Consider the following 115,343-nt stretch of genomic DNA (forward strand, 5'->3'; position numbering starts at 1 on the left):
ACCCTTGCAACCCGGCCAGTTCGGATTCAACGGCATCGCAGCAGCCGACGATGACGACATCCTGATTGTGGCCCATACACAAAACCAGGCCCTCTATGCCGTGGATCCGGACACGGGAAAGAGCAACAGGATCAAGGGGCCGGACCTGAAGTTCGTCGATGGCATCCTGGTCAAGGACCGCACTGTATGGGCGGTCCAGAACATGGCGAACCAGGTCAGCCGCCTCAAACTGTCCGATAACTTCTCTTCCTTCAGGGTCAAGGACGTCATCACCAGCAAACACTTCGATGTCCCGACGACGGTGGCCAGGTTCGGGGACACGCTCGCCGCGGTCAACGCCAAGTTCGGACAGCAGCCACCGCCAACCCAGTACGAAGCAGTCCTGGTCCCGGCCTGGGACTAGGACCGGGGCGCCGGTTGTTGTGTGTCCCTGGTGGAGGTGACGCCCGCCCGGACGCTGCCGCTCCTGCAGGCGGCGGCGGGCCGGCCGCGCGGCGATGCCCGCGCCATCTGAACGCAAAGGAACAAGATCTCCCATTTAATCCCGTCACACCCTTGACCAGGCTTGTAAAGCGCTGATAGAAGTTAAGGGCAGAAAACGCTTTCCGCTGCATCCTAAAACCTCACCCCTCGTTCGTGGTGGGCTGCCTGTCAGGTGTAGTGAAACGTTCCAAACTGTCGTGCGGCAGACTCAGCTGCCGCCGCATCAAAGGAGATGTTCTTTTGGCTTATCCCTCGAAATGTTCCCCCACGCCCCGTCCGGTTTTGCGGCGAGGCCGCGCCTGGAAAGCCGCCCCCTTGGCTGCGGCTGCTTCCCTCACCGCCGCTGCGCTGGCGTTCACCGGCGTGCCGCTCGCGCAGGCCAACCCCGGCACCGCCCCCGGGCAGTCCGGCAAGGCAGAGCTGAAGCGCCAGGTGGAGAACCTGGACCGCGCGCCGGTGGCCGTGCTTACGGACCAGGGCGTCACGCTGGGCTGGCGCATGCTGGGCCTGGACCAGGACAGTGTGGGCTTCCACGTGATCCGCGACGGCGTCCAGCTCACCGAACAGCCCATCCGCAACACCACCACGTTCGTCGATCCGGCCGGAACCGCAGCCTCCACGTATGTCATAAAAACTGTGGGCAACGGCAACGGGCAGGACAAGCTCAGCGCGGAATTCACCCCGCTGGCCCAGAACTACCTGTCCATCAAGCTGGACAAGCCCGCCGACGGCGTCAGCAAGGATGGAAAGCCCTACACCTACTCGGCCAACGACTCCAGTGTCGCGGACCTGGACGGGGACGGCAGCTACGAGATCATCCAGCTCTGGAACCCCTCCAACGCGCAGGACAACTCCAAGTCCGGATTCACCGGAAACGTCTACGTGGACGCCTACAAGATGGACGGCACCAGGCTTTGGCGCATCGATTTGGGCCACAACATCCGCGCCGGCGCACACTACACCCAGCTCCTGGCGTACGACTTCGACGGTGACGGCAAGGCCGAGGTGTCCATGAAGACGGCGGACGGCACCACGGACGGGGCCGGAACCGTGATCGGCGACCCGGCAGCGGACTACCGGAACAGCGCCGGTTATGTCCTGTCCGGTCCGGAGTTCCTCACAGTGTTCGACGGGGCAACAGGCGCCATCATGGACACGGTGGCCTACGACCCGCCGCGCGGCAGCGTCTCAGCCTGGGGCGATGGCTACGGCAACCGCGTGGACCGTTTCCTGGCCGGCGTCGCCTACCTCGACGGCGAGAAGCCGTCCATGATGTTCAGCCGCGGCTACTACACCCGCACCGTCCTGGTCACCTATGACCTGGTGGACGGCAAGCTGGTGAAGCGCTGGACCTTCGACTCGGACATCGCGGGTGCCGAATACAAGGGCCAGGGCAACCACAACCTCTCCGTAGCTGACGTGGACCAGGACGGCAAGGACGAGTTCGTCTTCGGTTCCATGACCATCGACGACGACGGCTCGGTCCTCTACAACACCAGGCTGGGCCACGGCGATGCGATGCACACCAGCGATTTTGATCCTTCTCGCCCCGGGCTGGAGGTCTTCGCCGTCCACGAGAGCATGAGCCAGAGCGGCAACCGTGGCGCCACCTTCCGCGACGCCGCCACCGGCGAGGTGCTCTGGAGCATCCCCGCCATCCGGGACACCGGCCGCGGCGCCGCCGGCGACATCGATCCCCGCTACGCCGGCGCTGAGGGCTGGGCGGTGGGCGGCGACGCCTCCTGGAACTCCCCGCGGGGCCAGCTGATGTCCGCCAAGGGCGAGCTGATTGCCGAGAGCATTCCCGCGGCCAACTTCCTGGCCTGGTGGGACGGCGACCTGCTCCGCGAGATCGTCGACCACGATTTCGACGCTGCCGCCGGCGTGGGCGTGCCCACGATTTCCAAGTGGAACTGGGAAACGGAGTCCAGCGACAGGCTCCTGACTGTCACCGGCGCCCGCACCAACAACCACACCAAGGGCAACCCGTCCCTGCAGGCGGACCTGCTGGGCGACTGGCGCGAGGAACTTGCCTTCCCGTCGTCGGACAGCACTGAACTGCGGATCTACACCAGCACCTCGCCCACCGAGGTCCGGCTCCGCACCCTGATGCACGACACCGTCTACCGCACCGCCGTGGCCCGAGAAAACGTGGCCTACAACCAGCCGCCGCACCCGAGCTTCTTCATCGGCGAGGGCATGGAAACCCCGGCCGCGCCGTCGGTGGTGTACGCGGGCACCGGCAAGTAGCACGGCACCCACGGACGGTCCTGCCCCGCACAAAAGCGCCGCCCGCCTCTGCAATGAGGCGGGCGGCGCTTTTATTGTGCTGCGGCTAAACCCGGTTAGTGCGTTCCGAGGTTCCCGCCGACGGGCGGCAGGCCGCCATCTCGACGGCGGTCGTCGCCTTCGCGCTCGGCGGCGCTCAGGTTTTCGCCTTCGGCCGTCTCGTCCGACTCGCCGCTCGTGTCCACCAGGCCGTTGGTCTGGTCGAACTGGTGTCCGATCCTGTCATCGCCCAGATCGGCGACTGAACCGGTGGAGCCGGCTGCCGCCGTCGTACCCGCTGACGTGCCGGTGATGGTGGTCGTGTCCGTCGGAATCGGTGTGACGGTGACCGGTTCTCCGGGAGCCGCCGGAGTTACCGTTTCGTCGGCAACCGCGGTTGTCTCCTTGTTGCCGCCTGCTGCCATGGCAGCTGCTGCGCCGGCCACTGCGGCAACACCCAGGCCCGCGGCAACCTTGCCGGAGACGCCTGCCTTGCCGGAGTCGCCCCGGGATCCGGCAGCATCCTCCACGCCCGGCGTGCCCGCCGGGGCGCCCGTGCTCACGCGTCCGCGCCAGGCGCCGCTGGCGTAACCCTCATCCTCGATGAATTCCTTGAACCGCTGCAGGTCAGCCTCGGCCTGGCGGTCAACCACGTTGAGCTTGTCGCCCACCTTTTCAATAATTCCTTCGGGCTCATACTCCAGCGTCAGCCGAAGGGAAGTCTGCCCGCCACCCACGTCCTCGAAGTCAACAGCGCCGGCATTTGTGGCGCCTTCCGTGGCGGCCCAGGCGACCTTCCGGTCCGGGACCTGCTCAAGGATCTTCGCTTCCCACTGCCGGCGGATGCCGCCGATCTCGGCCACCCATTCCAGCCTGTCATCGCTGAGCTGGGTCACGCTCTTGACGCCGCCCATGAAGTGCGGGAACTCCTCAAACTGCGTCCACTGGTTGTAAGCCGTGCTTACCGGTACGTTCACCAGAATGCGTTTTTCCACCTTCGTGCTCATAACGTCCCCTTTGCTTTGTTACCGGAAGCCGATGTTTCGGTAAAAATCATCAGCATGCTTACCAATGTACCTGCTGGGCACGCCGGATTCCAGAGTGCGGGTTCTCGCGTCCCGCCGGGCAGTGGGGAATCAGTGCTGGCCCAGGCTGCCGCCGAAATGTGGAAGATTGCCCTCATCGTGGCGGTGCCGCCTGCGTTCACCGGAACTGTAGTTCTCGCGGTCGGCTGTTTCGTCCGAGGTCCAGTGTGCTCCGCCCGGACCCGCCCCACCACCCCAACTAAGTAGCAGCAGATGTCGGTTTGAGGGCTCATAACAGCATCTGCTGCTACTTAGTTGGGACGGGAGGGGGAGCGGACGACGGCGGCACCTGGCTGGTGCAGGCGCCGCCGCCAGCGCGCAGGACTACGGCAGGTGGTTGCCAATCAGCGCCAGGTTCTGGATCACGGCGAGCCCGAACTGGGATGCGTCGTTGGTGGATACGGTGGGTGCCTCATCCACCGGCAGCAGCACGTGTGGCGGCTCGATCTGCCGCAGCGTGAAGGCCGACGCGTGGTTGAGGTGCTCGCCTCCCTCGGCGAAGCTCGTCCAGGCACGTGCGGCCAGGTCCGGGTCACCCAGCCGGGCGGCGGCGTAGGCAGTGAGCCGGCTGTGCGCCTGGGTGAGGTAGATGCCCTCCAGCGGCTGTCCCACGGCCGCCACCTGCTCCTCTTTGGTGGCCAGGAAGAGCCGGCAGTACTGCAGCCAGGCCCGCTCGAAGTCCGGGTCCGGGACCAGGTCCACCAGTTCGCTGCAGATCTCCACCAGTCCGAACACGGCGCTCAGGTGCGAAACCTGGATCAGTTCCCGGCCGGTGTCGAAGCGTCCCTTGTCCAGGTCGTAGAGCGCCTCACCGGTGAGGAAGCCGTATTTCAAGGCGCCAATGTCCGCCATGGTGCCCAGGAGCCGGTCGCGTGAGCGCGGATTTCCGGTGCGTTCCCAGTCGGTGAGCCAGGTGGCGGCGAGCGAGCCCCAGTCCGTTCCCAGGCCCACGCCCAGGGCTCCCCGGTTTGGACGGTAGGTGGCGGCGTCGGGGCGGACCTTGCGTACGGGGTCCAGGCCCAGGAAGTTCTGGTCGCTGTCCACCAGCTCGGTCAGCAGGTCCCCGGTCCGTTCATCTGCCGTCAGGTAGTAGTAGAAGCGGCGGTAGGCGGGCGTGCTGATGCGGAGCTGCTTGGCGCTGCAGCCCCAGTGCTGGACGTTGTGCCGCGAGCCGAGGCCGCGCCACGGGCCCACGTGGTAGACATCCACCTCGCCGGTGTGCCGGGTCATGGCCTCCGCGAACCGGAAGATGTCCGCCCGGCCGGAGCGCAGGTAGGAGTACCAGAGCCAGAGGTCGGGGGAGAGCTCGGAGTTGTCCCACGCATATCCGCCCACGTCATACCGCCACACGTGCCGGTCGTGGTCGTAGGTGTGCATCACGTCGCCGTAGTTCCAGAACCCGTACCAGCGCCGCTGCTCCACCTGGCCGGCATAGAAATCGAAGAGGAAGTCCAGGTGGTCCTCGAGCTCTGCCCGGGCGGGGGTGCCGCGGTCCACCGGGTCCCAGTCGCCGAACACGCCCACGGAGTGCAGGTACTCCGGGGTGGCCTGCAGCAGGGCAGGGGCGGAGGCCGCAGCGGCGTCGGCCGCGAGGCTCTCGGTTGCCGGCGTTCCGTCGTAGGCAAACAGCGTCAGCTCATGGGTGCGGGCAATCCCGTGCGCGTTTCCGAAGCCCGGCTCGTAGTCCTCATAGGTGATTTCGAGCCCTTCGAGCTGTTCCTCGAACGTGTCCTGGCCCAGGCCGTCGTGGTAGAACCGCAGGTCCATGGGCTGGGCTTCGGGGGAATACAGCCACGCCGTCAGGGTGGCGTTGTCCGTTGCGGCGCCGCGGATGTCCAGCTGGCCGGGGTGGGACTGCCAGAAGTCCTTCACGCCCACGCCGAAACCTCCGCGCGTATCGGTCAGGGAGCAGAAGCCGGCAGACCTGGTTCCGCCGGAGATCCCCACCCAGGCCCGGCCGGGTGCGGTGCGCTTGCGCAGTTCGAAGCCGTCGGCACTGAGCTGGCTGAGCGTGTAGTCGCTCCAGGCCGGAACCAGGTGCAGCCGTTCCGACACCTCCGGGTTCCAGCCGGCCAGGGGTGGCGTGGCGCGGCCTTCCACCTGTGCCCGGCGGACGTCCTCCCCGGGGTCCCGGCGCAGGCCGGTGATGCCGCGGACCGCCTCGGTGAGGAAGCCGCCGTCGGCCCCTGCCATCCGGATATGCCTGTTGTGCAGCTCTGCCTGCAGCGGGACCGTGAAGCGCACGCCGAGCCCGGCGAGGAAGTCCCGGTCCGCGTCGCCGTCCCAGATGAAGGAGTGCACCATGCGGACGCTGCGGGCGTTGGCGTGGAAGTAGAACCTCACGACGAAAGGCAGCCAGCTTTCCTTGCCGCTGTACCTGCTGGTTCCACTGTCCCGTCCGTCCGGCCTGTGCTGACCTTCCAGCCGAACCACCGCTCGGACGGGTCCGTTGTGTTCAAGCACGACGGCGGTGACCTCGCCGGTGAAGGCGTCCCGGGTGAGGGTTCCCGCGCCGCCGCCGCCCTGGTCATCAGAAATGCCGTCCTGCAGGAGGCTCACCAGGCGCGCGTCCCGGGCCACCTCGACGCCGCCGCGGGTGAGGCTCCTGAAGAGGGTGGAGCCGCCGCGTTCGATCACCATCTGCAGGGTTCCGGTGTCCACGGTGAGGGCGCGGTCGGTTTCGGTGACGGTGACGCTGGAAGCGCCCGGCGGCGTCTGGCTGGCCCCGCGGGGCGACGCGCCGCCGTCGGACGCCACGTGGTAAACCTCCGACGGCGAACTGCTGGCGGGAAGCGCAATGCCCGCCCATTTGAGGGAGCCGTCCGGCCAGGTGGCCAGGGGCCAGGCCTGGGAGGCGACCGTGCTGCCGGCCGTATCCGTCACGGAGAGGGCCTCCGCCGCCGGTACGGAGCCGCGCGCGAAGGGCATGCCCCACGTTGTCCCGCCGCTGATTTCCGCGGGTGCTTTGCCGTCGATCCACCTGATGGGGATGTTGTCCGTCATGTGATCCAATTCTGTTGTCTCTACGTTCGCCGGGCGCAGCCACTCAGGCAGCAGGCACTGGCCAGCCGTCCGGAAAGCGATTTCTGATTCGTTTCAAAATAGGCCAGTCAGCGCCCGGCCGCAAGGGGTGGCCGGGATTCGGAAGGTCCGCAGCAGCCCTGCCCACCCCCGGAACCCTCTGGCCCTGCAGGGGCTTCTGTGCTGGACTGGTGGGTGCAGTGACCACCGGCCGCAGCCTCAACAGGACGGGCGGCACCAGCTCCAGATGAACATGGACGGCCAGTGTTGACCGTCCATTGGAAGGAACACTCATGGCACCGTTTAAGATCGGATACTTCGTCGGCAGCCTGGCAACCGGCTCCATTAACAGGGTCCTCTCCAAAGCATTGATCCAACTCGCTCCGGAAGACCTCGAGTTCACCGAGATCCCCATCAAGGACCTTCCGCTGTACAGCTACGACTACGACTCTGACTTCCCGCCCGCAGCCCGTGCCCTCAAGGAAGCCATCGAGGCGTCGGACGGCATCCTGTTCGTGTCCCCGGAATACAACCGCTCCATTCCCGGGGCCCTCAAGAACGCCATCGACTGGGGCTCCCGGCCGTGGGGAAGCAATTCCTTCGCCCGCAAGCCCACCGGAATCATTGGCGCATCCGTGGGCAGCATCGGGACCGCGGTCATGCAGTCGTCCATGAGGAGCGTCCTGAGCTTCCTGGATGCGCCGCAGTTGAATGCCCCGGAGGCCTACATCCATTACGACGCCGCAGTGTTCGGCGACGACGGCGAGGTCAAGAATGAGGGTACCGCCAAGTTCCTGCGGCATTACATGGACGAGTACGGGGCCTTCGTGGCACGGGTCCTGGCTGCCAACGCACCGGGCCACATCGGTGACATTGAGCCGGACACCGCCAAGCTGACCCGCTAGTTTTACGGATGCCCGCCGTCCCAGCAACGGCGGGCATCCGAGCCTTAGTCCAGCGGCAGGGTAACCGTCACGCTGGTGCCCTGCCCGGGGGCAGAACGGATGTCCACGGTGCCGCCGGCCTCATGGACGGCCACAGCCATGAGCCGGAGGCCGTAGCCGTGGTGGCGCCCGCAGGTGGCGGCATTGCTGTCAAAGCCCGTACCGTCGTCGGCTACCACCAGGCGGATGCCGTGGTCCACGGCGGCGAGCTGGACGGTCAGGTGCAATGCCCCGGAGTGGTTGTAGGCATTGCTCAGGGCCTCGCGTGCCGACTGGTAAAGAAGGGACGCGCAGTCCTTCGGGATCTCGATGGCCCAGTGCGGAGTGTCCCAGCGGACGCTGGTTCCCCGGTGGCGGAGGGGGCCCGTGAGCCGGTCGATGCAGCCGGCCAGTCCCAGGGTGTAGAAGTCGAGCGGATGCTGATCCGTGAGCACGCCGTCCACGGCGGTGACTTCCCCGTCCAAAGCTGTTCTATTTCCCATTGTCTCCTGCTCCCCACAAGCTGGTTGGTCCATGACTCCAGCGTGGACCCGCAACTTCAGCGGACGGCAAGGTTTGCCGCAAGATCAGATCAATTCCTGGCGCCGGGCGGCGTTCCACTACTCTGGCTGTTTAGCGCTCTCCGGCTCCGGGCAATCAGGGGCAGGCAACACGTCAAGTGGCTTCCGCTGGGGAGCCGGGAAGCGGTGCACATGCCGTTGTGGTTGCAGGCCCTGGTGTGGGGCACCGTGGCAGGAGCTGCCCTGGTCCTCGGCGCCGCATTGTCCTGGCGCTGGAACCTGCCGAGCAAGCTGGTCTCCTCGATCATGTCCTTCGGCGCGGGTGTGCTGATCTCCGCCCTGGCCTTCGAGCTGGTGGGCGAGGCCGTGGAGGGCGGCGGGCTGTGGCCTACCGTGGCCGGGTTCCTGGCAGGCGCTGTGGTGTATGTCGGCGCGAACATGATGCTGTCCCGGGCCGGCGCAAAGCACCGCAAGCGTTCCGGCAACCAGCAGCCCTCGGAAGCCGACAGCCCGGGCAGCGGCAGTGCCATTGCCGTGGGCGCGCTGCTGGACGGTGTGCCGGAGTCCGTGGTCCTTGGCGTTGGACTGCTGGCAGGTGGTGCCGTCAGCCCGGCGATGATGGCCGCCGTCTTCATCTCCAACGTCCCCGAGGGCCTCTCCGGAAGCGCCGGCATGAAGAAAGCCGGCAGGAGTGCCCGCTATGTTTTCGGTTTGTGGGGCGGCATTGCGGTGCTCTGCGGGGTGGCCTCGCTGATCGGGTATGTGGCGCTGGAGAACGCTCCAGGCAGTGTGGTGGCCTTTATTACCGCCATAGCAGCGGGAGGAATCCTGGCCATGCTGGCGGACACCATGATCCCTGAGGCCTTCGAGGAGCACCACAACCTCACGGGCCTTACGGCCTCCGTCGGTTTCCTGGCGGCCTTCACCATCCATCACCTTGGGGGATAGGGCTACGGCAAAAATTGGCCAGCCAATCAGGAGAAAGGACGTCCCATCTCCTGTACACTGGTGAGCAGAGGAAGGCCGCCAGCAGAGTGCGGTCAAAGGAGATGACGTGACAGTAGCACCCGCAGCGGTATCGTCGGCAAGGTTTAGCGCGCAAATCCGTTCCCAGGCCCTTCAAACGCGCATCATGGAACTGATCCTGGAACGTGGCCTCGACGTCGGTGACGCCCTGCCCACCGAGAGTGAACTGTCGGCTGAGCTGGGTGTAGGCCGGAACACCGTCCGGGAGTCCCTCAAGGTTTTGCAGGCGCTCGGCGTCATAGAGATCAGGCACGGTTTCGGCATGTTCGTGGCCCCCAATAACTTCAGCGCCCTGGTATCCGGCCTGACCTTCCGTGGCAGGCTCTCGCTCAGGCACAAGGGTGAAGAAGCAATGGAGCTCATCGATGTGCGGCAGGCACTTGAGTCCGGCCTCATCGGTTCCGCCATCAACCTTTTGACGGAGGAGCATCTTGCGGACCTTCGGTCCACCATGCAGTCGATGCAGGATGCCGCAGCCAAGGGCGAACCCCTCGCCGAGCACGACGCCGAGTTCCACCGCCGCCTCTACGCACCACTGAACAACGAACTGCTCATCAACCTCATGGACGTGTTCTGGCAGGTATACCGCCAAATCCATGAGGCGTTGGGCTCCGGGCCGGTCAACCTTGAAGAACAGGTTCAGATCCACTGGGACATCTACGAGGCTGTAGCCAGCAGGGACAAGGCCCTTGCCTCAGAGCGCCTCCAGCGCCACTTCGACGGTATCCGCCTGAAGCTCAAGGACGTTGCCGCCTCCTGAGGGACGCCGTCCGGCTCCCGGCCTGGACTTCCTTTTCCGTCGGAGGTACCCCTCCGCTGCATCACCCGGGGGCTGGACACCATCCTTGAAGCCCGGCAGGTCCTTCTGGTGGTCAAAGGCGCGGATAAGGCTGGTATCCCGGCTGCCGCCTTCAATGGAGCTGTGACATCGGACTGTCCGGCATCAGTCCCGCAGTTGCACCCTCACCTGCCGGTCGTGGCTGACGAAGGCCGCTGCCGCGCAATTGCCTCCATAAGCCGGCCGGGCCGCCGGGCGGGTCATTTCAGGGCCTCGGCGAACCAGCCGGTGATGGTGGCCGGGTGCGTTATCGCTGTTCCGACGACGACGGCGAAAGCGCCGGCGTCGAGGGCCTGCCGTGCCTGGGCGGGAGTATGGATGCGGCCCTCGGCAATGAGGGGCACCCCGAAGTCCGCTGCCGCGATGCGCCCGAGCAGGTCCAGGTCGGGGCCGGAGGTTTTGGGACGCTCGCCGGTGTAGCCGGACAGTGTGGTGCCAACAAGGTCTGCGCCGGCGTGGACCGCTGCGGCTGCGTCGTCGAAGGAGCCGCAGTCCGCCATCACCAGGGCGTGGGATTCTGCATGGATAGCGGCTACCGTCTGCGCCAGGGTGAGGCCGTCCGGCCTGCGTCGGCGGGTGCCGTCGATTGCCACCACATGGGCGCCGGCGTTGGCCACTGCCAGGGCGTGCCGAAGGGTGGGAGTGATGAAGACGCCGTCATGGCCGTCCTTCCAGAGCCCGATCACCGGAACCTCTACGGCGGAGCGGGTGTGCTGCACGTCGGAAAGGCCCTGCACCCTGACGGCGGCGGCGCCCCCGATGACGGCGGAGGCGGCAACCTGCCCCGTGGTCCGGGGGTCGCGCATGGGCTCGCCGGGGTAGGCCTGGCAGGACACGATGAGTTGCCCGCGGAGGGACTCGAGGGCTTCGGATGTCAGGATCACTGGGGGGTTCCTTCGGGGATTTCGGTGGGCGGCGGGTTCAAGAGCCGTGGGGTGCTGGGCCGAGGATCAGGCGGCCGGCGCCCACCATGGCTGCTGCGTTGCCGAGCTTGGCGTGCAGCACCGGAATGCCGCCCAGGGCTGGGAGGAGTTCAGCCCGGAGGGCGTGCTCCATAGGTTGCCACCAGGGTTCGCCGGCGTCGGCGAGTCCGCCGGTCACCACCACGACTTCCGGGTCCAGGACGTTGGCTAGTCCGCCCACGGCCTGGCCTGCGGCAGACGCTCCGAGCTTTATGGCCCTGATGGCCGTGGTCTCGCCCGCTCCCGCCAGTGCGAAGACGGCGCGCGTGTCAGCCGCATCCTCCTCCCGGCCGCCGAGCCTCAGGTAGGTCTCGCGCACCGCGGGGCCGGACGCTATGGACTCGACATGGCCGGAACCGCCGCAGACGCAGGGAACCGGTGTGCCGCCGTCGAACGCGTACGGTGAGGCGAAGTGGCCCACATGACCGCCAACGAACCGGTGCCCCAGGAGCGGCTGCCCGGCCAGCACCAGGCTTCCCCCGACGCCGGTGCCGAAGGCCACCAGGAGCGAACTTGCGGTTCCAGCGGCGGCACCTGCCCAGGACTCGCCCAGTGCGTGCGCGTGGACATCGTTCACGGCCTGGATGGACGACGGCGGCAGGCCCAGCCGTGCTGCCAGCCCGGCAGTGAGTGCCGTCCCGGCCCAGCCAAGGATCGCGTCCGTGGCGGACACCACCACGCCGCGCGCGGCATCAATCACCCCGGCGGAGCCCACTCCGACGCCGGCAACGTCCAGGTCTTCGGCCCGGGCCCGGCCCATGAGGGATGAGACCAGTCCCGCGGTGGCATCGAGGATCGCGTCGCTGCCGGCAAGGTTCAGCGTCGGAATGGTCGCCGGGAACAGGACCTCGTCGGCGGCGGAAACAACGCCCGCAGCAGTCTTGGTGCCGCCCAGGTCAACACCGATCGCGTACTGCATCTGTCCTCTTCCTTGGGCGGGGCTAGAGCAGCCCGTTGCGTTCCAGGATCACCTTGATGGCGGTGGTCTCGGTTTCATTGAGGGATGGCATGGGCACGCTCATGGTGTTGGATTCGATGATTCCCATGAGCTGCAGGGCCGTCTTGAAGGCACCGAGGCCTGCTGCCCCGCCGGAGACGCGGCCATTGGGGGTGTACACAATCTCGAAGAGGTCGGCAAGGCGGTCCTGTTCGGATGCGGCCTTGGCCCAGTCGCCTGCCTGGGCGGCGTCGAAGAGGTTCCGGTAGCCGCGCGGGTCAACATTGCCCAGGCCGGGCACCACGCCCTGTGCACCCCCCAGGAGCGCGCCGTCAACAACGACTTCGTGGCCTGTGAAGATGTCGAAGTTCGGGATGTCCTTGGCCGCCAGCACCAGTTGGCGGAAGGAGACGTCGTCGCCGGAGGAGTCCTTGACGCCGGCAATCACGCCGTCACGGCCCAGCCGGACCAGCAGGTCGGTGGGGAGCTTGAAGTGCGTGCGGACCGGAACGTCGTAAGCGAAGATCGGCTTGTCGACGGCGGCGCGGACGGCGCGGAAGTGCGTCTCGGTTTCGGATGCGTTGCCGATCGCGTAGTACATGGACGTGACCACGATGGCGTCGGCGCCGAGGTCGATGACCTTTTTCGCTTCCTCGATGACGCGGTTGGTGGTCTGCTCGTTGGCGCCGACGATCAGCGGCACGGCGTCAGCACCAGCAGACGCGTTGGCTTCGGCGATGGTGCTGACCACCAGCCCACGCTCGGCGTTGGTCATGTACGGAACCTCGGCGGAGGAGCCAAGGACGAAGAGTCCGGCCACCCCGCCGTCGAGCAGGTGCTTGGTGACGTTGGTCAGCGACGCCGTGTCGATGCTGCCGTCGGCGTGGCGGGGGGTGACGACGGGCGGGATGACGCCTTGGAACTGGGTAGACACAGAATTCTCCGTTGGTTGGTACTGATAAAGGGAAGTGTTAGATGTGGAGGAGGCTCGGGGCTGCGCCCAAGAGCTTCTTGGTGTAGTCGTTGGTGGGGTTGTCGAACACTTGGGCTGCGCTGCCTTGCTCGACGATCTTGCCGAAGTACATGACGCAGATGCGGTCGGAGACATACCGGACGGTCTGGATGTCGTGCGAGATGAACACCATGCCGAGGTTCAGTTCGGTCTTCAGGTCAGAGAGCAGGTTCAGCACCTGGGCACGGACGGACACGTCGAGTGCCGAGGTGGGTTCATCGGCCACAACGATGTCCGGGTCCAGGGCCAGTGCACGGGCGATCGCCACGCGCTGCCGCTGGCCGCCCGAGACCTGCGACGGCGTCACTTCGGCTGCGGACTGCGGCAGTCCCACCAGCGACAACAGTTCCTTGACCTTCGCTGCACGGGAAGCGGCGGTACCGATCCCGTGAATCTGCAAGGGATCCGTGAGGATGTCCTGGACTGTCATGCGCGGGTTCAGTGCGGTGGCCGGATCCTGGAAGACCACGGACACCGACCGGCCGAACTCCTTGCGCAGCGCGGCGTTCCGCTTGATGGCGGGCCTGCCGTGGAACAGCACCTGGCCCGATGTCGGGGGCTGGAGCCCCACGAGCACTGACGCCAGCGTGGACTTGCCACAGCCGGACTCACCGACGATACCCACGGTTTCGCCGCGGCTGATGGTGAAATCGACGCCGTCCACTGCTTTGACGATGTTGGGCCGGAAGAGTTTGCCGCCCCGCGCCTGGTGGTAGACCTTGACGTCCTTGAGTTCGATGACCGGCTTGCCGGTTGATTCACTCATTTCGCATCCTCCTTCAGGTGGCTTGCCCAGTAGTGGTCGGCATCGCCGCCGCCCGCGGCTCCGACCGGGGTCAGGACCAGCTTCTGGTCGGGATCGGCGTCGGACCGCAGGGAACGCGGCGCGAAGCGGTCGCCCGGTGCGAAGTCGCGCGGTGAGGGAACGGTGCCGGGGATCTGGTGCAGGCGGACGGCGTCGGCCTCAATGGAGAGGACAGCGCCGAGCAGGCCGCGGGTGTACTCATGTTTGGGATTGCGCAAAAGCTCGGATGCCTGGGCGGATTCCACCACCTGGCCGGCGTACATCACGGTGATCCGGTGCGCCAGGGACGCCACCAGGGCGAGGTCGTGGCTGACGAACACCATGGCGAATCCGAGCTGCTCGCGCAGCTCGTTGAGCAGGTCGACCACCTGTTTCTGGACGGTCACATCCAGGGCGGTGGTGGGTTCATCGGCCACCACGATCTTGGGGGAGCGCGACAGGGCCATGGCGATCAGCACGCGCTGGCGCTGCCCGCCGGAAAGCTCGTGCGGGTAGCTGGCCAGGGTCCGTACCGGATCGAGCTTGACCATCTCCAGCAGCTCGGCGGGGGTCTTGCGGCCGCCGCGCCTGGTCAGCTGCTCCATCTGGTCCTTGATCTTCATGGACGGGTTGAGGGAGCTCAGGGCGTCCTGGTAGACCATGGCGATCTGTTCACCACGGAGGCCTTCGTAGGCCTTGATGCTGCTGTGCTTCGTGGCCGGATCCAGGAGTTCCTTGCCGTCGAACTTGATGGACCCGGTGACCTCTGCCGTCTTGGGCAGAAGCCCCATGACCGCCAGGGACGTGATGGACTTGCCGCAGCCCGACTCGCCCACCAGGCCCATGGTCTCGCCTTCGCGGACCGTGAACGAGACGTTGTCCACGATTGCGATGTCACCAAAGCGGGCGGGGAACCTGATGGAAAGGTTCCGCACTTCCAGCACGTTGCGGGCGCCCGGTTCCACTTGGGGGAGCCTGTCGGTGCGCCTGGCTTCGATGGCGGCCAGCAGTTCCAGTTCCTTATCCAGCAGCAGGTGCGGGTTCAGCGCGGCAAGCTTCGGATCGGACAGGACTGCTGCCTGGTTGTAGTCCTCCTCGGTAAGGACGCCGCCGGGAGCCGCCTGGACGCCGTCGAGCTCGTGCTGTTCCACAACGGAGGACTGGGCCACGGAGGTGCCAACTTCCGTGTCCACCGCCACTGCAGCGCCAATAGCCGCAGCTGATCCGTCGTCGTCCTTTACGGCCGCCGCCTTGCGCAGCCTGGGGTTCACCATGGCGTCGGTAAGGCCCTCGGCGAGGATGTTCAGCGACAGCACCGTGAGCAGGATGGTGGCACCGGCGAAGGTTGTGGCCCACCAGCCGCCGGAGAGCACCAGGTTGCGTCCGTAGGAGATCACGTTGCCCCATGATGGCGCGGGGTCCTGCACGCCGGCGCCCAGGAAGGAGAGCGACGCTTCGAGGATGATGGCATCGGCCACCATCACCGTGGCGAACACCAGTACCGGGGCGGCGGTGTTGCGGACGATGTGCTTGAGGAGGATGTAGAAGCGGCCGGCACCGATCACGCGTTCGGCGCGGACATAGTCTTCGCCGTACTGGGACAGCACGTTGGCGCGGACCACGCGGGCCAGTTGCGGGGTGTAGATGATGGCGATGGCGATGATGATGGTGGGAACCGAATTGCCGAATGCGGCCAGCAGCACCGCAGCCAGGGCAATGCCGGGGAAGGCCATCAGGATGTCCATCAGGCGCATGATCAGTTCGTTCACGGCCTTGCTGGACGTCGCTGCGAAGGAGCCCAGCAGGGCGCCCACGAGGATGGCCAGGGCTACGGCGCCGAGGCCGATCAGCAGCGAGGACTGTGCGCCGAACAGCAGGCGCGAGAAGATGTCCCGTCCCAGCCGGTCGGTGCCGAAGAAGTGCTCGGCGCCCGGGGGTGTGGCCGGGATGAAGGTCTGGAGCGGATCGTGCGGGGCGAGTACCGGCGCGAAGACGGCGGCCAGGACGATCACGATGAGGAAGAGGAGAGCGATGCGGGAGCCCCAGGGCAGGGCCTTGAACCGGAGGCCCGGGGCGCTCAGCCGTTCAGCGAGTTTGCTGCGCATGGGCTATACCGTCCTGATTCGGGGGTTGATAAGCAGGTACAGGAGGTCCACCACGATGTTCACCAGAACGAAGGTGACGGAGATGGTGAGCACCACGCCCTGGACGAGGTTGACGTCCAGGTTGGTGATGCCGTTCAGGATGAGCTGGCCCATGCCGGGCAGGGCGAAGATCATTTCAATCACGACGGCGCCGCCCAGCAGGTAGCCAACGCGCAGTCCCAGCACGGTCACCGGAGTCACCAGTGCGTTGCGAAGGACGTTCCGGGAGACAACCTCACGGTAGGGGACGCCGTTGCCGATGGCTGTGCGGACGTAGTCCCGGTCCAGTTCCTCCACCATCGAGGTGCGGACCACGCGGATCAGTGAGGCTGAGACCGGGATGCCGAGGGCAAGCGCCGGGAGTGCCATGGAGTTAAGCCATCCGCCGAAACCTGATTCCGGCGTCGCAATTCCGCCCGAGGGGAACAGGGGGCTGGAGCCGAGGGCGAACCACTGGATGAGCAGGATGCCCAGCCAGAACGATGGTGTGGCGATTGCGGCTATCGAGAAAACCCGGACCAGCTGGTCCGGCCACTTGTCACGGTAGAGGGCCCCGAGGATTCCGAACACCAGGGACAGGACCACCGCGATGATGACGCCCAGGAATGTCAGCTGGAGTGTGAGCGGGAACGCCGAGCCGATCATGGACGCCACGGACTTGGCGGGCGGCGTGGTGACTCCGAGGTCGAATTGCAGCAGCTTGGCGAGGAACGCGAAGTATTGGACGACCAGCGGATCGTTCAGCCCGTTCTCCTGGCGGTACTGCTGCTTTGCTTCTTCGCTGGCGCCTTCGCCCAGTGCCGAGCTTGCCTGATCGCCGGGGGCGGCCTGCAGGACGAGGAAGACCAGCAGGGTGATGCCCAGGATCATCAATGGCAATGCTGCGAGTCTGCGGCCTAGCAGACGCAATATCGTGACCAATTTATTCTCCGGTGTGTTTGGGTGCTGCAGTTCAAGAACTTGCGAGGCCTGCCCTGCGTGCTCCCGGGGGAACCAGGGACGCAGTGCAGGCCTCGCAACACTGGGGGCTGCCTACGAGGTGCGTCCGACGTCGATGAACGACATGCCGGTGGTGGGCAGGGGCTGGAAGCCGTTGAGCTTCTTGTCATCCCACGCGCTGGGCAGCTGGCGGTGGAAGATCGGGTACAGCGGAAGTTCGTCCGAGACAAGGTTGACGATGTCCCCGGTGATCTTCTTCGCGTCGTCCCCGGCGGCCTGGGAGCCTTTGTCCATGAGTTCCTGCAGCCGGGCGCGCTCAGGGGTGGTCCAGTAGGCGCGCTTGTCCATCCAGGTGGCTCCTGAGTAGAACCAGCTCAGGAGGAGGTCTGCGTCATTGCCAAAAACGGACGGGTCTCCGGGGGCTGCCACAACTGAATAGTCGCCGGTTCCAACACGGTCCGTGTACAGGGCGCCGGACTGGATGCTCTTGACGGAGGCCTTAACCCCGGGGATCTTGTTCCAGGACTCAAGGATCAGCGGGGCCACATCCTTGACCCACGCGGTGTCCGTGGTGAGCAGTTCGAACTCCAGGCTGGTGACGCCGGCTTCCTTCAGCAGCTCTTCGGCTTTGCCGGCATCGTAGCCGTAGACGTTGCTGGCCTTGACGTAGTCCGGGTGGCCTTCCTGGAAGTAGGAGCTGGCCGCTTTCGCGTTGCCGAACAGGGCCTTCTTGATGATGGCGTCCTTGTCGAGGCCGTAGTGCAGGGCCTGGCGGACGAGCTTGTTGTTGAACGGGGCCTTGTTGCAGTTGAACATGAGGAACATCAGTCCGAAGGACTGGACGGATTCAACTTTGACCTTGGACTTGAGCCCGTCGACGTCCAGGTGCGGGACGTCTTCGATGGCCTGGACGCGGCCGGACTGGACTGCGGTGACGCGGGCTGCGGCATCCGAGAGCAGGAGCCACGTCATGCCCTTGGCCAGCGCCGGCTTGGGGCCGTTGTAGTCGGCGAACGCCTCGAACACGATCTTGTCGTCCTTGACGGCAGAGACCAGCTTGTAGGGGCCGGTGCCCACGGGGGCGGCGTCGAAGGCTTTGAGGTCCGTGGCCAAGGCCTTGGGGACAACCTTGACCACGGAGATGCGGGGGCCGAAGCCGGGGAAGGGGTACTTGAGGGTGAACTCGACCGTCTTGGCATCAACAGGCTTCACGTCCTGGATGAACGGGATGAACTGCGAGAACAGGGACTTGTTGGCCGGGTCCATGACGCGGGTGAACGAGAAGGCGACGTCCTCGGTGGTGACGGGGGATCCGTCGTGGAACTTGGCGCCGTCGCGGATGGTCACCTGGTAGGTGGTGTCGTTGACCTTCTTGGGGTCCGCGGCCGCCAGGGCGTTGTACGGCTCGCGGGTGGCCGGATGCAGTTCCACGAGGCCTTCGAAGATGTGCAGGTTGGCGGCCATGGGAGTGGCGCCCGAGGAGCTCAGGGGATCGAAACCGGTGGAGAGGGCGTAGGAGATGCCCGCCTCAATGATGAGGTCCTTGTTGATCGGAGCGGCGCTGGCGGAGCCTCCGCTGGTGGTGGTGGCTGCCGGGCTGCCGCACGCAGCGACTGAGGCGGTGAAAGCCGCAGCGACGCCCATGGCGCCGGTCAGCTTGAGGAAGTTCCGGCGGCTGGCGTCATTGACCAGCGGCAGGTTCTTGGAGGAGATGTTCATGAAGGCCTCGCGATTCCAGAAGGTTTATCGGATGTAGGACGTCCGAGCTCGTGGTAAAACTGTAAGTCCCATCACAGTCCATCGTCAAGTGCTTTCGCCCAGTCACACACGGAGTCCAAATGTCCCTCATTGTCGGCGCTTATCCTGCCCAGCCGGAAGAACTGCAGCAGAACTTCTACCAAGCACTGGGCTGCATTCCTTCAATCCGGGGACTGGAACTGCCCTACGGTCCATACGGCGGGAGCCCCTGGCCTGCGGGAGCCCCGGAGGACTGGTCCGCGGTGGTGACCGCGATTCCCGGGACCATGAAGCGGGTGGGCCAGTCTTCCACTTTCGGCCTCGCCTCCAGGGACAGCGAAGGACGGAGGGCGGCACTTGAGTTCGTGTCAGGGTTGCGGGACTATGCCTCCCGCCTTGCAGGCCAGGGGCACAGGGTGGAGGCGGTGGAGCTGCATTCTGCTCCATCCCTGTATTCCTCGGCGCTCTTGTTTGAGGAGTCCCTCAAGGAAGTACTCGACTGGGAATGGGGCAGTACGCGTGTGCTCGTGGAGCACTGCGATGCCCTGCGGTGGGGCAGCAGGCCGGAGAAAGGGTTCCTGCCGTTCGATGAGGAGGTCAACGTCGTCGCCTCCCTCCAGGCCGAAGGGTGGGGGCAGGTGGGCATCGTGGTTAACTGGGCGCGGTCGGTTATTGAATCAGGGGACACGGGCACCGCGGTTGAGCATCTGCTGCAGGCCCGGGAAGCAGGCGTCCTCGTGGGGGTTATGTTTTCCGGGTGCTCCCCGGAGGCTACAGAGTTCGGTTACCCGTGGATTGACGCCCACCTCCCCGCTGTTGAGGTCGATGGTGCCCCGCCGAGCTCCCTGCTTAACCGCGCCGAGGTCCAGCGCTGCCTGGCAGCGGCGGGTCCGGTGGCCATGACGGGCTTCAAGATCGGGCTTCCACAGCAGGGCCTGTCGGTGCAGGACCGGGCAGGGCGCCTGCAGCAGATGTGCGATCTGGTCCAAGCGCGGTCCTGACCGGGAGCGGCCGCCGGACGGGGAACCCGGCGGCAATCCGGCCGTAAGCAGGTCAATGCCAGGGGCGGTACTCCACGCCGATTTCCCCTGTGGCAGTATCGAAATCAAAGGTCCGGGACGTCCAATGGCGGGAGCCACCCACCTCGCCCCGGACCGTGTACACCACTTCTGCGGACCCTCGCTTTACCTCCTCTTCGGTCACAGTGTGCGTGGGCATGAAGTAGAGCGCTTCCTCCCCGGGCAGAAGATCCTCGGCAGGGAACGCGGCAGCGCCGGGGCCGTCCAGGCGCACCGCGGTGACCGGGAGGGTGCCGACGTTGCGTGCCCTGCCGGTGAAAGCCAGGATGTCCCCGGCCTTGTAACCGGGTGCGACAGGGCCGTAGTTCAGGTCCTGCGCCTCCCGGGTGCCGATGATTTGCGCCGATTCGTCGGTGTATCCCTGGCCAATCTCTTTCCAGGTATGGGCGTTCCAGCCGTCCGGGTTGGACGGCATGACATGGAATTCGCCCGCGTTGAGCCAGGTGTCAGGGCGTCCGGGCGTGATGGAGCGCAGTTCAATATCGAATTCCAGGCCCGGGCCGTCCCCGGAGGCAGTCATCGGAGGAGCATCAAGTTGTTGCGTGAGCTGCTCCGGCGGCACGGAGGCGAAAACTATGTCCCGGTAACCCTGCCGCTCATACAGGACGCCGATATTGCCATCGGGGAGCCGGGCTGCCGTGGAATACGCGGAGCTTCCCGGGCACAGGGCCAGTTTTGCCGGCCACGTGCGGCCGTTGTCCGCTGACAGGCTGAGTACAGTGTTCCGCCGCAGGGCTGTGTCGTGGTTGTTGGTGGCCAGCAGCCACGAGCCGGTGCTGCGGTCCGCCAGGCCGGCCACGTTGGGCAGGCCGTCGAAACGGGCAAGGGAGCCATTGTCGCTCGGATCCGGAAGTTCCTCGACGGGACTCAAGGCACTCCAGGTGGCACCGCCGTCGTCCGATGTTGCCGCGAGGCGGTGCGGCGTGCTGCGGCTGTGCAGCAGGAGACGGCCGTCCGCCAGTGCAGCCACCTTGTTCTCGTTGGGGCTGAAGCCGTGCGTACACTCACCAACAGGCTGGCCGAGGGTCCAGGAGTCTCCGTGGTCATCGCTGTACGCGGAGGCGGCCATGATGGTGCCCTCGCAGAGGACAACGAACTGCTGCACCAGCCGGCCCGTAAAAGGTCCTGAATGGATTTGGATGCCCTGGCCGGCAGCAGCAAAGATTCCCGTGACCGGGCGGTCAGTACTGTTCTTCAGTTGGCTGGTGATCCTGCGGTGCTGCCAGGTCAGGCCGTCGTCGTCGGAGAAGCTGAGATCGCAGTGCTGGACGTACTCATCGTCCGGATCGTGGCCCGCGGTGGCTTCGAAGAATCCCGCCCGGGTGCCCGCCGCATGGAAGAGAAAGATGCGCTGCGTTTCCATGTCCACCAGCAGGCTCGGATCCCCGAAACCCTCGAGGCCTTTTCCCGTGCGGACCACCGCCTGCTTGCCCCATGTGCGGCCGCTGTCCGTGCTGCGGCGGAGCAGCAAGTCAATGGGGCTTGGCAGGTCATCAAGGTTGGGCCGGCCATCGTAGGCGGCCAGCAGGGTTCCTTGTGCGGTGACGGCGAGGGCCGGGATGCGGTACTGCCGGTAGCCGCCGGTGCCGCGGGTGGCGAGGACGTGCTCCACGGCCGGGACGGCATCTGGGAGTCGGGGGACATGAGGGAAGATGTAGGACGTCACCCCTTAAGTCTAGCAATGTGAAGCCGACCACTATACGGTGGTAGGACGTCGTATGTAGAAGGTGCAGATTTTTGCCTCTCCCGACGGTCACCTCACCAGGCCCGCAATGCAGCGGCTCCCCGAAAGGACACATGATTTGGGTTCCACGAAGAGAAGAACCAGACGCATAACAGTGATGGGAAGGAGCGCAGGAGCAGGGGCACTGGCCCTCGCCCTGCTGGCCGGAACTGTTCCCGCAGCCCAGGCCGCCCCCATCCCGCCGAACAGCCCCACCGCACCTCCCGGGACTTTTTCGGAAATGAACCTGGCGGCAGACCGGACCGCCAGCAACTTCTTCTATCGCATCCCGGCCATGACATATCTGGGAAACGGCGTGGTCCTGGCCTCCTGGGACGGCAGGCCCGGAAGCGCCGCCGACGCCCCGAATCCCAACTCGATCGTGCAGCGGCGCAGCACCGACGGCGGCCGCACCTGGGGCCCCGTGCAGGTCATCGCTGCTGGCCACCCCGGCAACTCCACCACCCCCAAATACGGCTACAGCGATCCCTCCTACATTTTTGACGCCGAGACGGGCAAGGTGTTCAACTTCTTCGTCTACTCCAAGGACCAGGGCTTCTTCGGCAGCCAGTACGGAAACGACGATGCTGACCGCAGCGTCATTTCCTCCGCCGTTATCGAGTCCTCCGACGGCGGCGTCACCTGGAGCCAGCCGCGGCTGATCACCAGCGTCACTAAGCCCGGCACCAGCAAAACGAACCCCGCAGCCGGTGACGTCCGCTCAAACTTTGCCTCCTCCGGGGAAGGGATCCAGCTCAAGTACGGCCAGTACAAGGGGCGCCTGATCCAGCAGTACGCCGGTGATGTCCGGCAGGCTGACGGCACCAACAAAATCCAGGCCTACAGCGTCTACTCGGATGACCACGGCGCCACCTGGCACAAAGGCGCCAACGTGGGTGACCGCATGGATGAAAACAAAACCGTGGAACTCTCGGACGGCCGGGTCCTCCTGAATTCCCGCGACAACGCCAACCAGGGCTACCGCAAAGTGGCGATCTCCACCGACGGCGGCGCCACCTACGGCCCCGTAACGCAGGACACGGAACTCCCGGACCCGGCCAACAACGGGGCCATCGCCCGGATGTACCCGGCAGCGGCGCAAGGGTCCGCTGACGCCAGGAAGCTGATCTTCACCAACTCCAACTCCAAAACCGGCCGGGAGAACGTATCGGCCCGCATTTCGTGCGACGACGGCGCCACCTGGCCAGGGGTCCGAACCATCCGCCCGGGCTTCTCCGCGTACTCCACCGTGACCCGGCTCGAAGACGGACAGTTCGGGGTCCTGTACGAGGGCAACTACACGGACAACATCACGTTCTCCAAGTTCGACGACGCATGGTTGAACTACGTCTGCGCGCCGCTGTCAGTACCGGCTGTCACCACCGCACCCGGGGCCACCCAGCAGGTCCCCGTCACCATCACCAACCAGGAAGCCACCACGCTCTCGGGCGCCAACGCCACGGTCTACACCCCCAGCGGCTGGTCCGCCACCACGGTTCCCGTTCCCGACGTCGCGCCCGGCGCCGCGGTGACAGTCAACGTCGACCTGACCGCCTCAACCAGCGCCAGCGGTCCACAAAACCTCAACGCGGCCGTCACGACGGCGGACGGCCGGGTCTCCCAGCACACCTTCACGGCCACCGTTCCCGTCGCGCAGCAGGTGGGCCTCTCCGTCACAGGAACCGCACCCGCCAGGGACGTCATCGCCAACCCGTACCGTGAGGGCGAGGTACTGGGCTATTCGTTCAACGTCAAGAGCACGGCCAACGTTACGGCGAACTCGGTGCCCGTGTCCGGCACCTTCGACGCCGGCTTCCTGCCGCCGTCGGCTCCCAACTGCCGCTACAACAACCTTGCCGCTGGTGCCAGCTACAACTGCACCACGGCAAAGCACACGCTGACGGCCGAGGACATCGCGCGCGGCTACTTCGTCCCACAGGCGAGCTTCACCATCACAGCCAGCTCGACGCCGACGCTCACCAAGACGGTTACGTTTACCGGTGCTGCCGTTGCGTTGCGGGACGGACTGGTTGCAGCGGACATCAGCGGCGCCCGCAACGACGCCGGCCGTGACCTGGCCACCCAGCCCTACACCGCCGGGGAAGCCCTTCCCTACACATTCAATGTGGCCAACACCAGCCCGCTGACCGAAAAAGTCGTTCCCACGGCCGGCAACTTCAGCCCCTTCGTCCCCGAAGGCCCCGGCAACTGCCGCTACGGTGTGCTGCCGGCCGGCCAGAGCTACGCCTGCACCACCCCGCGCCATGAAGTCACCGCCGCCGAAGCCGAACAGGGCTTCTTTGTTCCGGCCACCACATGGGAGGTCAGTTCTGCCGGGCAGACTGCGCGGACCTACACCGTTGATGGCGGGGAAGTGGACCTCAAGGTCCGTGATCCACGGCTTGAGGGCACCGTAGCAACGGAGTGGAAAGACACCGACGGGGACCGGTATGCCTCCGCAGGCGACACCGTCACGTACACCTACACCCTGGGCAACGCGGGCAATGTCTCCCTGACGGAACTGAGCGCACCCGACGCCTCCATCCAGGAACCAAGCCTCGGGGTGGGCGGCACCGTAACGGCAACCCGCGACTACGTCCTGACCGCTGCCGACATCGCCGCCGGGCGGCTGGACGCTGTGGAGCTCAAGGCAACCGCCGCGAACGGCACACAGCAGGTCTCCGCAACACTGGCCGGTGGCGAAACTGTCCTGGACCTGCAGCCGGCGCGCCCGGACACCGCTCCCGCGCTGACCGTGCAGGACCTCGAGGAACAGCTTCCGCCGTTTGATCTGGGCACGGCGGAGAAATACCGCAACGGCCAGAAAGTGGTCCTCAACGGCCTCGAATACGGCCAGTGGTACTACGTCTACCTCAACAAGCACAGCCACCGCATCGGGTGGATCTTTCCCACCACGGACAACACGGTGGAATTCATCCTGCCGGCAGACGTCCAGAACGGACGCGACGACGTTGTGGTCCTCGACCAGGACGGTAAGCAGGTCTCCTTCGACAGGCTGCAGGTGACACCCAAGGGATAAGCGGAAGGCAACAGCCGGTGAACGTGCCGGTGTTGCCGGATGGCCCCGGCGGAGATCCCGCCGGGGCCATCCGTGCCTCAGGCGCCGGTCAGCACGGGGGCAGTGAGCGCCCCGTCCCGCATGGTGGCCACGGCATCGGTCAGCGGAACAAACTCCGTGTCATGCGTGACCAGCACGGTGCCCACGTTGAACTCGGCGGTCACCCGGCACAGCAGCCGGATGATTGAGGCGCTGCGCTCGTGGTCCAGTGCCGCCGTCGGCTCGTCCACGAGCAAGACTTTCGGGTTCCCCATCAGCGCCCTGGCGATGTTGACCCGCTGGCGCTGACCGCCGGAGAGCTGGTGGGGGAGCTTCCCGGCGCTCGCGGACAGGCCGACGACGTCAAGGAGTCCGGCGGCCTTCTTCCGGGCGGCCTTCACGGGCTTTCCGCGGAGGTGGTCGCCGATGATGAGCTGTTCGGCAGCCGTGAGTGACGGGAGCAGGTTGGGCTGCTGGAAGATGATGCCCACCTTGCTGCGCCGCAAGGCCGTGAGGGCCCTGTCCGGGAGGCCGGTTGTGTCAGTGCCGTCGATGGTCACCTGCCCGCTGGTGGGGCGCACCAGGGTGGCGGCTGCGGCAAGAAGGCTCGATTTCCCGGAGCCGGACGGTCCGACGAGTGACACCACGTGCCCGGCGGGGACTGCCAGGCTGACGCGGTCCAGTGCGGTGGTGGTGCCGCCGCCGTCCGGGTATTCGAGGGTGACATTGAGCAGTTCCAGCGGAGCAGGGGTGGAGCAGGCAAGCATCGGGTTCCCTTTCACAGGATTGGAGTTTGGGGAGGTGGGGGCGTCAGTTGCCGCCGAGGGCCAGCAGGGCATCGATCTTGGTGACGCGTCGGACAGCCAGCGCTGCCCCGGCCAGCCCCAGGGCAACAATCCCGACGACGGGAAGCAGCGTGGTGGCAGGGCTGAGGAGGAAGGGGGCCGCCTGGGCGGCAAGCAGCCCGGCCGCGACGCCGGCAGTCCCGCCCAGCACGGCCCCGGCCACCAAGACGATCGCCGCCTGCGTGATGGCATCGCGCAGGATGTACGCCCCCGGAGCCCCCATGGCCTTCAGGACGGCAATGTCGCGGGTCCGCTGGATGGTCCACACGGTCAGGAACGCCACAATCACCAGGGATGAGATGCCGTAGAGGAAGGCCTGCATGAGGGTCAGCGAGCCGTTCTCGCTCTTGAACGAGCCCAGCGCCTGGAAGGAATCCGTCCGGTAGGCACTGACCGTATTCGCCGCAGCATCCGCGGCGGCCTCATCCACTTCCGCGCCGTCCTGGTAGGTGACGGCAATAACGGTGGCAAGCTGGCCGCCGTCGGACACGTGGGCCAGCCCGGACCAGGCCGGAAGCGCCGTCCACACAACGCTCGTATGGGCGTACCACTGGTCCTCAACAACCGCGGCCACGGCAAGTTCCACCCCGCTGATGCTCAGGGCGTCCCCCTGCTCGAGGGTCAGGGCTTCAGCCACCGTGGCGCCCACCACAGCGGTGCCGGCGGCTACGTCCACGGGCGCCAGCCCGCTGCCGGGTGCCACCCCGAACACGGCCACATTGGTGGTGCCCGAGCCGGCGCCCGCACCCTGGGCCCGGGTCTGGGTGATCCCCACCGGCTCGGCAGCGCGGACACCCGGCCGGTTTCGCCAGCTCTCCGCCTGGGCCGCCGTCACGGTGCTTTCGGTAAATGAGGCTTTAGGGGCGTTGGAGCCGGGGGCCCCGAACACCACGGTGTCCACGGGCGCGCCGGCGGCAGCCCCCAGCTTTCCGATGGCGGAGGTCGACTGTTCAGCCAGACCGGCAGTCAGGCCGGACAGCATCACGAGGAGCAGGGTAATCAGGGCCACCACGCCGCCCATCATGGCGAACCGGCCCTTGGCGAAACGGATGTCGCGGATTGCCAGAAACACGTTGTTCTTCTCTCGGTTGGTTCCAGTGGATAAGGTCTCCATCCACTGTCCCGTCCGCCCGCCCGCGGTCCATCGGGCGGGCAGTTGATCCGCCACGGAGGAAAGGTGGAACCCGGGGTCAACCTTTTGATTGACCCTCCGCCGGCCGGGCGCGCATAAGCTGGTGGCATGTCCGCCACCCCTGCCCTGAACACTTCCGGCGGACCCGGCAGACCCGGCGCCGCAGGCACTGGCTCCTCCGGCGCCCATGCACCCAAGGACCCCCTGAGCGCAGTGGAATCGGCGTCCTCGGAGGCGATCCTGAGGGTGCTGAGGGTCACGCTCCACATCGGGTTCGCAGCCCTGCTGGTGGTGGGCGTGGTCCGGCTGCTGGCGCCCGGCCCCCGGGGCTCCTTCCCGTTCCTGTGGTCGGGCCTGGCGCTGGTCCTGGCGGCGGTGTACCTCACCGGGACCGTGCTGGAACACCGCCACGCCGCGGGCCGGATCCGGTTCAATCCCCGCCGCTACGGCCTCCAGTGGCTGGCGGCGGTGACAGCGCTGTGGGTCCTCCTGCTGGCGGGGAGCGCCGACTTTGCGTGGCTGGCGTTCCCCCTGTTCTTCCTGCATCTGCACCTGCTGCCGCGGCGTGCCGCGCTGCTGACCATCGCACTGATGACAGCCGCGGTCATCGCCTCCCAGTGGTCCGCCAGCGGTGACCCGGTTCCGCACGCGGCCGCCGTCGTCGGCCCGCTGTTTGGTGCCGCCTTCGCCGTCATCACCGGCCTTGCGTATGTTGCGCTGTACCGGGAGGCGGAGAACCAGCGGCGGGCCGCGGATGAACTGCGCCGCACCCGCCAGGAACTGGCGGCATCCCAGCATGAAGCCGGGGTGCTGGCGGAACGGGAGCGGCTGGCCCGGGAAATCCACGACACCCTGGCGCAGGGCCTCTCCAGCATCGTGCTGCTTGCACGGGCTGCGGAGCAGTCGCTGGCGCACGGGGATCCGGTAACCGCCGCGTCGCGGGTGGCGCTGATGCAGCAGACGGCCGCAGACAACCTGGCCGAAGCCCGGAGCTTTGTCCGCGGCCTCTCCTCCCCCCAGCTGCACGACACCACGCTGGTGGAGGCCCTGCGCCGGCTCTGCGAAGAGACCGGACGGAGCGCAGCGGCCGGGGGAGCGGCGCTCCGCTGCCGGCTGGAGGTGGACGGGGAGCCGGCCGAACTGCCGCAACCGCACCAGGTGGCGCTGCTCCGCGCGGCCCAGGCGAGCCTCGCGAACGTCCGCGACCACGCCAGCGCAGGCAACGCCGTGGTCACGCTCACCTTCCTTGGCACGGAAGTCACCATGGACATTTACGACGACGGCGTGGGCTTTGACCCTGACCTCGCCGCCGGGGCAGGAGCTGCCGGGGCAGGAAGCGCTGGGGCGGGAAGCTCCCGGACAGGAGCTGCCGGGACAGGAAGCGCTGGGGCTGGAACAGCAAGGGCAGGGCACGACGGCGGCGCGGACGGCAGCGGATTCGGCCTCCGTTCACTGCGGGAAAGGGTAGAAGCCCTCAGCGGTTCCCTGGAGCTGGAGACCGCCCCGGGCGAGGGAACCGTGGTGGCCATCCGCCTGCCGCTCGACCCTGCCGGGGGAGACGCCGGTGACTGACGTGCGCGTCCTGCTGGTGGACGACCATCCTGTGGTCCGCGCCGGCCTGAGGGCCATGCTCACCGAGTTTGACGGCATCTCCATCGCAGCGGAGGCCGCGGACGGGAAAGCCGCCCTGAAGGAACTCTCGCGCCTGGGGATGCTGGGCGAAGGCGTGGACGTGGTGCTGATGGACCTGCAGATGGGCGCGGGCATGGACGGGGTAGCCGCCACCGCCGCGATCCGGAAGCTGGCTGCGCCCCCGCCCGTCCTCATCCTGACCACCTACGACACCGACGCCGATATCCTCTCCGCCGTAGAGGCCGGCGCCAGCGGCTACATGCTCAAGGACGCCCCGCCGGAGCAGATCAGGCAGGCCGTGTTCGCTGCGGCCGCGGGGGAAACAGTCCTGGCACCGCGGGCCGCCGCATTGCTCATGAAACGCATCACCAACCCGGGCACCTCACTCACCCCGCGGGAGGTCCAGCTGCTCGAACTGCTGGCCACGGGGCTGTCCAACCGCGCCATCGCCAAACAGGTGTTCATCTCGGAAGCCACGGTCAAAACGCACCTGGTCCACATCTACGGGAAGCTCGGCGTGGACAACAGGACGGCAGCCATCGCGGCCGCCACCCGGCGCCGGATCATCCGCCCGCCGGGGCAGGCAGGCTGAGCGGGCTTCAGCGCACGGGAAGGAAGACCCTACTCCCGCCGGTTCACGGAGGCCTAGACTTCGGGCCATGGAGAACTCACCCTCGGGACCCAAAACTGAAATCCTTCCCGAGGAGGAATGCTGGAAGTACCTGCGTTCCTCCTACATCGGCAGGCTGGCAGTCATTAACGGAACCACCCCGGAAATTTTCCCCGTGAACTTTGTACCCGCGGAAGGGGCCCTGTATTTCAGGACCGCCCCCGGCACCAAGCTGTACTCCCTGCTTGCAGGAACCCTCGTGGCCCTGGAAACAGACGGGCTCAACGCGTACAGCACGGAAGTGTGGAGCGTGGTGGTCAAAGGGATACCCGAGCCCGTGGCAGACGGCAACGTGCCCCTTGAACTGGCCGATCCGGACCGTGAACCGTGGGAATCCGGCCTCAAGGAGCACCTGATCCGGATCAATCCCACGGAAGTCACCGGCCGCAGGTTCTACGTCCAGGCGCGGACCCGATGGTGGCCGCCGCAGGACTTCTCCGCTGACTGGATCTAGGAAACTGGATCCAGGAACCCCTGGGTCCAGGGAACGTGATGCAGGAAACCCTGTCTAGAGATCCTGCTCGGCGGTCCTGGTCCAGCAACTCTGCCCTAGCGGCCCTGGCGGGAAAGGTCCTCTGCCACCAGCCGCGCCAGTTCTGAGGCGCCGGCCCGGTTGGGGTGCAGGGTGTCTCCCGTCATGAACAGCGCCAGGGTGGCTTCCGGGCCAATCTTCGTGAAGTAGGCGGACGCCAGGACGTTCAGGTCAACCAGGTGCACGCCTTCCTCCTCCACCAGGGCAACCGTTGAGTTGCGGTACCAGCGGTTGACCGAGGTGTGTACCCCGTCCACGAAGTCCGTGGCGCGGCCCTGCGGGGTGACCAGCACCGGCGTAGCACCGGTGGCAGCCACCTGGCGGACCATGTCACGCATGATCTCCTTGAACTCCGCCTCCGTGGTGGCGTTCTTGGCTGCCGTGTCGTTGATGCCCATTTCCAGCAGGAACAGGTCTCCTGGCTTGATGTACTGGAGGATGGCTGCGAGCTGCCCGTCATTGCGGAAGCCCCGGGCAATCTGTCCGCCGGTGGCCATGTTCCGGATGTCGAACGCGGCCGGGTCCACGTACTGGGGCAGCATCTGGCCCCAGCCTCCCTGGATGCTGTTGTGCAGCGGGTAGTAGCTGGCCACGGTGGAGTCGCCGCCCACCCAGATGGTGGGGTCCATCTCCGGGTGGCGTGAGACCTTGTCGATCTCCAGCGAGCTCAGGGTAAAGGCCGTGCCAACCTTGCCCTCCGTAACCAGCAGGTTCAGCTGGCCGTCCGTCACCGGAATCTCAAAGGAGGCCGTGGCGCCGTTTCCGGTCAGGTTCATTTCCTGGAACACGCCTTCGGCCGCGATGCTGGCCCGGGAGGTGTCGCCCAGCGTGACAGTGACCCTGTAGAGGCCTTCCTTCAGGTCCACGTTGAATGTGTTGGCGCTCTTGGTCCCGAACTGGAGGAAGCGTACGGCATCGCTCCCGGCCCCGGTGCCCTTGGCGGAAACGTTGGCCATGTGCTCAGGGGTGTTGAAGCCATACCTGGCTTCGGGGCTGTAGGCGTCTGCGGCGCTGACTCCGGTGTACCCGTGCTCCACGGGCCCGCTCCCGAAGTCGAAGCGGTAGTTGCTGGGTTCGGCGTAGGCGGCCGGCGTGGTGGCAACCATGCCGGCCCCACCCAGCAGGGCTGCTGCGGCGAGGCCGGCAGCCAGGGATTTCCTGGCCGACCCGGCATGGGTGGGTGAAGAGCCTGGGTTATTGGATGTGGGGGCAGCAAGGGTCACGGTCATTTCCTTTGATGAGGACAAGAGGTTTTGTATCGTTTCAGAACGGACGTTACATAATTTGTAACAGTGCATTCCGTGAGTAGTCAAGAGATTTTGTGCGGATTCTGTGCGCTTCTGGTTCTTCTTGTTGCCCCTCGAGGCCGGGCGCCTACTGGTATCGGAGACCCCGGCGCCTCTCCTGAGTCTCAAGGCCGCAGCATCCCTGCGGTGAGGTGCGTGCGGTCGTCTTGATTGAAGCTTGTAGTTTCTTTGCTTCTTCTGTGCAAGTGATTTGAGTTCGCGTTGAAACACTCAAAGCCAATAGAACTTCAAATGGTTTCAGCGGGGAAAAATGTGCGCGGCGTCGCAATTACAGGCATCATTCATGCTTGAGCTTTTGGCAGGGGCACCCCTGTGATCACGGTCATCATCCCGGCCCACAATGAGGCCGCGGGAATCCATGCGACGCTCTTGTCCCTCCAAAACCAGACACTAATCCCGGACCGGGTAATTGTGGTTGCAGACAATTGCACCGATAAAACGGAAGCTATTTCCCTGGCGGCAGGCGCCGAGGTGGTATCAACCGTTGGGAATACGGACAAGAAGGCCGGTGCCCTCAACTTCGTGCTCGCTGAACTGCTGCCGGAGGCTGCACCCGAGGACATGATCATGGTGCAGGACGCCGATTCGCAGCTCTCGCCGGACTTCATTGAGCGCTCGGTGAGGCACCTCACGGCTGATTCGCGGCTTGGCGCCGTGGGCGGTGTGTTCCGGGGCGGCGAGGGCGGCGGGTTCGTTGGCCACCTGCAGAGGAATGAATACGCCCGGTACGCCAGGGACGTGCGGCGGCTGCACGGCAAATGCCTGGTGGTCACCGGCACGGCCGCACTGTTCCGGGTCCGGACGCTCCGTGACGTGTCAGCAGCCAGGCTGGATGGCACGCTCCCTCCTGGCAACGGCAGGGGCGGCGTCTACGACACGTCGGTCCTGACCGAGGACAACGAGTTGTCCTTTGCCCTGCTGACGCTGAAGTACCGGATCAAATCCCCCGCCGACTGCACCCTGGTGACAGAGGTCATGCCCACCTGGCGGGAGCTCTGGGCGCAGCGCCTGCGGTGGAAGCGCGGGGCGGTGGAGAACTGCGTCCAGTACGGCTGGACGCGGGTCACCCGGCCCTACTGGGGGAGGCAGTTTCTTTCGGTGGCCGGTGTCCTGGTGACGCTCGGCTACCTCAGCACGGTGGCGGTTGCACTGGGCACGGGAGCAGGGCTGCACATCCAGCCGTTCTGGCTTGCCGTGACCGGTGTCTTCGTGATCGAACGGGTGGTGACGGTGCGGCTCCGGGGATGGAGATACATGCTCGCGGCCGCCACCATGTACGAGCTGGTGATCGACCTTTTCCTGCAACTGGTTCACGCGAAGGCGTACACAGACGCAGCGTTTAACAAAAAGAAAGCCTGGTAAGAACCATGTATAACAATCCAGCAGTTCCCGCAGCAGCCGGAGCCGGTTCCGGAACCCTCGCCATGACCGGCGCGGGGGACGTGTTCTGGTTCGCACTCGCGGCCTTTGCGCTCCTTGCGCTGGGCTTGGCCATCAAGAGGATCGTCCCGGTCCGCGGGACCAAGGCCTAAGCCAAAGGCTGTCCTGGGCCCAGCCCCAGTGAAACGCAGGGCGTCCGCACGGGCGCCCTGCGTTTCCCATGACCGGCCCAACCGCCGGCATGCCAGGTTTCCAGCTAAGACAGGCGGGTCAGGTCACCACGCTGACCACGTTGGAGCACCCCGCGGCATCGCACACTTTGTAGGACGTGGTTTTGCCACCCTTGATTTTGTTGACGTAGGAGCCCGTATTGGCCACGGTCTTCGATGTCCCGTTGATCCAGAGGGTGACGCTGGTGCCGGTGGCCCCCGTCCACGCAAGGGTAGTGGTGCTGACCGACTTTGACTTGGTGGTGGCGGCGCTCAGCTTGATAGCCGAGACGGGTTCCGCGGGCGCTGGGCCGGAAGCGGCGACGAAGGAGAAATCCCTGATCACCACGCTTTCCGGTTTTACACGGGCAGGATCCCCGCCGCCGCCCCCGGTGACCCAGAGGTTGAAGTGGATCTGCTCCTGGGCCGGCACCGGGACGGTGGCCCCTTCCAGGACGGTGCGCTTCAGCAGGCTCCCGGCGAATCCTTCGCCGGCGAAGGTTTCGAACCTGATCTTCCCCGGCTCCCACACCATCCGGTGGGTGGTGATCGGGTCCGGCGTGACGTCGAAGACCGTGGTGTTGTTGCCCTCGCCGGGAGGCTTGGTGGCATCAAACCAGTAGCCGTGGCCCTGGGTCACCGGCCAGGATTGCCCGTACGCGGCGCCGCCGCCCCAAGCAGACGCCTCGCAAAGGTCGATTTCGTTGTAGCCCGGTTCGGCGAGGGGATCGTAGGTGAACAGGCAGCCCCACACCACCTCTTTCTGCAGCGTTTGCAGGTTCTTTTCCACGGTGGTGCTGTAGGTCCCGTACCCGAACCCTTTCCGCGTGGACTGGAACTCGGCTCCCACCGGGGCTTCACCGGTGGGATTGGTCAGGTTCATGGTGATGTGGCCGTTGGCGTCCGGGTTGCTGACGTTCGCGGCTGCGAAGGCCTTGTTGTACTGCGGGGCGCCGCCCCAGAACCGCTTCTCCCAGTTGAACCCCTTCCAGGCGAAGTTGCCCGCGGGCCCCGGATTGGGATCCATGGGCGTCGTGTCCGCTGCCTGGGCTGGCGGCACGCAGGCAAGCATTGCGACGGCGGCCGCTGCCAGCATTGCCAGCGGTTTCGTCCGGCGCTTGGGATGTGAGACAAAAAAGCGAAAATCAGCCATGAAACGCCCCTTTTCGGTTGCTCCCAGCGAGCAATTGCGCCCCTGAGGAGCACACGTTGATCTTCGGCCAGAAACTCTGCAGAAGGCAATAGCTCAACAGACTTAATTTTTAGTGAGGCAAATCTCAGTAAATACGCAATATTTGCCAAAGCTCAAGAACTGCTCAATTTGGACGAAGCAAATAAGCTCACTTGCAATTACTGGGCTAGGCTCATACCCGTCCCACGGTGCGAAATAATAAAAGCAATCCATATTGCCCGTTTCTCCGAATGTTCCTTGAATGTGCTTGAGGAAAACCTGGGCGCAAAAGTGAAGTGAAGCTTGGGGGAGTGGCATGGTGGAGCGCGGTGTTGCCGTGGTGGTGGAAGACGACGACGACATCAGGACAACGCTGACGGAAGTGCTGCAGCAGTCTGGGTTCGCCGTCCATTCAACAGCCTCGGGCGTTGCAGGCGTGGATGCCGTCCGTGCACACAACCCGGATATTGTCACCATGGATGTTGGCCTTCCGGACTTTGACGGCATTGAGGCGTCCCGGCGGATCCGGACGTTCAGCGACGCCTACCTCATCATCGTCAGCGGCAGGGTGGACGAGGCCGACACCCTGATGGGGTTCGAGGCCGGCGCGGACGACTATCTCACCAAACCCTTCCGCCCGCGTGAACTGCGTGCCCGGATTGCGGCCATGCTCCGGCGGCCGCGGACCCTGCGGGAGGCGCCGGCGGAGCGGGCGCTTCCGCCACGAAGGGGCGATCGGCACTCACCGCCGCAAGCCCAGCACGCTGACCCTCACGGGCCGCACGCGGGTACGGAGGGTGAACCCGGTTCGCCTCCGGCGCCGGGCTGCTGCGATTTCGCCCACCGGGGACTGACCCTCCATGAGGCGTCCCGCCAGGCGTCGATCAATGGGGAACCCGTGGACCTGACGCGCACCCAGTTCGACATCCTCCTGGTCCTGATGGAGAACGGGCGGACCGTCCAGACCAAGGCGGACCTGGTGCGGCGGCTCCGCAACGAGCCGTACAACACAGGCTCCTTTGTCACCGCGGGGGAAGAACGCGCCGTCGAGGTGCATGTGGGCAACCTGCGCAAGCGCCTGGGCGACAGCTCCCAGAATCCCCGCTGGGTGGAGACCGTCCGCGGCGTGGGCTACCGGATGACGCCGTAGCAGGAGCGTTCCGTGGCGTACCCTCAGTCAGAAGCCGGCGTCCACCACCGGCCCTGTGAAAGAGGCGGAAATGACCTGGGAAACCGTCGCCGGAATTGCGGCCGGCCTGCTGCTGGCGTACGCGGTGCTCCTTGTGCTCCTGTGGATCTATGCGCGGCGCCACCCCGAGACCGTCTCCATGAAGGACGCGCTGCGCCTGCTCCCGGACCTGCTCCGGCTGGTCCGGAGGCTGGCCGCTGACCGGACACTGGCCGCCGGTGTCCGGGTGCGGCTGGTGCTGCTGCTCGCCTACCTGCTCCTCCCCATCGACCTGGTGCCGGACTTTGTTCCGGTGATCGGCTATGCGGATGACGCCGTGATCGTGGCGCTGGTGCTTCGTTCGGTGCTCAAACGGGCGGGTCCCGGGGTGCTTGAGCGGCACTGGCCCGGAAGTCCGGCGGGCCTGGAGATCATCCTCCGCGCGGCGGCGCCCGTCCGCCGTCGGCCTTAAATTCCTGGGCTGTATCCGCGCCTTTCCTGCCGGGGGCTGTTAGCGTGAAGGACCGGCCAATGAAGGAGGAGCGATGACTGTCAACTCACCAGATTCACTGCCTGAGGATGATCCGCAGGAGGGTACGGCCACTGCGCAGGGGAAGGGCGACGGCGGTGTTCCCGGCAAGGATGACGGCGTGGGGATCGGCGCGGATGCCGAACCCAACACGTTTGAACCCGAAGAGGATCCGGACGCCACGGATGCGCCCGAAGCCGATTAGGGCCTGAAGCAAGCGCTTAATCACCGCTGCTTGTGCACGGTGCTGCGTCTGGCAGCACTGCTTGTACGGGCCCTGCTCAATGTTTAATCAAGATTTGTGGCAACCCTGCGAAATGGACTTTCGGGACTCTAGGCGGCTGTAAGTTTCTATCTGTTTCCACGTTATTCCCCAACACGGAAGCACCAGGGAGCCCCCGCGCTGGAGCCAGACTCGCGCGGGGGCTCCGCCTCACGTGGCAGCAGTTTCCCCTGCCGGAGCAGCGGGGAGCAGCTTCTGGAGCGCCCCGGCGAGGAGCTGTTCCGTCCCGGCATGCGGGTGCCCCGGGTTGCTGCTGTTCTGCTGTTCCAGGGTGAACCGGAGTATTCCCGGAATGAGGTGGGCTATCAAGGCGCTCTGGGCCCGCGTCTCCTCCGAAGGTTCGTTTGCAGGCGCGGAGCGGCGCAGCCGGAGATAGAGGACCTCCTTGAGCTCCTCGTACACGTCCGAAAGCCGTTCAATCTCCTTCTGCATCAAGGCCGGGGTGCGGCTGATAATGCCCATCCGGTCTGCTGCCAGGGCCCTGTCCTCGGTGCCCACGGGAGCGAGGGTCGCCAGGAGGTCCAGGATTCCAGCCAGCAGATCCGGTGAGTCCGAGGCCAGGAACTCCCGTACGCGCCGTTCATCCAGCCTGCCGGGTTCGGCCCCGAGGATCGCCTGGTCCTTTGTCTTGAAGTAGTTGAAGAACGTCCGCTGTGAGACACCGCTGGCAGCGCAGATCATGTCCACTGTGACGGCCTGGAAGCCGTGCTCCTGGACCAGGGCCACGGCGCTCCGCTCAATGGTGAGCGCCGTCGCGGCCTGCTTGCGCTGGCGCAGGCCGGGTTCCCGCTGGTCTGTCATGCGTGGTTCCTGCCTCTCATTCGTAGCGAAGGGAGTCGATGGGGTTCTTCCTGGCTGCCCTGCTCGCCGGCAGGGTCCCGGAGATGAAGGCAATAGCCATGATGAGCAGCATAATGCCCATGATGGCGCCCGGCTCGAACAGGAGGATGTTGAGCCCGGGCAGGGAAGACAGCGGTCCCGCGGACAGCGCCGCGTTCAGCGCGCTGCCGGCCAGCACCGCTGCCGCGACCCCGATCAGGCTGCCGAGGAAGCCGATGAAGGCAGCTTCGAGGCTGAAGAGTGCGAAGATTTTGCCGGCCCGCATGCCCATGGCTTTCATGAGCCCGATTTCACGGGTGCGTTCCTGCACGCTCATCAGCAGCGTGTTGACAATGCCGGAGGCCGCGGCCACCAGGGCGACGATGGCGAAGGCGTTGAGTACGCCGATGATCCCGTCAATGACCGTTTTGATGACGCCCAGCTGGTCCTGGATGGTCTGGACCCCAAAACCGGCAGCCGCCACACTTTCCTGGAGGTCGCTTACCTGGGCGCTTGAAAGGGCCGGATCAAAGTAGGCGACGGCGAGGGGGTACCGGGCGGGGCCGGTGTCGATGCCGGCGCTTTGCGCTTCAGCCAGGGCTGACACCATGGCAGGGTTGGCCCCGCCGCCGGAGGGCAGCAGGCTCTCCTGGGAGATTCCAACGACGGTGCCGTCCACCTGGTGCCGCGCACCGAGCACGTCCGTGATGCCCAGTTGGACCACCGCGCCGACGGCGTCCTGGGCATCGGCGAATCCAAGCGCGTCCACGTAGTTGGCGGGAAGGACCAGTTCGCGCGTCCCGGAGGACTCGGAAAGCTGGGCGCCGGGAGGAGGTCTGCCCGGGTGATCGAGGATGTGGGATTGACGCTGAGCTCGAATTGCCCGCCGCCGTTGTACTGCACAAAGTCAACAGCCACCGCCTGGACAGGGTCAACCCGGAAAATGCCGCTTATCCCTGCGAGTTTTTCAAGGTCAGCCTCCGTCATCGGGTCGCTTTGTCCGGCCCCTGGCAGGGCGGGGCCACCCGTTGCGGACGACGCACTGGATGTCTTCGGGTCATACGCACGCGGACCTTCGGTTGTATCCCCGGCGGTCCTGGTGACGATGAAAACGTCATCGGCTCCCAGCGAAGCCACCTGTTTGGTGACGTAGTCCGTGACTCCCGCACCCACCGCCGTCGTCAGCGTCAGGGTGAACGCCCCGATGAACAGGGCCAGCACTGTCAGCGTGGTGCGGAGCTTGCTGCGCAGGGTGTTGCGGGCAGCGGACCCGACCAGATCGGTGGCTTTCATGCGGCAGCCACTCCCGCCCCGGAGGGAACAACCACGCCGTCGCGGATGAAGACCTGGCGGTCGCAGCGGGCCGCGAGATCCTCGTCGTGGGTGACGATGACCAGGGTAATGCCGCGGTCCCGGTTCAATTGGAAGAGGGTGTCTTCAACGATTGCTCCGGTTGCGCTGTCCAGGTTGCCGGTTGGTTCGTCGGCAAAGATGACCGTTGGCTCGTTGATGAGGGCTCGGCTGATCACCACCCTTTGCTTCTGTCCTCCCGAGAGGTCATTGGCGTTGCTTGCGGCCTTGTCCTCGAGTTCGAACTGCCGCAGCACGGCCAGGGCGCGTTCCCTGCGTGCCCTGGGGGACACCCCGGCGATCTTCAGTGGAAGGGTCACGTTGTCCATGACGCTGGTCCCCGGCGTCAGGAAGAACTGCTGGAAAACGAACCCGAACTCCTTGTTGCGGAGCTCGCTGGCCTTCTTCGGCGGCAGTGCCAGGGCGTCGCGGCCGTTGAAGGAGAGGCTGCCGGAATCCGGCGTGTCCAGCAGCGCGATGATATGCATCAGGGTGGACTTGCCGGACCCGCTCTTCCCGACGATGGCTACGCTTTCCCCTGGCGCCACCTGCAGCGTGACGTCCTTGAGGGCGTGGAACGTGCTGGATCCTTTGCCGTAACTCTTGCTGATGTTCCTGGCGTCGATGACCAGCGGGGAGGTCATTATGGTCGCCTTGAGAAGCCTGACATGTCTTTCTCCTGTCGATAAATTGCAGTAACTGCAATTTATCATGCAGTGACTGTAGTTTTCTAGAGGAGGAGGTATGAGGGGCTCAGCGCACCACCCGGACGTCAGCCATTGTTCCGGCGGACCATCTCGTTGATCCAGGCGGGGGCGAAGGGGGACGTGCAGCCCGGAGACGTGGGATAGTCCTTGAGCACCTCCAGGCGCTCGCCGATCTCCAGTGCCCGCGCCCGGTGCCCGGCGTGCTCGATTCCGATCTGGGCGAGGCAGGTGTTCATGGCCCACTGCAGCCGGTCCGGGGCGTCCTTCATCTCTGCCTCGATGACGTCCAGCAGCCCCGGAAGGTCCAGGCCCTCGGGCGCCTTGGCCACGCGCTCGCTGGTCAGTGCCCAGCCGGCAGCGGCAACCACGGGATCCGGGTCGGCCAGCCAGGCCACGCGCAGGTCTTCGGCGTGCGGGCCCTTCTTCACCACGTAGTTCACCAGCCAGTCCTGCACCTTGGCCGCGCGCGACTCGCGCAGCATGGCGTCCAGTTCATCCCGCCCGAAGGCCTTGGGCCGGCAGACAAGGAGCGCCAGCAGCCTGGCCGCTGTGTCGCCGGTGGCCCACAGCTCGCGGGCAAGGTCCTGCTGGGTCTTCAGCCGCTTGGCGATGGCGCGGAGCTTGCTGAGGTTCACGCCGTGGTCATCGCCGTGCCGCTCGTTCACCTCGCGTGCCCTCGGGTCCTCGAGCTCCGCCAGTTCGGCCATCAGCTCCGCCACCGTTGTTCCTGTCAATGCTGTCCCGGCCACCGCTTGTCTCCTGTCCGCTGCCTGCGGTTTTCAGCCTACGGCCGGAAGAATCACCCGGCGAGCCGAAACCTAGTCCCGCCCCGCCCAAAACGCAACCAGTCGAAAGACCCTACTCGCCCGCCGGAGCCACACCTACCGTGGCAGCATGGCTGAGGAGAGTTTTGTCCCGGGGGTAGACGGAGCAGCATCGGATGCAATGCTGAAGGTGGGCCGGTTTTTCACGAAGTGGGACCAGACCGACGACGGCAGGGCAGTCTTCCGGGAGGGCGGCCGCAAGGGGGACATCTTCTACCGCGACCGGTGGAGCCACGACAAAGTGGTCCGCTCCACCCACGGCGTGAACTGCACCGGGTCCTGCTCCTGGAAGGTGTACGTCAAGGACGGCATCATCACCTGGGAATCCCAGCAGACCGACTACCCCTCGGTGGGGCCGGACAGCCCTGAATACGAACCACGAGGCTGCCCCCGCGGGGCGGCCTTTTCCTGGTACACCTACTCGCCCACCCGGGTCCGCTTTCCCTACGCCCGCGGGGTCCTGGTGGAGATGTACCGCGAGGCGAAGGCCCGGCTTGGCGACCCTGTGCACGCTTTCGCCGAGATCGCCGCGGACCCGGACAAGCGGCGCCGCTACCAGCAGGCCCGCGGCAAAGGCGGCCTGGTCCGGGTGTCCTGGCAGGAGGCCATCGAGATTGCCGCCGCCGCGCACGTCAACACCATCAAGACCTACGGCCCGGACCGCTGCGCCGGCTTCTCGCCCATCCCGGCGATGTCCATGGTTTCGCACGCGGTGGGAACCCGCTTCATCCAGCTCATCGGCGGCGTGATGACCTCCTTCTACGACTGGTACGCGGACCTCCCCGTGGCCAGCCCGCAGGTGTTCGGGGACCAGACGGACGTGCCCGAGTCCGGCGACTGGTGGGACGCGCGCTACCTCATGATGTGGGGCTCCAACGTTCCCGTCACCCGCACCCCGGACGCGCACTGGATGGCCGAGGTGCGGTACCGCGGCACCAAGGTGGTCACCGTCAGCCCGGATTATGCGGACAACACCAAGTTTGCCGACGAATGGCTTCCCGCCCAGGCCGGAACCGACGCCGCGCTGGCAATGGCCATGGGCCACGTGACACTCAAGGAATTCTTCGTGGACCGGCAGGTGCCCTTCTTTACGGACTACGTGAAGCAGTACACGGACCTGCCGTTCCTGGTCCGCCTGGAAAAGCGCGACGACGGCGCCCTCACGCCGTCGAAATTCCTCACCGCGCGTGACATCCCGGCGGAGTCCGGGGCTGAGGACGCTGCCTTCCGCACCGTCCTGTTCGACAAGAAGGCAGGCCGACCCGCCGTCCCGAACGGTTCCATGGGGTTCCGCTACTCCGGCAGCGGCGAGGGCAGGTGGAACCTGGACCTCGAGGGGATGGAACCGGCGCTGTCGCTGCGGGAGGTCTCGGGAGAAAGCGCCGAGATCCTGCTCCCGTGCTTCGAGCAGGCGGACGGCACCGGCAGCGTGCTCCGCCGCGGCGTGCCCGTCATCGAGGTGGAAGGCCAGCTGGCCACCACGGTGTTCGACCTCATGCTCGCGCAGTACGGCGTGGGCCGCGAAGGCCTCCCCGGCGAGTGGGCCGCCGGGTACGACGACGCCTCCACTCCCTACACCCCGGCCTGGCAGGAGGAGATCACGTCCGTTCCCGCCCAGGCCTGCATCCGGGTGGCCCGCGAGTTCGCCCGCAACGCCGAGCAGTCCAGGGGCCGGTCCATGATCATCATGGGCGCCGGGATCTGCCAGTGGTTCCACGGCGACACCACGTACCGGGCCATCCTGGCGCTGGTGATGCTGACCGGCTGCATGGGACGGAACGGGGGCGGCTGGGCGCACTACGTGGGGCAGGAAAAGACCCGACCCATCACCGGCTGGGTGTCGCTGGCCAATGCCCTGGACTGGTCCAGGCCGCCGCGCACCATGATCGGCACCGGGTACTGGTACATGCACACGGACCAGTGGCGCCAGGACGGATATTCAGCGGATGCGCTGAAGTCCCCGCTGTCCACCGGCGCCCTGGACGGCCTGCACACCGCGGACGCCATCGCCCAGTCCGCGCGGCTTGGATGGATGCCGTTCTACCCGCAGTTCGACCGCAACCCCCTGGACCTCGCCGACGAGGCGGAGGCCGCCGTCGCCGCCGGAACCGCCAAGGACACCCCCAGCTATATCGCGGACGCACTCAAGAACAGGACCCTGAACCCGGCCATCGAGGACGTCGATGCCCCGGAGAACTGGCCGCGCACCCTGGTCCTGTGGCGCTCCAACCTCTTCGGGTCCTCGGCGAAGGGCAACGAGTACTTCCTGCGGAACCTGCTGGGCACCCACAACAACGTCCTGGGCGAGGACCATGCGGAGGGGCTCAAACCCACGAATGTGAAATGGCACGAGCAGGCGCCGGAAGGGAAGCTGGACCTGCTGGTCTCCGCCGACTTCCGGATGACCTCCACCACCCTGCTGTCCGACGTGGTGTTCCCCGCCGCCACCTGGTACGAGAAACACGACCTGTCCTCCACGGACATGCACCCGTTCGTGCACGCCTTCACCCCGGCCATCGACCCGCCCTGGGAAACCAAGACCGACTTTGACACCTTCCACCTGCTGGCCCGCGAGTTCTCCCGGCTGGCGAAGACCCACCTGGGCATCCGGCGCGACCTGGTGAGCGTGCCGCTGCAGCACGACACCCCGGGCCAGCTCGCCCAGCCCGGCGGGACGGTCCGGGACTGGCGGAAGCCGGACATCCCCGCCGTGCCGGGCCAGAACATGCCCGTCTTTTCGGTGGTGGAGCGTGACTATACGGCCATCGCGGACAAGCTGGCCGCCGTCGGACCCCTTGCGGACACGCTGGGCTTCACCGTCAAGAACGTCACCTACAAACTGGCCGGGCCGCTCCAGCGGCTCAGCCACTCGAACGGCGTGATGCTCGGCGGCGCCGCGGACGGCCGCCCGGCCATGGACACCGACGCCAAGATGGCGGAGGCCATCCTGGCCTTCTCCGGCACCACCAACGGCGCGCTGTCCGTGCAGGGCTTCAAGGATTTGGAGATCCGGACCGGGCGGAAACTGGCGGACCTGTCCGAGGGGTCCGAGGAAAAGTTCATCACCTTCGCCCAGACCCAGGCGGCCCCGGTGCCGGTGATCACGTCGCCGGAATGGTCGGGCTCGGAGACGGGCGGCCGCCGCTACGCCCCCTTCACCATCAACATCGAGCGCCTCAAGCCCTTCCACACCCTCACCGGCCGCATGCACTTCTTCCTGGACCACGACTGGATCACGGACATCGGGGAGGCGCTGCCCATCTACCGGCCGCCGCTGGACATGCACCGGCTCTTCGGCGAACCCAAACTGGGCCGGAACGGGCAGCTGGAGGTGGTGGTCCGGTACCTGACGCCGCACTCCAAGTGGTCCATCCACTCCGAATACCAGGACAACCTGCTGATGCTCTCGCTGTCCCGCGGCGGGCCCACGGTCTGGATGAGCCCTGCCGACGCCGACTCCATCCAGGTCCGGGACAACGACTGGGTGGAATGCCTGAACATCAACGGCGTCCTGGTGGCCCGGGCCATCGTCAGCCACAGGATGCCCGCGGGTGTGGTGTACGTCCATCACGCGCAGGAACGCACCATCGACGTGCCGAAGTCGGAGGCCACCGGACGGCGCGGCGGCATCCACAACTCGGTCACCAGGTTGCTGGTCAAACCGTCGCACCTGATCGGCGGCTACGCCCAGCTGGCGTACGCGTTCAACTACCTCGGCCCCACCGGAAACCAGCGGGACATGGTGGCCACGGTCCGCCGCCGCTCACAGGAGGTGCAGTACTGATGAGGGTCATGGCTCAAATGGGCATGGTGATGAACCTGGACAAGTGCATCGGCTGCCACACGTGTTCGGTCACCTGCAAGCAGGCGTGGACCAACCGGGCGGGCACTGAGTACGTCTGGTTCAACAACGTGGAAACCCGGCCCGGCCAGGGGTACCCGCGCCGCTACGAGGACCAGGACAAATGGCGCGGCGGCTGGGACCTGAACAAGCGGGGCAAGCTGGTCCTGAAGGCCGGCGGCCGGGTGAAGAAGATGTTCGGGCTCTTCGCCAGCCCGGTCCAGCCCGAGCTCAAGGACTACTACGAGCCCTGGACGTACGACTACAAAACCCTGGTGGACGCGCCCCTCGGCGACGACTTCCCGGTGGCCCGGCCCAAATCCCTGATCACGGGGGAGGACACCAAGGTCACCTGGTCCGCGAACTGGGACGACAACTTGGGCGGCTCCGCGGAGAACGGCCACCTGGACCCGCTGGTGGAGAAGGTCCGGCGCGAGTCAGAGGACAAGATCAAGTTCGCGTACGAGCAGACGTTCATGTTCTACCTGCCGCGGATCTGCGAGCACTGCCTGAACCCGTCCTGCATGGCCTCCTGCCCCTCCGGCGCCATTTACAAGCGGGTGGAGGACGGGATTGTGCTGGTGGACCAGGACAAGTGCCGCGGCTGGCGGCAGTGCGTCACCGGCTGCCCGTACAAGAAGATCTACTTCAACCACAAGACCGGCAAGGCCGAGAAGTGCACCTTCTGCTATCCGCGGGTGGAGGTGGGGATTCCCACGGTGTGCTCGGAGACCTGCGTGGGCAGGCTGCGGTACCTTGGGCTGTTTCTGTACGACGCCGATGCGGTCACCGCGGCGGCGTCCGTCACCGACCCGCAGGAACTCTACGACGCCCAGATGGACGTCCTGCTGGACCCGAACGATCCCGCCGTCCAGGCGGAGGCCCGGGCGCAGGATATCCCGGAGGACTGGATCGACGCCGCCCGGCGCTCGCCGGTGTACGCCCTGGCCAAGGTGTACAAGGTGGCCCTGCCGCTGCACCCGGAGTACCGAACCATGCCGATGGTCTGGTACGTGCCGCCGCTGTCCCCGGTGGTGGACCTGCTGCGGGACCAGGGGCACGACGGCGAGGACCACGGCAACCTGTTCGGCGCCATTGATGCGCTGCGCATTCCGGTGGAGTACCTCGCCGAGCTCTTCACCGCCGGGGACGCGGACCGGGTCACCGCGGTGCTGAAGAAGCTTGCGGCCATGCGTGCGTTCATGCGCGGCATCAGCCTGGGCAACGACCCGGACGAGTCCATCGCCGAGGCCGTGGGCATGGACGGGCAGACCATGTACGAGATGTACCGGCTGATGGCCATCGCCAAGTACGACGAGCGGTACGTCATTCCCAAGGCGCACGTGGAGCAGGCGCATGACCTGGAGGAGATGGGCTGCTCGCTGGATTTCGACGGCGGCCCGGGCATGCAGGATTCCTCGCCTTTCGGTGAGGCAAGCGGCAGGCCGGTGCCGGTTGCGGTGGACACGTTCAACGCCCTGCGCGACAGGCAGACCAGCGACGAGGTATCAGCCGGAACCAGCCTGAAGGGCAGGGTGAACCTGCTGAACTGGGACGGCCGCGGGGCTCCGCCGGGGCTCTTCCCGGACAAGGGGCCCGAACCGGGGACCCTGGCCGCGGCGGAGGACCAGCCGTGAGCCGCCGCGACCAGGTGGTGTACATGGCCGGTGCGTGGTGCCTGTCCTACCCGGACCAGGACCTCCTGGGCAAGGTCCCGCTCATGCGCGCCGCGCTCGCGGAGTTCCCGGGCGCCGTCGAACCCTTCCAGGAGGTGCTGGACGCGCTGGAAGCCATGCCGCTGATGGAGGCACAGGCGCACTATGTGCGGGAGTTCGACCTCAGCAGGCGCCACGCCCTGCACCTGAGCTACTGGACGGACGGGGACACCCGGCGCCGCGGCGAAGTGCTGGGCAGCTTCAAGAAGGCCTACCGGCAAAGCGACATCCTGGTGGACACCCAGGGGGAGTTGCCGGACTACCTGCCCATGGTGCTCGAGTACACCGCGCTGGTGGACTTCGCCGCAGGGCGGGAGCTGCTGATCCGGTACCGTCCGAGCCTGGAGATGCTGAAGTTCGGGCTGCTCCGGGACAAGCTTCCGCACGCCAGGATCCTGGCGGCCATCTGCGCCACGCTGCCCGGAAAGTCGCCGGCGGATGAACAGGCCGTGATGCGGATGGCAGGCTACGGGCCGCCCACGGAGGCGGTTGGCCTTGACCCCTACGATCCGCGCCTGCTGCCCGTGAAGGGGGCCTGACCATGGTGACGTTGGAAGCACAGCCCGGTGCCGCCGTCGAACTCTCTGCCCTGGACATTGTCTTGTGGGGCGTCCTGCCCTACGTCATGGTGGTGGTCCTGGTGGGCGGGCTGATCTGGCGCTACAAGTACGACCAGTTCGGCTGGACCACCAGGTCCTCCCAGCTCTATGAATCGAAACTGCTGCGGATCGCCTCGCCGCTGTTCCACTTCGGCCTGCTCGCCGTGATTGCCGGGCACTTCTTCGGGCTGGTTATCCCGAAGTCCTGGACGGAAGCGGTGGGGATGAGCCAGGATTTCTACCACTTCAACGCCCTGTTTGTTGGCGGGATCGCCGGCATCGGGACCCTGGGCGGGATCGTGCTGCTGATCTACCGGCGGCGCACCACGGGGCCGGTGTTTATGGCCACCACCAAGAACGACAAGGCCATGTACGTGGTGCTCACGGCAGCCATCGTGTTTGGTTTGTGGACCACCCTAGCCAGCGTGTTCGAGGGCGGGCACGGGCACAATTACCGCGAAACCGTGGCGCCATGGTTCCGGTCGCTGTTCATCTTCCAGCCGGACATCGCGGCCATGGCTGCCGCGCCGTTCTCCTTCCACCTGCACACGCTGGTGGGGATGGCGCTGTTCATCATCTGGCCGTTCACGCGGTTGGTCCACGCCTTCACCGCGCCGTTCCACTACCTCTTCCGCCCGTACATTGTGTACCGCTCCAGGGACCGCGACGGCGGCCGGACGGGCGGGCGCGCGCGTGCCGGGGCCGGAAGCAGGTCCGGAACCACTGCCGCCCAGAACCCCAACGCCCCCGCTGCGAAGCGAGGCTGGTCCGCGGTCGGAACCCAGGACCGGGACACGCGGAACCGGTGAGAGGAGAAGAAGATGACTGAATCCGCGCCGCCCACCGGAACCTCCGCCCCCGCTGAGACCTCCCACCCCGGCAAGGGACGGAACCTGGCCCTGGCCACTGCCGCCTCGGTCACGGCGTTCTGGGCGTGGAACATCGTGGCGCCGCTGGGTGCCCGCTACACCCAGGAAATGGGTTTGAACTCCACCGCCACCGCCGTGCTGGTGGCCATGCCGATCTTTGTGGGATCGCTCGGCCGGATCGTGGTGGGCGCCATGACGGACCGGTTCGGCGGCCGGGCCATGTTCACGTTTGTCCTGCTGGGGAGCGTTCCGCCGGTGCTGCTGGTGGCCCTCGGCGGCACCCTCGGTTCCTATGCCTTGGTGCTCGGTGCCGGCCTGCTCCTGGGCGTGGCAGGGACCGTGTTCGCCGTCGGAATCCCCTTCGTTTCTGCCTGGTATGAGCCCTCACGGCGCGGCTTCGCCACGGGCGTTTTTGGCGCCGGGATGGGCGGGACCGCGCTGGCGGCCTTCCTGACCCCGCGGCTGGTGACCTGGATCGGGTACCTGCCCACGCACCTGCTGATCGCCGGGCTGCTGGTGGTGATGGGGGCCGTGATCTGGTTCAACCTGAAGGAGTCGCCGGACTGGCACCGGAATACCGCACCGGTGATCCCCAAGCTCAAGGACGCGGCCGGGCTCGCCGTCACCTGGAAGCTGTGTTTCCTCTACGCCATCGTCTTCGGCGGGTTCGTCTCCTTTGCCACCTACCTGCCCACGTACCTCCGGGACATCTACCAGTTCGATCCGACCGCTGCCGGCACCCGGACCGCCGGGTTTGCCCTGGCGGCGGTGCTGTTCCGGCCCATTGGGGGAGTGCTGGCGGACCGGATCGGGTCCAAGCCGGTGGTGCTCTCGTCCCTGGCGGGCATTGCGGTCCTGGCGTTCATCGTGAACCTCCGGCCCGACGGCGAGATCCCGGCCGGCCTCACCTTCGTGGCGATGGCCTCAGCACTGGGCCTGGGCACCGGAGGCGTGTTCGCCTGGGTGGGCAGGCTTGCGCCGGCCGGCAAGGTGGGCAGCATCAGCGGCATTGTCAGCGCGGCCGGCGGGATGGGCGGCTACTTCCCGCCGCTGGTCATGGGCGCCACCTACAACGCAGCTGACAACAGCTATTTCATCGGCCTGATGCTGCTGGTGGTCACGGCCGTCGTTGCGTTTGTGTTCACCATCGTGGCCATCCGCTCGCCGAAGCAGCCTGCGCGGCAGGGCGCGTTGAAGGGGACGTGACCTCCGACGGCGGGTGGCCGGGGCCGCCGGGGCAGTTTCGTTACGAGGGCAACAGTTTGGCGCCAATGGGTTGACTAACGGGTCCCGGGCTGCGGCGCGGGCTCAGAATTGAGGCATCACAAACAGCCCTCGAGGAGGCGGAAATGCGGCGGTCAGCGTGGCCCGGCGCGGTAACCCCGGCAGTACTTCTTTCACTTTCGCTGCTCACCGCCTGCGGTGGGCCGGCCAACCCACCGCAGGCGACGCCGTCGGGCGCTTCCGTCAGCGCAAGCGCCACGCCAGTACCCACGGAAACGACGACGGCGGCAGAGTCACCGAGCGCCGCCCCAGGCAGCCCAACGGCAACTGCACCGGCGTCGGCTTCCTGGACCACCTACACCACGGCGGCCGGTGATCTGTCCTTCGACCTTCCGTCTACCTGGAACATCAAGGACCCGGCCGGGGAATTGGCCGAGGGCGGCGGGGCATTCGCCGAGGTGACCAGCGAGGATGGCCGACTGCTGGCGACGCTTCGCACCAACATGGCCACCGGCTCTACCTGCACCGAAAAGTACCCCTACGAGGTTCTGGAATCGCAGGAGATGCCGCAACTGGCCCAGTACGGCACGGTTCCGCGTTATACCTTCGAAACGCGCGGCAACGAAACCGCCGCAGGCCCGCCGGATACCCCCGCTGCGGCCTACGGCATCACGTCCGCACCGCACCCCGAGGGAGAGTCAGCCTGCTATATGTTCCACTTCTTCACGTGGCCGCCCAATGCCGCCACGTTCGGGGCGTTCTACAACCCGGAACTCAACCGGACGCCGGGTGATCCGTCGCTGCCGTACCTGCAGAAAGCGAAGCTGTACGCGGGGACGCAGGAGTACCGGGATATCAAGCGGATGATCACGTCGCTGCGGCCGGCGGGGTAGGGTTTCGCGCTACGCGGTGTCGATCCAGTAGCGGCGCTTGCCGTTGCGGGTGTCCTCGTAGCTGCCGCCGTTCTTTTCGATGGTCGCCCGGGAGCCTGCGTTGTCCTCATCGCAGGTGAGGAGTACCCGTTGGATTCCGAGTTCCCGGGCGATCGGCAGGGCATCGGCCAGCGCCTTGGCTGCATGGCCGTGGCGCCGTGCGGAGGGCCTGACGCTGTAGCCGATGTGCCCGCCCTCGTTGAGGAGGAAGTCGTTCAGCTCGTGCCTGATGGCGAGTGAGCCAAGGAACGTGCCGCCCTCAACGATCCACAGGTAGGTGCAGGGCACGTACCCCGGCTTCCGCGGGCTTTCAGGCAGCGCATCCTTGACGAGGGCCTCGACGAAGCGGCTGAAAGCCCCGGGATCCTGCAGTTCTTCCAGCGGCCAGCTGTCTGCGCCCGCGCCGTCCTGGCGGAGGCCCTCAAATTCGGCGGCCGCCTCCAGCCAAGAGGAGTGGAAGCGTGCGTCCGGAGCGATGAGGCGGGCCATCACAAGATCGTATTCGATCGAGGAGGGTTGTCGCGGAGGGCCAGCGCGGCCTGGACAAGGGCGGAATGCGTGAGGGCCTGCGGGTAGTTACCCAGAAGCGCGCCGCTGGCAGGGTCCATTTCCTCGCTGAACAGTCCCAGCGGGGAGCCCACTTCCAGGAGGGCTTCAAACAGGCTCCTCGCTTCCTGGGCCTTGCCGGTTATCGCCAGGGCTTGCACCAGCCAGAATGAGCAGGGCAGGAAGGCTCCCTCGCTTCCCGGAAGGCCGTCGCGCCCTGGCGGATACCGGTACAGCAGCGGATAACCCGCGGACAGTTCACTGCTGACGGCGTCGATGGTTCCCTCGAGGAGGCGGGAGCCGGGCTGCTCCAGGCCGGTAAGGGGCAGGACAAGCAGGGCGGCGTCCAGATCGTCAGAGCCGTAGGCGCGCACGTAGGTATTCCTGCCCGGGTCGGATCCTTTCGCCCGCACCTGGGCCGCGATGTCGCTGCGTGCGGTTTGCCACCGGGCCCGGCGCCTGCGGCCGAGGCGGTGCGTGGCAGCGATCCGCAGCGCCCGGTCCAGTGCGAGCCAGGCCATGATTTTGGAATGCACGTGCTGGGCTGCCTCGCCGCGTATCTCCCAGATGCCCGCATCTGGTTCCTGCCACCTGGCGGCAACCAGGTCCGTGAAACCGCGCATGGCCCGCCAGGTCTCCGAATTCAGGGAGCGGCCGCTGTCCACGAGGTTCCAGGCCGCGTCCAGGACCCAGCCGTAACCGTCGAGCTGGTGCTGTGCGGCGGCGAGGTTGCCGGTTCGCACCGGCGTGCTTCCGGCATACCCCGGCCAGTCCGGCAGTTGGCGCTCCCGTGGCACGCGGCCTCCCGTCAGGGAGAAAAGTGCCGGAAGGCGCGGCCTGTCCAGCCGGCTGGCATGAAGGAGCCACCCGAGGAAATTGAGTGCTTCCTGCATTTTGCCCACCCGCAGGAAGGCCCCCACGCCGATGCTGGCGTCGCGTGGCCACGAGTATCTGTAGTCCCAGTTGCGGATGCCTCCCGGGTCCTCCGGCAGGGACGTCGTAGGGGCGGCAACCGGCGCGCCGGAGGGGGAGTAGGTCAGCAACCGGAGCGTCAGCAGGCTCCGCACCACGTGGTCCCGGAACGGGATGGAGTGGTCAATCCCCTCCGTCCAGGCCTGCCAGCGTGCTTCGTCCCTGGCGACGAGGTCCCAGGCTGCCGCGGGGCGTACATGGATGAGTGGTTCTCCATACGCGATGGCCAGGACGAACGTCAGGGGTGTGCCCGGGGTGACCACGAGGTGCAGCGGACGCCCTGGTTCCAGGTCCACCCGCGGACTTGAACCGAGGGACGTTGCCACCGGGCCCCAGTCGCAGACAAGATCCCGGCCCTGGCGTACCCGCGGGCGGCGATGACGCACGCCAAGCCGCGGGTCGAAGATCACGGTGACCCGCACCGGAGACTGTTCCGCCGTCAGGCGCCGGATGAGGATGGTGCTCGGGAGCAGTTGGCCGGCGACCTCGGTGATCATTGCCTCCGTGAGTGTGAGCAGGCCGTCCCGGGCCGCCCACACTGTCTCCAGGGTTGCGGTTTCTTTCCGGTAGCGCCGCGTTACCAGGGAGGCCGGCTGGCCGGGTCCCGTGAGGAACCGTCCCGCCGCCGGCCCGCCGAGCAGCGCACCAAAGAGGGGCTCGCCGTCGAACGCCGGGACGCAGAGCCAGTCCACTGACCCGGCGGCGGAGACCAGTGCGGCGGTCCGGGTGTCGCCCAGGAGCCCGTACTCCGCAAGGGGCGCGGGACACCATTGCCGGCCCTGGAGCGGATCCGGCTGGTCCAGCCGCTGCGGGGCCTGGTTCACATGGTCGAGGCTCATGCCGCCCCCAGAAACATTCCAAGAACGGCACCGTAGACCACATGGGCGGCCACGGCTACTGCCGGAGTCTGGATGCCGTAGTTCAGGCCGAGTAAGCCCGGCGGCTCCAGCGCCGCCGTGGTGGTGAGCCCCGCCCTGCTGGAGGCCATCCGGGGATGGACTCCGGGCAGGAGGGGCAGGATTACCGTCAGTGCGACCGCCACATGCAGGAGCCCCAGCAGGGCGCCGATCCACCACGTTGCCTGGCCCAGGAGAGCGAAGATCGCGGCGTAACCCAGGGCGAACCCCTGCCCTGCGGCGAGGTGGATGAAGAAGCCGGCCACCCGGGCTTTGTCCGGGTCGGGCGTGACGAGGGTTCCGAGGACCAGCGGCAGATCCAGGCGGGTCAGCCCTGCCATCTGTGCCGCAATCATCACTGCGGTCAGCACAGTCGTTGCAACAAGCCCAAACAGGGCCCACCCCTGCCAGTCCATGTCAGCTCACCTGAAGATGCCTGTCCCCGGGGACAGCCGGTTCAGGGCGAGGGCGCCGACGAGCAGCCCGAAGTCCCGCAACGCCACATCGTAAAAGCCGCCGAGGACCAGGAGGTTGACGATGATGCCGAGGAGCCAGACGGCCACGAGCAGTGAACCGAACCGCGGCCGCACAGCCACGGCAATGCCGGCGATCACCTCGACGACGCCCACCACGTACATGATGGTCTGGGCGGGCAGGGGCACGATCGCCGTGGCCACCGGGGCGAGGTAAATCGTCCAGTCGACCAGCAGGTTGGTGAACTTGTCCAGCCCGAAAACGATGGGTGCCACTGTGAAGACCGTGCGGAGCAACAGGAAGGCCTGGTGTTCCGCCTTCCGGTCCCGGGCCAACGCCGGCGTGTGGGCTGCTTTTGTTGTCATAACGAGCTCCTTCTAAAAGTAGGTATCTTGATTTTAGAAAGTGCCGTAGATTTAAACAAGAGGAATCTTTTTAGAAAGAGGTGCGGGGATGACCAGGCTTTCGTGGGCACGCCGGGTGGTGGCGCTGTCCTCCCTCGGGGACGAAAAGCGGCGGCAGTTGTACGAGCTGGTGCTCGCTGCCCCTGCCGCCATGAGCCGGGACGAGGCTGCTGAAGCCACGGATCTTCCCCGAAGCACGGTGTCATTCCATCTGGACAGGCTCGTGGCCGACGGCCTGCTTGCCGTGGAGTTCCACAAGCCGGCGGGAAAGTCCGGGCCGGGGTCCGGGCGCCCTTCGAAGGTGTACCGGGCCGTTGCCCGTGAAGTGGGTGTTTCCGTGCCGGACAGGAACTATGACATCGCCGGGGAACTGATGGCAGCGGCCATCGACGAGGCTGCGGCTAACAACCAGCCGGTGCGTGACGTTCTCCTGGCCACCGCCTATGCCAGGGGCAAGGAGCTGGCCGCGGACAGCCAGGGCCTGGAGGACTTCCTCATCGCCCTTGGCTACCTTCCCCGCGCCGACGGCAGCGGCGGGCTCACTCTGCCCAACTGCCCCTTCCACCGGCTCTCCGAGGGGCACCCCGCCGTCGTCTGCGCCATGAACGGCGCCTTCCTCAGGGGGGCGGCTGCCGGCAGCGGCGAGCCGGAAGAACGGGTGGCGGCCAACAACAGCCCGGGCCAGTGCTGCGCCAGGATCGCACCATGAGGAGACCTAGGAAAGTACGACGGCGGGCGGCAAGTCCCTGCGGTGGGCGGTCCTGGAGTGCCGCCGGGGTGCAGCGGACGCGGCAGCCCTAAGGGCAGAGCCGGTCGAGGGTCTCCTGCAGGGCGGATACCATCTGGTCATCCCAGAGGTTCAACTTGTCGTCAGTTTCGGGATCTTCGAGCGCAGTGGGCATCGGCGGCGTGACCAGGGTCATGGTGGCCTGGTACTTGCCGTCAGTGCTGGCCACGGAGGCCGTGCGGTAGGTCCAGTACCCGCCCGTGCCGCCGAACCGGTGGGCGCCGTCGCAGTCCTGGTTCCACCTCCGCAGCCCCAGGCCGTACAGCGGGATGGCCTCGGCGCGGGTCATCTCCTGCACGGATTCCTTGGCCAGGAGCTCTCCGCGGAACAGGGCGCCGTAGAAGTCGTTAATGTCGGACATTGTGGACATGGCTCCGGAGGCAGGCGACCCAAGTGCTCCGGGCGCTTCCGTCACGTCCAGGCGTTCGCCGCGGTAGGTGATGTAGCTGCGGATCACGTCGGGGCCGGCCGCGGCCGCCGGGTCAAGGGTGGTTCGCTCCAGTTTCAGCCGGTCAATGACGTCCTGGCGCAGCACCTCCGCAAACGGCCGTCCCCGCAGCTTCTCCACGAGCTGCCCAAGTGCCAGGTAGTTTGAGTTGGAATAGCGGAAGGAGCCTACGTCCCGCGCGTCCCATGGCAGCTGTCCTGTCAGCTCAAGTCCCCGCTGGGGACTGACGTCTTCCTCGATAACCCGCCGGACGTCGTCGGCCGTCCTCTCCGTGACCTCTTCGAAGGAGCGCATGCCCGAGGTGTGGCCCAGAAGCTGGCGGACAGTAATGGGGCCGGGCGGTTTCAGGACCGTGGTGAAGCTGTCCAGGATTCCGTTGACGGGATCGTCCAGGCCGATCAGGCCGTCTTCCACCAGCTTCATGACGGAGACGGCGGTCATGGATTTGGTGATACTGGCGACGAAAACCTGGTCCTCCGGCGTCGCGGCCACTTTGGACTCCAGGTTGCGGACACCGTAGGCCCGGGACCACGTCCCTCCGGGCCACCGCACTTCCGCCACCACGGCCACGGAACCCTGGTCCACGAACGCGCGCATGGTGTTGTCGATGGACCTGGTGGGCGGGGGAGCAGTGCCAAAGGAGGCCGGAGCGGGGGCCGGGTCGGAGTAGGTGCAGGCCCCGAGTGCCAGCGCCGCCGCGGCAAGCGCACCGAGAAGGGATTTGGAGGACGTTCGCATGACGCCGCCTGATGGGATGCCAAGGTTTGAGGGACGGGCCGCAAACCGCGCCGCCCCCGGTCAAGGGCCTCCCCGGCGCAGTAGTCCCAGCGCTTTAAGTTTAGGAGCGGGGCGGCAGGGGGTCGAGGAATATCTCCCCGGGCAAGCGGCTTGTCGCTAGAGGCCATTACGCGCAGGCGTGATTCAGCACAACCAGAAGGAGCTCCATGACTATTGGCGCAGGAACAACCGCAGGGACCGAAAAGACGGCTCTTGTTGTGGGAGCGACCGGCATAGCGGGGTCTGCGCTCGTCGATACCCTCTCGGGCGAAGGATGGACCGTCCTCGCCCTCTCGCGGAACCCCGGTGCCGAGCGTCCCGGCGTACGGTGGCTCTCCGCAGACCTGACCTCGGCTGCATCATTGGCCGCTGCGCTCCGTCAGGAGAATCCCTCGCACGTCTTCTTCACTGCCTGGTCACGGCAGGACACCGAGGAGGAGAACATCTCCGTCAATGCCGGCATGGGGCGGGACCTCCTGGCGGCACTCCGGGGCAAGGACGTGGCTCACGTTGCGCTGATGACCGGCCTCAAGCACTACCTCGGGCCCTTCGAGGCGTACGCGGCCGGGGAAATGCCGGACACTCCTTTCCACGAGGAGGAGCCGCGCCTGCCGGTCCCGAACTTCTACTACGCCCAGGAGGACGAGCTTTGGGCCGCTGCGGCGGAGCAGGGCTTCACGTGGTCAGTGCACCGCGCACACACGGTGATCGGGCATGCCGTAGGCAATGCCATGAACATGGGCCTCACGCTCGCCGCCCAGGCCACCCTCTGCCGTGAGAGCGGGGAGAAATTCGTCTTCCCGGGATCCGAAACACAGTGGAACGGCCTGACGGACATGACGGATGCGGGCCTGCTCGCCGAACACATGCTCTGGGCATCCACCACGCCGGAGGCCGCGAACGAGGCCTTCAACATCGTCAACGGCGACGTGTTCCGCTGGCGCTGGATGTGGCCGAAGCTCGCCGCCTACTTCGGCGTGGAGTGGGAGGGGTACCAGGGAAAGCCCCGGCCGCTGGAGCAGTCGATGGCAGGCCGGGAGAACCAGTGGCGGGACATCGCCGCGCGCCACAATCTCAGCGAGCCGGACCTGAGTCGGCTGGCGTCCTGGTGGCACACGGACGGCGACCTGGGGCGCGGCATAGAGGTAGTGACTGACATGGGAAAGAGCCGGGATGCGGGGTTCACGGGATACCGGCGGACGCTGGACGCATTCACCGCCCTCTTCGACCGCTACCGGGCGGAGAACCTGATTCCCTGAGTCGCCGGTAACCACTGGCAAACGTCCGGGCCGGCCGCAAAACGCAGCCGGCCCGGACGCGGTTGTCACTGAGGCAGGATCACTTCAGGTCGAAGCGGTCCAGTTCCATGACCTTCACCCAGGCGGCCACGAAGTCGTTGACGAACTTCTCCCGGGCGTCGTCGCTCGCGTAGACCTCGGACATCGCCCGGAGCTGGGAGTTGGAGCCGAACACCAGGTCAACCGGTGTGGCGGTCCACTTCAGCTCGCCGGTGGCGACGTCGGTGATCTCGTAGACGTTCTCCTCATTCTTCGAGGCTTTCCACTTGGTGCCGGGGGAGAGCAGGTTGACGAAAAAGTCGTTCGTCAGGACCTGCGGCCGGTCCGTGAGGACGCCGTGCCTGGAGCCGCCAATGTTGGTGCCGAGCGCACGCATGCCGCCGATGAGCGCCGTCATCTCGGGTGCGGACAGGTCCAGCAGGTACGCCTTGTCCAGCAGGAGGGTTTCCGGCTGGAGCTTCTCGCCGGGACGCACGTAGTTACGGAACCCATCAGCGCGCGGCTTCAGGTACTGGAACTGCTCGACGTCGGTCTGGTCCTGGGCGGCATCGGTGCGTCCCGGACGGAACGGCACCGTGACGGGGAAGCCGGCGTCGCTGGCTGCCTTCTCCACCGCGGCGCATCCGCCGAGGACGATCAGGTCCGCCAGTGAGACCTTCTTGCTCCCGGCCTGGGACGAGTTGAACTCCTGCTGCACGCGCTCGATGGCCTGCAACGCCGTCGAAAGCTGCCCAGGTTCGTTGACCTCCCAACCGCGCTGGGGCTCCAGCCGGATCCGCGCGCCGTTGGCGCCGCCGCGCCTGTCGGTCTTGCGGAAGGTGGAGGCGGCAGCCCACGCCGTGCCGGCAAGCTGGGAGACGGACAGTCCCGAGTCCAAAAGCCGGGCCTTCAGGCTCGCAATGTCCTGCTCGCCGATCAGTTCATGGTCGACGGCGGGAACGGGATCCTGCCAGAGCTGGGCCTCCGGAACCCACGGCCCCAGCATGTGCGGGCCGACCGGGCCCATGTCGCGGTGCAGCAGCTTGTACCAGGCCTTGGCGAAGGCGAGCTGGAACTCGTCAGGGTTCTTCAGGAAGCGCTGCCCGATTTCCTCATAGACAGGGTCGAAGCGAAGCGACAGGTCGGTGGTCAGCATGGTGGGCCGGTGCTTTTTGTTGGGGTCGTGCGCGTCCGGGATGATCTCGGGCGCGTCCTTGGCAACCCACTGATGGGCGCCGGCGGGGCTCTTGACCAGCTCCCACTCGTACTCGAACAGGATCTCCAGGAAGCGGTTGCTCCACTGGGTGGGCTTGTCGGTCCAGGTGACTTCCAGGCCGGAGGTGATCGTGTCGCCGCCCTTGCCGCTGCCGTACGTGCTGAGCCATCCAAGGCCCTGCGCCTCAAGGTTGGCGCCTTCGGGCTCGGGACCTACGTGCGCGTCGGCGTCGCCGGCTCCATGGGTCTTGCCGAACGTGTGGCCGCCCGCGATCAGCGCGAAGGTCTCTTCATCGTTCATGGCCATCCGCTTGAACGTCTCGCGGATAAACGCTGCCGCGAGCTTGGGGTCCGGATTGCCCATGGGCCCCTCGGGGTTGACGTAGATCAGGCCCATCTCCGTGGAGCCGACTTCCTCCGACATCTGGCCTTCGCCGATGTAGCGCTCGTCGCCCAGCCAGGTGTCTTCCGGCCCCCAGAAGATCTCCTCCGGCTCCCACACGTCCTCGCGGCCGAAGGCGAAACCAAAAGTCTTGAAGCCCATGGATTCGAGGGCGACGTTGCCGGCGAGGACCAGCAGGTCCGCCCAGGAAAGTTTCTGGCCGTACTTCTGCTTGACCGGCCACAGCAGGCGCCGGGCCTTGTCCAGGTTGGCGTTGTCCGGCCAGCTGTTGAGCGGGGCAAACCGCTGGCTGCCGTCCCCGGCGCCGCCGCGGCCGTCGTGGACACGGTAGGTGCCGGCGGCGTGCCAGCTCAACCGGATCATCAGGCCGCCGTAGTGGCCGAAGTCCGCGGGCCACCAGTCCTGGGACGTGGTGAGGACCTCGGTGATGTCCTGCTTCAGTGCCTCGACATCGAGCTTCTGGAACTCCTCGCGGTAGCTGAAGTCCGGGCCGAGGGGGTTGCCCTTGGGGTGGTGGGCGTGGAGGACGGAGAGGTCCAGCTGGTTGGGCCACCAGTCCGCGACCGTCCGCGGCCGGTGCCCCTTGGGCTGGGGTGAGTCAATGGCCGGGTTTTCGCTCTCGCTGCCGTGCGCGGTGACGCTGCCATGGTCCACCGGGCATCCGCCCTCGACCTTGCTGTCCAGGCCTTGGGCGCTTCCGGGAGTGGGTAGAGGAGGGTGTTCCGGACGATCGGTCATGTGCTTCCTTCCATCTGGCCGAGGCCGTGGAGCGGACTCGGGCGGCCGGTTCAACCTTCCCATTTGAACATAGTCGGCGGGGCTGGGGGAGGGGCAGTCACATGGCGGGTGAGTGGCCCTGCTGGGGGACCGAACTGACCAGGTTGTAGTGTTCGACGACGGGAAACGGCTCGTAGAACCGGTGCAGGAGGGCACGCGACTGCAGCAGGGCGTGTTCAGTAATCACCTGGCAAGTCTTGCAAACTTCGCGCGCCGGAGTGTGCACGTCCAGCTCCTGCCGGCAGTCCGGACGACGGGGGCGGGTGCTCAGTGCGCCGCGCCCAGCTCGATCAGCAGGACGCCGCCGATAATGAGTCCGAGCCCCAGCATCATGACGGGGGTGATTGTCTCCTTGAAGAAGACGCGGCTGGCCAGGGCCGTCAGCGCGACGCCGGCCGCGGCCCAGATGCCGTACGCGACGCCGAGGTTCATGCCCTGTTCGAGGGTCAGCGTCAGGAGGGTGAAGGCCAGGAAGTATCCGACGGCGACCGGCACGTACCAGCGCCGCTTACCGGTGGACGCGACCCGCAGCAACAGGGTAGCGGTCACTTCGGTGAGGATGGCTCCTGCCAGAAACAGCCACATCATGAGCGGACCATTTCTTGTTCGGGTTCTGCTGCCGGCGCCTTGTGCGGCCCCAGTTCAACGCAGAGCACGCCTCCGATCACCATGGCGACGCCGACCATCATCACAGGCGTCAGCGCCTCACCAAACAGGAGGGCGGCCAGCAGCACGGTGAGGGTGACTCCCAGCGCGGCCCAGATGCCGTAAGCGACCCCGAGGCCCAGGCCCTTGCGGAGGACTGCGGCGAGGAAAGCGAAGGAGGCGGAATAGCCGAGAACCACCACGATAAAGAAGGCAGGATTATCAAGGGCCGCCTTCAAGGAGAGGGACGCCGTCACCTCGCTCAGGATTGCGCCGGTGAGAAGAATCCACTTCATGAGAAAAGTCCTTGAATGTCGTTGGGGCTTGGTCCCCGTGTGATGCAACCGCATGAGTGCTGCTGGTGTTCCCGGGCCTCCCACGTATGGGGACACGTGGGAGGCCGAGGCCGCCCGCTATACCGCTATACCTGCGGGACGAGCTCCAAACCGGCAACTGCGGAGCTGCCGAGATCACTCCCGATAAGGGCCTGATCCGCAGCCACGGCGCTGGTCCAGGTGTCAGTATCCGCTACTGCCGCCCAGTTTGAGTTCAGCAGCGCGAGCAGGGTGGTGTGCACGGTCTTCGCGTCCGCGGAGCCTGCGCCGTTGGTGAGGTTGATGGCGCCGGTGGCGTCCGAGAGGACTTCCGTGGTGAAGCCGAGGAACTCTGCCTCCACGGCGGAGGCGAGCACGCAGTTGTTGGTCATGTAGCCCGCCAAGGTGACCGTGTCGACGTCGTGCTTCCGCAGCCATTCGGCGAGGTCCGTACCGGCGTAGACGGAGCCATACTGCTTAACGACTGCCTTCCATTCGCCGGTCCTGCGGCGTTCGATCTCGGGGTGCAGTTCGAAGCCAGGGGTGCCGGGTGCAAAAACGGGTGCGCCTTCGCCTGCGGAGTGCTGGATGACGGCTACCGGAATGCCCGCGGCGGTGGCGGCGTCTATTGCCTTAAGGATCGTGGGCAAGGACTCCTGATGGGGCGGGTACTGGATTTCGAGGGGGCCGCTGAAGTACTGCTGCTGCACGTCGATGAGGATGAGGGCGCGGCGGGGGGTGCTCATATTGGTGTTCTCCCTGAAGGTTTTTTTGGATGCGTTCTGGCAACTTATCCAGTTTTCCCGCCGCCTGTGCGCGCCAACAGTGGCACGAAGGCAGATATACGATGGATTCGGGCCAAAGCGTTGGAAGGGACGGGATGAGGATCGCGGTGTACGCCTTTGAGGGGGCAACGATGTTCCACCTCGCCGTTCCGCAGATGGTTTTTGACGAGGTGGCCCGCCAGGGCCTCGCCGGCTGGACGACGGTTCTCTTTTCTGACCAGGAAGGCGAGGTCACCACTGCCGAGGGCTACCGGCTGGGCAAGGTGGAAGGGCCGGAGGCCGCGGAGGCAGCGGACGTGGTGGTGGTGCCTTCATGGTTCGACGACGGGCGCGTCCCCAGCGATTCGCTGCGGCGGGTGCTCCACGACGCGCATGGGCGTGGCGCACCAATTCTGGGCTTGTGCCTTGGGGCAATCCCCGTGGCCGACGCCGGCCTGCTCGCCGGGCGTCGCGCCGTTACCCACTGGCAGGCGTTTGATTACCTTGCCGGACGGCACCCTGATATCGCCCTTGACCAGTCGGTGCTGTACATCGACCACGGCGACGTGCTGACCTCGGCCGGAACGGCCTCCGCGCTGGACGCGTGCCTTCACCTGGTGCGTGCACGGCTTGGGGCGGAGGCGGCGAACCAGGTGGCGCGCAGCCTGGTCATCGCTCCGCACCGCGAAGGGGGACAGGCGCAGTACATTGAGCGGCCGGTTCCTTCCCGCTCCACGGATGATCCAATCTCCCGGTTGCTGGAATGGGCACTGGGCCACCTGGCGGAGCCGCTGACCATTGACCTGCTCGCCGCCCAGGCACACCTGAGCCGCCGGACTTTCGTCCGGTCCTTCCGGGCAGCAACAGGAACGACGCCGGCCGCCTGGATCCGCGCCCGACGCCTCGACGCAGCCCGGCGGCTGCTCGAAACCACAGACCTGTCAATAGACCAGATCTCCGCCGACTGCGGCTTCGGCAACTCCGTTACCCTGCGGCAGAACTTTGCTGCTGCTTTTTCCACGACGCCCACGGAGTACCGGAGGCGTTTCGGCGTCCGGACTGAAAAGGCTCCCTAGTGCTGTGACTTTCAGTGGCCGCCCCGGGACGGCAGTCAAAGCGGTGGCCCGGCAATGGGCAGCCGCTCCGGCTCATGCAGAGTCGGAGCGGCTGCCTGCAGGGCCTACTTGGTCGAGGCCGTCGTCGACAGCCAGGCGCCGGTGCCAACTTCGCTGACCGCCGCAATCCGCACCTGGTACTGGGTCTTTCCAAGGAGCCCGGTGATCTTGGCGCTGGTCGCAGTGCTGACCCCGTCTCCAAAGGTCTTCCATGTGACCCCGTCGGTGGAGGTCTCAATCAGATAGTCCGTGATGGGAAAGCCGCCGTCGGAAATGGGAGCAGTCCATGACACCAGCAGGGACTTGCCCTGGACCTTTGTCACCGCACCGCGGGGAGCGGATGGTGCGGGGAAGGTGCTGGCGGCCACGGGCTGGGAGAACTCGCCGAGTCCTGCCGCCGATACCGCCTGCACCCGTACCTGGTAATCGGTGCCGGCGCTCAGTCCTGGGATCCGGGCTCCGGGCGTGGACGTTACGGCGTCATACACTGGCACCCACTCCGAGGCGCCGGTGGCACGGTACTGCAGCCGGTAGTCGGTTACCGGAGACGAGCCGGTGACCGTCGGGGCAGCCCAGAGGACATCAATGGCGGAACCGCTTGCAGGCGTCAACTTCACTTCGGAGGGACTGCCGGGCAGCCCGGAAGGATCCGGATCCGGGTCCGAACCTCCGCCGCCGCCAGTGAGAGTGAGCCCGGTGAAGGGTGCCTTGACCACCGAGGTGGCGAGGTCAATGGTTGACGGCGACGTGCCCAGGACGTTCCACAGCTCAACCTTCATGGAACCATCCACCAGGTTCCCAAGCTCGCCCTCAACGGAGGAGAAGCCGAGTTGCGAGGTATACCGCTCGTATCCCGCCACCGGGTCCGTGGGGAAGTAGTTGTAGGTTTCGATCCGGTCGAAAGTGCCGTCTCCGGTCAGGTCATATGAAACCCTGATGCGTGTTCCGTTGCCTACACCTGCCGTGTCCACCCCGATATCAAACGCGGTCCTGCTGCCTGCAAAGGTGCCGTTCAGGTTCTCTGCCGTCAAGGTGAGGCCGGTTGCCGGATCACCGATTGCGTCCTGTCCGCTGCGGGGCGCGAGCGTTGCCACCGGAGCGGTCCCCGGCTCGGACAGGAATGATCCGTCGGCGCCGAGGTAGAACGTTGTGGTGGTCGGCGCGGGCGGATCGGTGGGATCCGTTGGCTCTTCCGTGCCGCTCGGCGCACCGCCGCCGCTCCAGGTATGAGCCCCGGATGTTGCCGTCTTGCCTGCAGCGACCTCGAGCACGGTGCCGTCGGAGAAGGTAACGGCCAGGGGTTGCTGGGTGATGTTGCTTGCCACGTAGGTCTTGGCGCCGTTTTTAGTGAAGACGGCGGCCATCGGGTCATCAGCGTGAACGCTGCTGTCCAAGGTTCCCAGGGATGCAAGGTTGGCGATCCAGTGGTAGGTGTGGGCCCGGCTCTCCCCTTCCTCCTCGGGGTATTCGCGGTCATTGTCCAGGGCGGAAAGGGCTGCCTGCCCGTCCCCGAGGGCCAGGTAGGACCAGAGGATGTCCTGCCACACGGTGGGGTTGCCGTTGTTCACATCCACCATTTCGGCGTAGTTGGACACCACGTCATCCGGCCTCAGGCCCAGGTACAGGTGCCCGCCGGTAATGGGCAGGGTGTTGATGCCCTGGATCATCTCGGCTTCCGCGCTGAACCACGTGGAATAGGTTCCGCCGTCGCCCCAGATCATGCCTGCGGTGCTGTGGCCGAACGAGTCGGGCATGGCGCCGGATTCGTCGAACCAATACTGCTGGATTGCGGCGGTCTGCGTTGCGTAGAGGTAGATTCCGGCGTCACGGGTGGCAGTGTCTCCGGTGGCCGTACCCCACTGGATGAGGCCGTTGGCGAAGTTCTGTCCCTCGGAACTTGATTCCTGGTTGTTTCCGGCGCCGAAGGCGCCATGGCCGGAAGCCCAGTCGTGGCCCGCGTAGATGTCGAAGTCGCGCAGGTACGGGTAGCGGGTGTCGGCGCGGTCGAAGTTGTTGGCATCGGCGATCAGTTCATCCACCATGCCCCCGAAAGCCGCATCTGCTGCCCACTCAGGGTCGAACCGTGCCAGTGTGGCAGCTGCCACCACGAAGTAGCCATAGTGGAAATGGTGGTCGTTGAGTTCCTTGTCAGAGCCGTACGACGCCGGGAACCCCACGAGGGTGCCCCAGTTTGAGTTGTAGGCGAAGACCTGTTCGGTTTCGCCCGGTGAGGCGGTGAACCAGTTGGTGAGCGTCTCCTTCATCTGGGCAAGGGCAGTGTCGCGCACAGCCGTACGGTCGAGCTGGTCGGCGATTTCCACGATGCGGGCGGCGCGGCCGAGGGCCTTGCCGGTCCAGTAGGTGTCGTCCTTGTCGATGCTCATCGGGTCGGCGGCGACCTGGTCGAGCAGGGCGTCCAGGCGGGCGTTCGCCTCACCGGCGCCTGTCGCCACGGCGGGGACCTCGGGCAGCACGCCGGTGAAGGGGGTGTTTGTGGTGAAGGAGGTGGCGCCGACCAGCGTGGTCATGGCCCCGCGCGGGGACACGTAGGTGCGGTCGAGTTTTGCGCCGGCGGAGGGTCCGTCGCCGGTCGCGCCGCCGAGGTAGGCGCTCTGGTGGGGGTAGAGCGAGAGTACGGTGCCGGAGTTGGTTCCCTCCCGCACCTCGGTCTCGGCCGAGTAGGTGGTCTCGACCACGCTCTCCGCCTCGTTGTAAACGAAGTCGGCCCGTGTTCCAGTGACCTTGGCATAAGCGTAGGGCGTGTACTGGTCAGCGACGGCCGTGCGGCCCGCGTCGGTATCGGTGGTGCTTGTCGGCAGTGCGGCCACCGAGAGATACCCCTTGCCATTAAGCGTGCTGCTCAGTTTTGTCCCGGAGACGGTCCAGGCAGCGCCGGTGGGAGCGAAGGCGACGTAGTCCCCGCCGCCGGAGCTGAACCCGATGCGCTCACCGTCGTTGAGCCAGATGCGCAGGTCGGCGCCGGCGGTGATGACGGCGTCTCCGCCGGCGATGTCGTACCAGCTGAAGGGCAGGCCGTGGCCGATGGTGGCGGTCATCGACCGTGTGCCGTCACTCCAGGAGGGGGTGACGGTCCAGTCTGTCCAGTCGGCGACTTCGACGACGGGGGCGGTGAGCCCCGCGACGCCGACCATGACGTCTTGGGCGTAGGCGTAGTGGAATTCACCGATGCCGCCGGGGGTGCCGCTCATGGTCGGCGTCGTGGTGTTGGAGAGCCCGAGGCCGGCGGCTTCGGGGAGATAGGAGAGCGGATGCGCGTGCAGGGGCTCGCTGCCCACGCAGTTGTACTTCTTGAAGAGGAGGGAGGACCACCAGTCATTGGTGGGAACCGCCCCGGCCGGGGCGGTATCGGTAACGAAGGCCCGTGCATCCGTGGCGAGCGGCGCGCAGCCCTCGGGCGCCGGTCCGATGGTGTCGGTGGTGTAGCTGCCGCTGCCGACCGGCAGGGTTTCCGCGTTGGCCGCCCCGGCCGGGATGAGCCCGCCCAGGAGAACGGCGGCCACGCTGAGCACGGCAAACCGGGAGGCCGCAGGGCCTCTTCTCCGGTTCCCCCCGGGCGCTCGGACGTTGTAATGGATCGTCAAGATGTCCTCCATGTGAGTTTCGTGTCGCATCGTTGCTCCACGGGTGAGCCGCCCAGAAGTCAACCCGCACGGGGTGTCATGGGAGCGCTCTCACCAACCCTAAGGATTTGTGATGGGAAACACAAGGATCATTCTTGGGGCGGGCGTTGGCACCGTCGGCTGGGTCACATTGGTCAGGGGCGGTCCGTTGGCCCTGTGGAGGAACGTGCCTGCGCACGCCTTGGGCTCAGAATGGGAAACGCGCTCGCTGCCCTCGCGGCCAAGGTCTCCTGGGGTGCGGGGCCGCTGCTCTCGCGGACAACCAGTTCCGTAGCCAGTTTCGATGCTGCGCGGGTGCGGGTCGGTGCCTCGGGCCATGCCGAGAATCATCCGGACGGCTGTTTCTGCCATCTCGCTGAGCGGCTGGTTGATGGTGGTCAGGGACGGGGCCACCCATGCTGCGAGGGGGAGGTCGTCGTAGCCGACGACGGACAGGTCGCGCGGGACCTCCACGTTTTTCGCGTGCGGCCCGGAGCGGTAGCAGAACTCGGAAGCGTGCCGTTGGTGGATGCCGTGGCCACGCATGATGCCGAGGACGGACGTGCCGCGGTATTCCTCGTCAACCGTTCGCTCAGTGAGGAGATGACGGTCACCGTGAACGTGGTGGCGCTGGGCAGGCCAACGGCATAACCTCCCGGCTCCAGCACAGCCGCAGCCCGCCGTCGTCATGCAGGTGGACGGTGGTGCGGGTGAAAGGGCGGTCATGTCAGGCCCTGGTGGGCTCGGCAGGCCTCAGGAAAGGGGCGTCAGGGAAGTTACGGAGAACGGCACTGACAATAGCGGGTCCACTGCCCTTACAAACTCCTTGACGTGGTCCTGTTCGTTGTGGGCTTCGAGGTCCTCGCTGCGGGCCCAGCCTTCGAAGAGGACAAACGTGCCGGGCTGCTGTTCGTCAGTGAACACCGTGTATTCCAGGCATCCTGGGTCTTTCCGGCTTAGCGTCTGCAGGGAGTGGAGGGCTTCCCGAAGCTGGGCTTCGTGCCCTGCTTTGGCGATGAATACCGGCATTAGCCAGGTTTCCGGTGTCTCCTGGCGGTATGGCAAGGGCTTGGGCATCTTGTCTTCCTGGGTGGTGGTGGTGCGGTTGGGGGAGGGACAGCCCTTCGCCGTCCCTCCCCAACTGGTCAAGCGGTGATCTGCGGAACTTCCACCCATGATTCTTTCGCGGCCGATTCAACAATGGCGTCGTCGATGAGGGCGACCTGGTAACCGTCTGCGAAGCTTGGGCTTACGCTGCCGCCCTCAGCAATTGCCTTGAAGAAGTCGTACGCTTCGATGATCTTCGTTTCCCCGTAGCCAATGCCCAGAGCTGGAATCGGCCAGAGGCCTTCTCCGTACGGATGCGCCGGTCCCGTGTAAACGGTCCGGAATCCGCGGCGGTCGGCCTGGTCGGAGGCGAAGCAGACCTGCAGCTCATCGCGCCGTTCGTAGTTGAAGACGATGCTGCCCTCGGTTCCGTGGATTTCGAAGGTGATGTAGTTGTTCCTGCCGTGCGCGTTGCGTGTCGCCTCCACGGATCCCACGGCTCCGTTTGCGAAGCGGATCATCGTCATGACCTCGTCGTCGACATCCACCTGGCCCCGCGGGCCCTCTCCGCCCCGTACGGTGCCAAGAGCGTCGGCCCCGCCCGCCTGGAGGGGCCGCTCCGGGATCCAGGTGGACAGGACGGCGTTGACGGCGCTGAACTCGCCGACGAGGTAGCGGGCCATGTCGATGACGTGCGTGGCGATGTCGCCCAGGGCCCCGGAACCTGCGATTGATTTCTGGAAACGCCAGGACAAGGGCGAGTTGGGGTCGGCGCTCCAATCCTGCAGGTACGTCCCGCGGAAGTTGAGAATCTGGCCTATTGCACCTTCCTCGATGTACTTCTTGGCCAACGCGACTGCGGGCGTGCGTCGGTAGTTGAAGGCAACCATGTGGACGATGTTCTTGTCTTTGACTGCGTCATACATCGCCTTTGATTCCTCGCCCGTGCGGGCAAGGGGCTTTTCGCAGATGATGTGCTTGCCCGCTTCAGCCGCGGCTATGGCGATTTCAGCGTGGAGATGGTTGGGCGTTGCGATATCCACGACGTGGATGTCTGGATCGTCGATGATGCTGCGCCAGTCCGAAGTGGAGTTTTCGAAGCCGAAGCGTCGGGCCGCTTCGGCCGCAAGCTCCGGATTCGCCTCCGCAATGACTTTGCGGACCGGAAGAGCCGGTGCAGGCCAAAAGAACATGGGCATGGCGGCGTAAGCGAGGGAATGGGCTTTGCCCATGAAACCCCCACCAATGAGGCCGACGTTGAGGTTCTGCATGTGAACTGGGTTCCTTTCGGAAAAGACGGGAGTGGCCGAGGCTGGCTATCCCTGGCGGTCAGGATTGGTTAGAGGATTTTCTCGAGGTACTTCTTGCTGATGGCGGCAGCTTCCCGGGGGTCGCCGTCGTAGCCGTCGAGTTCGACCATGAGCCAGCTGTCGTATCCGCTTTCCCGAATCGCGGCGATGATGTCCGGGAAGTCGAGTTCGCCCTGGCCCAGGGGGAGGAAGTTGAACGGGTCCTGCTGAAAGTCTTTGAGGTGGACGTGCCGGATCCGGTCGGGATACTTCCGGATGACCGCGGCGGGGTCTGCGCCGCCGACTGCAAGATGCGCCGTGTCCGGGCAGAAGCCTATCCGGGTGAGCGGCATGAGCTTGTCCAGCTCGTCGGGGCTCTCCACAATGGTGCTCAGATGTGGGTGGTAGCTTGCCGACAGCCCAAAGCTTTCTGCGATGTCCGTGACGCTGTCCAACGCTTCCCCGAGGCGGCGGTAGTCCTCTTCGTTGGTTCCGGCGGCGCGCCGTGCTCCGCCACCAACAACGAGCCGTTCCGCTCCGAAACCGGCCGCCAACTCGGCGGCCCGGTGGATCCGGTGCATTTCGTCCGGGAGGATGTCGGCGTAAATGAAGTTGGCCCCGGTATAGACGCTTGCCAGGGAGACTCCCGAACTGCTGAGGATTTCTTTGAGTTCCTCGGGCTTTTCTGCATACTCCGCAAGGTTGCCGTCGAACATCTCAACGCCTTCGTAGCCGACAGATGCAATGTCCCGTACGGCGTCACGCATGGATCCATGGGTCAGATAGAAGAGGTCCTTGACGCTCGTCACGCCTTGGGCGTGGCCGACGACGCCTCCCCAGGTGATGGAGCAGTAGCCGAGTTTCATTGTTTGTGCCTTTCGACTGCAGGGATGAATTGCATGGTGGGCGCCGGAATCACTGGCACTGTTTATTTCTTTCGTGCCATGGCGACGGCCAGGATGATGATGGCGCCTCGGACGACCTGCTGCTGGCTGCTGTCCAGCCCGGCGAGGATCAGTCCGTTGTTGATCAGGCCGATCAGGAGGGCGCCGAAGAGGGTGCCGATGATGGAGCCAAACCCGCCGAAGAGGCTGGTTCCGCCCAGGATGACGGCGGCGATGGCGGAGAGCTCGTCTCCCGATCCCCACTGGAACCGTCCGGACTGGAGGCGGCCGGCGTAGAGCATGCCGGCGACGCTTGCCGCCATGGCCGAGATGAGGAGGACCTGGAATTTGATGCGTTTGGTGTTGATGCCGGTGAAGTCCGCCGCGTTGCGGTTGCCTCCCGTGGCCAGGACCTGGCGGCCGAACCGGGTGCGGTTCAGGACGACGGCGCCGATGGCGACGAAGATGGCGCTCCAGACGACCAGCCCTGGGACGGGGCCGAAGTTGCCGGATCCGAACAGCGTGTTGAAGGTGTCGTTCAGGATCGGCTGGGGTGCCGAGGCGGTAATCCATTGGGCGACGCCGACCGCTATCCCCAGCATGCCGAGCGTCACCAGGAAGGACGGGATGCCTAGGAGGCTGACAAGCGCCCCGTTGATTGATCCGACCACCAGCCCGACGGCGAGGCCCGCCAGGATCCCGGGGATCAGGCCAAACTGGGAGAGTGCCATTGCGGTGCAGACGCTGGAGAGCCCGGCTACGGAACCGACGCTCAGGTCGATCTCCGCGCATGCGATCACGTAGGTCATGCCGACGGCGATGACGGTGATGGTTGCCGTCTGCCTAAAGATGTTCAGCAGGTTGTTCGGCGACAGGAAGCCCTGGTCGCGCAGCAGGATGGCGAAGAAGATGAAGACGACGACGAAGCCGATGTAGATGACGTAGCGCCGCCAGTCGAGTTCCTTGAGGACGGTGCCGAAATTGCGGGCCGCGGTGTCCCGGGGCGCGATGGTGTTTGACTTGCTCACTGTTCAGACTCCCTGGACTGCAAGTTGGAGATATTCCTCGTCAGCGATCTCGCTGCGGGGAATGTCGCGGATGATGGAGCCGTCCTTGAGGACGAGGACGCGGTCGCTGACCGCGAGTAGTTCGGGATACTCGGAGGAGATGACGATGACGGCTTTGCCGGCACTTGCCAGCTCACGGATCATGTCCAGGATTTCGCTCTTGGTGCCGATGTCCACGCCGGCCGTTGGCTCGTCCAGGATCAGGATGTCCGGATCCGTGCCCAGCCACTTGGCGATAACCACCTTCTGCTGGTTGCCGCCCGAGAGGAGCCGCACCGGGCGGTTGGGATGGGCCACCTTGACTGCGAAACGCTTGATAAGGGAAGCAGACAACGCCTTGCCTTTGGCGCCGTCCAGGAGCGGCCCCCGCTGGATCTGCCCGAGCAGCGGCAGGAGCAGGTTGTCCTGGACGGAGTGCTCCAGGACGAGGCCTTGGGCCCTGCGGTCCTCCGGGATGAGGGCGACGCCGGCGTTGATGGCCTGCTGTGGCGAGGCAAGGTTGACCTTCTTGCCCCGCAGGAGGACGTCACCGCTGTCCAGTTGGTCAATGCCGAAGAGGGCACGGGCCAACTCGGTGCGTCCGCTTCCCATCAGCCCCGCCAGGCCGAGGATTTCCCCGGGGCGGAGCGTGAAGGAAACGTCCCGCACCCGGTTCCCGGCGTTGAGCCCGCGGACTTCCAACAGCGGTGCGCCATCGTGGTCCACATGATCCCGTGCCCGGTAGGAAAGCTGACCTTCGATCTTCTTGCCGACGATGCCTTCAACGATCTGCTCGGGAGTGACGTCCGTCAGAGGCGCGGTGAGGAGGTGGCGGCCATCGCGAAGGATGGTGATCCGGTCCGCCAGCCGGTACACCTCGTCCATCCGGTGCGAGATGTAGATGATCGAGATGCCGCGCTGCTTCAGGCGGTCGATCAGTTCGAAGAGCGCCTCGGACTCGTGCCGGGCCAGGCTGGCAGTGGGTTCGTCCATGATCAGGACCTGGGCGTTCTGGGCCAGGGCCTTGGCGATCTCGGTCAGCTGCCAGTATGCAGTCCCGAGGCGGGAGACCTCCGCACGGGGGTCGACGTCGACCTCCATCTCAGAGAAGACCTCCCTGGCCCGTTTCACCGCAGTGCGATCGTCGATGAGCCCGCCCCTGCCGAGCGGTTCGGCAGCGAGGAAGATGTTCTGTGCAACTGTCAGGCTCGGTACCAGGCTGAATTCCTGGAAGACCATCCCGATCCCGGCGGCCTTCGCGTCCTGGATGGAGTTGATGGCGGCTGGCTTCCCGCCGATGAGGATCTCTCCAGCGTCGGCTTGGTAGACGCCCTGGAGGATCTTCATCAGCGTGGACTTCCCGGCGCCGTTGCCCCCGGCGAGTGCGTGGACCTCGCCCTTCCGGACGTCGAAGCTGACGTCCTTCAGCACGGAAACGCCGTTGAAGCCCTTGGAGATCGAGCGCATTTCGACGACATTGTCTGCGGTGTTCATGGTTGCCCTTTCGGAGTGGCGGGGGGGGTGGGGCCCCCCCGCCGTCGGGTCTTGGCTATTGCTTGTAGGAGTCCTGGATGTCCTTCGGGGCGTCCTCGTGGTAGACCTGCTTCCAGGCTTCCAGGACGTTGGAGTGGTCCACCGGAAGGGCGCTCAGCGCTACGTAGGCGGGTGCTTCCTTGCCGATGAGCGCGCCGGCAGCCAGCCGTGCCTCTGTCACACCCTGGTCGAACGGAACCTGCGCTCCGAGGCCGACGATGAGTTCGTCCTTGGCCAGGGCGATGGCGACATTCTTGCCGAGGTCCTCCGTGGCGATCTTCAGGTCCGGGCGGCCGGCGGCGCGGGCGGCAGCCATGACACCTTCTGCGGGGACGTCCCACACGGCCCAGATGCCGGCCAGGTCAGGGTACTTGCTCAGCATTGCGTTTGCGGCAGCCTGGGCGTCTCCAGCGAAGTCCGGCCCGGCAATACCCTTTTCCTCGACTATCTGGATGTCCGGGTATTCCTTGGTGATGGTTTCCTTGAAGCCGTCGTAGCGCTGTTTGGTTACGAAGAAGTCAGCCTGGTGGAAGACAAGGCCGATCTTGCCCTTGCCGCCGAGCGCTTTGGCCATCTGGTGGGCAGAGACGACGCCGTTGCCGTAGTTGTCAGCGGAAACAACAGAGACGTAGTCCTGGCCGGCGGTGAGGCCCTGGGGGATGTTGTCCATGAAGACGAGCTTCGTGCCGGCCTCGGCGGCCTTCTTGTACGCGGAGGCGGTGGCCACGGGGTCCGTGGGGATAGACACGATGATGTCCGGATCCTGCGTCATGACGGTCTCGATGTCCGAGACCTGCTTGTCCGGCTTGAAGTTCGCGTCGGTGGTGGCAATGACCTTGATGCCCAGCTTTTCGAATTCGCTCTTGAGTCCGTTCACCTGGGCGTTGGCCCAGTCGTTGCCGCCGTAGTGCATCACGATTGCGGCTTTGGCGTTGAGTCCCTTGACCTTCTCGATCTCCTCCGGAGACAGATCCGCGACGGAGGCCGGTGATGGCGTCTCGCCGTTGGGGCCTTTGCTCAGGACCTGCCCCTTGATCTTGTCGAGGGCCTGCTGGGCCCTCTCGGAAACGCCGGCGTCGGGGGCGTTTGATGTGGCAGTTGTTGAACTGCTGCAGGACGCAAGGGAAAGTGACAGGGCTGCGGCCAGGGCCACGATGGGAAGCCTGCGGATCATCATTGTTCTCCAGTGCTTTTGGGTGGATGGATGGGGTGGATGCCTGCGGTGGATCAGGCGAGCGCTACTGCCAGGGCGGGGGGAACCGGTGAGAGGACCAGCCCGCCGGCTGCCGAGGCTGTGCGTAGAGCGGCGGCTTTGTCTGAAGCTCCCAGGAGGGCTTCTGCATGCCCTTTGTCGACGAAGAGGCCCAGTGAACACGGCCCTTGGTGGGCTTGGACCCACCGCACCGCTTCGCCTGCGGCTTTAGCCATTTCTCCGCCCGACTGGGCCACCGTCCCGTCAATGGTGGACACGGACGCGGGTGCACCGGAATTGTCCACAGAAACAACCAGGCTTGCCCAAAGACGGTTGCCGTCGAAGATTCCGACGACGGCCGAGGAACCGGCGGAGACGAAAGTGCGGACAGCGGCTGCGAGATCCATTGGCGCCGTGTCCTTCAGGAGCTCTTCCAAATGTGCCCACTGCGCCTGGTCGACATTCCGAAGCCCAGTGCCGGGGTCGAGCGCGAGTGCGTCGACGATGCTGTCAGCCATCTCGCTCCCTTCCTCATTGAATTCGCCGCACCGTAAGCGTTTACGAGGTTACCGTGAACGTTTACGGACATCATCGTAAACGTTTACGGACGCGAGTGTCAAGCATCACAGAAATGGACCGTCCGGGCCTGTGGGGCAGCCGGGCCGACGTAAGATTAATCGACGGACCCCAGTGGTTCGGTCCAGGAGGTGCGTGACAGGAGAGAACGTGGCAGGCATGGCGGTTCCCCGTGAGGCGAGCGAGAGGCTAAGGGACGCCCCGATGCGCCGTAAGCCCACCATCAACGATGTGGCCCAGGTAGCCGGGGTCTCTTTCGGAACAGTCTCGCGGGTACTGAACGACGCACCGGACGTGAGCGCGGCAACGCGAAAGCGGGTGTTGCAGGTCATCAAGGACATCGGATACCGCCGGAACCGGGCAGCCACCGCGTTGGTCACCAGCCGGTCGATGTCCATAGGCATCCTGTCCGACGGATCCCCCCGGTTCGGCCCGGTTGGAACACTCATGGCCCTGGAGAACGTCGCACGTAAGAAGGGCTACGCCACAACTGTCATCAGTGTCGAGAAACCCGACGAAGAGTCAGTGCAGGCAGCCCTGGACACCTTGGATGACACCGGCGTGGGGGGAATCATTGTTATTGCCCCCCTTGTGGAGATGGCAGCAGCCGTCTGGAATGCGTCCTTCCGAGTGCCGGTGGAGATGATTGCGGCAGGGGCGTCATCGACCCCAAACGTCTTCACCTACTCCGAGAACCAGGAGCTCGGAGCACGGCTGGCCACCCAGCATCTCATTGACCTTGGCCACACAGACATCGCCCACATTGCCGGCTCGATGGATTGGTTCGACGGCCGGGTCCGCAAGCGCGGCTGGGAGGCCGCGCTTCGTGACGCTGGCCTCCCACAGGGGCTCTGCATCGAGGGCGACTGGAGCCCTCGATGGGCGTACGAAACCGGCCTCAAGCTCGTCCGCGAGGACAGGGTCCCCCAGGCGATTTTCGCCGCCAGCGACCACACTGCGCTCGGGCTTATTCGCGCATTCGCTGAAAATGGCGTGCGCGTCCCGGAGGATGTGAGCATCGTCGGTTTCGACGATATCGAAGGTTCGGATTTCTTCCTGCCTCCCCTGACCACCGTCCGCCAGGACTTCGCTGCGTTGGCGACTATGAGCATGGAGGTGCTGACCGGTGCGATGGAGGGGCGGGAGGTAGACCGCACTCCGATCGCGCCGACGCTCGTTGTCCGCAACAGCTCCACCCGCGCCACAGCCCACAAGTCCCCGGCGTAGCAATAGAGGGTCCCTGCGCGTTTGTCCTGTGCGTGCCTAATTAGACGCACGGACCAGCCCTGCGCACTGCTCACGCAAACCGGCAGAATCCTTTGGCGTTGTGTTCCTCCCTAGTCCGCGTAGGGGTCGGCGATGCCGATGTATTGGGTGGTGGTGTATTCGGCGATGCCTTCGGTGCCGCCTTCGCGGCCGAGGCCGGAGTGCTTGACGCCGCCGAAGGGGGCGGCGGCGTTGGAGATGACGCCGGCGTTGAAGCCGACCATACCGAATTCGATCTGTTCTGCCACGCGCAGGAGCCGGTTGAAGTCGCGGCTGTAGAGGTAGGACGCGAGGCCGTATTCGCTGGCGTTGGCCAGTTTAATGGCCTCGTCTTCGGTGCTGAACGTGGTGACGGGGGCGACGGGTCCGAAGATTTCCTGGCCGAGGATCGCGGCGTCGTTGGGCACGTTTGCCAGGACGGTGGGCGGGTAGAAGTAGCCGGGCCCGTCCGCGGGTGCGCCGCCGGTGACGGCAACTGCTCCGGCGTCGACGGCGGCGGTGACCAGGGCGTGGACGTCGTCCCTTGCTCCGGCGTCGATGAGGGGGCCGACCTGGGTTTTGGGGTCGGTGCCGCGGCCGGTGGCCAGGACGCCCATGGCGGCGGCGAACTTTGCGGTGAATTCCTGGGCGATGGATTCGTGGACGAGGAAGCGGTTGGCGGCGGTGCAGGCTTCGCCCATGTTCCGCATCTTGGCCGCCATGGCCCCGTCGACTGCTTTGTCGAGGTCGGCGTCTTCAAACACGATGAAGGGGGCGTTGCCGCCGAGTTCCATGGAGGTGCGGAGGACGTTGTGCGCGGCGTCGGCCATGAGCCTTTTGCCGACCGGGGTGGAGCCGGTGAAGGAGATTTTCCGCAGGCGTGAGTCCTTCAGCAGCGGCCCGGAGATCCTGGAGGCGGATGAGGAGGAGACGACGTTGAGGACTCCGGCGGGGAGGCCGGCGTCGAGCATGGTCTGGGCGAAGTACTGGGCTGTGAGCGGGGTGAGTTTGGCGGGTTTGAGGACCATGGTGCAGCCGGCGGCGACGGCGGGGGCGACCTTGCGGGTGGCCATGGCGAGGGGGAAGTTCCAGGGGGTGATGAGCAGGCAGGGGCCGACGGGTTTGTGCTGGACCAGGATCTTGTTCTTGCCCTCGGGGGTGGTGAGGTAGCGGCCGTAGTCGCGGACGGTTTCTTCGGAGAACCAGCGCAGGAACTCGGCGCCGTAGGTGACTTCGCCGCGGGCTTCGGCCAGCGGTTTGCCCATTTCCAGGGTCATCAGCAGGGCGAAGTCCTCGGCCCGTTCGGTCACGAGGTCGAAGGCGCGGCGGAGGATCTCCGCACGCACCCGGGGTGCGGTCCGTGCCCAGGACGCCTGGGCGGCGTCGGCGGCGTCCAGCGCGGCCACCGCGTCGTCGCTGGTGGCCGAGGCGAGGGTGGCGAGCACCTCCCCGGTGGCGGGATCGTGCACCTCAAACGTGCCGCCGTCGGACGCATCCCGCCACTGCCCGCCAATCAGCAGGCCGGTGGGAACGGAGGCGAGGAGCTCAGCCTCACGCTCGGAGAAAATGGCAGAAGGCACTACGGGGGAAATGGTCATTCGAAGGTCTCCTTTGAAGAAACAGTTTCAAGGGCAGGAAGTTAACGCGGTGACGGCGGCGGGGTGCTCCCGCCGCCGTCACTTGTCTGTCAGTGGTGCTTAATCCTCACGCTTGAGGATGCGGCTGAGATCGCGCTGCGTCAGCGCGCGGGTGCCCTCAAACTGGGGGTCTTTCCTCAGCTCCACCACCAGGCCGTAACCGAGGAGCGCCACGATCACGGTGAACGGCAGGGCCGACAGCATGGCCGCCTGCTGGAGCGCGCCCAGGCCTCCCACGATCAGGAGAACGACGGCGCACAGGCCGGTGAGGAGACCCCAGGTGGTCAGTACTGGCTTTGTGGGCTTAAGGGTTCCGCGGGAGGACATCATGCTGAGGACGAAGGTGTTTGCGTCAGCGCCGGAGACGAAGTACATCACCACCAGGAAGATGGCCACCACCGATGTGATGCCGGACAGCGGGAGCTCGGCGAGGGTGGCGAAGAATGCTGAGTTGACGTCCTCCAGCGCCGCGGCACCGATCTGGCCGCCGTTATCCATGTCGAACCTGATTGCCGAGCCGCCGAAGATGGTGAACCAGGCGAAGAACACGACGCTCGGAACAATCATGACGCCTGCGATGAACTGGCGCACCGTACGTCCCCGGGAGATCTTGGCGAGGAACACCCCAACGAAGGCGCCCCAGCTCAGCCACCAGGCCATCATGAAGTAGGTCCACCACTGCATCCACTGGACGTCTTCAGGGGTGCTCGGCGTCAGAAGGCTCACGGCGAAGAAGCCGCTGAGGTATTCGCCGAGGGAGCGGAAGAACAGGTTGGAGATGAAGTTGGTAGGGCCGGTTAACAGCACGAAGAGGGCCAGGCCGGCAGAGAGGACCATGGTGCCCTGGCTGAGGTACTTGATACCGCGATGCACGCCGGAGAGCGCGGAGAGCGTGAATATCACCGTGATGACGGCGATGATCAGGATCTGGCCCACAAGGCTGGAGGGGATACCGAACACCCGGTCCACTCCCTCGCCGATCTGCGAGGCACCGAGCCCCAGGGACGTGGTGGTTCCGAAGAGGGTGGCGATGATGGCGAAGATGTCGATCATCTTGCCGAACCAGCCGTCCACCAGTTTGCCGAAGACCGGCCGCAGCATCGGCGAGACCAGGCCCGCGTTGTTCCGGCGGTGGGTGGAGTAGGCGATGGCGAGGCCGAAGACGCCAAACACGGCCCAGGCGTGGGGGCCCCAGTCGAAGTAGGAGAACTGCATGGCCCGGACCGCGGCTTCCATGGTGCCGGCCTCGGCCAGACCGTGCGGCGGTGAGGCAAAGTGCGAGATGGGCTCTGCGACGCCATAGCTGATCAGGCCGATACCCATGACTGCAGAGAGGATCATTGCAAGCCAGGACCAGGTGCTGAAGTCGGGCTTTGCGTCGTCGGCACCGAGGCGGATGGTTCCGAACCTGCTGATGCCGATGTAGATGAGGAGACCGATGCAGCCGAGGGTCACAAGCAGGTAGCTCCAACCGACGCTTTCGGCGACCCAGTTCATGGCCGCGGTCATTACGGCGCTCAGGTTCTCGGGGGCCAGTGATGCCCACGCAGTGAACGCGCCGATCAGGCCAACGGATGTCCAGAAGACTGCCCCGGGCCTGTGCCGGAGGCGGTCGGCTTTGGCCATCGGGGTTTCGGTTGCCTGCTGAATGGCAGCGGGGGAGTGCGATGCCTTGCTGTTCTCGCCCATGCCGGGAGATGTTTCATCCATCAGGTCCTCGGCAGTTTTGATGTGGGTCATGAGTGCTCCAGGTTGCAGTGGACTGCATAGGTTTGGGTTGGGGAGGCCTCCAAGTGGAGGAAGTTGGCGCCCGGACCAGTCCGTGGGGTCGGCAGATCCGGGCAACCGCTCGATGCTGCGTTCAGAGTTCCTCGAGGCGTGCGCCGTCAAAGAAATGTCCTGCCTTGTAGATCATGGGGTCCACGTCGGCGACCTCGGCGTGCCGTACCCGGCCCACGAAGATTGTGTGGGTCTTCGCCTGGAAGCGTTCCTTGATCTCGGCCTCGAGGGATGCGGCCGAGCCGTCAATCAGCGGCACACCGTGAGGGCCTGCGTGCCAGTCCAGGTTGGCAAATTTGTCCGGAGTCTTTGACGCAAACGTCCGTACAGTGTCGTGCTGTTCGTTGCTGAGGATATTGATCCCGAAGTGTTCCGACTGGAACAGGGCCGGGTAGGTGGACGATGTCTTCTGGACACAGACGAGAACAAGCGGCGGGTCCAGCGAAATCGAAGCATAGGAGTTGGCCGCAAGGCCGCGGGGTTTGCCGTCTACGTCGACGGTGGTCACAACGGTGACACCGGTAATGAACTGCCGGTTGAAACCCTTCATGACGTCCAGCGGAAGGTTTCCAGTCAATTCATCCACCACCACATTCGCCGTTTCGTCCTCGAATGCCGAGTGGAGGGACGGAACGCCCAGATCGGCCAGGAGTTCGGCCGCGTCCCAAGTGACCCGTTCGTAAGCGATGCGGCCATCGCGCAGCGTGAGGGCGTTTGATCCGCGGGTCTCCACCACGCGTCCTGTGGGCGGAACTCCACCAAGCGGATGCGTGAAGGTGCCGGTGGTTGTCCAAAAGATTGCTACATCGTCGCCGTCTGCGATGACCTTGTCGATGCGTGTGGTGAGGTCCGGGAATGCCGCCCGGATTTCAAGGATTTCCTGCTGGAGCTCCTTCAGGCCTGTGATCTTTTTCGTGCCGGCGCTCTCACGCTGGTAGTCGGCGGTGACGATCGCGTCGAAAGCACCGACGTCACCCTCGTCCCAGGCGGCGGTCCAAGCTGCGGTCAAGGTGTGGTTGATTGTCTGTTGCATGCCACAACCGTAAATCCAAGTGTGATCTACGTCAACACCTCTCTGCAAAATTGGCTTGATAGCGCGGAATTAGGAAAACTTATTGACGTCCACCTTGTATGCAACGTAGGTTTGATGCATGCAAGAGACTCTTCAGGCAAAAACCCAAGAACAGGCGAACGGGACTCAAGGAAGCCTTCTGGACAAGCTGCGCAAGCTCGTCCTCAGTGGCGAATACCCTCCCGGCGCTCCTCTTCCCGAGCTGTTCCTGGCTGAAGAGTTCGACGTGAGCAGGACGCCCGTCAGGGAGGCGCTCAAGCAGTTGGAAAATGAGGGCCTGGTTGAGATACGGCCGAAGGTTGGCACGTTTGTACGGATACCCACCCGCCGCGAAATTGTCGAGCTGTTCCAGCTGAAGGAAAGCCTTGAGGGGCTGGCAGCGAGCCTGCTGGCCCGGCGTGGTCCGGTGCCGGAACTGGAACGGCTAAAACGCAACATCGAGGCGTCAGAGGGCGCCGAACGCCGCGGCGACAGCGCCAAGTATGCCGAACTGGTCCACGAGTTCCACTGGACCATCGTGAACGGATCCGATAATTCAAAGCTTCGTGAACACTACGGACGCCTCATGAACCAGCTTGCCTACCACCGGATCGTCCTGGAAACCGTTGAGCGTCCTGCCAGGATGCGGGCCTCCATCCGTGAGCATCAGTCGGTCCTCGAAGCGATCCTGGACAAGGATCCCACCGGCGCCGAACTTGCGATGCGCGGCCACGTTAATGCCTCAAGCCTTGCCGCGGCACGTATCGAAGTTCCCGAAGTGGCCGGAAACTGAAATTTTTGCTGGTTCCATCCGTCGTGAACGGGTGGCCAGCCTGGCATCGCCGCCATACCAGCGAACCGCCCTTAGGGGCGGAGAAACCGAAAGGATGTGCACTGTGTGCTCCCTGACTGCAATTGGCTTCCGACGGAAGGGCCTGAACTGTGTCTGATACAGCCCTGACTTCCCTTACCGCCGGCGGAACGGATCTTGACCAGGCGCACCTCATGGAAGAGCTCGCCCGGCAAGTCGGTGTCCGGAAGATTACCGTTCTCACGGAGGAACTGCTCCGCGACGGCCAGGGTTCCCTGCCCACCAGCGTGACCCGGGCCGCCGCAGCAGCCATTGTGCGCAACCCCTGGGCAGGTTCCCCGGTCTCGAACGATCTGGCACCCGAGACAGAACGGATTGCTCCGGTGCTCGCGAAGGTCCTCACCGATCGCCTCACCGCAGCACTGGGCGGTGCCGTCGAAATTGAGGCGTTCGGAAAGTCGGCCGTTGTTGGGCTGAACGGTGAGGTTGAGCACGCCGCGGCCCTGATCCACACACCGTTCTTCGGCAATCTTGTCCGCGAGTTCCTCGAAGGCACGTCCATCCTGTCCTTCTCGGACGACCGCGCGGAACCAGGAACTTCCATCGCCGTGCCCATGTGGCACAAAGAGGCCGCGTCCACCCGCAGCCACTACCAAACCCTGACGCTGAGCCTGAGCGATGCGCCCCACCCGGATGAAATCGTCGTGATCGCCGCTGCGTCCACGGGGTCGCGTCCGCATCCCCGCATTGGCGACCGAACAACCGACCGCCCCGTAACCGCTGAAATACTGGAGGGAATCCTGCCGTGAATATCCGCAAGATCGTTACTTTGTCCGAAGAAATCCTGACCGAGGGCGGGCGTCCAGTTACGCCAGGTGCCCGCGTCGCCGTCGCCATCGCCGTCGTGGAAAACCCGTGGGCTGGCCAAGGCTTCGTCGAGGACCTCAGCCACGGGATCGATGCGACAGCTTCAGACCTCGGCGCCCTCCTCACTCCCAAGGTCATCGAGGCGCTCGGCGCCCCCGTCGAGGCCTACGGCAAGGCAGCCATTGTGGGCATCGAAGGGGAAGTGGAGCACGGCTCCGCGCTTATCCACACGCTGAAATTCGGTGACCACTACCGCAAGGCCGCTTCCGCAACCACCCTGCTGCCCGCCGTCGAGAAACGCGCGCCCGCCGGTACGGTGTTCGACATCCCGATGAAGCACATCACGGACGCGACCATCCGCTCCCACCACCAGACCGTCGAGGTAAGGATCGCCGACGCTCCCCACCCCGGTGAAATCCTCATTGCCCTCGCGGCCTCCGCCCAGGGCCGGCCCCAGCAGCGCCTGGCGCCCCTCTCCACAGAGCAATGACCGGAACCCAGGAAACGCCTGTTGCCCTCCTGCACGGGGTGGGCCTCGATGCCACCATGTGGGCGCCCGTCCAGGATGCCCTCGGGCGTGAGTCCATAGCCATCGACCTCCCCGGGCACGGGCAGCAGCCCCCGCTGTCGGAACCTGTCACGCTTCAGGAAATGGCCGACGACGTGCTGACGCGCCTCCCCGAACGATCCCACCTCGTGGGCTTCTCACTGGGTGCGCTGGTTGCGCAGTACATCGCGAGGTTCCATCCCGGCCGGGTCAAGACCCTCACCTGCGTGAGCTCGGTGTGCCAACGCACCGAGGCCGAGCGCAATGCGGTCAGCGCCCGGCTGGCCTCTGCCGAAACGGACTTCCCGGCAACGGTTGAGGCTTCGATCAACCGCTGGTACTCAGGTACGGCTGTCCCGCAAAGCGTCGTGGACGCGACCCGCCGGACGCTCGAGGCAAATGACGTGCAGTCCTTTGTCCACGCCTACCGCGTCTTCGCCTTTGGGGACGGGGTGATCGGCAACGAGCTCAGCCGCATCGAGATGCCGGTGCTGGCCATCACCGGCGAGCACGACCCGGGGTCGACGCCGGAGATGACCAGGCGGCTCGCCGCGGCAATCCCCGGTGCGAGGGCCGTCGTCGTCCCGGGTGCCCGGCACATGCTCCCCGTCCAGGACGCTGACGTCCTGGCCCGGGCCATCAACGAGTTCATAAAAGATTCCGAAGGAGAACGCGCATGACTGTTCGACTCGACCACTTCATCGGGGGTGCCTGGTCTGCTCCCGCCGGCGGGGAATACTTCCCCAGCACCAACCCCGCCACCCTGGATGTGCTCTACGAAGCGGCCCGGGGAAGCGAAGAGGACGTGCGACGGGCCGTGGCGGCGGCGAAGACCGCGTTCCAGTCGCCGCTGTGGCACGACCTCTCGGCAACGAAGCGCGGCCACCTTCTGCGCCGCCTCGGCGACCTCATTGGCGAGCACGCCGAGGAGCTCGCCGAGCTTGAAACCCTGGACAACGGCAAGCTGCTGCGCGAGATGCGCGGCCAGCTCGCCAACCTGCCGGAGTACCTGTATTACTACGCCGGGCTCGCGGACAAGGTCCAGGGCAGCCAGATCCCCACCAATTCGCTTACGATGCTCAACTACACCCAGCGCGAACCGCTTGGCGTGGTCGGGGCCATCACACCATGGAACTCTCCGCTGACGCTGACCACCTCCAAGCTCGCCCCCGCCCTTGCGGCCGGCAACACCGTGGTCATCAAGCCCAGCGAGTACACGTCGCGGACCATCCTCCGCGTCGCTGAACTGGCCTCACAGGCAGGATTCCCCGACGGCGTGGTGAACGTCGTCACCGGCTTCGGCCAGGAGGCCGGTGCTGCGCTGGTAAGCCACCCGGACCTGGCGAAGATTTCCTTCACGGGATCCACGCAGACCGGAGCCCGCATCGCCGCGGAGACCGCGTCACGCTTCATCGGCTCCACCCTTGAACTGGGCGGCAAGAGCCCCAACATCGTGTTCGAAGACGCCGACGTTTCGAACGCCGCCATGGGGGTCATCGCAGGGATATTCGCCGCAGCAGGGCAGACCTGCATCGCGGGAAGCCGCGTTTTCGCGCACCGCAGCGTTTATGACGAACTCGTTGAGCGGGTTGCAGAGAGGGCAGCATCGATCATCATCGGTGACCCGCTCCTGGCCACGACTGAGCTCGGACCCCTTGCCTTCGGTGCACAGCTGGACAAGGTCAGCTCCTACGTCGACCTTGGCATCAGCGAGGGTGCAACGGTCCGGACAGGGGGCCGCAGGCCGGAGATCGACCTTCCGGGATTCTTCTTCGCGCCGACTGTCCTGACCGACGTCGATAACTCCATGCGCGTTGTCCGGGAGGAGATCTTCGGCCCCGTCGCCGCGATCATGCCCTTCGACTCGGAGGACGAGGTGGTAGGCCTGGCCAACGATACCGAGTACGGCCTCGCCGCCGGTGTCTGGACCCAGAACCTCGCCCGCGCCCACCGGATGGCACGACGCCTGGAGGCCGGCACGGTGTGGGTCAACACCTATCGCGCCATGTCCCCGATGTCACCACGGCAGGGTTTCAAGAACTCGGGAGTGGGCATCGAGCACGGGCTGGAGTCCATGCACGAGTACACCCGGCTCAAGAGCGTCTGGATCAACACCGACGAAGGACCCGTATCCGATCCCTTCGTCCTCCGCAGCTAAAGGAGCCACTAAATGCCTCTCATCGAAGTATCCATCGCCCGGGGCCGGACCCCGGAACAGCTCCGCTCGCTCATCGCGGAGCTGCACCGCGCCGCTGAAACCTCTGTGGGTGCCGTGCCCGAGAACACCACCGTCATAATCCGCGAGATCGAGCACGAACACTGGTCCCGCGGCAACCAGACCATCGCCGAACGCAATGCCGCCACCCAGGAAGCTGCACTCAACGAGGCACCGCTGAACGCCGCCGCAGAACAAAGGAGTTACTAATGCGCTTTTCCCTCTTCGTCCACATGGAACGCTGGGACGAAACCGTCTCGCACCAGGAATTGTTCGAGAACCTGACGGAACTCACGCTCATCGCTGAAGCCGGCGGATTCAGCACTGTGTGGATCGGTGAGCACCATTCCATGGAGTACACCATTTCCCCCAGCCCCATGCCCCAGCTCGCCTACCTGGCAGCACGCACGTCCAAAATCCGGCTCGGCGCAGGCACCATCATCGCCCCGTTCTGGAACCCGCTCCGGGTGGCCGGCGAGTGCGCGCTGCTGGACGTCATCAGCAACGGCCGGATGGAAGTGGGACTCGCCCGCGGCGCGTACCAGTTCGAGTTTGACCGGCTCATGGGCGGCATGTCCGCAGTGGACGGGGGCAAGCACCTGCGCGAGCTCGTCCCGGCAGTGCGCAAGCTCTGGGAAGGCGACTACGCACACGACGGCGAGGTATGGCAGTTCCCGACCTCCACCAGTGTCCCCAAACCCGTCCAGAAGCCCACCCCACCCATGTGGATCGCCGCCCGCGACATCTCCTCGCACGAGTTCGCCGTGGCCAACGGCTGCAACGTCATGGTCACTCCGCTGATGAAGGGCGACGAGGAGGTCGAGGACCTGGCACGCAAGTTCGACACCGCCGTCGAGAACAATCCCGGCGTTACCCGACCGGACCTCATGGTTCTCCGCCATACGCACGTCCACCCGGAAGACGAGCCCGAGGGATGGCGTCGCCCGGCGGAGGGCATCCAGAAGTTCTACCGGACCTTCGATGCCTGGTTCGGCAACAAGACCACTCCCAAAAACGGTTTCCTTGAGCCGAGCCCTGAGGAGAAGTTCGCTGAGCGCCCGGAGTTCACGCCGGAATCCCTCCACCAGACGGCCATGATCGGGACGCCGGACGAGGTGATCAAGCGGATCCGCCGCTACGAGGAACTCGGTGTCACTGAATTCAGCGTCTGGTCCGACAACAGCCTCACCCACGAGGAGAAGAAGCGGTCACTCGAGCTCTTCATCGAGCATGTCGTGCCCGCCTTCCAGGAACAGCCTGCCACCGCGGCGCACTAGCGACTCTTTGACGGCAAGCGGCCCTGTGAGCGACGAAGACGACGGCGGGATGTCCCGCCGTCGTCTTCGTCGCGGTGATTCAATCCCCGAGTACCGAAGGCATCCTTCTGCTCGAGAACCCGTTCAACTTCTCCTGCCCAAGCACGGCCCACCTCCCAGCCTCCGGACGTAAACTGACCTTCGCACCACCTCTTGTGGACAATGTGTCAGGAGCCGCCCATGCTCTGGAAGCTGCTTGTTGAATACCTGCGGCCGCACCGCACGCTGCTGCTCGCCGTCGTCATTTTCCAGCTGGCGCAGTCCATCGCGTCCCTGTACCTGCCCACCCTCAACGCGGACATCATCGACGAGGGCGTGGCCAAAGCGAACATCGGCTACATCCTGAGCCTCGGCGGGGTGATGCTGGCGATCACGCTGCTGCAGATCGTGTGCGCGGTGATCGCGGTGTACTTCGCGGCGAAGGCGGCCATGGGCGTGGGCCGGGACCTCCGCGGCGCGATCTTCAAACGCGTGGGGGAGTTCTCCGAGCAGGAAGTCACCAGGTTCGGCGCACCCAGCCTCATCACCAGGTCCACCAACGACGTCCAGCAGGTCCAGCAGCTGGTGCTTATGTCCGCCACCATGCTGGTCACCGCGCCCATGCTCAGCATCGGCGGGGTAATCATGGCCATCAGGCAGGACGTGCAGCTGTCCTGGCTGATCGCCGTCGCCGTCCCGGTGCTGCTGGTCGCCGTCGGCCTGCTCACCGCCCGGATGGTTCCGCTGTTCCGCAAGATGCAGAAGCGGATCGACACCGTGAACCGGGTCCTCCGCGAGCAGCTCACCGGCATCCGCGTGGTCCGCGCGTTCGTCCGCGAGGACATCGAGACCCGCCGCTTCGCCCAGGCCAACGAGGACGTCACGGACACCGCCCTCCGCGCCGGACGCCTCATGGCGCTCGCGTTCCCGGTGGTGATGCTGGTGCTGAACGTCTCCAGCGTGGCCGTGATCTGGTTCGGCTCGTTCCGCATCCAGGACGGCTCCATGCAGGTGGGGACGCTCATCGCGTTCCTGAGCTACCTGATCCAGATCCTGATGTCCGTCATGATGGCCACGTTCATGGCCGTGATGATCCCGCGCGCCGCCGTCTCCGCTGACCGGATCGGCGAGGTGCTGCGCACCGAATCCAGCGTCCGGCCGCCCAAGAATCCCCTGAGCAGCGAGGTCCGCCGCGGGGAGCTGGAAATGCGCGACGTCGGATTCGCCTACCCGGGTGCCGACCAGCCCGTCCTCTCCGGCATTAGCTTCACCGCCAGGGCAGGGCAGACGACGGCGATCATCGGCAGCACCGGCTCCGGCAAGACCACCCTGGTGAACCTCATGCCCCGGCTGTTCGACGCCACCAGCGGCTCTGTACGGATGGACGGCGTGGACGTGCGCGAGCTGCACCCGGACCTGCTCTGGGGGCACATCGGCCTGGTCCCGCAGCGGCCCTACCTGTTCAGCGGCACCGTGCGCAGTAACCTGCTCTACGGCAAGCCGGACGCCACCGAGGACGAGCTCTGGACCGCCCTCGAAATCGCCCAGGCCAAGGACTTCGTGGAGCGGATGGACGAAGGACTGGACGCGCCCATCAGCCAGGGCGGCACCAACGTCTCCGGCGGGCAGCGGCAGCGGCTGGCCATCGCCCGGGCACTGGTGAAACGGCCCGAGCTGTACATCTTCGACGATTCGTTCTCCTCGCTGGACACCGGCACCGACGCCCGCCTCCGTCAGGCCCTCAAGCGCAGCACCGCCGGCGCCACGCTGGTGATCATCGCCCAGCGCGTCTCCAGCATCGTGGACGCGGACCAGATCCTAGTGCTCGACGACGGCAGGATCGTGGGGCGCGGAACGCACAGTGAGCTGCTGGAGACCTCCGAGACGTACCGCGAGATCGTGAGCTCCCAGCTGGCGGCGGAGGAAACGGTATGAGCCGGCAGCCCTCTCCCGGACCCGGCGCCAAAGCCGCGCCCGCCTCCGCAACCGGAGGCGCCGGCGTCGTACGCATTCCCCGTCCGGTGGGCGGACCTGGGCGCGGCGGGCCGTTCGCGGGCATGAACGTCCCGGCGGAGAAGGCGATGAACTTCTGGCCGTCCGCCAAACGTCTGCTGGGGAAGCTGCGGCCGGAACGGGCGTGGCTGCTGCTGGTGTTCGTGACGGCGGTGGCCGGGGTGGCGCTCTCGGTGATCGGGCCGCGGCTGCTGGGGGAGGGCACCAACCTGATCTTCGCCGGGGTGGTGTCCCGGGAGCTGCCCGCCGGGGTGAGCAAGGAGCAGCAGATCGCGCAGCTGCGGGCGTCCGGCGAGGGGCAGCGCGCGGACATGCTCAGCGCCATGGACCTGGTGCCGGGTCAGGGGATCGACTTCGCCGCGCTGGGGAACGTGCTGACGTGGGCGCTGGTGCTGTATGTGCTGTCCTCGGCGTTTATGTGGGTGCAGGCGTACGTGCTGAACGGGGTGGTGCAGCGGACGGTGTTCGGGCTGCGCGGGGAGATCGAAGCGAAGATCCACCGGCTGCCGCTGCGGTATTTCGACTCGATCCAGCGCGGTGAGCTGCTGAGTCGGGTGACCAACGACGTGGACAACATCTCGCAGAGCCTGCAGCAGACCATCAGCCAGGTGGTCACGTCCGTGCTGACGGTGCTGGGCGTGCTGGTGATGATGGTGATCCTCTCGCCCACGCTGGCGCTGATCGCCCTGGTGACCATTCCGCTGACGCTGGGGATCACGGCGCTGATTGCCAAGCGCTCGCAGAAGCTGTTTGTGGCGCAGTGGAAGAACACAGGCGAGTTAAATGGGCAGATCGAGGAGACGTACACCGGCCATGCGCTGGTGAAGGTGTTCGGCCGGCAGCGCGAGGTGGAGGAGCGGTTCCGGCAGAAGAACGCGGAGCTGTATGAGGCGAGCTTCGGGGCGCAGTTCATTTCCGGGCTGATCATGCCGGCCATGACGTTCATCGGGAACCTGGTGTACGTGGGGATCGCAGTGGTGGGCGGGTTGCAGGTGGCGTCCGGGGCGATGCAGCTGGGCGACGTGCAGGCGTTCATCCAGTACTCGCGGCAGTTCACCATGCCGTTGGCGCAGCTGGGGTCCATGGCGAACGTGCTGCAGTCCGGGGTGGCGTCGGCGGAGCGGGTGTTCGAGCTGCTGGATGAATCTGAGGAATCGGAGGAGCCTGCCCCTTCTGCCGGGCCGGTGTTCGGGCAGGGGCGGCTGGTGTTCGAGGATGTGTCGTTCTCGTATTCGCCGGACAAGCCGCTGATTTCCTCGTTGTCCCTGGTGGCGGAGCCGGGGCAGACGGTGGCGATTGTGGGGCCTACGGGGGCGGGGAAGACCACGCTAGTGAACCTGATGATGCGGTTCTACGAACTGGACGCCGGGCGGATAACGCTCGACGGCGTGGACGTCACCTCGGTGCCCAGGCGCGAGCTGCGCTCGCGGCTGGGGATGGTGCTGCAGGATACGTGGCTGTTCGGCGGGACCATCCGGGACAACATTGCGTACGGGCGGCCTACTGCTTCTTCGGAGGAGATCTTGGAGGCGGCGCGGGCGACGTATGTGGACCGGTTCGTGCGGTCGCTGCCAGACGGGTACGACACCGTGCTTGAGGACGAGGGGTCTAACGTATCGGCGGGGGAGAAGCAGCTGCTGACGATTGCTCGGGCGTTCTTGGCCCGGCCGTCGGTGCTGATCCTGGACGAGGCGACTTCTTCGGTGGATACCCGGACCGAGGTGTTGGTGCAGAAGGCTATGAGCGCGCTGCGTTCCGACCGGACTTCCTTTGTGATCGCGCACCGCCTGTCCACCATCCGCGACGCCGACCTCATCCTGGTGATGGAGGCCGGCCAGATCGTGGAGCAGGGAACACACGCTTCCTTGCTGGCCGCCGGCGGGGCGTACGCGCGGCTGTATGAGGCGCAGTTCGTGGCTCCGGTGGCGGAGGTTTGAGGGATAGCTAACCCAACTCGAGAACTCCTGAACCGATACTCCCGTTAGCGCCAGTCACGCAGTCGCAGTAATGACGGTCGGGGCGTTTCGACCAAGACGCGGCGCGCCGTGTATGGACCGAGGTAATGCTGGCCATCAAAATTGGATACGGTGAACTCGTTTGGCGCTTTGAGGCGGCCCATGCCGTTCACCGCTGCCCTGGCCTTACTTCCATCAGTGGGAAGCTGAAAGTGGGATATTGGCCATATTCGATTTTGGTTATGAACGAGGACAGGACAGGACCAGGATATGGCCGGCCAAATGAGTGATTTCGCATCGTTGTTAGGTCTCTCGCCAGGGGCAAAAACCTCCAAAGTGCAATATGTTGTCGGCGGAATGGGACTAAATGCCGGGCAGATAGAGGAAGTTGCCCAATTGCTCGCCGAAGAGGCGATGCTTGTACGGTGCGGCGCTCCGGACCTTGTAAACATGTGGAGAGTACGCAGAGATGGCGGAGTCGCAGCGACCGGCGCCAAACAACAAGCCATAAAGACGTACGCGTGTATCGGGTTCGGTCCTCCCGAGAAGCCAGCCAACAGCGATCACTTGCAGGGCTTAGTTGCTGAACTACTCTGGAACCGCATCATGAGGGAGCGTACGTCACTGCCGGATGGCAGAAGGTTGGTCCATGCGCATTCGGTCAAGCCTGACCCGCTCGAGCCCGGCGGTGACGGTTTGGTCATATACGACACCGACGGCGAACATGTGTTTCGACTTTGGGAGATAAAGAAACACGAAACGAAAAAAATCGGCGTTGCGCCTACAGTGGGCCGTGCAGCCAGGCAGCTTTCAAGTCGCGGAGCAGAGTATTTGGCGAAGTTGGCCGGCCCCGAAACGATACATCAGGGAGGGCAACTTGGTTACTTCTATGCCTCGATGCTTGAGCTCTGGTTTGACCGCGGCGAGCGGTGTGGCATAGGTATTTCAATTGGAACATCGGCGCACCACGCTCCAAAGAGGGCAACGCCATTCAAATCGATTATTGGTGAATTTCCGGAGCTTGCAAATCCCGGACAAACCGAAGCGATAGTCGTTGCCTTGCCTGATTATCCAAAGTTTGCTGAGCGAGTTAGGGAAATAGTGTGGAGCGGGCTCTAAGCATCGACCTTTTATCAGAAGCTCTCGATGGGCGTTCGGGCCTTCCGACAGCTGACGAGCTGCAAAAAATAATGGCTGATGTCGAAGTTCAATTATTCCTCCGTCGGCCAGAGATCCCTGAATCTTTACTTGATACCGCTTGGTACCTCCATGGTGTTGCATCCGTGGATTCAGCGCGCGAGCGCTACAGTTTGGCACGTCAGCGGCAAGCTTTTCTCGTCAGCGCCCATATTTTTGATCTCGCGCTGGAGGAGCCAGTGTGGACGAGACAACAGCGTTTGTCTATCGCTTTCGGCGCGGCTATCGGGTACCGCAGGGGAGGGCGTGACCCGAATGCTACAGCCATCTTAAAACGTGTACGGGCGGACATCATCGTCGATGAACCAATAGAAGACCACCTCGGCTCCATCTCATTGGAAGCTGGAATCGCCTTTCTCGGTTTCGAGGCACGTTCGCTCTTCGGCTGGTTCTCCCGATGGCGTCGTCAGCTGAGGAATCTTGCAAATGCGTCGGACCTACCAGATCTCGCCATGACGGCATTTGGGGCTGCTGAACAAGTTGTTCTCGGTGCCGAGGACTTACTTGTTTACTTCGCCCACGGGGATCTGGATCGCTTGGATTCAGGCATGGGGCGTCTAGCTATGGCTTCCTCGAGAAATGCTGCCCTAGAGGACATAAATGCTCGGTGGGTTGGCGCCCACCTGCTTTCCTTCGCGCGTGAGGCGGAGCCGGGTTCTCTATGGAACCACTCAATATTGCCGCCATATGTTCCACGTATCGCCAGGCAGGCTTTCACAGTGGGGTCACCCTCAGTTATGACATTGTGGGAGCCTCAGCGGGAACTTCTGACCGGGGCGCTCAGTCCGTTCGACCCCTTGGTTCGACGTTCTGTGCTTGCTGTCCCTACAAGTGGAGGAAAGACGCTGCTTGCGCAGATCCTCGCTGTGGAACATTTGACCCGTTCTAACGACAGCGTCTGCTATGTGGCCCCCACCCGGAGCCTGGGCCGGGAGGTCCGCCATGCGCTCTCCGCTAGGCTTCGGGTGCTGCAGAAGGAAGTAGAAGCTGAACAAGCTGACTTCCCCTCGGTCGAAGCAATTTTCGCAGACGCGGACTACCCTTCTGGAGCCGAAGTTATGACGCCGGAGAGATTGCTTCACTTGCTGCGCCATGACGCGTTGGGAGTGCTTTCACGCTTTGGGCTGTTCATCTTTGATGAAGCTCAGCTGCTGAAGGAACGAGGTCGTGGTTTTGCGATCGAGTCCGCGATTGCCTTGCTCGATCACTTCACAGGCCAGTCATCACACAGAATTGTGCTTGTCTCGGCTGCGATGGGAAATGTGGGAGCAATTGCGCAGTGGTTAAGTTCCAACGGCCCAGCCCTGCAGCATGAGTCCGAGTGGCGGGGGCCCCGAAGACTTCACGCTGCCTTTACAACTCGAGCCCACTGGGACCGCACGACAGTGGAGACAATTAGCGGAAGGACGTGGCCGTACCGACTGCGGACAGAGTTGTCTGGCGAAATCCGACTTAGATTGGGGGACGGGCGAACTTCCGTGTTGGGTACAGATGGACCGACAGGATGGGCATTAGTACGCAAATCGAAAACAGGTCGTAGCTCGGAAGGAGGGCTGCCGAAGGACAGCACCAGATCTACCAAGAACGCCACGATAGCGGCCGAGATGATCGTTGAGCTTGGGGAGGCGGGTTCTGTTCTGATCGTGGCTGGAACGCGACGCCAGGCCCAAGGCCTTGCAAGAGAACTGGCGTTGGTTCTTGACGAGGATCCTAAACTCACCGCCCTAGTTGATTTTGTGGTGCTCCAACTAGGAGAAAGTCATCCATTGGTCAGTGTATTGCGACATGGAGTGGGCTTCCACCACGCGGGGCTTCCCTTGGAGGTGCTGGAAGCCCTGGAATCCGCAGTCCGAGATGACACCCTGCGGTACCTAGCATGCACTTCCACTTTGACGGATGGCGTGAACCTGCCTGTACGGACCGTTGTTATTTATGATCAGACTTACGAGGGACAACCTGAAGATGCACGACTGCGCGGTGCACGACTTGTTAACGCGATGGGGCGCGCGGGTAGGGCGGGCCGCGAGACCGAAGGGTGGATCGTACTCGTGCGCGCGGCAGAACCCACAGAAGCAGATTTTCACGATTTGAATCCCTCGGGACTGTCGCTTGAGGTTAAGTCTTCGCTCATCACCGAAGAAGCGCTAGAGTCTTTCGCCGAGTTTGAACGAGCAGAACGTGAAAATGCTGACGCATTATTTCGAACGGATGCAACTACGCCGGCAACTGATTTCATGGGATTTATCTGGCTTATGCTCGCGGTGGAGGAGACCAGAGGAGCCGACCCAAGCTTTGTCGACATGGATGAAATAGCCGACTCCACACTCGCCTCAACCCAGTCACTGTTCGCCCGAGAAGTCTGCAGGTCAGCAGCCCATGCCGTGCAGACGGCGTACGTGAGGACGGACCCTGCAGCACGTCGCCGGTGGGCGCGTACGGGAACTTCGGTGTCCTCTGCGCGGGCCTTGGATCAGATTGCTGGTGGAATTGCTGCTTCGATAGACGCGCAAGAACTGGCTGGAACTTTGGCGCAGATTCAACTCCCAAGCGTAGCTGTGGAGTTTATAGACATTGATGCACTGCTGCGACTACCGGAAGCGTCTCCGATTGTCTTTCGAAGAACGACAAGCGGGTCGCCGATCGAGGTATCAGTTCAAGCGTTACTTAAATCCTGGTTATCAGGAGATTCGCTTACGGACCTTGCTGATGCCTACCTTTCAGACGTGCCTGACCCCGCTTGGAGAATCGAGCAGATGGTAGACGTCGTCACCGGGCAGTTTGAACATTATTTAGCGTGGACAATCGGTGCAATCGTTGAACTGGTCAACAGCCGATTTGCCGATGAGGATAAGCCGCAAGCCTTGTGCCCGGACTTAGGAAGGTATGTGCGCTACGGGGTAGGTGACCGGTTAGCTCTGCTACTGATGACATCAGGAGTTCGTTCTCGCAGGTTGGCGCGAGCAATCGCAGAAAGCTTCCCCCTCTCGCAGGATGTGACCGAGGACGATCTGAGAGAGCACCTGGGCCACATGACTGTTAGCGACTGGAGAGACCAATTCGAGGTCACGAGTTCCGAGATCATTGACCTATTGGAGTTCACCCGATTGAAGCGGCGAAGCCTTTTGCGCAAGCTCTTGGAAACGGGAGCCGTCGAGTTGGAAGTGGTGCGAAGCGGTGCCGCAGAAAATCAACCTGAAATGGATCTGAAGGTACGTTCAACGCATGAAGGGGGATCGAGCGCACTGGCGGCCTTCTCGGGCGAGAAGCTGGTTGCGACCTTTGCCGCTCAGGACCAGTCCGACCTAGCGGCGATAGTCGAAACTGGCATGAACGTGTTGGTTCGGATGAGTTCTGAGTCCCGGATTCAGATTACGTTGGACGCCGCAGGATAGGTGAGCGCCGCTGACAGCACTCGGTCGTCACGTCGAGCTGCTGGCGAAGTGTTAATAGCGTTGAGTCTGGCAAGCCCTCCATTTGCCCAGATCACTGAAACGCTCGATTCTGTGGATTTTGGCGTCAACGGTTTCACTCCTGAGAAGACGAGTGAACTTGGCCTGCCAATCAAAGACGTCAATAAACCGTTGCTACAACGCCTGCCGATAGGCTAGCCAGTGTGTTCGTTACAGAATTTCACCCCAGCTTCACTAACCAGCCTGAAAACGATGACGTGCTTTGGCGCTATATGGATCTTGCCCGGTTCCTCTCCTTGCTAGAGGACGAAGCAATCTATTTTGCGCGAGCAGACCAGATGAGTGATAAGTGGGAGGGTTCATACAGCCAGGCCAACGTGGATATGCGCCCCCAGCTTTATGGTGAGTTGTTTGAAGACATGAATCGCCAGTACCCGATCATGCACGAATCAGGGCTAAAGACGACTCATGTCAACTGTTGGCACGAGTCTCCTGTCGAATCCGCGGCCATGTGGGACATCTACCAACGTGAGGGCCGCGGAGTCGCTGTCAGGACAACATGGAAAAGTCTGGTTGCAAGTATTGGGTCCGATCGGAGCATCTTCGGCGGTCGAGTTAATTACGTCGACTACAGAACGACTTTCATTCCGGAGGGCAACTTTTTTGATCGCTTCATGCACAAGCGATTGAGTTTTGCTCACGAACGCGAAGTCCGCCTCATCATGATGACGGGGCGAAGTATCCCGCACCCCACGGAGGAACATAGCGCCATTTCGCTGGGTCCCGAGCCTCCTGTGATACCCATTCCCGTCGATCTAAAAAAATTGATACAAGCAGTGCACGTCGCACCGGATGCTCCGGATTGGGTAAGCGACCTAATCCATAAGGTGTGCAAGAGATATGGTCACGGCTTTGGTGTCCGGCACTCCGATTTGGCGAGCGATCCTATTGTCTGAATTCCGCCAATCGAGCTTCTGCGATGACAACTATGTCCTTGACCGCCGGGAGTGCTTTCCCAACGAGTTCCTCGTTTGTGCCCGGAGCGATATCAAGATCCCAGAGAGCCAGCCCACCCACCCGCCGTCGTAGTACACGGACACACAGCGCAACGTTCCGGCCCCCACACGTAACCTGTTTAGATGCCTCGTTTTGCGCTTGATATTGAGTCCGTGCCCCGTCCTGCCCGTTCGCAGGAGCTCCTGGACGCCGTGAACCACTCCGTGGTCATTGCCGACGGCGCGATGGGCACGATGCTGCAGGGCCGGGACCTCTCACTCGAGAAGGACTTCCTGGGCCTCGAAGGCTGCAACGAGATCCTCAATGACACACGGCCGGATGTCCTAGCGGACATCCACGACGCCTACTTCGCAACGGGCATCGACGCCGTCGAAACCAACACCTTCGGCGCCAACTGGTCCAACCTCTCGGACTACGGCATCGACCACCGCATCACAGAACTCGCCCTCAAGGGCGCAAAGATCGCCCGCGAACGCGCCGAGGCTGCGGAAGAAACAGACGGACGGATGCGCTGGGTCCTCGGCTCCATGGGCCCGGGCACCAAGCTCCCCAGCCTCGGCCACACCAGCTATGACTACCTCAAGCAGACCTTCGCCCTCCAGGCCGAGGGCCTCATCGACGGCGGCGCGGACGCCTTCCTCATCGAAACGAGCCAGGACCTCCTGCAGACCAAAGCCGCGGTCAACGGCTGCAAGCAGGCCATCGTCACCCGCGGCATCCGGCTCCCCATCTTCGTCGAGGTGACGGTCGAGACCACCGGAACCATGCTCATGGGCTCCGAAATCGGCGCCGCACTCACCGCCCTGGAACCGCTCGGCGTCGACGCCATCGGCCTGAACTGCGCCACCGGACCGGACGAGATGAGCGAGCATCTCCGCCACCTCTCCAAGCAGTCCTCCGTGGCCATCGCCTGCATGCCCAACGCCGGCCTGCCCATCCTCGGCGCCAACGGCGCCCACTACCCGCTCACCCCCACCGAACTCGCCACCGCACACGAGCAGTTCGTCCGCGAATTCGGCCTGGGCCTGGTGGGCGGCTGCTGCGGTACGACGCCGGAGCACATGGCCGCCGTCGTCGAACGCCTTGCGCCCTTCCGCACCCAGAAGACGAAAGCGAGCAGCGGCCCGGCCCGCGTCCCCACCGAGCGCGAGGCCGGCGTCGCGTCCCTCTACCAGCACGTGAACTTCGACCAGGACGCCTCCTACCTCGCCATCGGCGAACGCACCAACGCGAACGGCTCCAAGGCGTTCCGCCAGGCGATGCTCGAAGAGCGCTGGGACGACTGCGTCGACATCGCCCGTGAGCAGATCCGCGTCGGCGCGCACTTGCTGGACGTCTGCATCGACTACGTGGGGCGCGACGGCGTGGCCGACATGAAGGAGATCGTCTCCCGTTTTGCGTCGGCCTCCACGCTCCCCCTGGTCATGGACTCCACGGAACCGGCCGTACTTCAGGCCGGCCTCGAACACATCGGCGGCCGCCCGGTGGTCAACTCCGTCAACTACGAGGACGGCGACGGCCCGGACAGCCGCTTCGCGCGGATTATGCCGCTCGTGAAGGAACACGGCACCGCCGTGATCGCCCTGACCATCGACGAACAGGGCCAGGCCCGCACCACTGAGGGCAAGGTGGCCATCGCCTCCCGCCTCGTCGACGCCCTGGTGGGCGAATGGGGGATGCGCGTCGAGGACATCATCGTCGACTGCCTGACCTTCCCCGTCGCCACCGGCCAGGAGGAGACCCGCCGCGACGGCATCGAAACCATCGAGGCCATCCGCCAGATCACCGCCAAGTACCCCGGCATAAACACCACGCTCGGCGTCTCCAACGTGTCCTTCGGCCTGAACCCCGCAGCGCGCATCGTCCTGAACTCCGTGTTCCTGCATGAGGCCGTCCAGGCGGGCCTGACCAGCGGCATCATCGACGCCGCCAAAATCGTGCCGCTCGCCTCCCTCCCGGAGGAGCAGCGCAAGGTGGCCCTGGACCTCGTCTGGGACCGCCGCGAATACGACGCCGACGGCAACACCACCTACGACCCTCTCGCCATCATGCTGGACATGTTCGCCGGCGTCGACACCGCCGCGCTCAAGGACCAGCGCGCCGCTGAACTCGCCGCGCTGCCCACGGGCGCGCGCCTGGAACGCCGCATCATCGACGGCGAGGGCAAGGGCCTCGAGGATGACCTGGACCTGGCACGCAGCGAGGGCATGACCCCGCTGGGCATCATCAACGACCACCTGCTCGAGGGCATGAAGGTGGTGGGCGAGCGCTTCGGCGCCGGCGAGATGCAGCTGCCGTTCGTGCTGCAGTCCGCCGAGGTGATGAAGAACGCCGTCGCCCTGCTCGAGCCGCACATGGAGAAGTCCGACTCCTCAGGCAAGGGCACCATGGTGATCGCCACCGTCCGCGGCGACGTGCACGACATCGGCAAGAACCTGGTGGACATCATCCTCACCAACAACGGCTACAAAGTGGTCAACATCGGCATCAAGCAGGGCATCGCCGAGATCATGGCCGCCGCGGAGGAACACAACGCGGACGTGATCGGCATGTCCGGGCTGCTGGTGAAATCCACCGTGGTGATGAAGGAAAACCTCGCCGAGCTGCAGTCACGTGGCCTGGCCAAGAAGTGGCCCATCATCCTCGGCGGCGCCGCCCTAACCCGCGCCTACGTGGAGCAGGACCTGGCCGAGCAGTTCGACGGCGTGGTCCGGTACGCCAAGGACGCCTTCGAGGGCCTTGCCCTCATGGAGCCGCTCGTGCGCGTCGCCCGCGGCGAGTCGCCGGACGACGTCGGCCTGCCGCCTTTGAAGAAGCGCATCCACAAGGGCGGCGCGAAGTTCACGGTGACCGAGCCCGAAGCGATGCCCGGCCGGTCCGACGTCGCCACCGATAACCCCGTGCCCGCGCCTCCGTTCTGGGGTACGCGCATTGTCCGCGGCGTCTCGCTCCACGACTACTCGGCGTTCCTCGACGAGCGCGCCACGTTCATGGGCCAGTGGGGGCTCAAGCCCGGCCGTGGCGAGGACGGCGCCTCCTACGAGGAGCTGGTGGAACGCGAGGGCCGGCCGCGCCTGCGCTACTGGCTGGACCGCATCCTCGGTGAGGGCATGCTGGACGCGTCCGTCGCCTACGGCTACTTCCCGGTGGTTTCCGAAGGGGAGCAGGTGGTGGTGCTGCACCATGGGGAGGATCGCGACGGCGTCCTGGGCACTGCGGGGCTCCTCGCCCCGGACGGTGGTTCAGGCGGTCCGATCGGCACCGACCGGCTGAGCTTCAACTTCCCGCGCCAGCGCCGCGACCGGCACCTGTGCCTGGCCGACTTCGTGAAGTCCCGCGAATCCGGACAGGTGGACGTCCTGCCGGTGCAGCTGGTCACCGCCGGCTCGAAGATCGAGGAGTTCACGTCCAAGATGTTCGCCGCCAACCAGTACCGCGACTACTACGAGCTCAACGGCCTGGTCATGCAGCTTACCGAGGCGCTGGCGGAGTTCTGGCACGCGCGGATCCGCAAGGAACTGGGCTTCGCGGCCGAGGAGCCGAAGGACACGGCAGGGTATTTCAAGCTCGACTACCGCGGTGCCCGTTTCTCGCTCGGCTACCCCGCGTGCCCGGACATGGAGGACCGCCGCAAGGTGACCGAGCTGTTGAAGCCCGAGCGGATGGGCGTGGTCCTGAGCGACGAGCTGATGCTGCATCCCGAGCAGTCCACCGACGCGTTCGTGTTCCACCACCCGGAGGCGAAGTACTTCAAGGTGTGAGTTGGGAGTAGTCCTTGGCCTGGGTGAAGCGCCTGAATGTGATGGCGCGGAGAGTTTTCACCGATTGACTGTCTCTGTCTGGTGCAGGAGGGCCAGCTCCGGGCGTGTCGGGAGTCCTTCCCAGTCCCCGTAGGCAAGGCAGGCGAATGCTCCGGTTTTGGCGGCGAGCTCGAGCCGGTCCGAAGGGGCTTTCCCTGCCATCAGGTCCGCCAGGTAGCCGGCGACAAACGCATCGCCCGCCCCGACGGTGTCCACGGCTTCGATCGCTACAGCGGGTTGGTGGTAGATCTTGTCGTCAATGGACGCCACGGCCCCCTTGCTTCCCAGCTTGATGATCGCTTGTGACGGGCCGAGGTCGGCCAGGCGTTGGGCCAGTTCGGTGGGCTCGTGGGCAGGTCCGGTGGCAATCACCGCCTCTTCGTCGCCGGCGAAGACGATGTCGGTGAGGGGAATCAGTTCCTGGTACGAGCGTCGGGCATCCTCTGTGGTCCAGAGGTTCGCCCGGTAGTTGAGGTCGAACGAGACGGTCACCCCTTGTGACCGGGCGATGTCGATGGCCTCGCGGATAGTCGTAGCTGCGGTGGCTGAAAGTGCGGGCGTGATGCCGCTGACATGGAGGACCGCAGCTCCCGAAATGAGCGAAGAATCCAGGTCCTCCGGCGTCAGCTTGGAACCGGCACTTCCCGCGCGGTAGTAGCTCACCTTTTGCGTGGCCATCGTTCGCCGTTCCTTGAGCATGAGCCCTGTCGGCGCTGACGGATCCTCGATGCTGCGGACCGTGACTCCTTCGGCACGTATTTCGCGCCGGACGAGCTGGCCGAGGGAGTCGGCCCCTGTCCGGCCACACCACACCGCGGTGCCGCCAAGACGCTGGACACCGATGGCCACGTTGGATTCGGAACCGCCGATGCCGAGGCCCATCGAGGAGACGTGGGCAAGCGGCCCGGGATGCTGGGCGGTCAGGAGTGCCATAGTCTCCCCGATTGTCACCAGGTAAGGTGCCACTTCGGCCGTGCTCACAGCGATGCCCTGGCTTCGTCGACGATGTCCCGCAGGCGGCGTGCGCGCTCTGTGAGCTTGCGCAGGTCTCCACCCTTGAAGGCGTCGCCGAGCAGCGGGCCGCCCAGGCTGACGGCCAGTGCTCCCGCCGCCATCCAGTCGGCGGCGTCGTCGATGTTTACCCCTCCCGAGGGAACCACCTCAATGCCCGGAAACGGTCCGCGCAGCATGGACACGTAGCCGGGACCGACGACTGATGCGGGGAAGACCTTGACCGCCGTCGCTCCTGCCGTCCACCCCTTGTACAGTTCCGTGGGAGTCAGCCCGCCCGGGTAGATAGCGACGCCGCTTTGAACTGCTGCGGAGATAATGGCGCTGTCGGTCACGGGAGTGACCAGGTACGTTGCTCCGGCGTCGATGGCCCGTATTGCCTCGTCGGCTGTGGTTACAGTGCCCACACCGAATTCCGCCGCGCTGCCGAACCGGTCCTGCAGCAGCGGGAGTTCCTCAAAGACCCCGGGCGTGCTCAGGGTCAGTTCGATGCTGGACACCCCGCCGTGAACCAGTGCTTCCACCACGGGGGCATAAGCACGTGCATGGGAAGCCCGCAGGACCGCAATGGTTCCTGTGTCCAGCAGTATCTGGGAAGCGGAAGCGCGTTCGACGACGGCTGGTGGCTGTTCTGGTGGAGGCACGGCTATTCCTTCAACTGGTGAGCTGGTGTGGACGTTGGTTACTGCGGCAGTAAAGGTGCCATGGCGTCAACGGCCCAGCCATCCGCCGTCGACGGGGAGGACTATCCCGTTGACATAGTCTGACGCAGCGGAGGCGAGAAACACGGTGGCGCCACCCAGGTCTTCAGGCTGCCCCCACCGTGCGGCGGGAATGCGCCCAAGAATCGCCTGTTCACGGTCCGGGTCTTCCTGCAAAGCCTGCGTGTTGTCAGTGGCAATGTAGCCGGGTGCTATGGCATTGACGTTGACGCCGCGCACTGCCCACTCGTTGGCGAGTGCCTTTGTCAGGCCCGCGACCCCGGACTTTGACGCAGTGTAGCCGGGCACGTTGATGCCGCCCTGGAAACTGAGGAGGGATGCGGTGAAGATGATCTTCCCGCTGCCCCTTGCGAGCATCTGTTGTCCGACGTCCCGGCTCAGAATGAACTGGCTGGAAAGGTTCACTTGGATGACCTGGTCCCACATGTCGTCCGGGTGCTCGGCCGCTGGCGTGCGGGCAATCGTGCCTCCGTTGTTGACCAGGATGTCTATGGGCCCCGCAGCAACCAGGTTGGCGGCGAGTTCGCGCACCGCGGCGCGGTCTGCGAAGTCCGCGCTCATTGCCGTGAACTGGCGCCCAAGTGAAGTGACGCGTTGCTCGATCACGCTGCCTTCGGCCTCGAGGTTGGCGGAGACCCCGATGATGTCGGCCCCGGCTTCGGCGAGGGCTACGGCCATCGCCATGCCGATGCCTCTCCGGGCTCCGGTAACAACCGCGGTCTTGCCGGTCAGGTCAAACAGCCCCGGGGTTTTCACGAGGCCGCCGCCCGGCAGTCGACCAGGACCTTCATGGCTCCGCCGCTTTCAAGGGCAAGGAACCCTTGCTCAACGTCCTCAAGGGACACCACCTGGGAGATCATCCGGCGGGCGGGGATGGCACCGCCAGCCACGAGGCGAACGGCTTCCTCGAAATCCTCCCGCTGGTAAAGGCGGGCACCAAACATTTCCAGTTCCCGCCAGAAGAACCGGTGGAGGTCAATCTCCTTCGGCTTGGGGTGGATGGCAACCATAACGAGCCGTCCCCTGGTGGTCAGGACCTCAACTGCGGAGCTGACCCCTGCCGCTGCCCCGGAGACCTCGAAGGCCACGTCCGCTCCTGCCCCGTCTGTCTCCCGCAGGACATAGTCCACGAGGTTCTCTTCGCGCGGATCGACCGTGGTGATGCCGAATCCCTTTGCTGTTTCCCTCCTGCCCGGATCGAGCTCTGCCAGTACCACGCGGGCGCCCTGCCGCAGGGCTACGGAGGCAATGAGCTGACCCACCGGCCCGCCGCCGATCACAACGACGAAGTCTGACGCGGCCAGTCCTGAACGCCGGACGTCGTGCACTGCCACCGCCGTCGGTTCGATGAGCGCTGCTTCATCGAGGGCGAGTCCCTCGGGCAGGGCAACGAGGACCTCGGCCGGGACGTTCCACGCGCTCTGCATGGAACCTTCGGAGTCGATGCCGATGAAGTTCAGGCTGTGGCAGATATGGGAGTTCCCCCTGCGGCAGGCAGAGCACGAACCACAGGAGAGGGTGGGCATGACCGTGACGGGTTGGCCCACTGCCCATCCTGAAACCCCGTCGCCTATGGCTGCGATGGTGCCTGACATCTCGTGGCCGATCACCGCAGGCGTGGCTACCCGCCCATCCATGTCCCCGTGGAAAATATGCAGGTCTGTGCCGCACAAGCCCGTGTAGGCAACGGCAATCTGCACCTGCCCGGCTTCAGGAGGCCCAACGGTGGGCGCCGCCGTCGTGAAGGTTCGTCCGCCGATGTACATGGCAGCTGTCATGGTGTCGCTCCTGGTGGAAGATCTGGTTACTGGCTGGCTGGGGTGGATCGCTTTGCCGTGAAGGCCGGTTATTGCGCCGCTACCTCTTGGTGCTGCTCGCCAAGTCCTTCGACGCCGATGGTCATGGTGTCCCCGGGGCTGAGATACGGGAACCGCCCCGAGAGGGCCACGCCCTGGGGCGTGCCGGTGTTCACGATGTCCCCTGGATCGAGGGCCATGTACTGGGAAAGATCGCGGATGATCTCCGCGACGCTGAAGACCATGTCCGCGGTGGTGGAGTCCTGCCTTTCCTCCCCGTTCACGCGGGAGTACAGCCGCAATTGCTGGGGGTCCGGCACATTGGCGGCGGGGACCAGCGCGGGGCCGAGCGGGTTGAAGGTGGGGGCGCATTTGCCCTTTGACCACTGTCCGCCGGAGTGCTGGAGTTGATAGTCCCGCTCGGACACGTCATTGCTGATGGTGTACCCGGCGATGCAATCCAGCGCTTCCTCGTGGCTGCGCAGGTAGGAGGCACGCTTGCCGATGACCACCGCAAGCTCCACTTCCCAGTCCACCTTCTGGGCGCCGGGCGGGAGGACGACGTCGTCGTTGGGGCCAACCACCGTGTTCGGGTGCTTGAAGAAGATGATGGGCGCCGCGGGTGGTGTGTCGCCGGTTTCGGCCGCATGCGCGGCGTAGTTCATGCCGACGCAGACCACGGCGCCGATCCCGGTGACCGGGGCCCCCACCCGCATGCTGTTGGCGTCTGCCAATTCAGGCAGGGAGCCGGCTTGCAGGGCAGCGCGCGCCTGCTCGATCACGCCGGCGCCGATGGCGGCGCCGGTGATGTCCGCTGTTATTCCCCGCAGATCGTAGTAGGTGTCTCCTTCGCGGACAGCCGGTATTTCCTGTCCCGCCTCGCCCAGTCTCATCAATTCCATTGGCGTTCTCCTAGTTCAAGTGGGTCAAGGGTGGTGGTTCAGGGGGACGGTCGCAGGAGGAGGCTGTGCATGCCGCCGTCGACCGCAAGTGAGACGCCGGAAGTGGACGCGTTTGCGGGATCGGCCAGGAACAGCACGGAGGCGGCGACTTCTTCCGGGGACACCAGGCGTCCGTGCGGTTGCCGGGCTTCCAGCGCCCGGCGTTCTGCTTCCGGATCGTCCGCTGCCCCCAGCAGCCGGTTGACCCAGGGTGTATCCGCCGTGCCGGGATTGACGCAGTTGACCCGGATTCCCTCCCGCAGGTGGTCCGCGGCCATGGCGCGCGTAAGGGCATCAACGGCTCCCTTGCTCGCCGAGTAGAGGGCGCGTTGTGGAAGCCCGTGCGTCGCCGCGATGGATCCGATGTTGACGATCGCTGCGGCTTGTGAGCGTTTCAGGTGCGGCAGCGCGGCCGCTGATACGCGCACCATGCCCACGACGTTCACGTCCAGCACGCGCAGCCAGTCCCCGTCATCGTTGTCGGCTACGGTGCCGGTGGCCCCGATGCCCGCGTTGTTAATGACGACGTCGATGCCGCCGAACGTGCGCGCTACGGCTTCCACGGCGGCCTCGACGGAGCCGCTGTCGGCGACGTCGCACTGCTGGCCCAATACGTCGTCGGGAAGGCCGGCCGGTTCCAGGTCAAGGACAGCGACGCGCGCTCCCTGGTCCACGAGCGCGGCGGTGACGGCGGCGCCGATGCCTGACGCTCCTCCGGTGACAATGGCCCGGATGCCAGAAAATGAGCCCATAAAGCACCCCTAAAGGTAATGAGTGGAGGCGGACTGATCAGCAGAGTTTGGCTGGTGGTGGCACCCGCAGACCTCTGCCGCCGTCCTGCGAGAACGCCTCGGCAAAGCGGTGGTAGGCCCCGATCAGGTGGGCGCGCATGGCGGCCTCGGCTGCATCGGAGTCGCAGGCCGTGATCGCATTCACAATGTTGCGGTGCTCGTCTACTGTTTGCTTCCCTTTGTCGTCCGCGCGGTGGAGCCGGAAGAGGTGCAGGTGGCAGTGCGTAGCCCGGTAGGCGTGCAGTGCAAACTGGTTGCTGCTGGCGCTGAGGATACTGTCATGGAAGTGGGTGTCGTGCGCCACGAGGAGGTGTCTTACGCTGGTGGCGTTCTCCGTCCCGGCTTCGAAGGTCGCGAGTGATTTTTGCAGCATTCGGGCCGGGTTGCTGAGGCGGTTCAGTGCGGCCACGCCGGCCGCCCAGGGCTCCACCATCAGCCGGAATTCGAAAAGTTCGCGGAGTTCAGCCATGTCCAGCAGCTGCGTTGTCCGGTAACCCTTGCCGGGAGTCTTGATGATGAGGTTGTCGCCCTCGAGTTGGCTCAGCGCTTCCCGTACGGGTGTTTGGGACACCCCGAACTCCCGGGCGAGGGCATCGATGTTCACCTTCTCGTCGGGCGGCAGCTGAAGGTCAAGGATCCTGGCACGCAGCATCGCATAGACGTCCACGGCAGGCCGCGCCCGGGATCCGTTGTCAGGGGATTGCTCAGCCATGGTGTGCCGGCAGGTGTGGATGGGCAGCGGGATTGTTCATCTTCAATACATACTCCAGCAGGTTGCCGATGCCGTAGCTCCACGGTTCGAGTGTCTCGGTTGGTTTCACCGTGTTGGTGAGCGTTCCGAGGCGGCTGCTGCTGATCTGCACGGTGTCGCCGGTTTCGTGGGTGAAACCCATGCCAGGGGCGTTCCGGTCCTCGTTCGGGGCAAAAAGGGTACCGGTGAACAGTGCGAAGCCGTCCGGGTACTGGTGGTGCGGGCCGAAGGCCGCGCCCACGAGTTCCTCGAAGGGACGGCTCAGCCGCTGCACGCTGTTGGTGCCGGTGAGGGTGTATCCGTCGGTTCCACGTACTGTCAGCCGGATCGTCTCCTGGCGGGCGTCGTCCAGGGTGTAGGAATCGTTGAACAGGCGGATGAAGGGGCCCAGCGCGGCTGACCCGTTGTTGTCCTTTGCCATACCAAGCAGGAGTGCGCTCCGCCCCTCGACGTCGCGCAGGTTGACGTCATTGCCCAACGTGCAGCCACGCACGCGCCCCTCCCGGTCCACCAACAGGACCAGTTCGGGTTCCGGGTTGTTCCAGGAGGAAAAGGAGGGAATGCCGATGTCCTCGCCGCATCCTACGGTCGAGAGGACAGGGGCTTTAGTGAACACCTCCGGGTCCGGCCCGATGCCAACCTCGAGGTACTGGGACCAAAAGCCCGCCCGGACCAGCACTTCCTTGACCCGTGCGGCCTCCTCCGAGCCAGGGCGCACGCCTGCCAGGCTTCCACCGATGGACTCCAGCACCTGTGCTCGCATCTGCTCCGCCAGCGTCAGGTCACCAGCACAACGTTCTTCGATGACCCGCTCGATCATGCTGTCCACGAAGGTCACCCCGCAGGCTTTCACAGCCTGCAGGTCCACCGGCGAGAGAAGATGGGGTTCGTCCCGGCCTCTTCCCCCGTTGAGGACGCTCTCCAGGTTCCAGCTGCGGGCCCCCTCTTGGCGCGCACCCTCCAGCACGCCGTGAAGGTCGTCATGATTGAGCAGCGCGGACACGGTGTTCGCATGATCGAAGAGATCGAACAGCACGCCTTCGTGGAACAGGACCGGGCGTGGGCCCTGGGTTTCCGGGTCCCACAGGCGGCCAACCAGCAGGGCGGCCGAGGCGTCCTGCGGCAGTATTGCTTCCGGTTCCAACCGTGTCATTGGGGTCCTCCTGCAGGTTCAAGGCTTCCGTCCACCCGGCGGGCGATGCCCCAGGGGTTCGCCTCCTGGAGTGCCGGCGGAAGTACGGGGTCGGGAACGTTCTGGTAGGCCACCGGGCGCATGAAACGCCTGATCGCGGCCGTGCCCACCGAGGTCGTACCCGGTGCCGTGGTCGCCGGGTAGGGCCCGCCGTGATGCTGCGCGTAGGAGACCGTGACGCCTGTGGGCCAGCCGTTCCACAGGACCCTGCCGGCGATACCCGTAAGGGTGGAGAGCAGTTCAGGGGACGAATCGCCGTCGTCTGCTTGAACGGTGGCCGTCAGCTGTCCCTCCATCTGCGCAGCAAGTGCAGGCAGGTCGGCGACGTCGTGGTAGCGGACCACCACTGTTGCCGGGCCGAACATCTCACGGTGGAGCACTTCAGGGTCTGACGCGACGGTACGCGCATCGACCAGCAGGACCGTGGGTGCGGGCACTTCATCGTCGGAGCCCGGAACGAGGGCCTGCACGCCGTCGATCGAAGCGACCTCTCCGCGCGCCTTGCCGAACGACTCCCTGAGACCGGGAGTGAGGAGCTTGGTCAGCGACACCTTCTTGAGTGCGGACTCCATAGTGCTGCGCAACTGTTCCTCGGAGGCGGAAGCCGGGACAAAGAGCAAGCCAGGCTTCGTGCAGAACTGTCCCATGCCTACGGTGAAGGATTCCGCGTAGCCGGTGAGGATCTCTTCAGCGCGGGCTTCCCATGCCTGGGGGAGCACGAAGACCGGGTTGATGCTGCCCAGTTCCCCGTAGAACGGGATGGGCACGGGTCGGGCATTGGCCCGATCGAAGAGCGCCCGGCCCCCGGCCGTGGAACCCGTGAATCCGATGGCCTTGACGAGCGGGTGATCCACCAGGGCTTCCGCTGCAGAGCGGCCGTCCACCAGCGCGAACAACCCCGGAGGGGCGCCGGCTTCGGCCAAAGCTTCGGCTACGACTTCCCCCGTCCTCAGCGCGAGTTTCTGGTGCCCGGAGTGGCACTTGTGCAGGACAGCGCAGCCGGCAGCGAGAGCCGAGGCACTGTCCCCGCCCATGACACTGAACGCAAAGGGGAAGTTGGACGCCCCAAAAACGCCCACCACGCCCAGCGGCACGTTGACCCTGCGGATATCCGGGCGGGGGCCCATACCCCAGTCCGGATCGGCGTGGTCCACGGTGGCATCGAAGGCGATGCCCGTGCGCACCTCATCGGCGAACAGGTCCAGCTGGAACGCTGACCGTTTCAATTCCCCCTGAAGCCTGGCCTCGGCGAGATTCGTATCAGCGGCCGCCAACGCAACCAGTTCGTCTGCGTTGGCACGAAGGGCATCCGCGATTGCGTTAAGCCGGGCAGCGCGTGTGGAAGGCGGCTCATCGGCAATGGCAAGGAAGGCAGCGTGGGCTTCCCGCGCGGCCTGGTCCACCTGGTCGGGAGTGGTGGCGATGGTCAGGGTGGTCATGTGCATGGCAGATCCTTCCGGAAGCTCAGCGGGCATTCAGTTCCTGCCAGACGGCACCGTCCGGGTAGGACCAGCGTGAGGTGGACTCGGGCAGCATCCTGGCGCCCACACCGGGCAGCTTAGGTGCCTGGTAGCGCCCGTTAGAGACTACTGCCGGTTCGGTGAAGTGTTCGTGGAGGTGGTCTACGAACTCGATGACGCGGTCCTCCATGGTGCCGGTAATGGCTGCGTAGTCGAAGAAGGAGAAATGCTGCACCAACTCGCACAGCCCGACGCCACCAGCGTGCGGGCACACCGGGGTTTCGAAGCGGGCCGCGAGCAGCAGGTTGGCGATGTTCTCGTTGACGCCGGCCACGCGGGTCGAGTCAATCTGCATGATGTCGATTGCGCCCGCCTGGAGCATCTGCTTGAAGATGATGCGGTTGTGGACGGCTTCGCCCGTTACCACCTTGATGGGGTGGACAGCCTTGCGGATGGCGGCGTGGGCCAGGATGTCGTCCGTGCTGGTGGGTTCTTCGATCCAGTAGGGCTCGAAGTCCTGAAGCTGGTTGACCCAGTCGATGGCCTCCTGCTCCTCCCAGCGCTGGTTGGCGTCGATGGCGATGCGGACGTCCGGTCCTACCGCCTCGCGCGCCAGCGACAGGCGCCGCCGGTCGTCCTCGATACTGCCGGCGACCTTCAGCTTGATCATGCCGAACCCGTCGGCCACTGCCTCCTTGGACAGGCGTACAAGCTTCTCGTCGCTGTAACCGAGCCAGCCCGGGGTGGTGGTGTAGGCCGGGTAGCCGTGTTCCTTGAGTTCGGCGATGCGCGCTTCCTTGCCCACCTGGCCCTTTTTGAGGATGTCCGCGGCGTCTTCGGGGGTGAGGGCGTTGCGGATGTGGGTGAAGTCCACTGCGCTGATGATTTCTTCCACAGGCATTTCGCTCAGCAGCAGCCACAGCGGCTTCTTCTCCCGCCGTGCCCGAATATCCCACAGCGCGTTGATAAGCCCGCCGGCCGCCATGTGGGACACCCCCTTTTCGGGGCCAAGCCAGCGCATCTGCGAGTCATGGATGAGCCGCCGGGAAGAGTCTCCAAGGTTGTTGACGAGTTCGTCGGTGTCCCGTCCCACGAGGAGCTCACCGTAACTGTCCATCGCGGCAGTGATGATCTCGTTGCCGCGGCCGCAGGTGAACACGAGACCGTTGCCGCTCTCGCCGTCGTCAGTGGTGATCTCCACATAGGCTGCCGAATAGTCCGGGTCTACGTTGACGGCATCTGAGCCGTCAAGTTCGAGTGAAGTGGGGAAGCGGACGTCCGTGGTGCGGACGGATTGAATTTTTGACATGAGTGATTTCCTTGCAGGTCAACGGCGGAAGGTTTAGAGGAAGCCGAGCAATACCGGGAGGCCAAGCGTGACGACGGGGATGAAGGTGATGAACAGCAGTGTCACCACCATGGGGACGAAGAACGGGAGTATCCCCTTGATAACGACTGGCACCGGGGCCTTGGTCACGCTGGAAAGGACGAACAACACCAGCCCCACAGGTGGGGTGATCAGTCCAATCAGCAGGTTGAAGATGACCATGATTCCGAAGTGGACGGGATCGATCCCGAACGTTTCTGCCACGGGCAGGAGGACCGGGACGAGGATCAGGATCGCCGCCGTCGGCTCCAGCACGCAGCCAACGAGGAGAAGCAGCACGTTGACGAGGATCAGGAAGACGATCGGCTGGTTGGTGATGTCCAGGATCAGGTTCGCAGCTACCTGCGGAGCCTGTTCCCTGGCCAGTACCCAGCCGAAGAGCGCCGCCGCAGCAACGATGAGGAGCACCGAGCCGGAGGTCTCGACAGTGGTCAGCAGCGTGCGGTACGCCTTCCGCCACGTGAGTGCCTTGTAGACGACGGCGAGGACTGCGATGTAAATGACGCCGATCCCGCTGGCCTCGGTGGGAGTGAAGACGCCGCTAAGGATGCCGCCCAGGATCACCACTGCAGAACCGAGGGCCGGAACCGCGCCGAGGGCCGTCTTGCCACGGGTGGCCCACGTCGCTTTGGGCAGGCGGAGATCGTTCTTCTTCCGCATGAGAAGCCACACGGTAGCGCACAGTGCGCTGACCAGGATCAGCGCGGGGACGATCCCTGCCATGAAGAGGGCACCGACGGACACTCCGGCCGTGACCGCGTAGATGACGGCCGGAATGCTCGGCGGGATCATCGGTGCAATCAGGCTTGAAGCGCCTGTGACCCCGAGCGCGAACTCCTGCTTGTAGCCGCGCTTGACCATGGCCGGTACCTGAACCCGGCCCATCGCAGCGGCGTCGGCGATGGCGGCGCCGCTCATCCATGAGAAGCCGAAGCTGGTGGCGACGTTGACGTAGCCCAGGCTGCCCCGGAGGTGGCCGATGGCTGCCACCGCGGCGTCGTAGAGCTTGTCCGTGACACCGGATACGTTGGCCAGGTTGCCCAACAGAATGAACATTGGAACGGCGAGGATTGAGAAACTGTCGACGCCGGAGACCGTCTGCTGGACGGCGGTGCCCAGACGCACGGACGGGTCCATGAGGACATAGCCGAGGGACGGAATGAGCAGTGCGATTGAGACAGGGACGCGGAGGGCGAGCAGCAGCAGAAGGCTGATCACCATGATGAGGAGTGTCATATTGGTTCCTAGACCGCTTCCCGTTCGAGGTTTTCCATTGCATCCGGCACTAGTTCGGGATGGCGGATGTTGAGGTACATGTGCACGAGGGCGTGGAAGCAGATCAGGGCGAATCCTGCTACGGCGGAGCTGTAGACAATGCTCATGGGCAGTGACGTCGCGGGGGCCTGGAGGCGCGCCGCGCCGGCTGCGAATTCTGCTCCCGCGAATGCCATCATCCCCGAGGCGATGATCACCATGGCCAATGCGAAGGTATCCAGGACGATTGTCCCCTTCCGCCCCAATTTGCTGGCGAGGAGGTCCACTGCGATGTGGATGCGGCGCGCCATGACGAAACCGGCGGAGACGAACGTGAACCACAGCAGGGCGAACCGCGCAAGCTCCTCAGTCCAGGTGAGCGGCGAATTGAAGACGTATCGGCTCACCACCTGGAGAATGATCAGGCCGAGCGTACCCACGAGGAACGCGCATGCTGCGACCCTCTCCGTGACCACCAGGTACCGGTAGGGGGCGCTCCGCTGTTCAGCGAAATCAGGGTCATCGGGTTCCTGCGGGACCCGCAGCCCCGCTGCAATGTTGTTTTCGGTGTTCCCGTATGTTTGCCCACCGACAGCTTCAGTCATCGGGCGGACTTGATCTGGTCGTAGAGGTCACCCCAAGGCTGCTGCCGCATGGCTTCGCCTGCAGCGGCGGCGAAGGATGCGCGGTCCACGTCCTCGTTGACCTGGATGCCGCTGCCGGTCTTCCATTCTTCGAGGACGGATTGCTCCTGCTCCTCGACGCACGTGCGGGTGGCCTCTGCGCCGGCCTGCATCGCTTCCTCGAGTGCCGTGCGTTCTTCATCCGTGAGGCCCTCGTAGACCGCCCGGCCGGTGTTCAGTTGAACGCCCTGGATCATGTGGCCGGTGAGGTTGATGTAGTCCTGAACCTCGTTGAATTTGGCGGTGGCGATGGTGGGAATGGGGTTTTCCTGGGCGTCGATAACGCCCTGCTGCAGTGCGAGGTACACCTCGTCGAGCGCCATCGGGGTTGCGGTTCCACCCATGGCGCTGACGTTGGCCAGGTAGAGGGGGGCGTTGGGAGTGCGGATCTTGAGGCCGGCAAAGTCCGCTGCGGTGCTGATCTGCTTGTTCGCCGTCACGTGGCGGGTCCCGTAGTACCAGCTGGAAAGTACCTTGATGTCCGAGGACTCGTAGAGCTTGTCGAAAACGGCCTGCATCTGCTCGCCGTTTGCCGTGTCCACGAAGTGGTCCACGTCCTCGAACAGGTACGCCGCATCGAGGACGGCCGCGTTCTGCTCCCAGACGCCCAGGAAGGACGGGCCCGCCACGGCCATGTCCAGGCTGCCCGAGGCGACCTGTTCGAGCAGCTCGGATTCGTTGCCAAGCTGCGCGGACGGGAAACTCTGGACCTGCAGGCCGCTTCCCTGCAACTCCTCCTTGATGGTGGCGACGCCGCACTCCTCCACGGGATGGCCGGCGTCATAAACGTGGGCCAGGCGCAGGGTTTTAGCGTTAGCGTCAACGGACTCGACCTTGCTGCGGTCGACCGGTGTACCGACGCTGCAGCCGGACAGCAGCAGGGCGGCCGCTGCCGCCACGCTGAGTACGAGCTTCCCTTTGCCGCGGGGAGCTGCCACATTGCTGGTGGGGTTAGTTTCAAGCTTCATTGCTGAATCCTTCCGAAAAACGGGTTGGTCGTTAGATCGTTGAGTGGGATTTGAGAGGGGAAAGGGACAGTTCCTTGGCCAGGCGGTCCAGTTGGCTGATGGTGGATGCCGGCAAGGGGACGGCGTCCGCGGCGTCTGCTTGGCGACGCCGCTCCGGGTCTCCGGGTGCAGCGACAGGCTGGCCGCCCGGACCCGAGGAACGCACGCGGTCCTGCAGTGTTGCCACGCGCGATGCCGTATGGGCGCTTCCCGCGAAGGCGGCAGTATCAAGGCCGATGACCAGATGGCCGTTGTTCATGCGGGATGCTGGATTGGACCAGATGTCGATGGTTTCAAAAGCATAGGTTGCGTCCGTCAGGGACGCTGCGAAGGCTTCGAGCAGGACGGCAACTGCTGAGCCCTTGTGTCCGCCGAAGGGGATCATCGATCCCTTTTCAGCTTCGAAAGGGTCGGTGGTTGGGTTTCCGTGGGCGTCAACGGCCCAGCCCTCCGGGAGCTGGGTGCCTTCGTTCTTCGCAGCGATCACCTTGCCGTAGGCGCCGTTACTGGTCGCCAGATCAGCGGTAAGCGGCCACCCTGAAGAGCTCGGAGCACCGAGTGTCAGTGGGTTTGTACCGAGGACTTTCGTGGTTCCCCCGTGAGGTGCGACTACCGGTCCGGTCGAGGAGGTAATAAAGGACATAAAGCCCGCCTCGGCCAGCAGATCGCTCCAGAAGGCGCCGGCCCCGAAATGGCTGCTGTTGTGAACGGCGACGGCGGCGATGCCCTGCACGCGACCGACGCTGATAATCCGTTCCACAGCAGCTTGCATTGCCACCTGCCCCAGCGCGGCATCGGCGTCGAGTACTGCCACGCTGCCTTCATCTTTCGAGAACTTCAGGCTGGGCCGTGGATTAATCCCTCCGAGCCGCAGCGCCTCACAATACAAGGGGAGGCGCAGCAGTCCGTGGGAGTAGATGCCGCGCTGATCCGCCTGCACAAGGGAGCGGGCCGTGAGGTCCGCATCCGTGTGCGGAACACCGCGGGCTGCCAACGCTTCAGTGGCCAAGTGAACAAGATCCCGCTGTGGGAAGAGTTGCTGGGTACTCATCGTCGAACGCCCTTCATATAGGAATCTTTAGAATCCTATATGCATTGTGTGGCAGACCACAAGTGGTGCCGGAGGGTTAAGCCGATTCAGGGAACCAGCACGGAGCCGTGGGCCAGCCTGCGGATGCCGCTGTGAAAGGCTGCAGTTATGGACATCTCATCCCGGGAACATGACCTCGTTATCTACGGAGCAACAGGTTTCGTTGGCAGACTGATCGCCGCCTATGTCGCCGAGCATGCACCGGCCGGTATGCGGGTTGGGCTCGCTGGCCGGTCCACGTCCAGGCTCGAGGCGCTTCGGTCCGAGTTGCCGGCCGTGGCGCACGGGTGGGCCCTCATCGAAGCCGACTCGGGGGAAGCGGACTCTCTCGCCGCCCTGGCTGCGAACACCCGCGTGCTCTGCACCGCCGTCGGTCCCTACGCGAAACACGGACTGCCCGTCGTCGAGGCGTGTGCCCGGGCCGGTACCCACTACGCCGACCTCGCCGGTGAGGTGTCCTTCATCCGGGAGGCGATCGATCGCTACGACGCCCTGGCCAGGACGACCGGGGCACGGATCGTGCACTCCTGCGGCTACGACTCCGTGCCGTCCGACCTCGCCGTCCTGCTGCTTCACCAGGCGGCAGAAGCCGATGGCGCGGGCGGTTTAGCCGAGGTCCAACTCGTTGCGAGGGCCAGGGCCGGCATCAGCGGAGGCACGCTGGAATCGATGCGCGGGCAGCTCGATGCGATGCGATCGAGCACCGCCCTGAGGTCATTAGCCGCGGACCCCTACGCCCTGAGCCCCGACCGCACGCGGGAGCCGACGACACCACAGCCTCCTGACGCCGGGCCTGTGCGCCGTTCCGATGACGGCACCTGGACCGCGCCTTTCGTGATGGCCCCGTTCAACACCCGGATTGTGCGCCGCAGCAACGCATTGCAGGGCTGGGCCTACGGCCGAGCCCTGCAATACGGCGAGGTGATGGGGGTGGCCCCCGGACCGGCGGGAGCGGTCCTCGCCAGGGCGTTGACCTTCGGGCTCCGGGCATTCTCGGGCGCGATGGCATTTCCGCCAACCCGGAAGGTGCTCGACCGCTTTCTTCCGGCACCGGGTGCGGGTCCGAGCACCAGCATGCAGCGCGCGGGCTGGTTCCACTCCCAGGTGACCGCCCGCACCGAGGACGGCCAGCGTTACCAGGCGATTGCTGCTGGCCCCGGTGATCCCGGCTATGCCGCCACCGCCGTGATGGCAGGGGAGACAGCACTCGCTCTTGCCCTCGACGGTGACAGGCTGCCAACCGCGAAAGGGTCGCTGACACCGGCCACCGCACTCGGCAACGTGCTCATAGAGCGACTCCGCGCGGCCGGCCACACGTACGCGGTAAGCAAACTCGCCTGAACCCGGGTCCTGCAGGTCACCTGTCAGGAGTGGGTGTCGAGGTAGTGCAGAATCGCCCGGGCTGTTTCCTCCGGGGCACTGACGTGGGGGCAGTGCCCGGTGGCCTGGAGCTGAGCCAGGGTGCTGTGTTCCAGATTCTTGTGCAGGTAGGCGCCCACTTCCGGCGGGGCAAGCCGATCGTCGGAGCACTGCAGAATCAGGCAGCTGGTGCGCACCTTTTTCAGTTCAGGGCGGGTGTCGGAGAAGAAAGTTACCCCCGCGAAGTGCCGTGCGATGGTCGGATTTGTCCGGCAGAAGCTGACGCGCAGGTCCTCTGCGAGTTCAGGCTCCTGCGGGTTGCCCATCACCATGGGGGCCAAGGCCGCGGCCCAGGCGAAGTAGTCGCTGTCCAGCGCTGCCAGCAGGCCCTCGATGTCTTCCCGCGAAAAGCCGCCCACGTAGCCGTCGTACGGGTCATCCGTATGACGGGGCGAAGGAGCAAGCAGCACCAGGTGGGAGAAGCGGCTGGGATCCTGCACGGCGGCGATCACGGCGATCATGGTGCTGACACTGTGGCCCACCAGGATGACGTCCTCAAGGTCAAGGGCGGCGCAAATCTCCAGCAGGTCCGACGCGTACCCGTTCAGGGTCCCGTACTTCTCCCAGTCGTAGGCGCTGATGTCGGAGTGTCCCGCACCAACATGGTCAAAAAGCACCAGCCGGTAATCGTCAACGAAATAGGGCAGCAGCTTCCGCCACATAGCCTGGTCGCAGCCGAAGCCGTGGGCAAACATCATGACAGGCCCATCATCCCGGCCGGATATGGTGACGTTGTTCCGGCCGATGACGGCGGCAACTGCTTCCATCACGTTCTCACTGACCCTCCGTCGGGTGGCGTCCTGTCCCAGACTATCGACGGGAAATAGCGAATCCTAGCGATCCTCCCACTATGACCTTCAAAGCGACGTCCGTTCAGCTACTTGCATGCGCCGCGGCTTACGCGGCTCCCCGACTCATCCAGCGCATGAGTACTTGGGACATAGCCTCGCTCGTTACTCGGCTACCAGGTCGGACGGCAACTGGGCTTCAGGTCCGGCCTCGCCACCCATTGCAGCGACCAGCCGTTCACGGGCGCGCCCCAAATGGACGTCGAGCAGGCCGGCGGCCTCGTCGCCCCGGCCTTCCTCAATCAGTTCCAGCAGCCTCTGGTGCTCCGCCTGGATCAGGGCGGTGTCGAGGAGGTGCAGCGACTGTACACGGGACATGCACAGGCGGACTTCCCCAACGAGCGACCGGTACATCTTGCTGATGCGCGTATTGCCCACAGCATCGATCAGGCTGGTGTGGAACCTCATGTCCGGTTCCACCACGTCCAGCGGCGCTCCGCTCTTCACTGCGGCAATGTCCTTGTTCGCCTGCACGGCTCCGGCCGGAACGGTCCGGCCGGAGGCAAGCCGGCGGAGCACTTCGCTTTCCAGGTAGGCCCTGGCCAGGTAGATGTCCCGGACCGACTCCGGTCCCAGATCCACCACGCGTGCCGTCTTGTGCGTTCCCCTGTCCAGCAGCCCTTCGGCCACGAGCTTTTCAATGGAGGCTTTGGCGGTGGGGCGGGCCACCTCGTAGGTGGAAGCGACGTCCGTCTCGGTGAGCGCCTCCCCGGAACCGAGCTCACCGGAGAAGACGCGGCTCCGCAGATCTGCGGCGATCGCCTCCACGATGGAGACTGCTGCAATGCGACCGGGCACGTGCGTTCCCTCCCAAGGTTCTTTCCGACGTACTTCATCTTGCCAGACAGAACAACATCGATACTTGACCAACATGTGTACTTGTTAGACAATCGAAGGGCGCCACGGTGTTGTGACGCCTAACACAATCTGGAGACACATGTTTCAGCAGATCCTCGACCCCCTCGCCGGGTCCCTCGTGATTTCAGCCCTTTGCGCGGCACTTCCCCTCGTCCTGCTTTTCGTCCTCCTTGGCGTCTTCAAGGTCAAAGCACCTTTCGCCGCCCTGGCCGGCCTGGCCCTGTCACTGGTGCTGGCCGTCGTCGGCTGGCAGATGCCGGTCAACCAGGCCCTGAGCGCCACGGCGGCCGGCATCTTCTACGGGCTGTTCCCCATCCTGTGGATCCTGGTGAACGCGCTCTGGATCTACCGGCTCACCGTGGCCACGCCGTGGTTCGAGGTTCTGGGGCGCACCATCCGTTCCATCTCCAACGACCTCCGGATCCTGGCCATCCTCATCGCCTTCTGCTTCGGTGCGCTGCTTGAGTCGCTGGCCGGCTTCGGCGCACCCGTGGCAATTTCCGCCGCCATGCTGATGGCCGCCGGCATGAAACCCCTGAAGTCCGCAATTGTCTCGCTGCTGGCCAACACCGCTCCCGTGGCGTTCGGCGCCATGGCCGCACCCATCATTGCCCTCAACGGCGTCACCGGCCTGCCCCTGAATGAGCTGTCCGCCATGGCCGGACGCCAGACGCCGTTCATCGCCCTGATCGTCCCGCTGCTGCTGGTGTTCATCGTGGACGGCCGCCGCGGCGTCAAGCAGACCTGGCCCGTGGCACTGGTGGCAGGCGCCGCCTTCGGCCTGGCCCAGTTCGTCACCTCCAACTACTTCGCCGTGGAACTCACGGACGTCGTCGCCGCCGTCGTCACCGTGGCCGCGGTCCTGCTCATGCTGAAGGTCTGGCAGCCGAAGGAAACCGTGGGCATGGGCGGTGCCGTGGAGGCTGCGGCGGTCCCCGCCGTCGTCAGCGCCGGCGGAACGGGCGGCTCCGCGGCACAGGAAGGTACGACGACGGCACGCGGCAGCGGCGGCAGCGCCCTGCCTGCAGACCCCGCCATCCCCACGGACAACTCGCGGCCCGGGCCGCGCCAGATCTGGATGGCGATCGCGCCCTACCTGATCATCATTGCGGTGTTTTCCGTGGCCCAGATCCCTGCCGTCAAGGCCTGGCTGACCCAGGTTGGCAGCGTCACGTTCGCCTGGCCCGGCCTGGACATCACGGACTCGGCCGGCAAGCCGGTGGCGGCCACCAAGTTCAAGCTTGACCACCTCAAGGCCACCGGCACCCTGCTGCTGTTCTCCGGCCTGCTTACCATGCTGCTCTACAAAATCAGTGCATCCCAGGGCCTGCGCATCTACCGCGACACCGTGGTGCAGCTGCGCTGGACCATCGTCACCGTCACCGCCGTGCTGGGCCTCTCTTTCGTGATGAACCTGTCCGGCCAGACCACCACTTTGGGCTTCGCCCTGGCCTCCGCCGGCGGCTTCTTCGCCCTGCTCTCGCCGCTGATCGGCTGGATCGGCGTGGCACTCACCGGCTCGGACACCTCCTCCAACTCGTTGTTCGGGCAGATGCAGGCCACCGCAGCGGAGCAGACCGGACTTTCACCCGTGCTGATGGCTGCGTCCAACTCCTCCGCCGGCGTGATGGGCAAGATGTTGTCCCTGCAGAACCTGGCCGTGGCCTCGGCTGCGGTGGGGCTTGACGGTGCCGAGGGAACCCTGTTCCGCAAGCTCATCGGCTGGAGCCTGGGCCTCCTCGCCCTCATCACGGTCCTGATCTTCCTGCAGTCAACGCCCGTCCTCGGCTGGATGGTTCCCTGATATGGCACCTCTGGACCTCGCAGCCCTCCGCTCCGCCGTCGCCGATCCCGCCCACGTCAAAACCCGGGCCATCGACCTGCACGCAAACGCCCACGACGCCTCCCACTTCCTGCTGATCCCGCAGGCCGTGGTCACCGCCGGAAGCGCAGCCGACGTGGGCGGGCTGCTCCGCGCGAGTGCCGCCCAGGGCGTCCCGCTCACGTTCCGCTCC

The 115,343-nt window shown here is 65.2% G+C and carries 99 protein-coding genes and 1 pseudogene (2 of these 100 cut by a window edge); 42 read left to right on the forward strand and 58 right to left on the reverse strand.

What is annotated here, in order from left to right; translation table 11 throughout:
* Together NFU08_RS02305 and NFU08_RS02310 are read left to right on the forward strand one after the other, a co-directional pair.
* A protein-coding gene (locus NFU08_RS02305; RefSeq protein ID WP_174175079.1) for a hypothetical protein crosses the window boundary here: on the forward strand, positions 1–403 show its final stretch. The gene continues 539 nt to the left of window position 1, outside the view; only the last 403 of its 942 coding nucleotides appear in the window; the start codon falls outside the window, past its left edge; its stop codon occupies positions 401–403.
* Between the two features lie 320 nt (positions 404–723).
* The gene (locus NFU08_RS02310; protein WP_174175076.1) at positions 724–2,733 is read left to right on the forward strand and encodes a rhamnogalacturonan lyase; all 2,010 of its coding nucleotides are present in this window, start codon (positions 724–726) and stop codon (positions 2,731–2,733) included.
* A 95-nt stretch (positions 2,734–2,828) separates the two neighbouring features.
* On the opposite strand, the gene NFU08_RS02315 is transcribed toward NFU08_RS02310, so the two are convergent.
* Both NFU08_RS02315 and NFU08_RS02320 read right to left on the reverse strand, forming a co-directional pair.
* Positions 2,829–3,758 carry an SRPBCC family protein gene (locus NFU08_RS02315; protein ID WP_174175074.1) on the reverse strand — a complete coding sequence of 310 codons (930 nt, stop codon included), beginning with the start codon at positions 3,756–3,758 and terminating at the stop codon, positions 2,829–2,831.
* A gap of 402 nt (positions 3,759–4,160) precedes the next feature.
* Positions 4,161–6,839: a Tat pathway signal sequence domain protein gene (locus NFU08_RS02320; protein WP_251420419.1), complete on the reverse strand. Its 2,679-nt coding sequence runs from the start codon at positions 6,837–6,839 to the stop codon at positions 4,161–4,163.
* 311 nt (positions 6,840–7,150) lie between these two features.
* Here NFU08_RS02320 and NFU08_RS02325 point away from each other — a divergent pair, with 311 nt between their 5' ends.
* Positions 7,151–7,762, forward strand: a complete 612-nt coding sequence (locus tag NFU08_RS02325; RefSeq protein ID WP_174175070.1) for an NADPH-dependent FMN reductase — start codon at positions 7,151–7,153, stop codon at positions 7,760–7,762.
* A 44-nt stretch (positions 7,763–7,806) separates the two neighbouring features.
* Here the strand turns inward: NFU08_RS02325 and NFU08_RS02330 are convergent, their stop codons facing one another.
* Complete coding sequence (locus NFU08_RS02330; RefSeq protein ID WP_251420422.1) at positions 7,807–8,283, reverse strand: sensor histidine kinase; 477 nt, start codon at positions 8,281–8,283, stop codon at positions 7,807–7,809.
* A gap of 210 nt (positions 8,284–8,493) precedes the next feature.
* Between NFU08_RS02330 and NFU08_RS02335 the strand changes: the two genes are divergently transcribed.
* Positions 8,494–9,249, forward strand: coding sequence for a ZIP family metal transporter (locus NFU08_RS02335; RefSeq protein WP_174175066.1), 756 nt, complete (start codon positions 8,494–8,496; stop codon positions 9,247–9,249).
* 106 nt (positions 9,250–9,355) lie between these two features.
* Entirely contained in the window at positions 9,356–10,087 is a 732-nt protein-coding gene (locus NFU08_RS02340) for a FadR/GntR family transcriptional regulator (RefSeq protein WP_174175064.1), read from the forward strand.
* 278 nt (positions 10,088–10,365) lie between these two features.
* On the opposite strand, the gene NFU08_RS02345 is transcribed toward NFU08_RS02340, so the two are convergent.
* The 7 genes from NFU08_RS02345 to NFU08_RS02375 all read right to left on the reverse strand — a co-directional run bounded on the left by NFU08_RS02345 (position 10,366) and on the right by NFU08_RS02375 (position 18,662).
* On the reverse strand, positions 10,366–11,049 hold the full coding sequence (locus NFU08_RS02345; protein ID WP_174175062.1) for an N-acetylmannosamine-6-phosphate 2-epimerase: 684 nt from the start codon (positions 11,047–11,049) through the stop codon (positions 10,366–10,368).
* A 37-nt stretch (positions 11,050–11,086) separates the two neighbouring features.
* Positions 11,087–12,046: an ROK family protein gene (locus NFU08_RS02350; RefSeq protein ID WP_251420424.1), complete on the reverse strand. Its 960-nt coding sequence runs from the start codon at positions 12,044–12,046 to the stop codon at positions 11,087–11,089.
* A gap of 22 nt (positions 12,047–12,068) precedes the next feature.
* The gene (locus NFU08_RS02355) at positions 12,069–12,998 is read right to left on the reverse strand and encodes a dihydrodipicolinate synthase family protein (protein ID WP_174175057.1); all 930 of its coding nucleotides are present in this window, start codon (positions 12,996–12,998) and stop codon (positions 12,069–12,071) included.
* A gap of 37 nt (positions 12,999–13,035) precedes the next feature.
* The gene (locus NFU08_RS02360) at positions 13,036–13,842 is read right to left on the reverse strand and encodes an ATP-binding cassette domain-containing protein (protein WP_251420439.1); all 807 of its coding nucleotides are present in this window, start codon (positions 13,840–13,842) and stop codon (positions 13,036–13,038) included.
* On the reverse strand, positions 13,839–15,965 hold the full coding sequence (locus NFU08_RS02365) for a dipeptide/oligopeptide/nickel ABC transporter permease/ATP-binding protein (RefSeq protein ID WP_251420443.1): 2,127 nt from the start codon (positions 15,963–15,965) through the stop codon (positions 13,839–13,841). Before NFU08_RS02365 ends, NFU08_RS02360 begins: the two co-directional genes overlap by 4 nt.
* A gap of 3 nt (positions 15,966–15,968) precedes the next feature.
* A complete protein-coding gene (locus NFU08_RS02370) occupies positions 15,969–16,925 on the reverse strand; it encodes an ABC transporter permease (protein ID WP_174175051.1) in 957 nt (318 codons plus the stop codon).
* Between the two features lie 111 nt (positions 16,926–17,036).
* Positions 17,037–18,662, reverse strand: a complete 1,626-nt coding sequence (locus tag NFU08_RS02375; RefSeq protein WP_251420448.1) for an ABC transporter substrate-binding protein — start codon at positions 18,660–18,662, stop codon at positions 17,037–17,039.
* Between the two features lie 119 nt (positions 18,663–18,781).
* Here NFU08_RS02375 and NFU08_RS02380 point away from each other — a divergent pair, with 119 nt between their 5' ends.
* A complete protein-coding gene (locus NFU08_RS02380) occupies positions 18,782–19,681 on the forward strand; it encodes a DUF4862 family protein (RefSeq protein WP_251420451.1) in 900 nt (299 codons plus the stop codon).
* 52 nt (positions 19,682–19,733) lie between these two features.
* On the opposite strand, the gene NFU08_RS02385 is transcribed toward NFU08_RS02380, so the two are convergent.
* Positions 19,734–21,425: an exo-alpha-sialidase gene (locus NFU08_RS02385; RefSeq protein ID WP_251420454.1), complete on the reverse strand. Its 1,692-nt coding sequence runs from the start codon at positions 21,423–21,425 to the stop codon at positions 19,734–19,736.
* 175 nt (positions 21,426–21,600) lie between these two features.
* Between NFU08_RS02385 and NFU08_RS02390 the strand changes: the two genes are divergently transcribed.
* Positions 21,601–24,522, forward strand: a complete 2,922-nt coding sequence (locus NFU08_RS02390) for an exo-alpha-sialidase (RefSeq protein WP_251420457.1) — start codon at positions 21,601–21,603, stop codon at positions 24,520–24,522.
* 77 nt (positions 24,523–24,599) lie between these two features.
* Here the strand turns inward: NFU08_RS02390 and NFU08_RS02395 are convergent, their stop codons facing one another.
* Together NFU08_RS02395 and NFU08_RS02400 are read right to left on the reverse strand one after the other, a co-directional pair.
* Positions 24,600–25,307 carry an ABC transporter ATP-binding protein gene (locus NFU08_RS02395; RefSeq protein ID WP_251420637.1) on the reverse strand — a complete coding sequence of 236 codons (708 nt, stop codon included), beginning with the start codon at positions 25,305–25,307 and terminating at the stop codon, positions 24,600–24,602.
* Between the two features lie 43 nt (positions 25,308–25,350).
* Positions 25,351–26,457: an ABC transporter permease gene (locus NFU08_RS02400; RefSeq protein WP_251420460.1), complete on the reverse strand. Its 1,107-nt coding sequence runs from the start codon at positions 26,455–26,457 to the stop codon at positions 25,351–25,353.
* 168 nt (positions 26,458–26,625) lie between these two features.
* On the opposite strand from NFU08_RS02400, the gene NFU08_RS02405 reads away from it, so the two are divergent.
* The 3 genes from NFU08_RS02405 (at position 26,626) to NFU08_RS02415 (ending at position 29,273) form a co-directional block, all read left to right on the forward strand.
* Entirely contained in the window at positions 26,626–28,089 is a 1,464-nt protein-coding gene (locus NFU08_RS02405; RefSeq protein ID WP_397425006.1) for a sensor histidine kinase, read from the forward strand.
* The gene (locus NFU08_RS02410) at positions 28,082–28,741 is read left to right on the forward strand and encodes a response regulator transcription factor (RefSeq protein WP_285835559.1); all 660 of its coding nucleotides are present in this window, start codon (positions 28,082–28,084) and stop codon (positions 28,739–28,741) included. The genes NFU08_RS02405 and NFU08_RS02410 overlap by 8 nt, the downstream gene beginning before the upstream one ends.
* A gap of 67 nt (positions 28,742–28,808) precedes the next feature.
* Positions 28,809–29,273, forward strand: a complete 465-nt coding sequence (locus NFU08_RS02415) for a pyridoxamine 5'-phosphate oxidase family protein (RefSeq protein WP_251420463.1) — start codon at positions 28,809–28,811, stop codon at positions 29,271–29,273.
* Between the two features lie 95 nt (positions 29,274–29,368).
* On the opposite strand, the gene NFU08_RS02420 is transcribed toward NFU08_RS02415, so the two are convergent.
* Positions 29,369–30,574 (reverse strand): rhamnogalacturonan acetylesterase, encoded by a 1,206-nt coding sequence (locus NFU08_RS02420; RefSeq protein WP_251420466.1) that lies wholly within the window; start codon positions 30,572–30,574, stop codon positions 29,369–29,371.
* Positions 30,575–30,970: 396 nt separating this feature from the next.
* Between NFU08_RS02420 and NFU08_RS02425 the strand changes: the two genes are divergently transcribed.
* Positions 30,971–32,020 carry a glycosyltransferase family 2 protein gene (locus NFU08_RS02425; RefSeq protein ID WP_251420469.1) on the forward strand — a complete coding sequence of 350 codons (1,050 nt, stop codon included), beginning with the start codon at positions 30,971–30,973 and terminating at the stop codon, positions 32,018–32,020.
* A 5-nt stretch (positions 32,021–32,025) separates the two neighbouring features.
* Entirely contained in the window at positions 32,026–32,190 is a 165-nt protein-coding gene (locus NFU08_RS02430) for a hypothetical protein (protein ID WP_174175030.1), read from the forward strand.
* 118 nt (positions 32,191–32,308) lie between these two features.
* Here NFU08_RS02430 and NFU08_RS02435 read toward each other — a convergent pair whose 3' ends face one another.
* Positions 32,309–33,400 carry a hypothetical protein gene (locus NFU08_RS02435; RefSeq protein ID WP_251420472.1) on the reverse strand — a complete coding sequence of 364 codons (1,092 nt, stop codon included), beginning with the start codon at positions 33,398–33,400 and terminating at the stop codon, positions 32,309–32,311.
* Positions 33,401–33,734: 334 nt separating this feature from the next.
* Here NFU08_RS02435 and NFU08_RS02440 point away from each other — a divergent pair, with 334 nt between their 5' ends.
* From NFU08_RS02440 to NFU08_RS02450, 3 genes are all read left to right on the forward strand, one after another.
* Complete coding sequence (locus NFU08_RS02440) at positions 33,735–34,568, forward strand: response regulator transcription factor (RefSeq protein WP_251420474.1); 834 nt, start codon at positions 33,735–33,737, stop codon at positions 34,566–34,568.
* A gap of 70 nt (positions 34,569–34,638) precedes the next feature.
* On the forward strand, positions 34,639–35,058 hold the full coding sequence (locus NFU08_RS02445) for a YkvA family protein (protein WP_251420477.1): 420 nt from the start codon (positions 34,639–34,641) through the stop codon (positions 35,056–35,058).
* A 73-nt stretch (positions 35,059–35,131) separates the two neighbouring features.
* Positions 35,132–35,320, forward strand: a complete 189-nt coding sequence (locus tag NFU08_RS02450; RefSeq protein ID WP_174175024.1) for a hypothetical protein — start codon at positions 35,132–35,134, stop codon at positions 35,318–35,320.
* A gap of 228 nt (positions 35,321–35,548) precedes the next feature.
* On the opposite strand, the gene NFU08_RS02455 is transcribed toward NFU08_RS02450, so the two are convergent.
* The 5 genes and pseudogenes from NFU08_RS02455 to NFU08_RS02475 all read right to left on the reverse strand — a co-directional run bounded on the left by NFU08_RS02455 (position 35,549) and on the right by NFU08_RS02475 (position 38,981).
* On the reverse strand, positions 35,549–36,199 hold the full coding sequence (locus NFU08_RS02455) for a TetR/AcrR family transcriptional regulator (RefSeq protein WP_251420480.1): 651 nt from the start codon (positions 36,197–36,199) through the stop codon (positions 35,549–35,551).
* A 16-nt stretch (positions 36,200–36,215) separates the two neighbouring features.
* Positions 36,216–36,986, reverse strand: a complete 771-nt coding sequence (locus NFU08_RS02460) for an ABC transporter permease (RefSeq protein ID WP_251420482.1) — start codon at positions 36,984–36,986, stop codon at positions 36,216–36,218.
* 170 nt (positions 36,987–37,156) lie between these two features.
* A pseudogene (locus NFU08_RS02465) lies at positions 37,157–37,510 on the reverse strand (ABC transporter permease); the annotation flags it as partial.
* The gene (locus NFU08_RS02470) at positions 37,507–38,211 is read right to left on the reverse strand and encodes an ABC transporter ATP-binding protein (RefSeq protein ID WP_251420484.1); all 705 of its coding nucleotides are present in this window, start codon (positions 38,209–38,211) and stop codon (positions 37,507–37,509) included. The gene NFU08_RS02470 and the pseudogene NFU08_RS02465, both read right to left, overlap by 4 nt.
* A 128-nt stretch (positions 38,212–38,339) precedes the next feature.
* Entirely contained in the window at positions 38,340–38,981 is a 642-nt protein-coding gene (locus NFU08_RS02475) for a DNA alkylation repair protein (protein ID WP_217432147.1), read from the reverse strand.
* Positions 38,982–39,168: 187 nt separating this feature from the next.
* Here NFU08_RS02475 and NFU08_RS02480 point away from each other — a divergent pair, with 187 nt between their 5' ends.
* From NFU08_RS02480 to NFU08_RS02505, 6 genes are all read left to right on the forward strand, one after another.
* Positions 39,169–42,882: a nitrate reductase subunit alpha gene (locus NFU08_RS02480; protein WP_251420486.1), complete on the forward strand. Its 3,714-nt coding sequence runs from the start codon at positions 39,169–39,171 to the stop codon at positions 42,880–42,882.
* Positions 42,882–44,576 (forward strand): nitrate reductase subunit beta, encoded by a 1,695-nt coding sequence (gene narH, locus NFU08_RS02485; RefSeq protein WP_174175012.1) that lies wholly within the window; start codon positions 42,882–42,884, stop codon positions 44,574–44,576. The genes NFU08_RS02480 and narH overlap by 1 nt, the downstream gene beginning before the upstream one ends.
* The gene (narJ, locus tag NFU08_RS02490; protein WP_251420488.1) at positions 44,573–45,193 is read left to right on the forward strand and encodes a nitrate reductase molybdenum cofactor assembly chaperone; all 621 of its coding nucleotides are present in this window, start codon (positions 44,573–44,575) and stop codon (positions 45,191–45,193) included. The genes narH and narJ overlap by 4 nt, the downstream gene beginning before the upstream one ends.
* Before the next feature lie 2 nt (positions 45,194–45,195).
* The gene (narI, locus tag NFU08_RS02495; RefSeq protein ID WP_251420490.1) at positions 45,196–46,062 is read left to right on the forward strand and encodes a respiratory nitrate reductase subunit gamma; all 867 of its coding nucleotides are present in this window, start codon (positions 45,196–45,198) and stop codon (positions 46,060–46,062) included.
* Positions 46,063–46,074: 12 nt separating this feature from the next.
* A complete protein-coding gene (locus tag NFU08_RS02500; RefSeq protein WP_251420491.1) occupies positions 46,075–47,328 on the forward strand; it encodes an MFS transporter in 1,254 nt (417 codons plus the stop codon).
* Positions 47,329–47,471: 143 nt separating this feature from the next.
* On the forward strand, positions 47,472–48,239 hold the full coding sequence (locus NFU08_RS02505) for a hypothetical protein (protein ID WP_251420492.1): 768 nt from the start codon (positions 47,472–47,474) through the stop codon (positions 48,237–48,239).
* Between the two features lie 9 nt (positions 48,240–48,248).
* Here the strand turns inward: NFU08_RS02505 and NFU08_RS02510 are convergent, their stop codons facing one another.
* Genes NFU08_RS02510 through NFU08_RS02525 form a run of 4 tightly spaced genes read right to left on the reverse strand, consistent with a single transcriptional unit; the run spans position 48,249 to position 51,531 of the window.
* Complete coding sequence (locus NFU08_RS02510) at positions 48,249–48,767, reverse strand: GNAT family N-acetyltransferase (RefSeq protein WP_174175002.1); 519 nt, start codon at positions 48,765–48,767, stop codon at positions 48,249–48,251.
* Positions 48,767–50,635 (reverse strand): glycoside hydrolase family 15 protein, encoded by a 1,869-nt coding sequence (locus NFU08_RS02515; RefSeq protein ID WP_174175000.1) that lies wholly within the window; start codon positions 50,633–50,635, stop codon positions 48,767–48,769. Before NFU08_RS02515 ends, NFU08_RS02510 begins: the two co-directional genes overlap by 1 nt.
* On the reverse strand, positions 50,632–51,108 hold the full coding sequence (locus tag NFU08_RS02520; protein ID WP_174174998.1) for a hypothetical protein: 477 nt from the start codon (positions 51,106–51,108) through the stop codon (positions 50,632–50,634). Before NFU08_RS02520 ends, NFU08_RS02515 begins: the two co-directional genes overlap by 4 nt.
* Positions 51,109–51,114: 6 nt before the next feature.
* Positions 51,115–51,531, reverse strand: coding sequence for a hypothetical protein (locus NFU08_RS02525; protein ID WP_174174996.1), 417 nt, complete (start codon positions 51,529–51,531; stop codon positions 51,115–51,117).
* Positions 51,532–51,619: 88 nt separating this feature from the next.
* Between NFU08_RS02525 and NFU08_RS02530 the strand changes: the two genes are divergently transcribed.
* A complete protein-coding gene (locus NFU08_RS02530) occupies positions 51,620–52,279 on the forward strand; it encodes a metalloregulator ArsR/SmtB family transcription factor (RefSeq protein WP_174174994.1) in 660 nt (219 codons plus the stop codon).
* An 88-nt stretch (positions 52,280–52,367) separates the two neighbouring features.
* Here NFU08_RS02530 and NFU08_RS02535 read toward each other — a convergent pair whose 3' ends face one another.
* Positions 52,368–53,543: a serine hydrolase gene (locus tag NFU08_RS02535; RefSeq protein ID WP_251420493.1), complete on the reverse strand. Its 1,176-nt coding sequence runs from the start codon at positions 53,541–53,543 to the stop codon at positions 52,368–52,370.
* 206 nt (positions 53,544–53,749) lie between these two features.
* Between NFU08_RS02535 and NFU08_RS02540 the strand changes: the two genes are divergently transcribed.
* Positions 53,750–54,841: an SDR family oxidoreductase gene (locus tag NFU08_RS02540; protein WP_251420494.1), complete on the forward strand. Its 1,092-nt coding sequence runs from the start codon at positions 53,750–53,752 to the stop codon at positions 54,839–54,841.
* Between the two features lie 79 nt (positions 54,842–54,920).
* On the opposite strand, the gene katG is transcribed toward NFU08_RS02540, so the two are convergent.
* The 5 genes from katG to NFU08_RS02560 form a co-directional block, all read right to left on the reverse strand.
* Positions 54,921–57,215, reverse strand: coding sequence for a catalase/peroxidase HPI (gene katG / locus NFU08_RS02545; protein ID WP_251420496.1), 2,295 nt, complete (start codon positions 57,213–57,215; stop codon positions 54,921–54,923).
* Between the two features lie 97 nt (positions 57,216–57,312).
* A complete protein-coding gene (locus NFU08_RS20810; protein ID WP_285835560.1) occupies positions 57,313–57,441 on the reverse strand; it encodes a hypothetical protein in 129 nt (42 codons plus the stop codon).
* An 80-nt stretch (positions 57,442–57,521) separates the two neighbouring features.
* Positions 57,522–57,842 (reverse strand): multidrug efflux SMR transporter, encoded by a 321-nt coding sequence (locus NFU08_RS02550; RefSeq protein WP_174174983.1) that lies wholly within the window; start codon positions 57,840–57,842, stop codon positions 57,522–57,524.
* Complete coding sequence (locus tag NFU08_RS02555; RefSeq protein ID WP_251420498.1) at positions 57,839–58,195, reverse strand: multidrug efflux SMR transporter; 357 nt, start codon at positions 58,193–58,195, stop codon at positions 57,839–57,841. Before NFU08_RS02555 ends, NFU08_RS02550 begins: the two co-directional genes overlap by 4 nt.
* A 125-nt stretch (positions 58,196–58,320) precedes the next feature.
* Positions 58,321–58,959, reverse strand: a complete 639-nt coding sequence (locus tag NFU08_RS02560; RefSeq protein ID WP_251420500.1) for a cysteine hydrolase family protein — start codon at positions 58,957–58,959, stop codon at positions 58,321–58,323.
* Between the two features lie 134 nt (positions 58,960–59,093).
* Here NFU08_RS02560 and NFU08_RS02565 point away from each other — a divergent pair, with 134 nt between their 5' ends.
* The gene (locus NFU08_RS02565; RefSeq protein ID WP_251420502.1) at positions 59,094–60,053 is read left to right on the forward strand and encodes a GlxA family transcriptional regulator; all 960 of its coding nucleotides are present in this window, start codon (positions 59,094–59,096) and stop codon (positions 60,051–60,053) included.
* A 104-nt stretch (positions 60,054–60,157) separates the two neighbouring features.
* Here NFU08_RS02565 and NFU08_RS02570 read toward each other — a convergent pair whose 3' ends face one another.
* From NFU08_RS02570 to NFU08_RS02610, 9 genes are all read right to left on the reverse strand, one after another.
* The gene (locus NFU08_RS02570; RefSeq protein ID WP_251420504.1) at positions 60,158–63,613 is read right to left on the reverse strand and encodes a glycosyl hydrolase; all 3,456 of its coding nucleotides are present in this window, start codon (positions 63,611–63,613) and stop codon (positions 60,158–60,160) included.
* A 180-nt stretch (positions 63,614–63,793) separates the two neighbouring features.
* The gene (locus NFU08_RS02575) at positions 63,794–64,438 is read right to left on the reverse strand and encodes a substrate-binding domain-containing protein (protein WP_309296821.1); all 645 of its coding nucleotides are present in this window, start codon (positions 64,436–64,438) and stop codon (positions 63,794–63,796) included.
* A 27-nt stretch (positions 64,439–64,465) separates the two neighbouring features.
* On the reverse strand, positions 64,466–64,861 hold the full coding sequence (locus NFU08_RS02580; RefSeq protein WP_251420508.1) for a putative quinol monooxygenase: 396 nt from the start codon (positions 64,859–64,861) through the stop codon (positions 64,466–64,468).
* A complete protein-coding gene (locus NFU08_RS02585) occupies positions 64,858–66,030 on the reverse strand; it encodes a Gfo/Idh/MocA family protein (protein ID WP_251420510.1) in 1,173 nt (390 codons plus the stop codon). The genes NFU08_RS02580 and NFU08_RS02585 overlap by 4 nt, the downstream gene beginning before the upstream one ends.
* A gap of 68 nt (positions 66,031–66,098) precedes the next feature.
* Positions 66,099–66,914 carry a sugar phosphate isomerase/epimerase gene (locus tag NFU08_RS02590; protein WP_251420512.1) on the reverse strand — a complete coding sequence of 272 codons (816 nt, stop codon included), beginning with the start codon at positions 66,912–66,914 and terminating at the stop codon, positions 66,099–66,101.
* 62 nt (positions 66,915–66,976) lie between these two features.
* Positions 66,977–67,960 carry an ABC transporter permease gene (locus NFU08_RS02595; protein WP_251420514.1) on the reverse strand — a complete coding sequence of 328 codons (984 nt, stop codon included), beginning with the start codon at positions 67,958–67,960 and terminating at the stop codon, positions 66,977–66,979.
* 3 nt (positions 67,961–67,963) lie between these two features.
* Positions 67,964–69,472, reverse strand: a complete 1,509-nt coding sequence (locus tag NFU08_RS02600; protein ID WP_251420515.1) for a sugar ABC transporter ATP-binding protein — start codon at positions 69,470–69,472, stop codon at positions 67,964–67,966.
* Between the two features lie 55 nt (positions 69,473–69,527).
* A complete protein-coding gene (locus NFU08_RS02605; RefSeq protein WP_251420517.1) occupies positions 69,528–70,688 on the reverse strand; it encodes a substrate-binding domain-containing protein in 1,161 nt (386 codons plus the stop codon).
* Between the two features lie 50 nt (positions 70,689–70,738).
* The gene (locus NFU08_RS02610; protein ID WP_251420518.1) at positions 70,739–71,221 is read right to left on the reverse strand and encodes a hypothetical protein; all 483 of its coding nucleotides are present in this window, start codon (positions 71,219–71,221) and stop codon (positions 70,739–70,741) included.
* A gap of 217 nt (positions 71,222–71,438) precedes the next feature.
* On the opposite strand from NFU08_RS02610, the gene NFU08_RS02615 reads away from it, so the two are divergent.
* A complete protein-coding gene (locus tag NFU08_RS02615) occupies positions 71,439–72,506 on the forward strand; it encodes a LacI family DNA-binding transcriptional regulator (protein ID WP_251420643.1) in 1,068 nt (355 codons plus the stop codon).
* Positions 72,507–72,616: 110 nt separating this feature from the next.
* Here NFU08_RS02615 and NFU08_RS02620 read toward each other — a convergent pair whose 3' ends face one another.
* From NFU08_RS02620 to NFU08_RS02630, 3 genes are all read right to left on the reverse strand, one after another.
* Entirely contained in the window at positions 72,617–74,122 is a 1,506-nt protein-coding gene (locus NFU08_RS02620; protein ID WP_251420519.1) for an NAD-dependent succinate-semialdehyde dehydrogenase, read from the reverse strand.
* A 99-nt stretch (positions 74,123–74,221) separates the two neighbouring features.
* Positions 74,222–75,901: a BCCT family transporter gene (locus NFU08_RS02625; protein ID WP_251420520.1), complete on the reverse strand. Its 1,680-nt coding sequence runs from the start codon at positions 75,899–75,901 to the stop codon at positions 74,222–74,224.
* Positions 75,902–76,022: 121 nt separating this feature from the next.
* Entirely contained in the window at positions 76,023–76,973 is a 951-nt protein-coding gene (locus NFU08_RS02630; protein ID WP_251420521.1) for a flavin reductase, read from the reverse strand.
* Between the two features lie 118 nt (positions 76,974–77,091).
* Between NFU08_RS02630 and NFU08_RS02635 the strand changes: the two genes are divergently transcribed.
* From NFU08_RS02635 to metH, 14 genes are all read left to right on the forward strand, one after another.
* Positions 77,092–77,784, forward strand: coding sequence for a GntR family transcriptional regulator (locus NFU08_RS02635; RefSeq protein ID WP_251420522.1), 693 nt, complete (start codon positions 77,092–77,094; stop codon positions 77,782–77,784).
* A gap of 149 nt (positions 77,785–77,933) precedes the next feature.
* Positions 77,934–78,611 (forward strand): amino acid synthesis family protein, encoded by a 678-nt coding sequence (locus NFU08_RS02640; protein WP_251420523.1) that lies wholly within the window; start codon positions 77,934–77,936, stop codon positions 78,609–78,611.
* The gene (locus tag NFU08_RS02645) at positions 78,608–79,159 is read left to right on the forward strand and encodes an amino acid synthesis family protein (protein WP_251420524.1); all 552 of its coding nucleotides are present in this window, start codon (positions 78,608–78,610) and stop codon (positions 79,157–79,159) included. The genes NFU08_RS02640 and NFU08_RS02645 overlap by 4 nt, the downstream gene beginning before the upstream one ends.
* Positions 79,156–79,896, forward strand: a complete 741-nt coding sequence (locus NFU08_RS02650; protein WP_251420525.1) for an alpha/beta fold hydrolase — start codon at positions 79,156–79,158, stop codon at positions 79,894–79,896. Before NFU08_RS02645 ends, NFU08_RS02650 begins: the two co-directional genes overlap by 4 nt.
* Positions 79,893–81,374, forward strand: coding sequence for an aldehyde dehydrogenase (locus tag NFU08_RS02655; protein ID WP_251420526.1), 1,482 nt, complete (start codon positions 79,893–79,895; stop codon positions 81,372–81,374). Before NFU08_RS02650 ends, NFU08_RS02655 begins: the two co-directional genes overlap by 4 nt.
* A gap of 12 nt (positions 81,375–81,386) precedes the next feature.
* Entirely contained in the window at positions 81,387–81,641 is a 255-nt protein-coding gene (locus NFU08_RS02660) for a tautomerase family protein (RefSeq protein WP_251420527.1), read from the forward strand.
* Positions 81,641–82,708, forward strand: a complete 1,068-nt coding sequence (locus tag NFU08_RS02665) for an LLM class flavin-dependent oxidoreductase (protein WP_251420529.1) — start codon at positions 81,641–81,643, stop codon at positions 82,706–82,708. Before NFU08_RS02660 ends, NFU08_RS02665 begins: the two co-directional genes overlap by 1 nt.
* 219 nt (positions 82,709–82,927) lie before the next feature.
* Positions 82,928–84,661, forward strand: a complete 1,734-nt coding sequence (locus NFU08_RS02670; RefSeq protein WP_251420531.1) for an ABC transporter ATP-binding protein — start codon at positions 82,928–82,930, stop codon at positions 84,659–84,661.
* Positions 84,658–86,676: an ABC transporter ATP-binding protein gene (locus tag NFU08_RS02675; protein WP_285835561.1), complete on the forward strand. Its 2,019-nt coding sequence runs from the start codon at positions 84,658–84,660 to the stop codon at positions 86,674–86,676. The genes NFU08_RS02670 and NFU08_RS02675 overlap by 4 nt, the downstream gene beginning before the upstream one ends.
* 300 nt (positions 86,677–86,976) lie before the next feature.
* Complete coding sequence (locus NFU08_RS02680) at positions 86,977–87,813, forward strand: hypothetical protein (protein ID WP_251420533.1); 837 nt, start codon at positions 86,977–86,979, stop codon at positions 87,811–87,813.
* 71 nt (positions 87,814–87,884) lie between these two features.
* The gene (locus NFU08_RS02685) at positions 87,885–91,283 is read left to right on the forward strand and encodes a DEAD/DEAH box helicase (RefSeq protein ID WP_251420535.1); all 3,399 of its coding nucleotides are present in this window, start codon (positions 87,885–87,887) and stop codon (positions 91,281–91,283) included.
* The gene (locus NFU08_RS02690) at positions 91,284–91,499 is read left to right on the forward strand and encodes a hypothetical protein (protein ID WP_251420537.1); all 216 of its coding nucleotides are present in this window, start codon (positions 91,284–91,286) and stop codon (positions 91,497–91,499) included. It abuts the gene before it with no gap.
* A gap of 5 nt (positions 91,500–91,504) precedes the next feature.
* Positions 91,505–92,257, forward strand: coding sequence for a DUF2971 domain-containing protein (locus tag NFU08_RS02695; protein WP_251420539.1), 753 nt, complete (start codon positions 91,505–91,507; stop codon positions 92,255–92,257).
* Positions 92,258–92,440: 183 nt separating this feature from the next.
* The gene (gene metH / locus NFU08_RS02700; RefSeq protein WP_251420546.1) at positions 92,441–96,079 is read left to right on the forward strand and encodes a methionine synthase; all 3,639 of its coding nucleotides are present in this window, start codon (positions 92,441–92,443) and stop codon (positions 96,077–96,079) included.
* 57 nt (positions 96,080–96,136) lie between these two features.
* On the opposite strand, the gene NFU08_RS02705 is transcribed toward metH, so the two are convergent.
* The 14 genes from NFU08_RS02705 to NFU08_RS02770 form a co-directional block, all read right to left on the reverse strand.
* On the reverse strand, positions 96,137–97,099 hold the full coding sequence (locus NFU08_RS02705) for a sugar kinase (protein ID WP_251420548.1): 963 nt from the start codon (positions 97,097–97,099) through the stop codon (positions 96,137–96,139).
* Positions 97,096–97,773 (reverse strand): bifunctional 4-hydroxy-2-oxoglutarate aldolase/2-dehydro-3-deoxy-phosphogluconate aldolase, encoded by a 678-nt coding sequence (locus NFU08_RS02710; RefSeq protein ID WP_251420549.1) that lies wholly within the window; start codon positions 97,771–97,773, stop codon positions 97,096–97,098. The genes NFU08_RS02705 and NFU08_RS02710 overlap by 4 nt, the downstream gene beginning before the upstream one ends.
* A gap of 66 nt (positions 97,774–97,839) precedes the next feature.
* On the reverse strand, positions 97,840–98,607 hold the full coding sequence (locus NFU08_RS02715) for an SDR family oxidoreductase (protein ID WP_285835562.1): 768 nt from the start codon (positions 98,605–98,607) through the stop codon (positions 97,840–97,842).
* The gene (locus NFU08_RS02720; RefSeq protein WP_251420551.1) at positions 98,604–99,629 is read right to left on the reverse strand and encodes a zinc-binding dehydrogenase; all 1,026 of its coding nucleotides are present in this window, start codon (positions 99,627–99,629) and stop codon (positions 98,604–98,606) included. Before NFU08_RS02720 ends, NFU08_RS02715 begins: the two co-directional genes overlap by 4 nt.
* A 68-nt stretch (positions 99,630–99,697) precedes the next feature.
* Complete coding sequence (locus NFU08_RS02725; RefSeq protein WP_251420553.1) at positions 99,698–100,549, reverse strand: fumarylacetoacetate hydrolase family protein; 852 nt, start codon at positions 100,547–100,549, stop codon at positions 99,698–99,700.
* A gap of 38 nt (positions 100,550–100,587) precedes the next feature.
* Positions 100,588–101,340, reverse strand: a complete 753-nt coding sequence (locus NFU08_RS02730) for an SDR family NAD(P)-dependent oxidoreductase (RefSeq protein ID WP_251420555.1) — start codon at positions 101,338–101,340, stop codon at positions 100,588–100,590.
* A 37-nt stretch (positions 101,341–101,377) separates the two neighbouring features.
* Positions 101,378–102,091: a GntR family transcriptional regulator gene (locus NFU08_RS02735; protein ID WP_251420557.1), complete on the reverse strand. Its 714-nt coding sequence runs from the start codon at positions 102,089–102,091 to the stop codon at positions 101,378–101,380.
* Entirely contained in the window at positions 102,084–103,283 is a 1,200-nt protein-coding gene (locus NFU08_RS02740) for a fumarylacetoacetate hydrolase family protein (protein ID WP_251420565.1), read from the reverse strand. Before NFU08_RS02740 ends, NFU08_RS02735 begins: the two co-directional genes overlap by 8 nt.
* Positions 103,280–104,767 carry an aldehyde dehydrogenase (NADP(+)) gene (locus tag NFU08_RS02745; protein WP_251420567.1) on the reverse strand — a complete coding sequence of 496 codons (1,488 nt, stop codon included), beginning with the start codon at positions 104,765–104,767 and terminating at the stop codon, positions 103,280–103,282. The genes NFU08_RS02740 and NFU08_RS02745 overlap by 4 nt, the downstream gene beginning before the upstream one ends.
* Positions 104,768–104,786: 19 nt before the next feature.
* Positions 104,787–106,091 carry an enolase C-terminal domain-like protein gene (locus NFU08_RS02750; RefSeq protein WP_251420569.1) on the reverse strand — a complete coding sequence of 435 codons (1,305 nt, stop codon included), beginning with the start codon at positions 106,089–106,091 and terminating at the stop codon, positions 104,787–104,789.
* A 33-nt stretch (positions 106,092–106,124) separates the two neighbouring features.
* Positions 106,125–107,405: a TRAP transporter large permease gene (locus NFU08_RS02755; protein ID WP_251420571.1), complete on the reverse strand. Its 1,281-nt coding sequence runs from the start codon at positions 107,403–107,405 to the stop codon at positions 106,125–106,127.
* An 8-nt stretch (positions 107,406–107,413) separates the two neighbouring features.
* The gene (locus NFU08_RS02760; RefSeq protein ID WP_251420573.1) at positions 107,414–108,028 is read right to left on the reverse strand and encodes a TRAP transporter small permease; all 615 of its coding nucleotides are present in this window, start codon (positions 108,026–108,028) and stop codon (positions 107,414–107,416) included.
* Entirely contained in the window at positions 108,025–109,074 is a 1,050-nt protein-coding gene (locus tag NFU08_RS02765; protein ID WP_251420580.1) for a sialic acid TRAP transporter substrate-binding protein SiaP, read from the reverse strand. Before NFU08_RS02765 ends, NFU08_RS02760 begins: the two co-directional genes overlap by 4 nt.
* A gap of 31 nt (positions 109,075–109,105) precedes the next feature.
* A complete protein-coding gene (locus NFU08_RS02770; RefSeq protein ID WP_285835563.1) occupies positions 109,106–110,164 on the reverse strand; it encodes an Ldh family oxidoreductase in 1,059 nt (352 codons plus the stop codon).
* A gap of 147 nt (positions 110,165–110,311) precedes the next feature.
* Here NFU08_RS02770 and NFU08_RS02775 point away from each other — a divergent pair, with 147 nt between their 5' ends.
* Entirely contained in the window at positions 110,312–111,544 is a 1,233-nt protein-coding gene (locus NFU08_RS02775; RefSeq protein WP_251420584.1) for a trans-acting enoyl reductase family protein, read from the forward strand.
* Between the two features lie 23 nt (positions 111,545–111,567).
* Here the strand turns inward: NFU08_RS02775 and NFU08_RS02780 are convergent, their stop codons facing one another.
* Both NFU08_RS02780 and NFU08_RS02785 read right to left on the reverse strand, forming a co-directional pair.
* Positions 111,568–112,392: an alpha/beta fold hydrolase gene (locus tag NFU08_RS02780; protein WP_251420586.1), complete on the reverse strand. Its 825-nt coding sequence runs from the start codon at positions 112,390–112,392 to the stop codon at positions 111,568–111,570.
* Between the two features lie 183 nt (positions 112,393–112,575).
* Entirely contained in the window at positions 112,576–113,268 is a 693-nt protein-coding gene (locus NFU08_RS02785) for a GntR family transcriptional regulator (protein ID WP_120692522.1), read from the reverse strand.
* 139 nt (positions 113,269–113,407) lie between these two features.
* Here NFU08_RS02785 and NFU08_RS02790 point away from each other — a divergent pair, with 139 nt between their 5' ends.
* Both NFU08_RS02790 and NFU08_RS02795 read left to right on the forward strand, forming a co-directional pair.
* Positions 113,408–115,132 (forward strand): L-lactate permease, encoded by a 1,725-nt coding sequence (locus NFU08_RS02790; RefSeq protein WP_251420588.1) that lies wholly within the window; start codon positions 113,408–113,410, stop codon positions 115,130–115,132.
* Position 115,133: 1 nt separating this feature from the next.
* Positions 115,134–115,343: the start of an FAD-binding and (Fe-S)-binding domain-containing protein gene (locus NFU08_RS02795; protein ID WP_251420590.1), read on the forward strand. The gene runs 2,670 nt beyond the window's last position; the window shows 210 of its 2,880 coding nt (coding positions 1–210); it begins with the start codon at positions 115,134–115,136; its stop codon lies beyond the right edge, outside the window.

The sequence above is a fragment of the Pseudarthrobacter sp. NCCP-2145 genome (genome assembly GCF_023708005.1).
GTDB lineage: Bacteria > Actinomycetota > Actinomycetes > Actinomycetales > Micrococcaceae > Arthrobacter > Arthrobacter oxydans.

Excerpts from the sequence above, each read along its gene's own strand:
- NFU08_RS02510 (WP_174175002.1), bottom strand. The coding sequence starts at position 48,767 with ATGGCCCGCCTCATCGCTCCGGACGCACGCTTCCACTCCTCTTGGCTG.
- NFU08_RS02675 (WP_285835561.1), top strand. The coding sequence starts at position 84,658 with ATGAGCCGGCAGCCCTCTCCCGGACCCGGCGCCAAAGCCGCGCCCGCC.
- NFU08_RS02745 (WP_251420567.1), bottom strand. The coding sequence starts at position 104,767 with ATGCACATGACCACCCTGACCATCGCCACCACTCCCGACCAGGTGGAC.
- katG (WP_251420496.1), bottom strand. The coding sequence starts at position 57,215 with ATGACCGATCGTCCGGAACACCCTCCTCTACCCACTCCCGGAAGCGCC.
- NFU08_RS02650 (WP_251420525.1), top strand. The coding sequence starts at position 79,156 with ATGACCGGAACCCAGGAAACGCCTGTTGCCCTCCTGCACGGGGTGGGC.
- NFU08_RS02525 (WP_174174996.1), bottom strand. The coding sequence starts at position 51,531 with ATGACAACAAAAGCAGCCCACACGCCGGCGTTGGCCCGGGACCGGAAG.
- NFU08_RS02330 (WP_251420422.1), bottom strand. The coding sequence starts at position 8,283 with ATGGGAAATAGAACAGCTTTGGACGGGGAAGTCACCGCCGTGGACGGC.
- NFU08_RS02540 (WP_251420494.1), top strand. The coding sequence starts at position 53,750 with ATGACTATTGGCGCAGGAACAACCGCAGGGACCGAAAAGACGGCTCTT.
- NFU08_RS02605 (WP_251420517.1), bottom strand. The coding sequence starts at position 70,688 with ATGATGATCCGCAGGCTTCCCATCGTGGCCCTGGCCGCAGCCCTGTCA.
- NFU08_RS02630 (WP_251420521.1), bottom strand. The coding sequence starts at position 76,973 with ATGCAACAGACAATCAACCACACCTTGACCGCAGCTTGGACCGCCGCC.
- NFU08_RS02730 (WP_251420555.1), bottom strand. The coding sequence starts at position 101,340 with ATGGGCTCATTTTCTGGCATCCGGGCCATTGTCACCGGAGGAGCGTCA.
- NFU08_RS02775 (WP_251420584.1), top strand. The coding sequence starts at position 110,312 with ATGGACATCTCATCCCGGGAACATGACCTCGTTATCTACGGAGCAACA.
- NFU08_RS02360 (WP_251420439.1), bottom strand. The coding sequence starts at position 13,842 with ATGAGTGAATCAACCGGCAAGCCGGTCATCGAACTCAAGGACGTCAAG.
- NFU08_RS02480 (WP_251420486.1), top strand. The coding sequence starts at position 39,169 with ATGGCTGAGGAGAGTTTTGTCCCGGGGGTAGACGGAGCAGCATCGGAT.
- NFU08_RS02505 (WP_251420492.1), top strand. The coding sequence starts at position 47,472 with ATGCGGCGGTCAGCGTGGCCCGGCGCGGTAACCCCGGCAGTACTTCTT.
- NFU08_RS02765 (WP_251420580.1), bottom strand. The coding sequence starts at position 109,074 with ATGAAGCTTGAAACTAACCCCACCAGCAATGTGGCAGCTCCCCGCGGC.
- NFU08_RS02655 (WP_251420526.1), top strand. The coding sequence starts at position 79,893 with ATGACTGTTCGACTCGACCACTTCATCGGGGGTGCCTGGTCTGCTCCC.
- NFU08_RS02725 (WP_251420553.1), bottom strand. The coding sequence starts at position 100,549 with ATGGAATTGATGAGACTGGGCGAGGCGGGACAGGAAATACCGGCTGTC.
- NFU08_RS02735 (WP_251420557.1), bottom strand. The coding sequence starts at position 102,091 with ATGGCTGAGCAATCCCCTGACAACGGATCCCGGGCGCGGCCTGCCGTG.
- NFU08_RS02320 (WP_251420419.1), bottom strand. The coding sequence starts at position 6,839 with ATGACGGACAACATCCCCATCAGGTGGATCGACGGCAAAGCACCCGCG.
- NFU08_RS02415 (WP_251420463.1), top strand. The coding sequence starts at position 28,809 with ATGGAGAACTCACCCTCGGGACCCAAAACTGAAATCCTTCCCGAGGAG.
- NFU08_RS02535 (WP_251420493.1), bottom strand. The coding sequence starts at position 53,543 with ATGCGAACGTCCTCCAAATCCCTTCTCGGTGCGCTTGCCGCGGCGGCG.
- NFU08_RS02760 (WP_251420573.1), bottom strand. The coding sequence starts at position 108,028 with ATGACTGAAGCTGTCGGTGGGCAAACATACGGGAACACCGAAAACAAC.
- NFU08_RS02665 (WP_251420529.1), top strand. The coding sequence starts at position 81,641 with ATGCGCTTTTCCCTCTTCGTCCACATGGAACGCTGGGACGAAACCGTC.
- NFU08_RS02620 (WP_251420519.1), bottom strand. The coding sequence starts at position 74,122 with ATGACCATTTCCCCCGTAGTGCCTTCTGCCATTTTCTCCGAGCGTGAG.
- NFU08_RS02550 (WP_174174983.1), bottom strand. The coding sequence starts at position 57,842 with ATGATGTGGCTGTTTCTGGCAGGAGCCATCCTCACCGAAGTGACCGCT.
- NFU08_RS02440 (WP_251420474.1), top strand. The coding sequence starts at position 33,735 with ATGGTGGAGCGCGGTGTTGCCGTGGTGGTGGAAGACGACGACGACATC.
- NFU08_RS02575 (WP_309296821.1), bottom strand. The coding sequence starts at position 64,438 with ATGACCGCCCTTTCACCCGCACCACCGTCCACCTGCATGACGACGGCG.
- NFU08_RS02335 (WP_174175066.1), top strand. The coding sequence starts at position 8,494 with ATGCCGTTGTGGTTGCAGGCCCTGGTGTGGGGCACCGTGGCAGGAGCT.
- NFU08_RS02615 (WP_251420643.1), top strand. The coding sequence starts at position 71,439 with ATGGCGGTTCCCCGTGAGGCGAGCGAGAGGCTAAGGGACGCCCCGATG.
- NFU08_RS02350 (WP_251420424.1), bottom strand. The coding sequence starts at position 12,046 with ATGCAGTACGCGATCGGTGTTGACCTGGGCGGCACCAAGACTGCTGCG.
- NFU08_RS02565 (WP_251420502.1), top strand. The coding sequence starts at position 59,094 with ATGAGGATCGCGGTGTACGCCTTTGAGGGGGCAACGATGTTCCACCTC.
- NFU08_RS02515 (WP_174175000.1), bottom strand. The coding sequence starts at position 50,635 with ATGAGCCTCGACCATGTGAACCAGGCCCCGCAGCGGCTGGACCAGCCG.
- NFU08_RS02590 (WP_251420512.1), bottom strand. The coding sequence starts at position 66,914 with ATGAAACTCGGCTACTGCTCCATCACCTGGGGAGGCGTCGTCGGCCAC.
- NFU08_RS02500 (WP_251420491.1), top strand. The coding sequence starts at position 46,075 with ATGACTGAATCCGCGCCGCCCACCGGAACCTCCGCCCCCGCTGAGACC.
- NFU08_RS02455 (WP_251420480.1), bottom strand. The coding sequence starts at position 36,199 with ATGACAGACCAGCGGGAACCCGGCCTGCGCCAGCGCAAGCAGGCCGCG.
- NFU08_RS02740 (WP_251420565.1), bottom strand. The coding sequence starts at position 103,283 with ATGACACGGTTGGAACCGGAAGCAATACTGCCGCAGGACGCCTCGGCC.
- NFU08_RS02660 (WP_251420527.1), top strand. The coding sequence starts at position 81,387 with ATGCCTCTCATCGAAGTATCCATCGCCCGGGGCCGGACCCCGGAACAG.
- NFU08_RS02585 (WP_251420510.1), bottom strand. The coding sequence starts at position 66,030 with ATGCAGAACCTCAACGTCGGCCTCATTGGTGGGGGTTTCATGGGCAAA.
- NFU08_RS02405 (WP_397425006.1), top strand. The coding sequence starts at position 26,626 with ATGTCCGCCACCCCTGCCCTGAACACTTCCGGCGGACCCGGCAGACCC.
- NFU08_RS02685 (WP_251420535.1), top strand. The coding sequence starts at position 87,885 with ATGGCTGATGTCGAAGTTCAATTATTCCTCCGTCGGCCAGAGATCCCT.
- NFU08_RS02670 (WP_251420531.1), top strand. The coding sequence starts at position 82,928 with ATGCTCTGGAAGCTGCTTGTTGAATACCTGCGGCCGCACCGCACGCTG.
- metH (WP_251420546.1), top strand. The coding sequence starts at position 92,441 with ATGCCTCGTTTTGCGCTTGATATTGAGTCCGTGCCCCGTCCTGCCCGT.
- NFU08_RS02610 (WP_251420518.1), bottom strand. The coding sequence starts at position 71,221 with ATGGCTGACAGCATCGTCGACGCACTCGCGCTCGACCCCGGCACTGGG.
- narI (WP_251420490.1), top strand. The coding sequence starts at position 45,196 with ATGGTGACGTTGGAAGCACAGCCCGGTGCCGCCGTCGAACTCTCTGCC.
- NFU08_RS02720 (WP_251420551.1), bottom strand. The coding sequence starts at position 99,629 with ATGACAGCTGCCATGTACATCGGCGGACGAACCTTCACGACGGCGGCG.
- NFU08_RS02520 (WP_174174998.1), bottom strand. The coding sequence starts at position 51,108 with ATGGACTGGCAGGGGTGGGCCCTGTTTGGGCTTGTTGCAACGACTGTG.
- NFU08_RS02475 (WP_217432147.1), bottom strand. The coding sequence starts at position 38,981 with ATGGCCGAACTGGCGGAGCTCGAGGACCCGAGGGCACGCGAGGTGAAC.
- NFU08_RS02445 (WP_251420477.1), top strand. The coding sequence starts at position 34,639 with ATGACCTGGGAAACCGTCGCCGGAATTGCGGCCGGCCTGCTGCTGGCG.
- NFU08_RS02600 (WP_251420515.1), bottom strand. The coding sequence starts at position 69,472 with ATGAACACCGCAGACAATGTCGTCGAAATGCGCTCGATCTCCAAGGGC.
- NFU08_RS02470 (WP_251420484.1), bottom strand. The coding sequence starts at position 38,211 with ATGACCTCCCCGCTGGTCATCGACGCCAGGAACATCAGCAAGAGTTAC.
- NFU08_RS02450 (WP_174175024.1), top strand. The coding sequence starts at position 35,132 with ATGACTGTCAACTCACCAGATTCACTGCCTGAGGATGATCCGCAGGAG.
- NFU08_RS02635 (WP_251420522.1), top strand. The coding sequence starts at position 77,092 with ATGCAAGAGACTCTTCAGGCAAAAACCCAAGAACAGGCGAACGGGACT.
- NFU08_RS02755 (WP_251420571.1), bottom strand. The coding sequence starts at position 107,405 with ATGACACTCCTCATCATGGTGATCAGCCTTCTGCTGCTGCTCGCCCTC.
- NFU08_RS02555 (WP_251420498.1), bottom strand. The coding sequence starts at position 58,195 with ATGAAGTGGATTCTTCTCACCGGCGCAATCCTGAGCGAGGTGACGGCG.
- NFU08_RS02530 (WP_174174994.1), top strand. The coding sequence starts at position 51,620 with ATGACCAGGCTTTCGTGGGCACGCCGGGTGGTGGCGCTGTCCTCCCTC.
- NFU08_RS02790 (WP_251420588.1), top strand. The coding sequence starts at position 113,408 with ATGTTTCAGCAGATCCTCGACCCCCTCGCCGGGTCCCTCGTGATTTCA.
- NFU08_RS02625 (WP_251420520.1), bottom strand. The coding sequence starts at position 75,901 with ATGACCCACATCAAAACTGCCGAGGACCTGATGGATGAAACATCTCCC.
- NFU08_RS02325 (WP_174175070.1), top strand. The coding sequence starts at position 7,151 with ATGGCACCGTTTAAGATCGGATACTTCGTCGGCAGCCTGGCAACCGGC.
- NFU08_RS02390 (WP_251420457.1), top strand. The coding sequence starts at position 21,601 with ATGGGAAGGAGCGCAGGAGCAGGGGCACTGGCCCTCGCCCTGCTGGCC.
- NFU08_RS02435 (WP_251420472.1), bottom strand. The coding sequence starts at position 33,400 with ATGGCTGATTTTCGCTTTTTTGTCTCACATCCCAAGCGCCGGACGAAA.
- NFU08_RS02375 (WP_251420448.1), bottom strand. The coding sequence starts at position 18,662 with ATGAACATCTCCTCCAAGAACCTGCCGCTGGTCAATGACGCCAGCCGC.
- NFU08_RS02560 (WP_251420500.1), bottom strand. The coding sequence starts at position 58,959 with ATGAGCACCCCCCGCCGCGCCCTCATCCTCATCGACGTGCAGCAGCAG.
- NFU08_RS02365 (WP_251420443.1), bottom strand. The coding sequence starts at position 15,965 with ATGCGCAGCAAACTCGCTGAACGGCTGAGCGCCCCGGGCCTCCGGTTC.
- NFU08_RS02380 (WP_251420451.1), top strand. The coding sequence starts at position 18,782 with ATGTCCCTCATTGTCGGCGCTTATCCTGCCCAGCCGGAAGAACTGCAG.
- NFU08_RS02770 (WP_285835563.1), bottom strand. The coding sequence starts at position 110,164 with ATGAGTACCCAGCAACTCTTCCCACAGCGGGATCTTGTTCACTTGGCC.
- narH (WP_174175012.1), top strand. The coding sequence starts at position 42,882 with ATGAGGGTCATGGCTCAAATGGGCATGGTGATGAACCTGGACAAGTGC.
- NFU08_RS02315 (WP_174175074.1), bottom strand. The coding sequence starts at position 3,758 with ATGAGCACGAAGGTGGAAAAACGCATTCTGGTGAACGTACCGGTAAGC.
- NFU08_RS02750 (WP_251420569.1), bottom strand. The coding sequence starts at position 106,091 with ATGTCAAAAATTCAATCCGTCCGCACCACGGACGTCCGCTTCCCCACT.
- NFU08_RS02430 (WP_174175030.1), top strand. The coding sequence starts at position 32,026 with ATGTATAACAATCCAGCAGTTCCCGCAGCAGCCGGAGCCGGTTCCGGA.
- NFU08_RS02395 (WP_251420637.1), bottom strand. The coding sequence starts at position 25,307 with ATGCTTGCCTGCTCCACCCCTGCTCCGCTGGAACTGCTCAATGTCACC.
- NFU08_RS02680 (WP_251420533.1), top strand. The coding sequence starts at position 86,977 with ATGAGTGATTTCGCATCGTTGTTAGGTCTCTCGCCAGGGGCAAAAACC.